The sequence below is a fragment of the Streptomyces sp. NBC_00210 genome (assembly GCF_045160975.1).
Lineage (GTDB): Bacteria > Actinomycetota > Actinomycetes > Streptomycetales > Streptomycetaceae > Streptomyces.
Genome location: NZ_CP108120.1, coordinates 5287501 through 5402843, shown reverse-complemented (window position 1 = coordinate 5402843; position 115343 = coordinate 5287501). Strand labels below are relative to the sequence as shown.

General features: G+C 68.9%; 88 protein-coding genes, 1 tRNA gene, 2 rRNA genes and 1 other RNA gene (1 of these 92 running past the window's edge). 29 read left to right on the top strand and 63 right to left on the bottom strand.

Annotated features, from left to right (window positions below):
- Positions 1 to 82 precede the first annotated feature (82 nt).
- Positions 83 to 1546: an MFS transporter gene (locus OG729_RS24415; RefSeq protein WP_405808096.1), complete on the bottom strand. Its 1464-nt coding sequence runs from the start codon at positions 1544 to 1546 to the stop codon at positions 83 to 85.
- A gap of 181 nt (positions 1547 to 1727) precedes the next feature.
- On the opposite strand from OG729_RS24415, the gene OG729_RS24410 reads away from it, so the two are divergent.
- Positions 1728 to 1802 (top strand) — tRNA-Cys (locus tag OG729_RS24410).
- Between the two features lie 173 nt (positions 1803 to 1975).
- On the opposite strand, the gene OG729_RS24405 is transcribed toward OG729_RS24410, so the two are convergent.
- From OG729_RS24405 to OG729_RS24395, 3 genes are all read right to left on the bottom strand, one after another.
- Positions 1976 to 2515, bottom strand: a complete 540-nt coding sequence (locus OG729_RS24405; RefSeq protein WP_405811262.1) for a GNAT family N-acetyltransferase — start codon at positions 2513 to 2515, stop codon at positions 1976 to 1978.
- 198 nt (positions 2516 to 2713) lie between these two features.
- Positions 2714 to 3070, bottom strand: coding sequence for a hypothetical protein (locus tag OG729_RS24400; protein WP_405808095.1), 357 nt, complete (start codon positions 3068 to 3070; stop codon positions 2714 to 2716).
- A gap of 433 nt (positions 3071 to 3503) precedes the next feature.
- Positions 3504 to 4190, bottom strand: a complete 687-nt coding sequence (locus tag OG729_RS24395; protein WP_405808094.1) for a hypothetical protein — start codon at positions 4188 to 4190, stop codon at positions 3504 to 3506.
- A 487-nt stretch (positions 4191 to 4677) separates the two neighbouring features.
- Here OG729_RS24395 and OG729_RS24390 point away from each other — a divergent pair, with 487 nt between their 5' ends.
- On the top strand, positions 4678 to 6867 hold the full coding sequence (locus OG729_RS24390) for a protein kinase domain-containing protein (RefSeq protein WP_405808093.1): 2190 nt from the start codon (positions 4678 to 4680) through the stop codon (positions 6865 to 6867).
- 45 nt (positions 6868 to 6912) lie between these two features.
- Positions 6913 to 8991 carry a protein kinase domain-containing protein gene (locus OG729_RS24385; RefSeq protein WP_405808092.1) on the top strand — a complete coding sequence of 693 codons (2079 nt, stop codon included), beginning with the start codon at positions 6913 to 6915 and terminating at the stop codon, positions 8989 to 8991.
- A 90-nt stretch (positions 8992 to 9081) separates the two neighbouring features.
- Here the strand turns inward: OG729_RS24385 and OG729_RS24380 are convergent, their stop codons facing one another.
- Entirely contained in the window at positions 9082 to 9654 is a 573-nt protein-coding gene (locus tag OG729_RS24380; protein WP_360880164.1) for a hypothetical protein, read from the bottom strand.
- Entirely contained in the window at positions 9654 to 10256 is a 603-nt protein-coding gene (locus tag OG729_RS24375; RefSeq protein WP_405808091.1) for a hypothetical protein, read from the bottom strand. The genes OG729_RS24380 and OG729_RS24375 overlap by 1 nt, the downstream gene beginning before the upstream one ends.
- A gap of 290 nt (positions 10257 to 10546) precedes the next feature.
- Between OG729_RS24375 and OG729_RS24370 the strand changes: the two genes are divergently transcribed.
- The 4 genes from OG729_RS24370 (at position 10547) to OG729_RS24355 (ending at position 16993) form a co-directional block, all read left to right on the top strand.
- The gene (locus OG729_RS24370) at positions 10547 to 11461 is read left to right on the top strand and encodes a serine/threonine protein kinase (RefSeq protein WP_360880152.1); all 915 of its coding nucleotides are present in this window, start codon (positions 10547 to 10549) and stop codon (positions 11459 to 11461) included.
- A gap of 3 nt (positions 11462 to 11464) precedes the next feature.
- Positions 11465 to 13690 carry a protein kinase domain-containing protein gene (locus OG729_RS24365; RefSeq protein WP_405808090.1) on the top strand — a complete coding sequence of 742 codons (2226 nt, stop codon included), beginning with the start codon at positions 11465 to 11467 and terminating at the stop codon, positions 13688 to 13690.
- Between the two features lie 27 nt (positions 13691 to 13717).
- Complete coding sequence (locus OG729_RS24360; RefSeq protein ID WP_405808089.1) at positions 13718 to 15760, top strand: PQQ-binding-like beta-propeller repeat protein; 2043 nt, start codon at positions 13718 to 13720, stop codon at positions 15758 to 15760.
- 330 nt (positions 15761 to 16090) lie between these two features.
- The gene (locus OG729_RS24355) at positions 16091 to 16993 is read left to right on the top strand and encodes a helix-turn-helix domain-containing protein (protein ID WP_405808088.1); all 903 of its coding nucleotides are present in this window, start codon (positions 16091 to 16093) and stop codon (positions 16991 to 16993) included.
- On the opposite strand, the gene OG729_RS24350 is transcribed toward OG729_RS24355, so the two are convergent.
- From OG729_RS24350 to OG729_RS24255, 20 genes are all read right to left on the bottom strand, one after another.
- A complete protein-coding gene (locus OG729_RS24350; protein ID WP_405808087.1) occupies positions 16903 to 17379 on the bottom strand; it encodes a hypothetical protein in 477 nt (158 codons plus the stop codon). The two genes, OG729_RS24355 and OG729_RS24350, sit on opposite strands and share 91 nt — an antisense overlap.
- A gap of 125 nt (positions 17380 to 17504) precedes the next feature.
- Complete coding sequence (locus OG729_RS24345; protein ID WP_360880136.1) at positions 17505 to 19265, bottom strand: alpha/beta hydrolase; 1761 nt, start codon at positions 19263 to 19265, stop codon at positions 17505 to 17507.
- Between the two features lie 32 nt (positions 19266 to 19297).
- A complete protein-coding gene (locus OG729_RS24340; protein WP_405808086.1) occupies positions 19298 to 19675 on the bottom strand; it encodes a hypothetical protein in 378 nt (125 codons plus the stop codon).
- Positions 19676 to 19958: 283 nt separating this feature from the next.
- On the bottom strand, positions 19959 to 21335 hold the full coding sequence (gene mycP, locus OG729_RS24335) for a type VII secretion-associated serine protease mycosin (RefSeq protein ID WP_405808085.1): 1377 nt from the start codon (positions 21333 to 21335) through the stop codon (positions 19959 to 19961).
- 587 nt (positions 21336 to 21922) lie between these two features.
- Positions 21923 to 23038, bottom strand: coding sequence for a hypothetical protein (locus tag OG729_RS24330; protein WP_405808084.1), 1116 nt, complete (start codon positions 23036 to 23038; stop codon positions 21923 to 21925).
- A gap of 9 nt (positions 23039 to 23047) precedes the next feature.
- Positions 23048 to 25390, bottom strand: a complete 2343-nt coding sequence (locus OG729_RS24325; RefSeq protein WP_405808083.1) for a hypothetical protein — start codon at positions 25388 to 25390, stop codon at positions 23048 to 23050.
- 36 nt (positions 25391 to 25426) lie between these two features.
- Positions 25427 to 25837 (bottom strand): hypothetical protein, encoded by a 411-nt coding sequence (locus tag OG729_RS24320; protein ID WP_360880120.1) that lies wholly within the window; start codon positions 25835 to 25837, stop codon positions 25427 to 25429.
- 78 nt (positions 25838 to 25915) lie between these two features.
- A complete protein-coding gene (mycP, locus tag OG729_RS24315) occupies positions 25916 to 27277 on the bottom strand; it encodes a type VII secretion-associated serine protease mycosin (protein WP_405808082.1) in 1362 nt (453 codons plus the stop codon).
- 186 nt (positions 27278 to 27463) lie between these two features.
- Complete coding sequence (gene mycP, locus OG729_RS24310; RefSeq protein WP_405808081.1) at positions 27464 to 28840, bottom strand: type VII secretion-associated serine protease mycosin; 1377 nt, start codon at positions 28838 to 28840, stop codon at positions 27464 to 27466.
- A gap of 27 nt (positions 28841 to 28867) precedes the next feature.
- Positions 28868 to 30388, bottom strand: coding sequence for a hypothetical protein (locus OG729_RS24305; RefSeq protein ID WP_405808080.1), 1521 nt, complete (start codon positions 30386 to 30388; stop codon positions 28868 to 28870).
- Between the two features lie 39 nt (positions 30389 to 30427).
- The gene (locus OG729_RS24300; protein WP_405808079.1) at positions 30428 to 30943 is read right to left on the bottom strand and encodes a hypothetical protein; all 516 of its coding nucleotides are present in this window, start codon (positions 30941 to 30943) and stop codon (positions 30428 to 30430) included.
- A 98-nt stretch (positions 30944 to 31041) separates the two neighbouring features.
- Positions 31042 to 33357: a xanthine dehydrogenase family protein molybdopterin-binding subunit gene (locus OG729_RS24295; RefSeq protein ID WP_405808078.1), complete on the bottom strand. Its 2316-nt coding sequence runs from the start codon at positions 33355 to 33357 to the stop codon at positions 31042 to 31044.
- The gene (locus OG729_RS24290; RefSeq protein ID WP_405808077.1) at positions 33354 to 34682 is read right to left on the bottom strand and encodes a 2Fe-2S iron-sulfur cluster-binding protein; all 1329 of its coding nucleotides are present in this window, start codon (positions 34680 to 34682) and stop codon (positions 33354 to 33356) included. The genes OG729_RS24295 and OG729_RS24290 overlap by 4 nt, the downstream gene beginning before the upstream one ends.
- Positions 34679 to 35575: an FAD binding domain-containing protein gene (locus OG729_RS24285; RefSeq protein ID WP_360880102.1), complete on the bottom strand. Its 897-nt coding sequence runs from the start codon at positions 35573 to 35575 to the stop codon at positions 34679 to 34681. Before OG729_RS24285 ends, OG729_RS24290 begins: the two co-directional genes overlap by 4 nt.
- A gap of 292 nt (positions 35576 to 35867) precedes the next feature.
- Complete coding sequence (locus OG729_RS24280) at positions 35868 to 37505, bottom strand: beta-N-acetylhexosaminidase (RefSeq protein WP_405808076.1); 1638 nt, start codon at positions 37503 to 37505, stop codon at positions 35868 to 35870.
- Between the two features lie 4 nt (positions 37506 to 37509).
- Positions 37510 to 38343, bottom strand: a complete 834-nt coding sequence (locus OG729_RS24275) for a carbohydrate ABC transporter permease (protein WP_360880205.1) — start codon at positions 38341 to 38343, stop codon at positions 37510 to 37512.
- 2 nt (positions 38344 to 38345) lie between these two features.
- On the bottom strand, positions 38346 to 39173 hold the full coding sequence (locus OG729_RS24270) for a carbohydrate ABC transporter permease (RefSeq protein ID WP_405808075.1): 828 nt from the start codon (positions 39171 to 39173) through the stop codon (positions 38346 to 38348).
- 350 nt (positions 39174 to 39523) lie between these two features.
- On the bottom strand, positions 39524 to 40828 hold the full coding sequence (locus OG729_RS24265) for an extracellular solute-binding protein (RefSeq protein ID WP_360880097.1): 1305 nt from the start codon (positions 40826 to 40828) through the stop codon (positions 39524 to 39526).
- A 289-nt stretch (positions 40829 to 41117) separates the two neighbouring features.
- Positions 41118 to 41411: a DUF3039 domain-containing protein gene (locus OG729_RS24260; protein ID WP_405808074.1), complete on the bottom strand. Its 294-nt coding sequence runs from the start codon at positions 41409 to 41411 to the stop codon at positions 41118 to 41120.
- A 73-nt stretch (positions 41412 to 41484) separates the two neighbouring features.
- Positions 41485 to 42045: a YqgE/AlgH family protein gene (locus OG729_RS24255; protein WP_360880090.1), complete on the bottom strand. Its 561-nt coding sequence runs from the start codon at positions 42043 to 42045 to the stop codon at positions 41485 to 41487.
- A 279-nt stretch (positions 42046 to 42324) separates the two neighbouring features.
- Here OG729_RS24255 and murA point away from each other — a divergent pair, with 279 nt between their 5' ends.
- Positions 42325 to 43665, top strand: a complete 1341-nt coding sequence (murA, locus tag OG729_RS24250) for a UDP-N-acetylglucosamine 1-carboxyvinyltransferase (RefSeq protein WP_360880087.1) — start codon at positions 42325 to 42327, stop codon at positions 43663 to 43665.
- 174 nt (positions 43666 to 43839) lie between these two features.
- On the opposite strand, the gene OG729_RS24245 is transcribed toward murA, so the two are convergent.
- From OG729_RS24245 to OG729_RS24185, 13 genes are all read right to left on the bottom strand, one after another.
- Positions 43840 to 44121, bottom strand: coding sequence for an HU family DNA-binding protein (locus OG729_RS24245; protein WP_004571953.1), 282 nt, complete (start codon positions 44119 to 44121; stop codon positions 43840 to 43842).
- Between the two features lie 304 nt (positions 44122 to 44425).
- Positions 44426 to 45859: an NAD-dependent malic enzyme gene (locus OG729_RS24240; protein ID WP_360880084.1), complete on the bottom strand. Its 1434-nt coding sequence runs from the start codon at positions 45857 to 45859 to the stop codon at positions 44426 to 44428.
- Positions 45860 to 46301: 442 nt separating this feature from the next.
- Positions 46302 to 48728, bottom strand: a complete 2427-nt coding sequence (locus OG729_RS24235; RefSeq protein ID WP_405808073.1) for a HelD family protein — start codon at positions 48726 to 48728, stop codon at positions 46302 to 46304.
- A 61-nt stretch (positions 48729 to 48789) separates the two neighbouring features.
- Positions 48790 to 49626, bottom strand: a complete 837-nt coding sequence (locus OG729_RS24230; protein ID WP_360880078.1) for a zf-HC2 domain-containing protein — start codon at positions 49624 to 49626, stop codon at positions 48790 to 48792.
- Complete coding sequence (locus OG729_RS24225) at positions 49623 to 50210, bottom strand: sigma-70 family RNA polymerase sigma factor (protein WP_142217417.1); 588 nt, start codon at positions 50208 to 50210, stop codon at positions 49623 to 49625. The genes OG729_RS24230 and OG729_RS24225 overlap by 4 nt, the downstream gene beginning before the upstream one ends.
- Before the next feature lie 198 nt (positions 50211 to 50408).
- Positions 50409 to 51011: a CGNR zinc finger domain-containing protein gene (locus OG729_RS24220; protein WP_405811261.1), complete on the bottom strand. Its 603-nt coding sequence runs from the start codon at positions 51009 to 51011 to the stop codon at positions 50409 to 50411.
- A gap of 103 nt (positions 51012 to 51114) precedes the next feature.
- A complete protein-coding gene (locus OG729_RS24215; protein WP_405808072.1) occupies positions 51115 to 52398 on the bottom strand; it encodes a serine hydrolase domain-containing protein in 1284 nt (427 codons plus the stop codon).
- A gap of 189 nt (positions 52399 to 52587) precedes the next feature.
- Positions 52588 to 53727: a uroporphyrinogen-III synthase gene (locus tag OG729_RS24210; protein ID WP_405808071.1), complete on the bottom strand. Its 1140-nt coding sequence runs from the start codon at positions 53725 to 53727 to the stop codon at positions 52588 to 52590.
- A gap of 95 nt (positions 53728 to 53822) precedes the next feature.
- Positions 53823 to 55163 carry a nitrate/nitrite transporter gene (locus tag OG729_RS24205; RefSeq protein WP_405808070.1) on the bottom strand — a complete coding sequence of 447 codons (1341 nt, stop codon included), beginning with the start codon at positions 55161 to 55163 and terminating at the stop codon, positions 53823 to 53825.
- A 126-nt stretch (positions 55164 to 55289) separates the two neighbouring features.
- The gene (locus tag OG729_RS24200) at positions 55290 to 56489 is read right to left on the bottom strand and encodes an acyltransferase (protein ID WP_405808069.1); all 1200 of its coding nucleotides are present in this window, start codon (positions 56487 to 56489) and stop codon (positions 55290 to 55292) included.
- Complete coding sequence (locus OG729_RS24195) at positions 56486 to 58609, bottom strand: bifunctional polysaccharide deacetylase/glycosyltransferase family 2 protein (protein ID WP_405811260.1); 2124 nt, start codon at positions 58607 to 58609, stop codon at positions 56486 to 56488. Before OG729_RS24195 ends, OG729_RS24200 begins: the two co-directional genes overlap by 4 nt.
- A 69-nt stretch (positions 58610 to 58678) precedes the next feature.
- Positions 58679 to 59296, bottom strand: a complete 618-nt coding sequence (locus OG729_RS24190) for a hypothetical protein (RefSeq protein WP_405808068.1) — start codon at positions 59294 to 59296, stop codon at positions 58679 to 58681.
- A gap of 206 nt (positions 59297 to 59502) precedes the next feature.
- Positions 59503 to 60468, bottom strand: a complete 966-nt coding sequence (locus OG729_RS24185) for a LysR family transcriptional regulator (RefSeq protein WP_405808067.1) — start codon at positions 60466 to 60468, stop codon at positions 59503 to 59505.
- Between the two features lie 85 nt (positions 60469 to 60553).
- Here OG729_RS24185 and OG729_RS24180 point away from each other — a divergent pair, with 85 nt between their 5' ends.
- Both OG729_RS24180 and OG729_RS24175 read left to right on the top strand, forming a co-directional pair.
- Entirely contained in the window at positions 60554 to 61921 is a 1368-nt protein-coding gene (locus OG729_RS24180; RefSeq protein ID WP_405808066.1) for an MFS transporter, read from the top strand.
- 71 nt (positions 61922 to 61992) lie between these two features.
- Positions 61993 to 62415, top strand: a complete 423-nt coding sequence (locus OG729_RS24175; protein ID WP_360880054.1) for a hypothetical protein — start codon at positions 61993 to 61995, stop codon at positions 62413 to 62415.
- 65 nt (positions 62416 to 62480) lie between these two features.
- Here the strand turns inward: OG729_RS24175 and ssrA are convergent.
- From ssrA to ftsE, 5 genes are all read right to left on the bottom strand, one after another.
- Positions 62481 to 62865, bottom strand: a transfer-messenger RNA (tmRNA) gene (gene ssrA, locus OG729_RS24170).
- Positions 62866 to 62994: 129 nt separating this feature from the next.
- Entirely contained in the window at positions 62995 to 63474 is a 480-nt protein-coding gene (gene smpB / locus OG729_RS24165; RefSeq protein ID WP_360880051.1) for an SsrA-binding protein SmpB, read from the bottom strand.
- Between the two features lie 34 nt (positions 63475 to 63508).
- Complete coding sequence (locus tag OG729_RS24160; protein ID WP_405808065.1) at positions 63509 to 64663, bottom strand: S41 family peptidase; 1155 nt, start codon at positions 64661 to 64663, stop codon at positions 63509 to 63511.
- A gap of 67 nt (positions 64664 to 64730) precedes the next feature.
- Positions 64731 to 65648: a permease-like cell division protein FtsX gene (gene ftsX, locus OG729_RS24155; protein WP_360880045.1), complete on the bottom strand. Its 918-nt coding sequence runs from the start codon at positions 65646 to 65648 to the stop codon at positions 64731 to 64733.
- A 9-nt stretch (positions 65649 to 65657) separates the two neighbouring features.
- Entirely contained in the window at positions 65658 to 66347 is a 690-nt protein-coding gene (gene ftsE / locus OG729_RS24150; protein WP_266475950.1) for a cell division ATP-binding protein FtsE, read from the bottom strand.
- Between the two features lie 249 nt (positions 66348 to 66596).
- Here ftsE and OG729_RS24145 point away from each other — a divergent pair, with 249 nt between their 5' ends.
- Positions 66597 to 66800 (top strand): hypothetical protein, encoded by a 204-nt coding sequence (locus OG729_RS24145; RefSeq protein ID WP_360880042.1) that lies wholly within the window; start codon positions 66597 to 66599, stop codon positions 66798 to 66800.
- A gap of 91 nt (positions 66801 to 66891) precedes the next feature.
- On the opposite strand, the gene OG729_RS24140 is transcribed toward OG729_RS24145, so the two are convergent.
- The 4 genes from OG729_RS24140 to OG729_RS24125 all read right to left on the bottom strand — a co-directional run bounded on the left by OG729_RS24140 (position 66892) and on the right by OG729_RS24125 (position 72132).
- Entirely contained in the window at positions 66892 to 67566 is a 675-nt protein-coding gene (locus tag OG729_RS24140; RefSeq protein WP_405808064.1) for a hypothetical protein, read from the bottom strand.
- Between the two features lie 266 nt (positions 67567 to 67832).
- Positions 67833 to 68939, bottom strand: coding sequence for a peptide chain release factor 2 (gene prfB, locus OG729_RS24135; protein WP_404723701.1), 1107 nt, complete (start codon positions 68937 to 68939; stop codon positions 67833 to 67835).
- 55 nt (positions 68940 to 68994) lie between these two features.
- Positions 68995 to 70266: a serine/threonine-protein kinase gene (locus OG729_RS24130; protein ID WP_405808063.1), complete on the bottom strand. Its 1272-nt coding sequence runs from the start codon at positions 70264 to 70266 to the stop codon at positions 68995 to 68997.
- A gap of 222 nt (positions 70267 to 70488) precedes the next feature.
- Positions 70489 to 72132, bottom strand: coding sequence for a protein kinase domain-containing protein (locus OG729_RS24125; RefSeq protein WP_360883124.1), 1644 nt, complete (start codon positions 72130 to 72132; stop codon positions 70489 to 70491).
- Positions 72133 to 72585: 453 nt separating this feature from the next.
- On the opposite strand from OG729_RS24125, the gene OG729_RS24120 reads away from it, so the two are divergent.
- The 4 genes from OG729_RS24120 to OG729_RS24105 all read left to right on the top strand — a co-directional run bounded on the left by OG729_RS24120 (position 72586) and on the right by OG729_RS24105 (position 79624).
- Entirely contained in the window at positions 72586 to 75873 is a 3288-nt protein-coding gene (locus OG729_RS24120; protein ID WP_405808062.1) for an FtsK/SpoIIIE domain-containing protein, read from the top strand.
- A 161-nt stretch (positions 75874 to 76034) separates the two neighbouring features.
- Positions 76035 to 77393, top strand: coding sequence for an ABC transporter substrate-binding protein (locus tag OG729_RS24115; RefSeq protein WP_405808061.1), 1359 nt, complete (start codon positions 76035 to 76037; stop codon positions 77391 to 77393).
- A gap of 3 nt (positions 77394 to 77396) precedes the next feature.
- Entirely contained in the window at positions 77397 to 78746 is a 1350-nt protein-coding gene (locus OG729_RS24110; protein ID WP_405808060.1) for a carbohydrate ABC transporter permease, read from the top strand.
- The gene (locus OG729_RS24105; protein WP_360883136.1) at positions 78743 to 79624 is read left to right on the top strand and encodes a carbohydrate ABC transporter permease; all 882 of its coding nucleotides are present in this window, start codon (positions 78743 to 78745) and stop codon (positions 79622 to 79624) included. Before OG729_RS24110 ends, OG729_RS24105 begins: the two co-directional genes overlap by 4 nt.
- Positions 79625 to 79696: 72 nt before the next feature.
- On the opposite strand, the gene OG729_RS24100 is transcribed toward OG729_RS24105, so the two are convergent.
- The gene (locus OG729_RS24100; RefSeq protein WP_405808059.1) at positions 79697 to 80314 is read right to left on the bottom strand and encodes a TetR/AcrR family transcriptional regulator; all 618 of its coding nucleotides are present in this window, start codon (positions 80312 to 80314) and stop codon (positions 79697 to 79699) included.
- Between the two features lie 142 nt (positions 80315 to 80456).
- Between OG729_RS24100 and OG729_RS24095 the strand changes: the two genes are divergently transcribed.
- The 4 genes from OG729_RS24095 to OG729_RS24080 are packed head-to-tail and all read left to right on the top strand — an operon-like array spanning position 80457 to position 84485.
- On the top strand, positions 80457 to 81392 hold the full coding sequence (locus OG729_RS24095) for an ABC transporter permease (protein WP_405808058.1): 936 nt from the start codon (positions 80457 to 80459) through the stop codon (positions 81390 to 81392).
- Entirely contained in the window at positions 81385 to 82164 is a 780-nt protein-coding gene (locus tag OG729_RS24090; protein ID WP_360883142.1) for an ABC transporter ATP-binding protein, read from the top strand. Before OG729_RS24095 ends, OG729_RS24090 begins: the two co-directional genes overlap by 8 nt.
- 47 nt (positions 82165 to 82211) lie before the next feature.
- Complete coding sequence (locus OG729_RS24085) at positions 82212 to 83456, top strand: glycosyltransferase 87 family protein (protein ID WP_405808057.1); 1245 nt, start codon at positions 82212 to 82214, stop codon at positions 83454 to 83456.
- A 45-nt stretch (positions 83457 to 83501) separates the two neighbouring features.
- Positions 83502 to 84485 carry a serine/threonine-protein kinase gene (locus OG729_RS24080; protein WP_360883145.1) on the top strand — a complete coding sequence of 328 codons (984 nt, stop codon included), beginning with the start codon at positions 83502 to 83504 and terminating at the stop codon, positions 84483 to 84485.
- Between the two features lie 102 nt (positions 84486 to 84587).
- Here OG729_RS24080 and OG729_RS24075 read toward each other — a convergent pair whose 3' ends face one another.
- Positions 84588 to 89528 (bottom strand): NAD-glutamate dehydrogenase, encoded by a 4941-nt coding sequence (locus OG729_RS24075; RefSeq protein ID WP_405808056.1) that lies wholly within the window; start codon positions 89526 to 89528, stop codon positions 84588 to 84590.
- Positions 89529 to 89978: 450 nt separating this feature from the next.
- Between OG729_RS24075 and OG729_RS24070 the strand changes: the two genes are divergently transcribed.
- On the top strand, positions 89979 to 90545 hold the full coding sequence (locus OG729_RS24070) for a DJ-1/PfpI family protein (RefSeq protein WP_360883150.1): 567 nt from the start codon (positions 89979 to 89981) through the stop codon (positions 90543 to 90545).
- A gap of 147 nt (positions 90546 to 90692) precedes the next feature.
- Here OG729_RS24070 and OG729_RS24065 read toward each other — a convergent pair whose 3' ends face one another.
- Together OG729_RS24065 and OG729_RS24060 are read right to left on the bottom strand one after the other, a co-directional pair.
- A complete protein-coding gene (locus tag OG729_RS24065) occupies positions 90693 to 91358 on the bottom strand; it encodes an HAD family hydrolase (RefSeq protein ID WP_405808055.1) in 666 nt (221 codons plus the stop codon).
- 56 nt (positions 91359 to 91414) lie between these two features.
- Positions 91415 to 91921, bottom strand: a complete 507-nt coding sequence (locus tag OG729_RS24060) for a DUF6912 family protein (RefSeq protein WP_360883156.1) — start codon at positions 91919 to 91921, stop codon at positions 91415 to 91417.
- A gap of 277 nt (positions 91922 to 92198) precedes the next feature.
- Between OG729_RS24060 and OG729_RS24055 the strand changes: the two genes are divergently transcribed.
- Positions 92199 to 92624 carry an Rv3235 family protein gene (locus OG729_RS24055; RefSeq protein ID WP_405808054.1) on the top strand — a complete coding sequence of 142 codons (426 nt, stop codon included), beginning with the start codon at positions 92199 to 92201 and terminating at the stop codon, positions 92622 to 92624.
- A gap of 87 nt (positions 92625 to 92711) precedes the next feature.
- Here OG729_RS24055 and OG729_RS24050 read toward each other — a convergent pair whose 3' ends face one another.
- Positions 92712 to 93173, bottom strand: a complete 462-nt coding sequence (locus tag OG729_RS24050) for a MarR family transcriptional regulator (protein WP_360883162.1) — start codon at positions 93171 to 93173, stop codon at positions 92712 to 92714.
- Between the two features lie 63 nt (positions 93174 to 93236).
- Between OG729_RS24050 and OG729_RS24045 the strand changes: the two genes are divergently transcribed.
- The gene (locus tag OG729_RS24045; RefSeq protein ID WP_360883165.1) at positions 93237 to 93740 is read left to right on the top strand and encodes an SgcJ/EcaC family oxidoreductase; all 504 of its coding nucleotides are present in this window, start codon (positions 93237 to 93239) and stop codon (positions 93738 to 93740) included.
- Between the two features lie 129 nt (positions 93741 to 93869).
- Here the strand turns inward: OG729_RS24045 and secA are convergent, their stop codons facing one another.
- Positions 93870 to 96683, bottom strand: coding sequence for a preprotein translocase subunit SecA (gene secA / locus OG729_RS24040; RefSeq protein WP_360883168.1), 2814 nt, complete (start codon positions 96681 to 96683; stop codon positions 93870 to 93872).
- 241 nt (positions 96684 to 96924) lie between these two features.
- Here secA and OG729_RS24035 point away from each other — a divergent pair, with 241 nt between their 5' ends.
- Together OG729_RS24035 and OG729_RS24030 are read left to right on the top strand one after the other, a co-directional pair.
- On the top strand, positions 96925 to 97506 hold the full coding sequence (locus OG729_RS24035; protein WP_360883171.1) for a GNAT family N-acetyltransferase: 582 nt from the start codon (positions 96925 to 96927) through the stop codon (positions 97504 to 97506).
- 69 nt (positions 97507 to 97575) lie between these two features.
- Positions 97576 to 98745, top strand: a complete 1170-nt coding sequence (locus OG729_RS24030) for a DNA glycosylase AlkZ-like family protein (protein WP_360883174.1) — start codon at positions 97576 to 97578, stop codon at positions 98743 to 98745.
- Between the two features lie 33 nt (positions 98746 to 98778).
- On the opposite strand, the gene OG729_RS24025 is transcribed toward OG729_RS24030, so the two are convergent.
- The 7 genes from OG729_RS24025 to mtnA form a co-directional block, all read right to left on the bottom strand.
- The gene (locus tag OG729_RS24025; RefSeq protein ID WP_360883177.1) at positions 98779 to 99531 is read right to left on the bottom strand and encodes a response regulator transcription factor; all 753 of its coding nucleotides are present in this window, start codon (positions 99529 to 99531) and stop codon (positions 98779 to 98781) included.
- Between the two features lie 193 nt (positions 99532 to 99724).
- Positions 99725 to 100414, bottom strand: a complete 690-nt coding sequence (gene hpf / locus OG729_RS24020) for a ribosome hibernation-promoting factor, HPF/YfiA family (RefSeq protein WP_360883180.1) — start codon at positions 100412 to 100414, stop codon at positions 99725 to 99727.
- Between the two features lie 334 nt (positions 100415 to 100748).
- Positions 100749 to 101474, bottom strand: coding sequence for a ComF family protein (locus tag OG729_RS24015; protein WP_405808053.1), 726 nt, complete (start codon positions 101472 to 101474; stop codon positions 100749 to 100751).
- Between the two features lie 70 nt (positions 101475 to 101544).
- Positions 101545 to 103392: an LpqB family beta-propeller domain-containing protein gene (locus tag OG729_RS24010; protein WP_405808052.1), complete on the bottom strand. Its 1848-nt coding sequence runs from the start codon at positions 103390 to 103392 to the stop codon at positions 101545 to 101547.
- Positions 103382 to 105403: an MtrAB system histidine kinase MtrB gene (gene mtrB, locus OG729_RS24005; RefSeq protein ID WP_405808051.1), complete on the bottom strand. Its 2022-nt coding sequence runs from the start codon at positions 105401 to 105403 to the stop codon at positions 103382 to 103384. The genes OG729_RS24010 and mtrB overlap by 11 nt, the downstream gene beginning before the upstream one ends.
- A 1-nt stretch (position 105404) precedes the next feature.
- A complete protein-coding gene (gene mtrA / locus OG729_RS24000; protein ID WP_405808050.1) occupies positions 105405 to 106094 on the bottom strand; it encodes a two-component system response regulator MtrA in 690 nt (229 codons plus the stop codon).
- Positions 106095 to 106098: 4 nt separating this feature from the next.
- On the bottom strand, positions 106099 to 107244 hold the full coding sequence (mtnA, locus tag OG729_RS23995; protein WP_405808049.1) for an S-methyl-5-thioribose-1-phosphate isomerase: 1146 nt from the start codon (positions 107242 to 107244) through the stop codon (positions 106099 to 106101).
- Positions 107245 to 107426: 182 nt separating this feature from the next.
- Here mtnA and OG729_RS23990 point away from each other — a divergent pair, with 182 nt between their 5' ends.
- The 5 genes from OG729_RS23990 to OG729_RS23970 are packed head-to-tail and all read left to right on the top strand — an operon-like array spanning position 107427 to position 112839.
- Positions 107427 to 108653, top strand: coding sequence for a hypothetical protein (locus OG729_RS23990; RefSeq protein WP_405808048.1), 1227 nt, complete (start codon positions 107427 to 107429; stop codon positions 108651 to 108653).
- Positions 108654 to 108657: 4 nt separating this feature from the next.
- Positions 108658 to 109347, top strand: a complete 690-nt coding sequence (locus OG729_RS23985) for a DUF4129 domain-containing protein (RefSeq protein ID WP_405808047.1) — start codon at positions 108658 to 108660, stop codon at positions 109345 to 109347.
- A complete protein-coding gene (locus tag OG729_RS23980) occupies positions 109344 to 110537 on the top strand; it encodes a DUF4350 domain-containing protein (protein ID WP_405808046.1) in 1194 nt (397 codons plus the stop codon). Before OG729_RS23985 ends, OG729_RS23980 begins: the two co-directional genes overlap by 4 nt.
- A complete protein-coding gene (locus OG729_RS23975; RefSeq protein WP_360883200.1) occupies positions 110534 to 111517 on the top strand; it encodes a MoxR family ATPase in 984 nt (327 codons plus the stop codon). Before OG729_RS23980 ends, OG729_RS23975 begins: the two co-directional genes overlap by 4 nt.
- Before the next feature lie 11 nt (positions 111518 to 111528).
- Complete coding sequence (locus tag OG729_RS23970) at positions 111529 to 112839, top strand: DUF58 domain-containing protein (RefSeq protein WP_405808045.1); 1311 nt, start codon at positions 111529 to 111531, stop codon at positions 112837 to 112839.
- Between the two features lie 123 nt (positions 112840 to 112962).
- Here OG729_RS23970 and rrf read toward each other — a convergent pair.
- Positions 112963 to 113079: ribosomal RNA gene (gene rrf, locus OG729_RS23965) — 5S ribosomal RNA — on the bottom strand.
- A gap of 80 nt (positions 113080 to 113159) precedes the next feature.
- A 23S ribosomal RNA gene (locus tag OG729_RS23960) occupies positions 113160 to 115343 on the bottom strand; it runs 939 nt beyond the window's last position.

The window sequence follows — 115343 nt, the reverse complement described above, 5'->3', positions numbered from 1 at the left end:
CCCCGCGTCCAGCTGCGCCGCGAGGCCACCGCAACGACGGGGCCCCAGGGGGGCGGGGCGAAGCCCCGGGTCGGCCCCCCGGTCACCGCGTCCGCAGCCGTGTCGAGACCCACGCCCCCACCAGCGCCACCCCCGCCATCGGCAGAAACACCGCCGCGAACGCCACCGGGTGCGAGCCCGACGAACCCGCCGCACCCGACGCCGCGTGCGCCGCCCCCACCGCTCCCCCGCCCAGCGCGGCGAAGGCAGCGCCCCCAACTGCCAGCAGCAGCACGTTCGACAGCCCGTCCGAGATCTGGAGCGCCGCAGAGTTCGCGCCCGCCTCCTCCGGTGCCGAGAGCTTCAGCAGCAGGACGCTCGTCGAAGAGATCACCATGCCCATGCCGAAGCAGCCCACGCCCCACGCGACCCCCACGATCCACACCGGCACCCACGCGATCAGCACGCTCGGCGCCGCCGCGATCGCCGCAGCGACCAGCACCATGCCGAGCGCCATCAGCCGCTCCCGGTACGGCTCGACCCGCGGCCGGGACTGTACGTACGACCCCAGCGTCCACGTCGCTCCGCCGACCGCCAGCGACAGCCCGGCCAGCGTCGGCGACAGTCCCCGCTGGGTCACCAGCATCAGCGGTACGAAGGACTCCGCCGCGATGAAGGACCCGGCCGCGACGCCCCGCAGCAGTACGACGGACGGCAGCCCCCGCGCCGCCCGGTGGGTCCCCCGCGGCAGCAGCCCGAGCACGGCGGGCACCAGCAGCGCCGTACCGGCCAGCGCCGGGATCACCGACAGCCACCTCAGCTCCTGTCCGGCGTACTGCAGCAGCCCCGCCCCCACCGAGATCCCGAACGCCAGCCGGATCCGCCGCCCGTCGAAGGACTGCCGCGGCGCGTGCGGATCGGCGGGCCCGAACGCCATCCGCCGGATCGCGGGCAGGGCGAGCGCCAGCGGGAACACCACAAGCACCGGAATGCCGATGAAGACCCAGCGCCAGCCGAGCTGTTCGGTGACGGTCCCGGACGCGAGCGGCCCCACGACCGAGGGGATCACCCAGCTCGCGGCGAACGCGGCCATGATCGAGGGCCGCAGCCGCTCCGAGTACGCGCGGCTGACGACCACGTACAGCGCGACGATCACCAGCCCGCCGCCGAGCCCCTGCACCGCCCGCCCGACGATGAACAGCCACATCGCACCCGCGGTCCCGGACAGCAGCAGCCCGGCCCCGAACGCCGCAATCCCGGTGGCGAGCGGCCACAGCGGCCCGTCCCGGTCGGCCCACTGCCCGGAGAGCACCATCGCGAAGAGGCTGGTGGTGAAGTACGCGGAGAAGGCGAAGGCGTACAGCGAAATACCGTCCAGCTCCCGCGCCGCGACCGGCATCGCGGTGCCGACGGCGGTCGCCTCGAAGGCGATCAGCAGGACGACGGAGACGATCCCGACACTGAGCGCGCGATGCGTCCTGCCGAGGACGCCTTGGCCACCGGGTACCACGTCTGTGCCGGCGGACGGCGGCGTGACCTGGGCGTCACGGGGTTCGAGGACGGTCATGACCCCCAGAGTAAGGGCCATGATCCGCTATGGCCCCTGTCGCTGGAGGGAAGCCGGCTGGTCCCTTGGTCGTACGACCGGCGTACGACCATGAACGCCGTATGGCAGTCGCATTGCAGCCCGCGCCGGACCCTTGAGCGGCGCGGAAGCCCCGCCTACGGTCGAGGCATTGGAGACACACGGCCGTGTGCCCGAGTGGTTGAGGGACTCGCCTGCAAAGCGAGTTACGCCGGTTCGATTCCGGTCACGGCCTCCAAACGCGCAGCTGGCTGAGCTGCCAAAAGACAAAGGGCGGTCCCGATTGGGACCGCCCTGTTGTCCCGTAACTGCTGGTCACGGGTGAGATGTGACTGAGGTTCCAGTTGACCGGGCGAGCGCTCAGAGTTCCCCACCTTGCCAAACGCACTCGTGCCATCAAGTGGCTCGGGGTCAGCAGGTCGTCACTGGGGTATCGACGCGCAGGTCCCGGATGTACCAGTCGAACCGTGTGCCGTCCTTCGTGTGTGTCTGCCTGCCGGGGGTAAACCCTGCCCGCCGCGCGACTGCGGCAGATCCGGGATTCTCCGGCTCCACCTGGATCACTGCCTCCTCCCCGCCCTCACTCGCCGCGTACTGGGACACCAAGAGGACCGCGCGGGTAGCCAGGCCACGCCCCCTCCAGGACGGATAGAGGCCGTACGCGACATTCACCTGGCCGGGAGTCAAACCCTCTCCTGCGAACCGCAAGTCGATCGTCCCTGCGAGTGCCTCGCCGGCGCCCGCCCGGATGCCGAACGCGCGGAGTGGCCCGGCGGTGTCCCACTGTTCCCGACAGTGCCGGAAGTATGCTTCGACGCCCTCGCGCGTCCCGTGACCGCCGTTGAGCCAGCGAACGAGCAGCTCATCCTCCCCCGTGAGGTGCGCCTCCACATCGTCCAGGCGCAGCGGGGACAGAGTGATGATCCCGTCGGACAGCTTCACTTCATGCATCCAGCGATTCTCATAATCACGAAGCGTGCCGTCAAAGCCTCCAACAAACGAGGCGACCACCAATGAGCCTGAGGCTTCTCAACCGCCGTCAGTTTCCCGGAAGAACCTGTCCGCGAAGCGCCGGAGGAAGTAGGCGGAGATTGTCAGGTGTAACCGGGCGACTGAGGCCAAATCCGCTGGTCGGCGGCGGAACCCGCGTCACAAAGCGGCCCTGATCCCCGCCTGAAACAATGCCAGGTCGAACTGGTACCCCTGTTGGTGCGCGATCTCCGCCAGCCTCAGGAGATCCTCTGCCTGCCGCGCCCAGAGCCAGACCCCATGGTTGATGTGATTCTGGGAGTCCTTACCCGTGAACTTGCCGATCATCCCCTTGCCGTCGTCGTCCCAGCACAGCTGGAACGCTCCCCACTGATACCTCTCGCCGGAGTGGTCGTACCACGTGCCAGTCAAGAACGTCGCATCCTTGAGGGTGGCGATGATGCCCGACGCCGCCTGATCGACATCGAGACCCGTCACTCGACTCTGCAGTCGCTTGAGCATGAACGTGGTGATCACGATGCTCGGCGTGCCTGCGGTTTGTGAGGAGCTCGGATCCGTGGTGACACCCCAGTACGTTCTCCACTGGCCTGCAATCTCTCGCCCCTGGCTTGGTCGCCGAACTACTAGCCGAGCCGCGAGGTCGGTGAGTCTCTCCTGGAATAGGACGCCCACAATCAGGCTGATGAGGGCACCGCCCAGGGCACCGGCTATCCACTGAAGCAAGACCCCACCTCACACCCCGGTACGCCACGGACACGGAGGGCAATCGTAGTGGCTTTGAGTGCGGGCACGGCGGGGTAACCCAGCATGTGGCTAGGCTCGTTGCCGTGGCCCCACCTCGTTGTCACACGGCCGCCCCTACGGCGCAGGGGCGGCCGCTTTCGTGTCGGCGGGACCCTCTCCACAAGCCTCGACACGAGCCTCGACGGCGGTGGTCGTCAGGTCGTACTCAGCTCTCCGGCCAGTCGCCGTAGCGAGTGAACGTCTCGGAACCGGTCTTGCCCTTGAACCACTTGACGGTGACGGTGTCCCCGCCGCTGTACGTGAGATCCCCGCCCCGATCCTCTTCCTTGACCGGCTTCCCGCCACGCTCGCAGAGCATCGCGATCTGGTACTTCCTGTCCGGCTCTTCGACCTTCCGGATCCCGCGGCACTCAAGCCCGCCGGAGACGAGGATGACCGTGACCTTGTTCGGCTTGTCGGTGTCCGCAAATTCCTTCAGCCCGAGAATCCCACCGCCGGAGTCCGACCTCCACATGCCCGAAATGCCGGTCCCGGTCGGCTCGGCGCCGATGCTGTCGGACTCCTCCTCGCTCGGAACGCCGCTCGGCTCGACCGCCGGCTGCTCACTCCCCGGCACGCTCACGGACGGACTCACGCCGACCTGTGAACTCTTCGTTGCCGAAGGCTTGTTGTCGTCATCGCCACCCGAGGTGGCGAACCAGACAGCGCCACCTATGACGGCAACCGCCACGACCACGGCGGCAATGACCAGGGGGGTCTTACGGCCGCCGGAGGACGGAGGCGGGGGCGGGGGAGACGGATAGGTCCCGTACGGCGCAGGCTGCTGACCGTACGGGCCGTAGGACGCGCCATACGGCGGAACCTGGGGCGGCGGATACTGCGGCGGCTGCACCGGCGGAGGCGGAACCGCCGGCACCCCGGGCCGGGCGTCCTGCGGTCCTGGCTGCCCATACTGCCCCGGCCCGCCCGGAGGCCCCGGGTACGGCGGTTGAGTCATCGGTGTGCACCTCTTCCGCGGGCATGCCACCCGCACGTGGGGGATCTCGTACGAACCCTGCCGCTTCCGGCGTGGGCCCGGATGAGTATGGATCACCAACTCCCCTGAGCACGCACACTTATTCAGCTCCTCAGCAGCACCACTCACGCCCCCTCCGTTGCCGCCGGGCCGATTGTGCACATCTGCTCTCACTGCCGAGCCTGCCCCGACGGGAAAGTGATCGACGATCAGTCTCCCTCGAGCCGCCGAACTCGCGGTTCCGGTCGCTGAGTAAGCTCCTGATGCTGTTGGGGACACCAAGGGGGATTCACACATGGGACGACTGCATAGAGTGCTGCCGTCAGTCGCCGACCCGCGTGGCCCCCGGCCCAGGACCTGACCGATGCTCTCCCCCCTGACCCACGACGATCCCGTCGCGATCGCCGCGTACCGTCTCATCGCCCGGCTGGGCAGCGGCGGCATGGGCACGGTGTACCTGGCGCGCTCCGCCGGCGGCCGTACCGTCGCTCTCAAGACCATGCACCCCGGCATCGCCTCGGACCCGGCCTCCCGCACCCGTTTCCGCCTGGAAACCGACGCGGCCCGCATCATCGGCGGCCACCACGGCGCGACAGTCGTCGACGCCGACCCACTGGCCCCTACGCCGTGGCTGGCAACGGAGTACGTCCTCGGCCCACCCCTCGACGACGCGGTCTCCCTCACCGGGCGCCTCCCGGAAGCCTCGGTCCGCGCCCTCGGCGCTGCTCTCGCCGGAGCCCTCGCCCAGCTCCACAGCTCCGACGTCGTCCACCGCGACCTCAAGCCGTCCAACGTGATGGTCACGGCGTACGGCCCCAAAATCATCGACTTCGGCATCGCGCGGGCAGCAGGCGACGACCGCCTCACGAGCGCGGGAGCGGCGGCGGGCACCCCCGCGTTCATGTCTCCCGAGCAGGCCACCGGCCAGGAACACTCCCCCGCCGGTGACGTCTTCGCACTGGCGGGCGTCCTGACATACGCGGCAACGGGCCACGGCGCCTTCGGCACGGGCCAGGCGGCGGACCTCCTCTACCGCGTCCGCTACGCCGACCCGGACCTGACGGGCGTCCCCGACTCCCTGATCCCGATCCTCACCCGCTGCCTGTCGAAGGACCCGGCCCAGCGGCCGACCACGTCGCACCTTGTCGCCGAACTGCATGACGGGCAGGGCGAGTTCGCGGATCACCTTCCCGAATCGGTCCTCGGCGAGGTCGCCCGCCGGGCAACGGAGGTCTGGCAGTACCAGCCGTACCGCCGGCCGGCGCCCTCCCACCACTCCGTCGCCGAAACCCTCCCGGCCACCCAGGGAAGCGGGGTGAGCCGCCGCAAACTCCTTGCCATCGGGGGGAGTTCGCTGCTCGGTGTCGTCGGCGCGGGCATCGGAGCATGGGCATGGCTCGACGGCCGTAGCGCGAACACTCCGGGGGCCGCAGGTTCCACGAACGCCCCCAACCCCCTGTGGCGGCGAAGCATCGATACAGCGGCACCAGCCGAGGTCGGGCGCCCACTGCTGGTCGGGGACAAGGCAATCGTGCTCCAGGGCGACGGAATGACCGCCATCGAAGCGTCGACCGGACGGAACCTCTGGTCCAGCAGCCAGGTGCTGCATCCATGGGATGTGGCCACCGACGGGGAGAAGCTCTACGCGCTGGATTACTCCCTCGATCCGAAGGAGGGACTCCGCGTCGCGCAGATCAATCTGGATGACGGAAAGTCCATGGATCCGGACGTCCACGCGCGGGCCTACAACGGAAAACTGCTGGGCAATCAGCTGGTTTCCGTCGCCGGCGGTGTCGCTTGGGTGCTCACGGCGCCGGTACGCAGATCAGATACCGAGGAGTCGAGCGGCATCGGCCCCGAACGAGGTTGGCTGATTGCCTCGTTCTCCCTCTCGAACGGCAAGAAGCGAACAGAGCTGATCCTGAAAGAGTCCGTACCCGGTGAAGTCCCGTGGGTGACAGGGGCTCGCGTGAGCGGCTCGTACCTGGTCCTGCAGTTCCGGACGGACTCCGGCGGGGTCGATGTGCTCGTCTGCGACACGCGCACGGGAACGGAGATCTGGCGGACGTCCCTCCGCCTCGACGCCGACGAGATCGCGAGGAGCCCGATGGCCTTGAGCGACGAGCACCTCTACGTCGCTTCGGACGCGCTGCGGGCGCTGCGTCTGGCCGACGGCAAGGAAGTCTGGAAGTACAAGGGCACGAACGTCGCCTCGTACGGCGCTGCCACACTGAAAGACGGAGTGATCTACGCGGTGGAAGGTGCGGGAGCACGTGCACTCGTGGCCGTCAGCGCCGCGACCGGCAAACTCCTGTGGCGGGAGAAGGACCCCGTCCAGTCAGGGGCTGAGCTGAAAGTGGCGCCCACGGTAGGAGATCGGTACGTCTACAAGCACAGCGCGGCGGGACTCCGCGCAATCGATCTCCGGACACACGAGACCGTCTGGCTTCACAAGGAGAGTCTCGACCGGTTCGCCGCGCTGATCTCTGAGCGGCGGCTCATCGGCGTCGGGGAAGGGCGCATCACCGCGCTGCCCGTGACAGACACCCCTTAGCGTCCACCACGTACGCATCGTGATCACGAAAGGTCGACCCACGCCATGCTTCCCCTTTCTTTCGGCGACCCGATCCGGCTGGGGCCCTACCGCCTTGCGGGAGTCCTGGGAGAGGGCGGAATGGGCAAGGTGTACTTCGGCCACGACAACTCCGGCCGGAGCGCAGCCGTCAAGGTGCTTCGCCCGGAACTCGGGCACGACCAGCACCTCGCTCAGCGTTTCGTTCGGGAGGCGCAGACCGCGCAGGCGGTCACGAGCAAGGGCATCGCACGCGTCCTGGGTGCGCAGACGGAGGGCGGGCGCCCGTGGATCGCCACGGAGTATCTGGCCGGACCGACGCTGGATCAGGCGGTGGCGGCCCACGGGCCCCTGGACGAGGCCGGCGTACGGGGGCTGGCCCGCGCCCTGGCATCGACGCTCAAGGACATTCATGCCGCGGGCCTGGTGCACCGCGATCTCAAGCCGGCCAACATCGTGCTCACTTCCTCCGGCCCACGCATCATCGACTTCGGCATCGCCCGGCCCACGCACGGCCTCACCCTCACCACCACGGGTCAGGCACCCGCCACTCCCGGATATGGCGCACCCGAGCAGATCCTGGGGCAGCGCGTCGACCCGTCCGCCGATGTGTTCTCCTTCGGAGCCGTCCTGGTGTACGCGGCAAGCGGCAAGCCGGCCTACGACGGGCCGCATGTCGCGGCAGTCCAGTACGAAGTGGTGCACGGAAGCCCGGACCTCGGTGCCGTGCCGCCGTCGCTCCAGCCCCTCATCGCCCCGTGTCTGGCCAAGGACCCCGCGCATCGTCCCCAACCCTCAGCACTTGTCGAGGCGTTCGTGCCCACTCGGGGCGCGCACCGCACATGGAAACAAGGCGCTCTCGGCACCCAGATCAAGGAGCACGAGGCCCGGGCAGACCAGTTCAGCACAGTGACCGGCACCTCCGTCGACCACGGGAGCCCGTCCCGACGACGCTTCCTCGCCTCCTCCCTCACGGTCGGCGGCGCGGTTCTGGCCATGGGCGGAGGAGGGACGGCCTGGTGGCTGACCAGAGGCCCCGATCTGCCCGCGGCGGGCGACGCCCCAGCGGCCAGACTGCTGACTGTGGCGGACTACAAGCAGGACACGCCGCCGAAACCGCTGTGGGGCCCGCTGAAAGTCGCCGGCCCGGACGCGTCCCAGCTGCTGGCAATGCGGGACGTCGTCATGTTCGCCCACCCCTCAGGGGGACTTGCCGCTCACCTGGTGACCAACGGCAAGCGGAAGTGGAACCTTCCGGAGGTGTCTCCGTCCGCCGGCTTCCTGCAACTGACGGACGACCTCTTCCTCGCAGCCGACGCGGACGGCAAGGTGCTGGCCTTCGACGCGTCCACCAGCGAGCGACGGTGGAGTGTTGCGGCCGACGCGGAGAAGCTTCTCGTCGCCGCGACCAAGGACTCAACCGTGTACGCGGTGACCAAGGACAACCAACTGACCGCGATCGACACGGCCGACCACAAGGTTCGCTGGAAAGTGGCCGGCGAGTCCACCATCGATCCTGAAACCGTGGCGGCAGCGGAAGCAGGGCGGCTGGTCGTCTGCACCGCGGACGGAACCTACGTTGCCGTCGACGCCAAGAAGGGCGACGAGGCATGGCGCGTGCAGGGACAGACCACGACGGCCCTGACGCCCGCCATCGAAAAAGGAGTCGTCTACCTCGGCGGAAAGCATCTCACCGCCCTGCAATTGGCGTCCGGTGCGAAGTTCTGGTCCACAGCGTCCGAGTCGCTCGACCCCGCGGAGGGCTGGAGCTCCCCCGCAATCGACGGCAACCACATCGCCGCCCTCGACAGCGGAATCCTCCGCCGTGTGTTCAAGGAGTCCGGCACTCTGAGCGACATCTCATGGCCGGACAGCAGCGCCCCCTCCCGCCTGCCCCCGGTCGTGGAGAGCAAAACCCTCTGGATCATCGAGGGCGGTAGGTCGTCGGGCGTCTCGGCATTCACGGATTCCCTGTCCGAGGATGCGGATCTCAAGCTTCTGTGGACGTACGAACCGGATTCCGAAGGCCCCTGGCACATGGCCGCCGCGGGCAACCGCGTTTTCCTCCTGAACAAGGGCACCTTGGTCGCGATGCCGGTCTTCTGATTGCCGGAAACGCGACAGCGGCCGCCCCTGTGGTGCGGGTCCGGCCGCTGTCGTGGTGCGGGTCCGCGCGTTCGTACGCGGCAGCGACGTTCAGCAGGAGCCCTCGTCGACGGTGGCGGTCAGCTCGTACTCGGGCACGACCGTGCTCGACCCGTCCGCTCCCGGAACGGCGAACCCGCCCTCTTCCGACTCGCTCTGCGAGACGTGCATGCAGAAGACGAAGTCCTCACCGCGCGCGGTGACTTCGTAGTCGTCACTCTCACCGACGGCTTTGACGTCGACCGCGTACGACGGCCCCTTGCCCTCGCCCGCGTCACCGACCTTCGACTCGATCAGCGAGGCATAACCACCGGCCGACGAGTCGACGTGCGAGTCCTCCCCCAAAGAGACGGCCGCGCTCTGGACAGCCTCTTTGAACTCGCTTTTGCTCCAGGAGGTTTCATCGGCGAAGCTCATTGCCGAGCATCCCTGAAACAGCATGATCCCTGCAGCGGCGAAGACCACGACGCGCCCGATGGTGTACGCGGTGTCGGAGGGCTCATTGGCCTCAGGATTGCGATACCGCCAGGACGACAGCTTCCAGTAGAGCTTGCGCTGGTCGGCAAGCCCGAGGGCGACGAAGAGGGCAGCCGCGACGAAGAAGAAGATGACGACGCCGGTCATTACTTCAGGCCCTTCTGTCGCGCCGGCGGATCGGGAAAGGTCAGCTGGTTCTCACACTTCAGGCCCTCCGCCACCTTCTTGGCCGAGGCGATGAGGAGCTTGGCGCTTGCGTTGCTGCTCAGGCCGACGCGGTCGACGATGGTGCCGCGAAGCACGGCCGGCTTCTTCTCCGGCTTGACCAGGTCTGGGCGCCGGCAGTCGACGAACAGAAACGGCATGCTTTCATCGGCCTCGAAGACAGCCGACTTGCCCGGCTGGGGTCCGTTCCTCGAGAAGGGACCGGGCCACCACGAGAAATAGATCTGGATCTCTGCGGCACCGCCGGATTCGCCGTCGACAAAGCAAGTGGTTTTGGTGGGCCCGGTCGAATCCATTTCCTCGCCGAGAAATCGCCCCACCTCAGCCGCCCTGTCGACGGCGCCTTCGACCTGGGCCCCTTGCTTCAGGCCCTTACCGCGGAGGGTTCCCAGCACTTCGGCAACCGTCTCCTTGTCGAAGATCCCCCCGCAGGCCCGGCTCAACGGCATCAGCGCGACCGAGGGCCTGGACTTCTTCTCCGGCTCCTTGCCACTCCCACTGCACGCGCTGCTCGCCAACAGCACACACGCCAGCAAAACGACACCAGGAGACCGGCGGGACGAACCCACTCCCGCCCTTCTCAACACGCCCTCCCCCGTCACCAACAGCTTCACCGGCCACTGTAGCCAGCGTGCGCCACAGACAACACCCCTTCGATTGCACATGCAATTGCCATTAAATGGTCATGAGTTGGGCTTTCACCATAACCCGGCGCAAGAGTACGGCTTGGCACAGCCACCACCTCCCGGCGAAGCCTCGCTCGTGCAGTCGGTAGGCTCTCCTGCTGTTGTCTTGTCGACGGGGGGATTCGCACATGGAACGAGCACGCCTGGATACTCCACGGCAGATCGGCTCGTACTACCTGATCACGCGCCTCGACCCGACCGGCCCAGGCTTCCCGCCCGTCCCCGAGCGCCGCTTCATCGCACGCAGCGCGGACGGCGACCGTACGGTCCTGGTGAGCGCTCCCGTCGAAGGCGTCGACCCCGGCCGCTTCCTCGTCGAAGCCGACGCGGCCCGCCGCCTGCTGGGCCCCTGGGTCGCCCCCGTCATCGAAGTCGCACCCCCGTCCACCGCCCCCTGGTACGCCTCCCCCTATCTGCCCGCGCTCCCACTTCCCGTAGCCCTGGCAGTCCACGGCGGCCCGCTGCCCGAGCGCACCGTGCGAGCCCTGGGCGCGGCGCTGGCCGAAACGTTCGCGGGCGCGCACGCTACTGGCATCACGCACGCGGGCCTGTCCCCCGCGGCCGTGCTCCTGGGCGGGGACGGCCCGCGCGTGACGTGCTTCGGTGCGGTACGGGCAGCGGCCCCGGACGGCGAACAGCGCACCGGCCGCCCGGGCCTGGAGCCAGGCAGCCTGCCCCCGGAGCAGGCGTCGGGCGGCCGCCCGCGCCCGCCGGGTGACATCTACGCGCTGGGAGCGGTCCTCGCGTACGCCGCGACCGGCCACACAGTCCCCGAGCGTTCGGAACTCCCCGACTCACTAAGGGGGTTGATCTCCTCCTGTCTGACGAGGGATCCGGCGGACCGCCCCACTGCGGCCGAAGTGCTGCACGCGCTCCCTCCTTCATCACCCGCTCCCACCGCGACGATGCTCGATTCGACCGCATCGCTGCTCACGCCGGGATGGCTGCCGGGCCGGGTGGTGGCGGCAGTGGCCCGCCAGTCGGCGGAAGTACTCGCTGCGGAGCTTCGTATCCCGCTTTCTCCCAGCTCTCCCAGGATCTGACCGTTGCTCTCTCCCCTGACACACGACGACCCTGCCCAGCTCGGCGCGTACCGCCTGATCGCCCGCCTGGGCAGCGGCGGCATGGGCACCGTCTATCTTGCGCGCTCGCCTGGCGGCCGTACGGTCGCCCTCAAGACAATGCACGCGGGCATCGCCACCGACGCCGACTTCCGTACGCGCTTCCGCCTGGAGACAGACGCGGCACGCATCATCGGCGGCCACCACGGCGCGACGGTCGTGGACGCGGACCCGTTGGCCGAAACCCCATGGCTGGCTACGGAGTACGTCCTCGGCCCACCCCTCGACGACGCGGTCTCGCTCTCCGGCCCGCTGCCTGAGGCGTCGGTGCGGGCGCTGGGCGCGGCCCTTGCCGGAGCGCTCGCCCAGCTCCACGGCTCTGACTTCGTCCACCGCGACCTCAAACCGTCCAACGTGATGGTCACGGCCTACGGCCCGAAGATCATCGACTTCGGCATCGCGCGGGCAGCGGGGGACGACCGTCTGACCCGTACGGGAGCAGCGGCCGGCACGCCCGCGTTCATGTCCCCGGAACAGGCAACCGGCCAGGAACACACCCCCGCCGGTGACGTCTTCGCTCTGGCGGGCGTCCTGACGTACGCGGCAACGGGCCACGGCGCCTTCGGCGCGGGCCAGGCGGCGGACCTGCTGTACCGCGTCAGGTACGCCGAACCGGATCTGACGGGCGTACCGGATGCGTTGGTGCCGATCCTGACGCACTGCCTGGCCAAGGATCCGTCCCAGCGGCCCAGCACTTCAGAGCTTGCCGCCCAACTACACGACGGCCAAGGACAGTTCGCCGACCACCTCCCGGACACCCTCTTGGGGGAAATCACCCGCCGGGCCACCGAGGTGTGGCAGCACCAGCCGTATCGGCTCCCGCCCCCCGCGGACCACGCGCTCGCCCCGACCGTCCCTTCCACGGCCCCGTCCGGCATGACTCGTCGCAAGATACTGACGATCTCAAGCGGCTCGGCACTCGCGGTAGCAGCGGCGGGCGCGGGCGCATGGTCATGGCTCAAGCGCCCCAGTGGCAGCGCCGCCTCATCGGGTGCCCAGGCGAGCCCTGTGTCCAACGGGAACGCAACATCGGCAGCTCCTTCGCCGACGGAACCCGCCGACAAGCGTCAGATCTGGCGCAAGAACATCAAGACCAGCCCGCTCCTGCTCGCACCGATGGCGGTCAATGAGATGGTCGCGATGATGACCGACGACGGGCTGATCGGCCTCACCGCCGTGAGCGGGGAGCGGCGCTGGCTCACGGACACCGTGAAGCACCCCCGACATGTTCAAGTCGATGGGAAAACGATCCACGCGCTGCTTCCCGGAGGGTCTCACGGGCACCAACTGGCGCTCCACACGGTCGACTCCGCCAGCGGCCGAACCGCACCCGCCGCCTCGTTCGCCAAGTGGGACAAACCTCTGCAGGAGGCGGCACTGCTGCAGGTCTCCGGCACCGCGGTCTACCTGATTGCCCGGAAGGGCACACCGGCTGATTCGGCCCCGGTGAAGTCGGGCAGCTGGAGTGTCATGGCCGTCGCCCTGGGAACCGGGAAGCAGCTGTGGAGCTTCCCCATTCCCTCGTACGACATGAACAGCCCGGCCGACTTCATGCTGTCCGCCCTGGTCGGGGGCCGCCTGGTCCTGTGCCGAACGGCGAAGGACGAAAAAGCCCTCCAGATCAGCGCCAGGAACGCGACGACAGGGGCACCTGTGTGGGAGGCGACCGTGGCCAAGACGGACGCCGACGACATTCCGCTCAGGCCCGGCGTACTCGCCGCGGACGACAGCCATGTGTATGTGGGCGGCGACCTGGTCCAGGCGCTCCGGCTCACCGACGGCAAGGTCGGCTGGACATTCGGCGAGGGCCGCGCCGCAGGTTCGTACGGCACGCCGGTCCTGAAAAAGGGGATGGTGTACACGGCCGAGAAGCGCATGGGTGTTGTTGTCCTGTCGGCAGCTGACGGACATTTCCGCTGGGGAACGAAGTCGATCGAGGATCCCGACATCCGGGTTCCACCTGCGGTCGGCAACGACTACATGTTCTTCGTGGGCGAGACAGGCGGACATGCCTCCGAGATCCGCAAACGGACAGGAACCTGGTCCTTCAAGCCCAGTGCGCCGAGCCTCTGCCTCCACGAGGGCTCCAAGCGCTTGATCCTGGCGGACGGCAAGCAGGTCCTGGCCATCCGCTTCGACATCACATACTGAACAGCCAAGAAGCATAAGGACACGTGAATGAACCCGCTCGGTCCCGGCGATCCACTCCGACTCGGTCCCTACCGCCTGGTCGGCGTACTCGGCGCCGGTGGCATGGGCAAGGTGTACTTCGGGCACGACAACGAAGGCAGAGCCGCGGCCATCAAGGTCCTGCTTCCCCAACTCGCCCATGACCAGAACCTGGTGCAGCGCTTCCTTCGCGAGGCCGAGGCCGCACGTGCCGTCACCGGCCGAGGGGTCGCACGCGTCCTCGCCGCCCAGACCGAGGGCGGCCGCCCCTGGATCGCGTCGGAGTTCCTCGCGGGACCCACCCTGGATCAGGCTGTCGCTTCGTACGGGCCGCTGCCCGACGAAGCCGTGCGCGCGCTCGCCGCATCTCTCGCTGAGGCGCTGCAGAGCATCCACGCCGCAGGCCTGATCCACCGCGACCTCAAGCCCCCGAATATCGTGCTGACCTCTCAAGGCCCTCGCGTCATCGACTTCGGCATCGCGCGGCCGGAGCACGGCCTCACGCTCACAACCACCGGCCAGGTGCCGGTGACACCGGGCTACGGCGCTCCCGAGCAGGTACTGGGCCAGCGCGTCGGGCCGGCGGCGGACGTTTTCTCCCTCGGCGCCGTACTGGCGTACGCGGCGAGCGGCCGACGGGCGTACGACGGTCCCCATGTGGCGGCCGTGCAGTACGAAGTGGTGCACGGGGAACCGGACCTGAGTCAGGTGCCGGACCAGTTGCGCCCGCTCATCGGCCCCTGCATGGCGAAGGACCCCGCCTTCCGTCCTGTTCCGGAGCAGGTCCGTACGGCATTCGCACCTCCGCGGCGAGCCGAACGAATCTGGCAGCAGGGGCCTTTGGCCACCGACATCAGGCAACGGGAAACCGGAGCACGTCAGTTGGCCACCCTCCCGGGTACGGTCGTGACACGATCTCCGGATCGCCGCCGGTTTCTGGCCGGGCTCGCGACCGGAGCAGCGGTGCTGGTGGCAGGAGGAGGCACCGCCGCCTGGCTGCTGAGCGGCGACGAAACGGGCGGCAAGCCGGGGCGGAACTCATCCTCGTCAAAGGGTGGCGCGGGCAAGCCCGCCGGAACTGGGATGTGGGGTCCACTTCCGGTCGCGGACCCCTGGAGTCCACCCGCACGGAGCGTCGGTGACGTTCTGATCTTCGGAGCGAAGGACGGCGGTCTGGTCGCGTACGGCGCGACCGACGGCAAGAAGAGGTGGAATGCCGTGAACATTACCCCGTCGTCCGAGTTCCCAGTACTCCCCAATGGCCTGCTCCTGGCCGCGGACGCCGGCGGGATGGTGTACGCACTCAATCCGTCCACCGGCAAGGAACAATGGACGGCGGACGTTGGCGCCGCCGTGCTCCTCGCGGTGAACGAGTCGGCCTTCTTCGTCGTGACCCGGGACAAGAAGATCCGGGCGGTGGATACGACCACCCGGAAGGTTCTGTGGACCGTGACCTCGTCATTCGAATCCGGCTACGCCGCAGTTGCCCAGAACCGTGTGATCCTCTACTCGGACAGCGGCAACGTCACCGCACTCGATGAGCACTCGGGCAAGAAGGTCTGGGACCGAAAGTCCGTGGGTGACATGTCCGGGGTACCGGCGATCCATGGCGACACGGTCGTGCTCGGAGGCAAGTCGCTGAAGAAGGTCAAGCTGAAGGACGGCAAGGACGTGTGGTCCGTCCCCTCCCAGTCAGTTTCAGGTCTGTTCGGGTGGGGCTCGGCCACGATTGACGGCAAGCACGTATACGCAATCGACGAGTCAACACTCCACTGTCGTCGCGTGAGCGACGGCACGAAGGTCTGGGCACGCGAGCTCAAGGCTCCCAACATCACCTACTACGCCCCGCAGATCCTGGGCGACTACGTCTGCGAGGTGACGGGCAAGGACAAGGACCCCAAGTCGTTCGACGCCGTGGCACTCCACAAGACGACAGGCAAGCCCGCCTGGAGCCACGCTCAGCGCAGCGTCAAGTCGCTCAAACTGACCTCGAACGGCAAGCAGCTCTTTCTGCTTCAGGCGGAGACCGTCACGGCAGTGTCGGGAGGCTGACGGGAGGGACCGGGCTTGCCCCTTCGCTCTGCAACAAGGTCTGGGAGAAATGACCAGTCCACACCACTCTGACCGCATTGCGGGTTCCCACGACTCGGTGCACCTCCGCCCGGTGGGGCGCGACGCCAAGGAGTAAAGGTCCCTGGGAGAGAACCCTTCCAACCAAACCCCATCCCCGTCACTCACACGGGTGATCCACACCAACCTGGCTGGCGCATATGCCTGTTGGCAGTGCAGGCTCGGCCTCGACAAGCACCAATACGACGGCCCCCGGCCGGGACGGCAATCCCGAACGAGGGCCTGACCACCAAGGAAGATAAGAGCTTCCCGATGGCTGACCCGCAGCTTAACGCGCCCCCATGCGCGTCGCCCGCTGTTCCCACGTCCGGCATCCGGCACATCAACCGCCGCCACCCGGACCGCTTCACCGTGGTCGGAAACCACCTCACCCAGCACCGCGAACTCTCCCTCACGGCCATCGGACTCGCCGCACACATCCAGTCGCTGCCCGCCGGAGCGAAGGTCTCCATCAAGGCCCTCGCCGAGCGCTTCCCCGAGGGCGAAGTCCGCATCGCCGCCGCCCTGCGCGAGCTGGAAGCCCACGGCTACCTCGCCCGTACGCGCGAGCGGCTGCCGTCCGGCCGAGTCATCACCCGTACGGTCTCGTACAACAATCCCCGTGCCATGGAACAGAGTTCAGTCCCGCCCGCACCAAAACGCCAGCAGCCTGCGCGCCCCGCTCCCGTCCTGCCACTCCACGCACCCAGCGCCGCGTGCGACCTCCTCGCGGCCCTACGGCGCGAAGACCCCCGCCTCCTCCTCGCCGAACGGGACGTACGCCGACTCGCCCCCGCCGTCGACGCCTGGCTGGAGCGCGGCATCGAGCCCGACGCCGTACGCGTCACTCTGACCGCCGCGCTCCCCGCGGGCCCGATCCACCACCCGGCGGCGCTGCTCAGCCACCGCCTCACCGAACTCCTGCCACCGCCGCTCCCGGCTCTCCCGGAACAGACCCGTCCGGACCCCCTCCAGAACTGCGACCGCTGCGACCGCGCCTTCCGCGCTCCAGCCCCGGGCCTGTGCAAGGGCTGCCGCCCGCCCACCGACGTCGCAGCACGCGCTGAACTGCGCCTGAGGAGCGATCAGCTGCTGGGGGATGCTCCCGAGGCAGGTGTGCCCGCCGACCAGAAGTCCGACTTTTCGCTGGGCAGAGGAGCCTTTTTACCGTCGTAGGTGGGCCCACCCGGCACCTGCTTCGGCGGCTCGACGTCGGACTTCTCCACGCAGGGCGTTGCCACCTCGAAGTGCGCCTGCCCCTGGTAGCCGAACAGCACCCTGATCTGAAAACCGTCCGGCGTCAGGAAGTACGTCGCCGGAGTCTTCTCGCTCTTGTTCGTTCCCCGGTGCGTGAAGCCGCTCGTTTCCCACTGGCGCTCCACCACTCCGAGGAAACTCCCCCTACGTTCAGGGGAGATGACAGTGGTCACGGAGATCCTCCGGGACACCTCGCAGCCGCCGTCCGTGGAAATGCCGTACGCCCACATCACCGGAGGCTTGATCGAGTTGATGGTGTCGATCAACAGCGTGTCGGCGCGCTCTGCCGCCTCTTGCATGTTCATATCCGGAGCCTTTCGCTCTTCCCCGCTTCCCGACGATCCCGAGGTTCCCGACGATCCCGACGATCCTGTGAGGCCACACCCAGTGGCGAGCAGTGCCAGCACCGCGGCTGCAGCGAGACGTGCCTTCATCGACGGGCCTCCGGGGTGATGCCGCCGGGATTGCCGGCCACGATATTGGCAATGCTGTCCGCGGACATCTGATCCTTGTCGGGGTTGAAGTAGTTCGAGTGCGCTTCCAGGGTGAGGTGCCGGACAGGGTCCGGTCCGTCTTCCGTCCTGAACCGGGTGGCACCGAAGCTCTCGCTGGCCGGGTCCTTGCCGAACCAGTTGTCGTCGTCGCCCGGGTCGCCCAGATCCGCACCGATGCCGGCGCCGGCAACCGCTCCTCCGGGACCTCCAACGGCGAATCCGGTCACTCCTCCAATAATGCCGCCAACGACCGAGCCATGGGACGGTGCCTTGGTGACAGGGTCGTTCTCCGCGGCGCCGACGAAGACATGGTTCTTGGGGACGCCCAGGTCCTCCGCGTGATCCACGCCGACACCGGGGCTGCCGACAAGGATGATGTCGTCGACGTCAGGCATGCCACCCGGCTGCTGAGTGGCCGTACCGACGGTCAGTGAGCCGTACGAGTGGCCAATGGCGGTGAGATGCGGGTCGGCGTTCTCGTTGGTCGCCGCCAGCCCGCCCATAAAGCTCTGATAGGCGGGGGCGCCATTCTTTGCATCCTCGTTGGTCGCGACATCCACGCTCAACGGTGCGTCGTAGCCGAGCCAGACGATCGAGGCGCTGGACGGATCGATTTCCTGAGCACCAACCGCCGTGTCCCGCGCGCGCTTCAGCGTGCCGCCGGCGAACTCTTCGTCGAGCTTTGTGCTCAACCCGGGGACATACGCCGACACGTTCTTCGACGTATCCGGGTTTCCGTACGAGACGATCGCGCGGCCGTTTCCTTGATCGCCGATGCCCAGGAGATACATGGGAGGCTGACTTCCCTGCCTAAGCTGCTCGTCGATCTTCCGCAGGCCTGCCAGCTTGGTCTGGGATGCCTCGTCGCCCTGCTCCGAAAGCCTGCCCATCAGCTGTGGCATGTAGCTGCGATTGGCTTCGTCACGCGCCCCGGCCGGGATTCCGTCGAGGTTGCCGACGGTGTCGGGGTAGACGGCCAGATACTCGATCCGCTGCTCCTCGGTGAGCCCGTCCCACCACACTTTGCGCTCCGCCGGGGTCTTGCCCGTCGGGATGTCGTCCTTCAGGACGTCGTCCGCCGCTCCATGGACAGCCTTCGCGTCGCCGCTGACGTCGGCCCAGGTGTTCTCCGTGACCTCGAGGCCCTGTTCCGCCTTGAGCCTCCGCACAGCCGCGGCGTACTCGCCGTCTATCTCGGTCGCTTCGCTGAGAGCACTTGCTATGTCGTCGGCGATCTCCTGTGCCTTCGCGGCGTTCGGGTTGGGGTTCATCATTGCGGCGGGTGCCTTGATCGCCCGCCCGAGGAAGCCGTGGGCTCCGGTGGCCGTGTCGCCCTGAGGCTGCTGGCCGTCGATCTCCTCCCCCGCTGCCGGGTAACTCACCGAACCGTCGTCATGCACGGTGAATTTGTCGTGTTCGGCTTTGGCCAGCGCCGTGAGTAGACGGCGTTGGGGAGCGGCCAGTTCCTGAGCGAGACCGCTCAGCGAGGCCTCGATCAGTCCGCATTCGGTGTGGATGTACTGATAGTTACGGCTGAGTCGACCCAGGCGGTACGTGGCGAACATGGCCGCCATGCCCTTCTGAGTATCGGTCAGCTTGGCCACTACTTCGTGGTCGACTCTCTTGCGAGACGTATACGCCCGGTTGCTCACGTCGGCCCAGCCTCGGGCCGCCTCAAGGAGCTCCAGCAGCTTCATATCCCTCAGCTCCGGCAAGGACACCATCGCCGTCACCGCCCGCCCTTGTCCCGGCCCTCAGCGGGCACAGCCTGAGTGAATTTGCCGACGGTGTACCTCTCGAATTCCCCCTGGTCCTTGGCCACAAGGCGAAGGGGAGCCTCAAGGTTTCCGCACTCGTCCCGGACGGTCTTCAGCCGCTGCTGCCACGTGTAGAGGACGGCGCTGAGCGCGGCGGTGGTCTCCAGTCCCTCGGTGCCGGTGGAAACTCCTTCGTGCCCTTGCCCAAGCTTGGTCAAGCCGGTGTTGGTGTCTGTTTTCAGCTCACCAACGACCGTGGCTCCGTGCGTCCAAGGGCCCTCGGTGTGCTTCAGCCCGTCGCCACCCTCGCCGCCTCCGCCGCCGTCCGGCTCTGCCGAGGCAAGCGTCATTGCGCCGCTCGCAGAACCTGGATCCGCCGGCCGGCTCCCTGATGTCTGCTGTCCTTCCAGCTCAATCAGGTGCTGCAGGCTTTGCGGCTGCGTCTCGCTCGCCACGACCGTCCCCCCGTCTCATCGTGCTCATCCGCCACAGCTGTTGCGCGGGGAAACGCTATCGGAGGCGGCACCGCCATGCGCAACTGCGATGTGGCATCTCGGAGCACGAAGAGCCCGAGGCCATACCATCCGAGCCCCCCTGCCACAAGAGCGGCCAGGCTCAGTGGAGACGGGTATGTCACCCAGGCTGGCCGGGCCCCTGGTGGCCGCCGTACGGAGAGTTGGCGTCGGGAGCACCGCTCTGAGGCGGACCGTAGGACGGGGGGAACTGCGGCTGATGGGGATACGGTCCGGGCGCTGCGGCGGGCACAGGCGGAAGTGCCGCATTGCTACGGCGAGAGCGGATGATCGTCGCGGCGATTGCGACGCCGATGAGGACGGCCGCGCCGGGGCCCAGAGCGATCCAGAGACGGGTATTGCTGTCGTCTTTGGACGCGGGGGCTGCGGCGTCGGGCTGCTTCTTGTCGGACTCGGCCCCGCCTGCAGTCTTGGAGCCGGCCGAGGAAGGGGACTTGGGGGCGGCGGCTGCGAGGTCCGGGAGGGGGTACTCATTGGCAGCGCCGGGGTCGCCGGGGGTCTTCAGTGCGATGCGCGGGCGGACGACGCCATAGCCGATGTAGTCACTCCGCTTGGCTCCGTTGTCCGGCTTGCTTGCCGTGTTGAGCATGACCCGAAGGACTTGGTTATTCGTCCAGTCCGGGTGCTTGGACCAGATAACGGCCGCGGACGCTGACGCCAGTGCAGTCGCAGCACTCGTTCCGCTGCCCTCACAGAGTTGCGACCCTCCGGTGCAGGCATTGGTGATGTCCTCAGCGGGCGCAGAAAGATCCACCTGCGAGCCCCACTGCGACTTCGACCATCGTGCTGCCTTCTTGTCCACACCGGCCACGCCGACGACACCCGGCGTTGCTGCGGGGTACTCGACTTCATTGCCCTTGTCACCGGTGTTACCCACGCCCGCGAAGATCAGCTTTCCCTTGTCGAGCGCGTATTTGACAGCTCGAGTGAGTTCAGGAGACCCACCTTCGTTGCTCGCAACCGAGATGTTGATGATCTTTGCATCCGAATCAGCGGCAAAACGGATGGCCTCGCTCATTCCCTCCGCGAAGCTCTTCCCGTTCCCCTTCTGCGCCCACCGCTCCTGCGCATAGGGGATTCGAACAGGAAGGATCTTCGCGCCGGGAGCAAGGCCGTAGGAACCCAGGGTTGGTCCTCGGCTCCCGGTAGCTGCGATCAGCGCAGCCGTCCCGGTGCCATGGTTGTCGATGTCCACATTCTCGTCCCCCCGAAAGGTAGAAAGGTCCTTCCCCTTTAGGACTTGCCCGCGGAGATCAGCCATGGTGTCATCCACACCCGAATCCAGCACGGCGACGGTGATACCGCTCCCCTTGCTGATCTTCCAGATCTCATCGGCCTTCATGGCGTCGAGGTGCCACTGCTGGTCCCGCACAGTCTCGGCGTGAGCCGGAGTGGCTGCGATGGCCAGCAGGGCGAGCCCCATCACCGCCGATGCAACGGACTTGAAGCCGATGGCTCGCTCACTGCTGGTACGCATCTGTTCCTTACGCCAATCCGTTGGAGATCAGTCGATGACCGGTGGGACTACGGGCCGGCTGCCCTGCTGCCAGGTCTCCTCGTCCTCCGACAGGTAGTCGGGACGCTGACCGTTCTGCTCATCACGGCGAGAGTTGGCGCCGTGCGACCCCGGGGGGACCGCTCCGGCCCGGCCTGCCTGTGCAGGGTGCGCGCCCTCGGTGCTGTTCGGGTTAGCACCTCGGACCAGGCCCGAGCCGCCGGGCGTGAACGGCCGTGCACTGTTCTGCCCGGGCTTCTGCTGCCGTCCACCGACAACACCGCCAGTTTCGGACGCCAGCCGACGGCCACCGGAAATGCCGTTCTGACCGGCGCCTCCTCCGGGATGTCCGCCATGCATGCCGCCCGTGCCCGTGCGACCCATCGGTCCGCGGCCGTTCCCTTCCTGGCCGATCACCGTGCCTCGGGGAAGCCCAGTGGGACGGCCCGTGTTTGGCGCGACCTGACGGCCACCGACGATGCCTTCACGCGGCATTCGTGAGTTGAGACCCGGGCCTGTGCAAGGGCTGCCCTCCAACGACCCAGATCGGAGCACGCGTTGGATCACGCTCACTTGGGCTCCACGAGGTCGGTGCAGCCATGACGCCGGGCTGAGTCCTCCGCGAAGGCGACGAGCATGCGTCGCGCCGCTTCCAGGCTCGGGTCGTCGGGAGCCCGTCCCTTCTCGGCTGATGTAGCGACGTAACGGGCGGGTTCGCCGCTGCTGCCGCATGTTGCCGATGCCCACACGTCGGCTCCGGACTTCGCGGAAGGCGGCGCAATTCCGGACTCCTTGGACTGGAACGCCTCCCCTTCCGGTGTCTCGAACACATTCCGCGAGAGCACACCGTACAGGGCGGTGAACTGGAACAACGGGCGCCCTTGGTCGTTGACGATCTGGCAGTCCTCGATAGGCGACATCTCCGCCGGCGTCTCGAGAACCCTGCCCGACGACATGACCGGCGCGACCGCCTGACACGTTCCGCGGGCCCCTGTGCGCTCTCCAGCATCCCCGGGCGCGCTGAGTACAGAAGTCAGTGGCTTGATCTCGCCACCCAGCCGCGTGTCACAGCCGGACGGCCCGGCCGCCTTGCCGGCGACCTCGGTCACTATGCGCGCCACCCTCGTGAACTGATCACGGTCTTCTGCTCTGCTGAACGACTTGACGGTCTCCGGGGCGTAGGCATTGACGGCCACCACGAGGCCACGGTTGCCGCCTCCGGCGCAGGACATCTGAACGACTCCATGAGCGGACGAGCCGCTGACGGTTACAAATCCGGGCCACCCCGGCCCGATGGGTGTGGCCAGTGCCGGACCTTGGGTGGCATTCGAGCGACCCAAGACCGAGAGGATGCCCCGCGTCTTGTCACTCCACCCGATCCCGATGTCGACCTTGCCGTCGCCGTCGCTCCCCGTGCCGACCGCGCACGACTCGGTCCACCCCGCGTCGGTGTCAAAGGAGGGCGTCCCCTTCTTCGCAGTGAGACTGTCGGTGCCCAGGAGGGAGGCCACCTCCTGCTTCGGGACAATGCCGTTCCCGCAAGCCGTAGCAACAGAGTCGTCGTTCCGCACCCAGTCGTCGCCCCCGGCCAGAAAGAACGCGCCGACGGCGACCGCGAGGACCACGACCGTTCCCAGCGCGACGGCGGGAGTGAGCCGCCCGTTCCTGTTCTTCTCAGTGCTCATTTCGTCCGCTCACGTGTTACCAAGGTAGCCGCGAGCGGTGTTACGTCCGCGGTCGTATCCGTTTAGGGTGTCGCCAGTCAGACCCTCGACGAGGTTCTTGTCGTCGCCTTGCCCTCGCCCCTCTGCCCAGCCATGAATCATGAGAGCCATCTGGTTGTTGGCCTCGAGATAGTGGTCGGAGATATCCTCCTGGGCCTTGGCATCTGCCTCACCCTTCATCTCGTTCGACCATTCCCATGTCCAGGTGTCAATGCCTCGCTGGATCACGTCACCAACACCGGGAATCGGCGTGAAGGCCCCACCCACGATGTGGTAAGCGGCTTTGGCCTTCCAGTCCGCGTCGGAGTACTCAGAGGAGCGGTTGTCGTTGATGACGTCTTCACGGATCGCGGTGAAAGCGCCGAGCGCCGCACCCGACTTGTCCAGCGGATTACTTCGGTCATAACCCGTGGCACCTTGTGGCAGCTTGTCAAGCTCCTGCGAAATGAACGTCGACTCCGCTTTATGCAAGGAACCGTACGCTTCGGGATCCTCGGAAAGCCCCCGCATGACGTGCATGAGCTCATCGGTATTCACACTCATCTTCACGCCGTTGCCATTGCTGCCGTCCCAGACCCCGCCGTCAGATGCACCCCTGATGTATTCGCCGCTGACGCCACTCAAGATCTCGTGTGTGTCAGTAGCGTATTCAGCAAGCGCGTCGGCAACCGGCCGTCGCAGATTATCAGGCACGGATGTGGACGGCCCGTCGCCCAGGAGTCCGATGGTGTCCCGCATGATACGGGCCTGGCCTTCGTTGTGACTCTGGCCGACCATCGGGTCATGGCCGTCGGGAAGGGCTGGGTGACCGGTGGCTCCGGACTGAATGGCCGCGGCAAGCCCGGAGCGGGCATCCGCCTCTCCCGTGTCGTCTGCGACGTAGTCGATATTGCCTCGCCAACCGGTGTTGTTCTGGAGATCCCAGTTGCGTTCGTCGAGCAGGTAATGGAGCCGGTCGTTTCCGCGGTGCTCGGCGTCCTTTCCGCCCGCACCGGGGTCCAAGTAGCCGGTGGAGGCCTCCGGGTCGCGGCTCATGATCTGAAGGGCACCGTCGACCGGGTCATTCGCGAACCAGCCGTCCTTGTCGCCCTTGCCCTGGTTACTGAACTCGCCGTACAGGTCCCAAATGTTCTCGTCCTTTTTCTCAGCGGCGATCATGTCGTCCGTGACGTCGGCGAGGAACTGCGGCGAGTACCCGTCGCCTTGCTGCATCAGCGTGACCAGGCTCTGGTATCCGCGCACCTCCTGGTCATGGCCCTTCCCGATTGCGATCTTCTCGCCGGCGACATCGAGGTCGTACTTCTCGACCCCCGCCTTCTTCAGGCCGTCGCGCCACTCGTTGTAGAACTCTGCGTCCGAGCTCTTCGACCACTCATCAAAGGCCGCCTGATACCCATTGGAGCCGAAGAGGAGCTTCTTGCCCTTGCTGTCCTTGAACTCCGGCACCCGGGTGGCGCCGGCCACGGTGTTGGCGAGCCCCTGCTCCAGCCCCAGATAGTCCTTTTTGTGCTTGGTGTCGTCGAAGTAGGCCAGATCATTGAACTTGTTGCTCAGCTTCAGCGTTTCCTCGGGCCCGAGGGAGTTGAGCAGGGTCTGACTGAATTCCTTGTTGTCGGCGTTGTCCCGGAAGCTCCGCTTCCACTCGGCCATCTCCTCCGGCGAAAGATTTTCGCCGTCGAGGATCCGGTCGGCGTACTTCTTCGTCTGCTGTGCCTCGATGACCTCGATATCGCCAACGGCCTTACCGTTGAAGGAGTGCTGTGCGTTCGGCAACCAGGAGAAGCCCTTGCCCACGCCCGCGGCCTCGCGCAGGGCCAGCTTCGCGCCCTGGTCGGCGTCGTCGACGGCCTGCACCGCGCTCTGGATCCGACGCGTCCACTCGGTCTCGGCGGCTTTCCGATTACTTACGTAGTCGTCGTAGTCCGGATCCTTCCTGGCCCCCGCGAGTTGACTGAGGTCGTACGACGCCTTCCCATGGCCGTCTACGGACATCTTGTCCGCCTTGGCCTCCGCCACCACGTCCTTGACCGCCTGGACCAGCGTCACGTACTGGGTGTGTGCGTCCCGCAGCAGGGAAGCGATGGCGCGTGCCTCAACCTGGGCGGCACCGAACTGCCCGCGTGTCGCAGCGAACTGACCCGACGCGGCGTTGGCGCTCAGGCCCTGCCAGCCGCCGTCGTCCGAGACGCTCTGCACAGAGCCCTTGTAGAGGGTTTCGAGGCCGTCGAACTTCTTGGCCATCTCGTCCCACTTGCCGGCAGCAGTGGTGAGCAGGTCCAGCTTGATGGTTATGACGTCCTGATACGTGAGCATGATTCCCCCGGGAGTTCAGTGATGGCGGAGGCGGACTTAAGAGGCATTCGGGGGCACGAGGCCTGTCCATTTGCTCTTAAGGCCGAGCTCATAGTTTCCAAAGCCCTGCTGAGTCCCTTGTAGCGACGACTTGTCCGCGCTCAGGCGTCCCTGCAAGCTCTTCACCTGCAGCTCCCACTCTGCGTGCGCGTCCTTCAGGCCCGCACCGACTCCCCAATCAAAGAACTCCTTCACCGCCGCCTCAGTGGAGACATCGGCGACGACACCCGCTGTCTGTGTATCCGGCTGGATCTTCGTCTCCAACGCGTTGATGGCGGCAGCCTTGCCCGGGGCATTCGTCTTCAGATCGGGCTTGTCACCGCCGCCCCCGGGGTCGGCAGGCAACTGGTTGAGTCGCACGCTTGTCGCACCGGATCGTGCGCTGGCCCATTCCTCGTCGAACGACATCGTTCTTCCCCGTTGCTGAGTGGCGTGGTTACCGGACTGAAGGATGGCGGCGATGCGTGATCTGGCTGAGCGCGAATTTCAAAGCTGACCGGGGCCGGGCGGATCGGGATACGGCGGGCTTTGGCTCGGACCGGTCTGCGGCGGGCCATAGGCCGGGTGCGACGGCTGCTGCTGGTACGGAGGAGTCGAAGCCTGGGCCAGTGCGGCCGCGGCGCGGCGACGGGAGCGGATCAGCGGGACGGCGACTGCGGCGCCGATGAGGACGGCTGCGCCGATGCCGAGTGCGATCCAGAGGCCGGTGTTGCTGCCGTCCTTGGACGCGGACGCCGCGGCGTCGGGCTGCCTCTTGTCGGACCCGACCCCGCCTGCGGCAGCCTTGGAGGGCTGCGGGGAGGGGGACTTGGGGGCGGCCGCCGCGAGGTCCGGGAGGGGGTACTCGTCGGCGGGGCCGGGGTCGCCGGGAGTCTTCAAGGCAACACGGGGACGAACTCCTCCGTAGCCGATGAAGTCTGTGCGTTTCGCACCGTTCGCGGCACCGCCGGCCGTGTTGAGCAGGACCTTGAGTATCTGGTTGTTCGTCCAGTCCCGGTGCTTGGACCAGACCAGCGCCGCCGAGGCAGATGCCAGGGCGGTTGCGTTGCTGGTGCCGTCACCGTCGCACAGCAGGGTGGGACTGCACGCCGCGAGGGTCTTCACAGCTGGCGCCACGAAGTCGACTTGAGTGCCGGTCTGCGACTTATTCCACCAATTCAGTGTCTTATCCACCCCTCCAACCCCGACCACACCGGGAGTCGCCGCAGGGTATTCGGGTGCGTTGCCCTCATCTGCTGTGTTGCCCACCGCGGCGAAGATCAGCTTGTTCTTGTCCAGTGCGTACTTCACGGCCTGAGTGAGCTTGTCAGATCCAGATTCCCGCTGACCCATCGAAATATTGATGATCTGAGCGGGTGAGTCGGCGGCGTACCGGATCGCCTCGCTCATCTTTTGAGCGTATTCCTTGCGAGGGTCCCCTGGGCCGAACTTCTCATCCGCGTAAGGCATTCGGATAGGGAGAATCTTGGCGCCAGGCGCCAAGCCGAAGGAGCCGGTAGTCGCTCCCCGGCCTCCGGTTCCCGCGATCAGTGTGGCGATACCCGTCCCATGGTCGGCGATGTCGTTGTTCTCATCGCCGACCATGCTGGAGTAATTCTTCCCCTTCAGGACCTGGCCCTTGAGGTCAGGCAACGTGTCATCGACCCCAGAGTCGATGACGGCGACCGTCATCCCCTTGCCGGTGCTGATCTTCCAGATCTCATCGGCCTTCATGGCGTAGAGATGCCACTGACGGGAACGAACGGTGTCCGCATGCGCCGGAGTGGCTGCGATGCCCACCAGCAGCAGTCCCAACACCCCCGAGACGACGGCTCGGCGACGACCACTTCGAATACTGCTGGTAGGCATCTTCTTCCCTTGACCTAATTCTCTGCGGGGTCAGTCAATGACCGGCGGGACTACGAGCCGAGTGCCCTGCCGCCAGGGCTCCTCGCCCCCTGCAGGAGAACTTCAGTTCCGGAGCGTTCACAACCCACGGCTGTACGATCCGCGCGCCGGTGCCACAAGAACAGGAAGGCTCAGCGGTGACTGGTATCACCCAGGCTGACCGGGTCCCTGATGGCCGCCGTATGGAGAGTTGGCGTCAGGTGCGCCGCCCTGAGGGGAACCGTAGGACGGGGGGAACTGCGGCTGATACGGGTACGGTCCGGGCGCTGCGGCGGGTGCAGGCGGAAGGGCTGCGGCGCGGCGTCGGGAGCGGATCAGCGGGACGGCGACTGCGGCGCCGACGAGGACGGCCGCGCCGACGCCGATCGCGATCCAGAGGCCGGTGTTGCTGTCTTCCTTGGATGCGGCCGCCGCCGCGTCGGGCTGCTTCTTGTCAGTCTCGGTGCCCCCCGTGGCCTTGGAGGCGTCCGGGGAAGGTGACTTGGGGGCGGCGGCCGCGAGGTCGGGAAGCGGGTACTCGTCGGCGGGGCCGGGGTCGCCGGGGGTCTTCAGGGCAATGCGGGGACGTACGGCTCCATACCCGCCGGCGTCAGTACGGGCTTTGCCGCTCTTTGCTTTTCCAGCCGTGTTGATCAGGACGCGGAGGACCTGGTTATTGGTCCATTGCGGGTACTTGGACCAGATCAGCGCGGCAGAGGCGGATGTGAGAGCGGTGGCATCGCTCGTGCCATGGCTCTTGCAGATCTGTGTCCCTCCAGGGCACGCGGCGAAGATGTCTTCACCGGGCGCCACAAGGTCCACCTGCGGTCCTCGCTCCGATTCGTTTGTTGTCCGGCCGTTTCTATCGAACGCGGCTACTCCCACGACCCCCGGGACCGCCGCCGGGTACATAACCGGGTTCCCCTTTTCGCCGTCGTTGCCCACGCCTGCAAAAATCAACGATCCCTTACCCAGGGCATACTTCACTGCCTCAGCAACTTCGTCTGATGTCTCTTCATTAGAAGCCAGCGAGATATTGATAACTCGCGCGCCGGAGTCGGAAGCGTGGCGAATCCCCTTACTGAGCGAGCTATTCCACAGCTCAGGGTTAAACCCCAGCTTTGTTCCTTCGTTTCCCTTGGGCATCCTGATCGGCAGGATCTTGGCCCCGGGAGCCAGACCGAATGAGCCCTTCCCACCCGGCCGCTTTCCTGTACCTGCGATCATGGCGGCCATTCCCGAGCCATGCCCCTCGTAGTCCGAGTTCTCATCACCCGGTTGCTTCGAGAGGTCAAGTCCTGGAAGTACCTGCCCGCGCAGGTCAGGCAGACGATCGTCGACACCTGAGTCGATGACGGCGACTGTGACGCCCTTGCCTGTGCTGGTTCGCCACATCTCGTCGGCATGCATCGTGTCCAGGTGCCACTGCTGATCGCGGATTGTCTCCGCGTGGGCAGGAGTTGCGGCGATGCCCACCAACAGCATGCCCAAGGCAGCGGATACTGCGCGGCCATGCTTGGCTACTGGACGGCTGCTGGTGTGCATCAGCTCCCTCTCCCCGTGTTGCACGGGTTAGTCAATGACCGGCGGCACAACGCGGCGACCGCCCTGCTGCCAGGTTTCTTCGTCTTCCGACAGGTAGTCCGGGCGCTCGCCGCCCTGCTCATCACGACGAGAGTTGGCACCGTGCGTCCCAGGAGGGATCGCTCCAGCCCGGCCTGCCTGTCCGGGATGCGTACCCTCGGTGCTGTTCGGGTTAGCACCTCGGACCAGGCCCGAGCCCCCTGGCGTGAAGGGCCTAGCGCTGTTCTTTCCGGGCTGCTGAGGTCGACCTCCGACAACACCGCCGGTTTCGGACGCCAGGCGACGGCCACCGGAGATGCCGTTCTGCCCGGCGCCTCCTCCGGGATGTCCGCCATGCATGCCGCCCGTGCCCGTGCGACCCATCGGTCCGCGGCCGTTCCCGTCCTGGCCGATCACCGTGCCTCGGGGAAGCCCAGTGGGCCGGCCGGTGTTTGGCGCGACCTGACGGCCACCGACGATGCCTTCACGCGGCATTCGTGAGTTGATTCCCGCCTGTCCCGGCGGCACGATACCCCGAGCGCTGGGAAAGCCCCTCCCAGGCGCAGTGGTGTTGGGCATGACTGTCTTGCTGCCACCGAACGTGGGCGGGATCAACCCTGGTGGCGGGACGCCCGGACCCTCACGGCCACTGGGCGGCGGAGTGAGACCCGGCGTAACCGGCGGCGTAGTCGACACCGGCGGAGGCAAAGTCGCGACGCCATCGATTTCCATGCCGACAGGGCGCTCGGGCACGGCGGTATGAGGTGAGACGGTAGCCGGAGGCAGGTGAGTCTTTGCTGAGGTCTCAGTTGTTGCAGAGACCGATCGCTCCGACAGCGAGTGTGAATCGGGAGACGAACGCTGTCTCTGGGCGGTCCCAGAACTGCCAACGTATTCTGCGTCGTGAACGCCCTGGGTAGCGGGTGGCACGAACCGCCCCGGTGGCGGCGGGAACTCCGGCGGATGCAGACTCATGATCTGTTCCCCGGAGTGGGTGTACGTCTGCGCCAGCTTTCTCATTTGATCGGCGGCTTCCAGACGCCGCTTTTCCATGCTGGCCTGAGCAGCTGTCAGCTGTTGGTTGTAAGTAGACGCGTCCTCCGGGCTACGAGCCTTACGCGCAGCTGCCAGATTCTCTTTCGCCTCGGCCGCCTGAGCCTCGAGCGACCCGTCCTTCTTCGGCATCGCACTGTGAGCGGTGGCGATGGCCGTGGCAACATCCTGCAGCCACGACGAGGCCTCCTTGCTGTACTTACCGAGCTCCAAAGTGGCCATGGCCGCCTCGTGACCCCAGTTCCGGAATGCCGTGCCGCCTTCGCCCTCCCAAATGACACGCGTCATATGGGACTTGAGGCCTTCGCCGACCTGCGTGATCTTCGAAGCTGCCTTGGACAGCTTCTTGGCAAGTTCTGCTGCCGACTCGGCCTTCGTTCCCTCGATCATGGCCAGCAGCTCGTCGTGCGTCTTGGAGTGGAAATCTGTCTCCACAAGTTCCGGCGTCTTGCGTCCGGTCTGCGCATCGTCAGCCATGGCGAACCACCATTCCTGCCTTCCCCGTCCCCGTGTACATCAGGCTTCGTACTGTTCGGCGCCAGACTGCGAACCGCCGCCACCCGACTGGTTGACTCCGCTCTGCTGCGCCTGGTCCTGGTGCTGCTGCGACATCTCGCTGGCGAGCCGCCGCATGCGCTGCCGGATGTCGTAGTCGATGTTCTCGTAGCCCTCCTGAGAAGCCTGCACCGCGATACTCAGACCGTCGATCTGCAACGCCAGAATCTTGGAGAGCTTCTCGAGCTCGTCATGGACGATCGAGTAGGCGCCGTACAGGTACGCGCTCTCCCTGAACTCGGGCTTGCCCAGGTGGCTCTGCTGCAGCCGCTCAGCCGAAACCTTCTCCGGTGCGGCCTCGGAGTCTTCAAGGTCGGCGAGAATTTTGTGGACTTCTGTCCTGAATTCCTTCATTGACTCCATGTCGGTGACCATCTTCGCCACCGCAGCTGCGCTACTCGCCAGAGGGATCAAACCGAACGCGCCGAGCGCCCCCGCCGCCACTGCCGCCCCTGCTGTGTCGTTGTCCTCCGCCACGAACGCCTCCCCGTTTACACACGTCTACAGGGATCACTGTACCGAGCAACACTGACACCTCGCACCCCCGGATTGCACATGCAATGCGCATCACACGGCTACGAGTTGGGAACCGCCACCGCCGCCTGAGCCCTGATCGGGAGCCTGTTGATCGGCCGTCCCGTCGCCGCGCGTACCGCTGAAGCCACCGCCGCCGGGGAAGTGACCACCGGAATCGCGCTCGCCGGCTTCGCGCCGAAGGGGGCCACCACGTCGCGTTCCTCGACCAGTTTCACGATGCGAATGTCCGGGGCGTCCAAGGATGTCGGGAGTGCGTAGCCCGTCAGGTCCGGGTGGCGGAGCAGGCCGCGGGAGGTGCGGAGGTTTTCTGTCAGGGCCGTGCCGACGCCCTGGGTCACGCCCGCCTCGATGCGGGAAGCCAGTTGGGCCGGGTTGAGGACGCGGCCGACGTCCTGGGCCACCGCCATTTCGACCACGCGGATCGAGCCGAGTTCGATGTCGACGTCGACCACCGCTCGGATCGCGCAGAAGGCGAGGCCCACGAAGGCGTCGCCCTGGCCGGAGTCGTCGAGGGGCTCGGTGGGGTGGGGGCGGCACTGGGCCGTTGCCCACAGTTCCTTGCCGTCCATCGCCTCCGTGACCGTCGTCGACAGCACGCCGTCGTACGACGTGATCTTGCCGTCGGTGATCTGGAGCAGCTCCGTCGACATCCCGAACTTGTGGGCCAGGGGCTGGAGAAGCTGCGTACGGACCATCTTCGCCGCGCGCTCGACCGCGCCGCCCGAGACCCAGGTGTGGCGGCCGTGCGCCGCCGGGCCGGCCGGGGGCTGGTCCGTGTCGACCGAGGCCACGTGGACCTCGTCGATGCCCAGGGTCTCCTGGACGATCTGGCGGGCGAGCGTGGAGAAGCCCTGGCCGGTTTCGACGGCTGCGCAGATGACCGTGGCCACGCCGTCATGGACCTTGACCGTTGCCGTGGAGACCTCGTCGGTGCCTTCGGCTCCCAGCATGTGGACCATGCCCAGTGCGTAGCCGACGCCTCGGCGCACGGCTCCGGGTTCGCCCGCGCCCTCCGGGCCGCCGGGGAGGAGCCAGGCCGCCTCCGGGGTGTCCTTGGGGAGGGTGGGGAGGGGGAAGTCCCGTACGGACTGGAGAAGTTCGGCGACGGGCGCGGGGCAAGTGACGGTCTGGCCCGTGGGGAGGATGTCTCCGGTCGCCAGCGCGTTGCGCAGGCGCAGGTCCACCGGGTCGAGGCCCAGCTTCATGGCGAGCTTGTCCATCTGGGCCTCGTAGGCCGCGCACACCTGCATTGCTCCCTCGCCGCGCACATGGCCGGAGGGAGGGTTGTTCGTACGGACCGCCCAGCCCTCGATGAAGGCGTGCGGGACGACATAGGGGCCGCAGGCGAAGGCGACCGCGGCCGCGAGTGATTCGGAGGAGGCGTCGGCGTACGCGCCTGCGTCCAGCAGCAGTTGGGCCTCGACCTTGATCAGGTGGCCCTCGGAGTCCGCGTGGTGGCGGTAGCGCAGCAGCGTCGGGTGGCGGTGGGCGTGGCCGAGGAAGGACTCCTCGCGGGTCGCCGTCAGCTTGACCGGGCAGCCGGTCTTCAACGCCAGCAGGCCCAGCGGGAGTTGGAAACCGGGGTCCTCGCGGTCGCCCGTCGCGCCCGGGACGCCCGTGACCACGACCTTCACCCGGTCGGGCTCCAGGCCGAAGCACGCGGCCGCCAGATCGCGGTCGGTGTGGGGGTCGGTGGATGCGACGTACAGTTCCACGCCGCCGTCCGGGCGCGGCACGGCGAGGCCCGCCTCGGCGCCGATGGGGGCCGGGTCCTGGCGGCCGATGCGGTACAGGCCCTCGACGATCACCTCGCCCGTCACATCCGGGTCGCCGTAGCGCAGGGGGATGTGGCGGATGAGGTTGCCGTCGGGGTGCAGCGGCTCGGCGGCGAAGGCCTTCTCGGGGTCGGTGATCGGGTCCAGTACCTCGTACTCGACAGCGATGGCCGCGGCCGCGAGGCGGGCGGTGTCCGGGTGGTCCGCGGCGACTGCCGCGATCGCCTCGCCGTGGTGGCGTACGAGCTCGGAGGCGAAGACGGGACGGTCGGCGATACGCCTGCCGTACGACGAATCGCCCGGAATGTCCTGATGCGTCACTACGGCTCGTACGCCGGGCATCTCCAGCGCCGCCGAGGTGTCGATCGAGCCGATACGCGCGTGCGGGTGCGGGGAGCGCAGGATCGCCGCCCACAGCAGGCCCTCGGCCCACAGGTCGGCGGCGTACGGAAACGTGCCTTCGGTCTTCGCCCTCGCGTCGGCAGGCGGGAGGGAAGCACCGAGGCCGTGAGCCGGCTGCTCCGTCTGGGGAGCGCCGGCCGACTGGGGCGTCGCGGTGGTGGCCGCGTCGTTGCTCACGCCATGCCTCCGTCGTGCGGGTGGTGCTGCACACTACCTGCGCCGGGGGGCGCCTGGTGCGGGATGCGGACTTCCTCACTCGCCTCGTTGGCGGCCGCGGCGCTCGCTTCGCGCTCGGCGACCACTTCGCGCACGGCGTCGAGGACGCCCCGGTAGCCGGAGCAGCGGCAGAGATTGCCGCACAGGGCCTGGCGCGTCTCGAGCTCGGAGGGGGCGTGGTTGCCCTCCAGGAGGTCGTGGACGGTCATGGCCATGCCGGGGATGCAAAAGCCGCACTGGACGGCGCCGCAGCCCGCGAGAGCACGCTGGACGTCGGAGGGTTCGCCGTCGGTGGCCAGGCCTTCGACCGTACGGACCTCGGAGCCCGCGGCGGTCGCCGCGGGGACCAGGCAGGAGGCGACGAGACGGCCGTCGACCTGGACGTTGCACGCGCCGCACTCGCCCTGCGAGCAGCCGTCCTTGGCGCCGGCGAGGCCGAGACGCTCGCGCAGCACGTACAGCAGCGACTCGCCGATCCAGGCGTCGGTGACGGGGCGGTCGGTGCCGTTGACGCGCAGGACGTACGAGGTGGGCGGGTGTTCGTCCGTGCCGGTGGGGCCCTCTGCCGGGCCCTCTTCCGACGGGGCGGCATCGGGCGCGGCATCGGGAGCCGCCTCAGGGGTCTCGTCCGCGGTCTGCTCCGGGGCGGCCGCCTCGACAGCCTCCGGCTCGGGCTCCGGCTCCTCGACGGCCTCCGGCTCCGGCGCCCAGGGCGCGCGCGCACCGCCCGGCAGCGTAGCCGGGGCGTCGGGCGAGGGCGCCCACGGGGCAGGCGAACCGCCCGGCAGGGTCGCGGGCGGGCTCGTCGTATTCCACTGGGACTGCAGCGCCGTCGTCGTGAACTCGCCGGACTCCTCCGGCAGATCTCCTTGCGCCACCGGGATCGTCCACTGGCCGGTCAGCTCGGAGGCGGCCGCGACCGGGGCGGGCTCCTGCTCCGAGAAGGTCCACTGCCCGGTGGCACGCGGGTCCACGGCCTCCGCGCGCGCGGACTCGGGCTCCGGCCACTGCACCGCCCCCGGCTCCCCGGTCGCCCGGTACGCCTCCCAGTTGCCCGTCGCTCCCGGGTCGGCCGCGGCGGACGGCGGCAGCGGCGTGATCGTCGGCGGTACGTAACCGTGGCCCGGCGCCGCCAGCGGCGCCGCGTCCAGCATGCCCTCGGGCGGCAGCTGCAGGAAGGCCGTGGCCTCGGCGTCGTACTCACCGCCGTGCGGAATCGGCTGCCAGCCCCCGTGCTCCGGCGGGAGCTCGGGCGGCAGTTCGTGCGGGTTCTCCTCATTGCTCACGACAGCGCCCTCCCCAGTGCACGTCGGGCCAGTGCGGCGACAGTGCGCCGCAGATGCAGTACGGCGGGCGGCAGCACGGCCTGCTCCTCGCCCTGCGCGGCCGGCGCCGGGTCCGGGATGCACGCCGCGGCGACGTACTCGCCGAAGGCCGCCAGCGCCTCGACCGCGAGCCCCCGCTCGCCGTCCCAGTCGATCAGCGACGCGATCCACCGTTCCGCCTCCAGCGGCCGCAGCGGCATCGGCGCGATGGCACCCACCGCGCAGCGCACGCCGCGCCGCGCCGGGTCGAGCACGACCGCCACGGAGGCACCGGCGCGACCGGGGCCGGTCCGCCCCGTCGCCTTCAGGAAGACCTGTGGGGCGTGCAGCAGGGGGACGCGTACGAAGCCGATGAGTTCGGCGGGGCCGAGCATCTCTCTGCCCGCCAGCAGGTGCGACACGGGGATCTCGCGGCGTGCGCCGCCGGGTCCCGCGATCACCAGGTCCGCCTCCAGAGCGGCCAGCACGGGCAGGCTGTCGCCGGTCGGGGCGGCGGTGGCGATATTGCCGCCGAGGGTGCCGGCGTTGCGGATCTGGGGCGGTCCTGCCGCGCGCGCGGAGGCGGCCAGCGCGGGGATGAGGGCCGCGAAGTCGGGCCGTCCCATCCGGGCGTGGGTGAGTCCGGCGCCGAGCAGCGCGTGCCCGTCCTGGTAGCGCCAGCCGCGGATCTCGCTGATGCGGCCGAGGCCGACGAGTCCGGCGGGGCGCAGCAGGCCCTTGTTGACGGCGGCCATGAGGTCCGTGCCGCCCGCGACGGGCACGGCAGCGGGCATGGCAGTGAGAGCCGCCACGGCCTCGTCGAGCGAAGCCGGCAGCGTCACCGACTGCGCCGTCTGCGGTGCGTGCGTGGTCACCCAGATGCCCCTTCCCGGTGTCCCGGCTGTCCCGCCTGTGTTGCCGTACCGTACGTGCTCACAGCCCGGACGTGGCAACTCTGGCACATCTTCCGAGCCGACCGACGAGAGGGTCCACGAAGGGTGCATCTGCACCTAATGCACCCGCTCGTAACGATGGTCCGATTTGGAACACCGTCGCCGCCACACGCGGATTGCCACTCTTCGGCGACCCATGTACGACATATTCCTTACGGCGGCCCCTCCACGTTCCCAGGGTCCCGGGCACGGGAGATATGACTTCGAGCCGGGCTCACACGTTTGGGGGCGCACCCTCGATCGGGCGTCCGAGCACACCTGGTCGCTTCTGCCACGGCAACGGGCCGCCGGGCGGCCGGTAGCCGACGCCGAGCGCGTCAAGGCGCTTGTAGTGGGCGGTCATTCGACGCTCGAAGCCGGCGAAGTCGCGCTCGGCGGGGGCGGGCAAGGCGGACCAGGCCACCTCGGCGAAGGCGGCGAGGCGCGGAAAGACCTGGTAGTCGACGCGGGAACGGTCCTGCATCACCTCGGTCCAGACATTGGCCTGGGTGCCGAGAATGTGCTCGGCGGCCTCGGCGGACAGCTGCGGCGGCACGGGCTCGAAGCGGTAGACGTCCTCAAGCGTGCGTACGTATCCGATCGGCATCGGCTCTTCCGGGCCGCCGTGCTGGCGGTGGTCGAAGTACACGTGCTGCTCGGGACACATGACGACGTCGTGGCCGGCCTCCGCGGCGGCGATCCCGCCGGCGTATCCACGCCAGGAGGAGACGGCCGCGCCGGCAGGCAGACCGCCCTCCAGGATCTCGTCCCAGCCGATGAGGCGGCGGCCGCGGTCGGTGAGCCAGCGGTCGAAGTGCCGGATGAACCAGGACTGGAGTTCGTCCTCGTCCTTCAGGCCCAGCTCCTTGATCCGGGCCTGGGCGGCCGGGGATGCCTGCCACTGGTCCTTCAGGCACTCGTCGCCGCCGATGTGGACGAACGGCGAGGTGGCTGCCGGGAAGAGGCCGAGGATCTCCTCCAGCACGCCCTCGTAGAAGCGGAGGGTGTTGTCAGTGGGGGCGAGTACGTTCGCTGTAATGCCCCAGTTGTCCCAGACGGTGAGGGAGGACGTGTCGATGACGTCGGTGTTGCCCAGTTCCGGGTATGCGGCGATGGCGGCCTGCGAGTGGCCGGGGATGTCGATCTCCGGGACGACGCCGATATGCCGCTCGGCGGCGTACGCCACGATCTCGCGGATGTCGTCCTGGGTGTAGTAACCGCCGTGCGGCTTCTCGTCCCAGAGCTCGGATGCGCGGTGGCCGTATTTGGTGCGTGCGCGCCGGGCGCCGATCTCGGTGAGCCTGGGGTGGCGCTTGATCTCGATGCGCCAGCCCTGGTCGTCGGTGAGGTGGAAGTGGAAGACGTTCAGCTTGTGGGCGGCGAGGAGGTCGAGGTAGCGCAGGACGTCGTCCTTGGGCAGGAAGTGCCGTGAGACGTCGAGCATCAGACCGCGCCAGCGGAAGCGGGGTGCGTCCTCGATGACCTGGGGTGCAATGCCGTACGTACCGTCCGGGCGGAGGGGCGCGCGGCGGAAGGCCTCGGGGCCGAGCAGTTGACGCAGCGTCTGGGCGCCCCAGAAGACGCCCGCGCCGCTGCCGCCCCGGATTTCCACGCCCCAGCTCTCGACCGCGCTCAGCCGGTACGCCTCGGGCTCCAGGCTGTCGTCGACCAACAGGCTGACCGAGTTCCGCGCATCCTCCGCGCCCGGCGCGAGCGGAAGGCCGAGGGCGGCGCCGACCGTGGAGCGCAGCCAGCGCTCCGTTGTCTGTGTGCCGGGGCCCGCGTACAGCGTGGTGTTGCGGTCCGGCAGGAACCCGCCGCGGTGCGGGCCCTCGACGGCGCGCGGCGCGGGGATGAGATCCGTCAGTGTCATTGCCTCAGTCCTTCACCGCGCCGCCCAGGCCGGAGACCAGGCGTCGCTGTACGAGTACGAAGAAGACCAGCACCGGCACGGTCATCACGGTAGACGCGGCCATGATCCCGCCCCAGTCGTTCTCGTCCGGCTTGAAGAAGACGAGAAGAGCCATCGGCAGCGTCGACTGGGAGGTGTCGCTGATGATGAAGGACTTGGCGAACAGGAAGTCGTTCCAGGTAGAGATGAACGAGAACACGCTGGTCGCCACCAGTCCCGGGAACACCAGCGGGAACAGGATCTGCCAGAGGAAGCGGGTGCGGCTCGCGCCGTCGATGTACGCCGCCTCCTCCAGGGCGTCGGGGACCGCCTTCACAAAGCCGCGCAGCATCCAGATCGCGAACGGCAACGAGAAGGCGATGTGCGGCAGGATCAGCGAGCCCAGGGTGTTCAGCTGGCCCAAGTCACGCATCAGGAAGAAGAGCGGAATGGTCAGCGCCTCGATCGGCACCATCTGCGCGACCAGGAACATGATCAGGAGGGTCGTGCGGAACCTGAAACGGAACCGCGTCACGGCCGTCGCCGCGAGGAAGGCGATCAGCGCTGAAGCGACGACGACCACGCCCGCGACGAGCAGGCTGTTGAGGAAATAGCGGCCGAATTCATGCTGTTCGAAGACGCGGCGGAAGGAGTCGAGAGAAGGGGAGAGCGTCCAGGGGCGTGCTTCGGTGGACTGGATCTCGCCCGCCGGTTTGAACGCGGAGAGCGCCATCCAGTAGAGGGGGAAGGCCACAACGACCGCGATGACGAGCGCGGATGCCTCGGCGGCGAGCCGCCAGGGGCGGTGAATGCGGGGCATGCTCACAGTTCTTCTCCCTGGCGTCGCAGCAGCCGCAGATAGACGAGGGTGACGGCCAGCAGAATCAGCAGCATGACGACGCCGATGGCGGAGCCCAGGCTGTACTGGGAGGACGCGAAGGCCTTCTGATAGGCGTACACATTGAGCACGAGATTCTGTCCGGCGATGCCGCCGCCGTTCGTCATCACATAGATCTGCGTGAAGACCTTGAAGTCCCAGATGATCGACTGAATGGTGACGACGACGAGAATGGGGCGCAGCATCGGGGCGGTGACGGAGCGCCAGATCCGCCACTGGGATGCACCGTCGAGGGAGGCGGCCTCCAGGACTTCGGAGGGGATCGCCTTGATGCCCGCGTAGACGGTGACCATCACGAACGGGAACGAGCACCAGACGACCTCGAGGAGTACGAGGGCGAAGGCGCTGTAGCGGCCGTACGTCCAGGAGAAGTCGCCGAGTCCGAGAAGCCGGTTGACGGGTCCGTAGTCCGGGTCGAAGAGGAAGACCCAGACGGTGGAGCCGGTGATGGCGGGGGTGGCCCAGGCGCCGAGCGCGGCGAGCATCAGGGCGAGGCGGGGCAGGGCGCGGACGCGCGTGAGCAGGACGGCGAGGGCGCAGCCGACGGCGAGGGTGGCTGTCACGCAGGAGGCGGCGAAGGTCACGGTGGCGAGCAGGACCTGCCAGAACTGGCTGTCGGCGAAGAGGGTGCGGTAGTTGCCGAGCCCCTGGAAGGTGGTGGGCTCGCCGCCGCTGACCTGGGCCTGGGTGTATTCGAGGAAGGAGATGAGGCCGAGCTGATAGATGGGGTAGACGAGGAGCGCGGCGATCACGAGGAGCGCGGGCGCGAGATATATCCACGGGGTCCAGCCCCGGCGGCCCGGGTGCCGCCGGGGAGCCGCGGACGCCTTCGGTTGGGCACGCCCACGCCGGGGGCGGGTGCGGGGGCCGGCGACGCCCGATGCGGTGGGGCGAGTGGCCCTGTCCGCGCCCGCGGGCGGGTTGCACGCGAGCGCGGGCCCGGCCCCCGCGGACCCCGGCGCACCCGCGTCCGCAGCCCCCGCGCCCCCAGCGGACCCCGGCGCACCCGCGTCCGCAGCCCCCGCGGCCGCAGCGGACTCCCTCGCCCCCGCAGGCCCCGGCCACGGCGCCGGGGCCCCGTTCGTGCTGTGCGGCATGGCGGTCAGCCCGCCGCGGTGAAGGACGCGTCCATCTTCTTTGCCGCGTCGGTCGACGCCGCCGACACGTCCTTCTTGCCGCTCACGATCTCCTGGAACATCGTCGGCAGCACCAGCGCCGCGTCGATCTGGCCCCAGCCCGGGGATGCCGGGACGAACCTCGTGCCCGAGGCCAGTGTCGCGACGAACGGCGCGACGAACGGCTCCTTCTTCGCCACCTCCGACCGCACATCGGTGTACGTCGGCAGGAAGCCCATCGCGTCGAACAGCTTGCGCTGCGTCTGCTTGCCCGTGAACTGTTTCATCAGGTCGACCGCCAGCGTGCGGTGCGAACTGCTCTTCAGTACGCCGATGTTGTTGCCGCCCGCGAAGGCCGGCGCGATCGAGCCCGCCTTCACACCCGGCAGCGGCACCACCGCGTACTTGCCCTTCGCCGCGCCCGCCTCCACCGCCTGGTGGCTGAAGTCGCCGCCGATCGCCATCGCCGCCTTGCCGGAGGCGAAGGCCGTGACCGTGGCGTTGCCGCCCATCGAGGCGCACTTCGCGGCCGGACAGTTGTCCCCGCCGAAGAGCGAGGTGTACGCCGTGATGCCCTTCTGCGCGGCCGCACTGTTGATCGCGGCCTTGTACGAACCGCCGCTCTTCTGCGCCAGTTCGCCGCCGTTGGCCCAGATGAAGGGCATCGCGCCGTAGGTGTACGCCCCGCCCACCGCGAGCCCGTACAGCTCCGGCTTCGACTTGTGGATCTTCTTCGCGGTGCCGATCAGCTCGTCCTGCGTCTTGGGCGGCGCGATCCCCAACTCCTTGAAGATGTCGGTGCGGTAGTACAGCGCGCGTACGCCGACGAAGAAGGGCGCGCCGTAGATCTTGTCGGCGACCGTGACCGACTGCGTCGCCGTCGGGTCGATGTCCTGCGCCTCGTCCCAGGCGTCGAACTCTTTGCTGACGTCGGCGAGTCCGCCGTCCTTGACGTATCCCGCGGTGTCGGTGTTGCCGTACTCGATCACGTCCGGCGCGCTCTTCGGGTCGTTGAACGCGGCCTTGATGCGCTGGGCGCGGGTCTCGACGGGTATGTACTCGACCTTGACCTCGGTGTCCTTGTGCGCCTTGCGGAACGCCGCGACGGCCTCGTCGACGACCTTCTCCTTGGGCTTGTTGTTGACCTCCTGGAAGAGCCAGACGCGCAGGGTGCCGCTCTTGTCGTCCTTCTCGGCGCTGTTGCCGGAGGTCTGGGGGGCGCAGGCGGTGGCGGTGAGGCCTGCCAGCACAAGCACCGCTGCGGGGGCGGCAGTTCGGGCGATGAGCTTCATGCGTGATCCCCTACGAGTAGGCATTGCAACATACGCAACGCACGTTTCGTACTGCACAACACGCAGGAGGCTAAGGCCGCACCAACAACCGGACAAGAGGTCTCAACCACTCTGTGACCGGCAGACGCACCCCGTGCAACGGCACCACAAACGACGAACGGCCCCCGGGGCGCGCACGTATGCACGTCCCGGGGGCCGTCCCCACGGAAGGACTGGAGCTACCGGAGCTGCCGAGCAGCTGGAGTCACCGGAGCAACTGGAGCTGCCGGATCCACGGGAGCAACTCGAGTTACTTCTTGTCCTTGCCGCCCTTGTCCTTGTCCTTGTCCCCGCCAGAGCCCATGGACTCGTAGATCTCCTTGCACATCGGACAGACCGGGTACTTCTTGGGGTCGCGCCCCGGCACCCAGACCTTCCCGCACAGTGCCACCACGGGAGTGCCGTCGAGGGCGCTCGCCATGATCTTGTCCTTCTGGACGTAATGGGCGAAGCGCTCGTGGTCGCCGTCGCCGTGCGACACCTGTGGCGTCGGCTCTACGAGGGTCCCCGTGCCTGTCCCGCGCTCGGGCTCAAGAGTGCTCATAACTGCCAAGGGTACCCACCCCGGGGCCGTTCGGTTCCGACCTCCCCGCGCCGCGGCGCCGACAGCCCCCCGGTCAGTTCAGCGAAGGGTCGTCCGGGTACGTCGCGAACATCGCGAGCTCGTTGCGCTGGCGTCGCAGCACCGCCCGCCACAGGCTCTCCGGCTGCGGCGACGACACATCGCCGGGTTCGGACTCGACGACGTACCAGGCGCCTTCGTTCAGTTCGTCCTCCAGCTGGCCGGGGCCCCATCCCGCGTACCCCGCGAAGATCCGCAGGGACCCGAGCGCCGCTCCGAGCAGTTCCGGCGGGGCCTCCAGGTCGACCAGGCCGATCGCCCCGTACACCCGCCGCCAGCCGAGCGGTCCCTCGTCGCCGGGGATCACTGCGACGCCGAGCGCCGAGTCGAGGGAGACCGGACCGCCCTGGAAGACCACGCCCGGCTCGCCCGTGAGAGTGGCCCAGGACTCCAGGATGTCGCTGACGACCACCGGCGTGGGCCGGTTGAGGACCACGCCGAGGGAGCCCTCGTCGTCATGGTCGAGCAGCAGAACCACCGCCCGGTCGAAGTTCGGGTCGGCGAGGGCGGGAGTGGCGACGAGCAGCCGCCCTGTGAGCGAGGACACCTCGGTCATGCGAGACATGATCCCGCATCTTCGCCCTCCGCGGGGGCCGGGCGGCGGAGTGTGAGCCAGCGCAGCTCAGGACGCGACGCGGGCCCATGGCGGCCGAACCATCGGCGGTGACGCAGCGCTACGAACAGCGGACCGAGCGTGTTGTGCCGAATTCATTACGCACAAGGAACGTCCCTGGCCCTACGGGAGAAGGGTGGTAGCCCCTTACCCTTTGTCTCTGGCCACCTGCCCGACATCCCCTCGCTCCGCTGGGGGGACCCCCTCCGGAACGCGAGATTCATGACCGGCACAGACGATGTACTGCTTGTCCACGGCGGAACCCCGCTGGAGGGCGAGATCCGCGTCCGCGGCGCGAAGAACCTCGTGCCCAAGGCGATGGTCGCCGCCCTTCTCGGCAGCGAGCCGAGCCGGCTGCGCAATGTGCCCGACATCCGCGATGTGCGCGTCGTACGCGGACTTCTGCAGTTGCACGGCGTGACGGTGCGCCCCGGTGACGAGCCGGGCGAGCTGGTGCTCGACCCGTCGCACGTGGAGAGCGCAAATGTCGCTGACATCGATGCCCACGCGGGCTCTTCGCGTATCCCGATCCTCTTCTGCGGCCCGCTGCTGCACCGGCTCGGGCATGCCTTCATCCCGGGCCTGGGCGGCTGTGACATCGGCGGCCGGCCGATCGACTTCCACTTCGAGGTGCTGCGCCAGTTCGGCGCGACGATCGAGAAGCGGGCGGACGGCCAGTATCTGGAGGCCCCGCAGCGGCTGCGCGGCACCAAGATCCGGCTGCCGTACCCGTCCGTCGGCTCGACGGAGCAGGTGCTGCTGACGGCCGTCCTGGCCGAGGGCGTCACCGAGCTCACCAACGCCGCGGTGGAGCCGGAGATCGAGGACCTCATCTGCGTACTGCAGAAGATGGGCGCGATCATCTCCATGGACACCGACCGGACGATCCGGATCACCGGTGTCGACAAGCTCGGCGGCTACACCCACCGGGCGCTCCCGGACCGCCTGGAGGCGGCGTCCTGGGCGTCGGCGGCGCTGGCGACCGAGGGCAACATCTATGTGCGCGGGGCGCAGCAGCGCTCGATGATGACGTTCCTGAACACCTACCGGAAGGTGGGTGGCGCCTTCGAGATCGACGACGAGGGCATCCGCTTCTGGCACCCGGGCGGCGCGCTGAACGCGATCGCGCTGGAGACGGACGTGCACCCCGGCTTCCAGACCGACTGGCAGCAGCCGCTGGTGGTGGCCCTGACCCAGGCGGCGGGCCTGTCGATCGTCCACGAGACGGTGTACGAGTCGCGGCTCGGCTTCACCTCGGCGCTCAACCAGATGGGTGCGCACATTCAGCTGTACCGGGAGTGCCTGGGCGGCTCGGACTGCCGCTTCGGCCAGCGCAACTTCCTGCACTCGGCGGTCGTGTCGGGCCCGACGAAGCTCCAGGGCGCGGACCTGGTCATCCCGGACCTGCGCGGCGGCTTCTCGTATCTGATCGCGGCGCTGGCGGCGCAGGGGACGTCGAGGGTGCACGGGATCGGCCTGATCAACCGGGGGTACGAGAACTTCATGGAGAAGCTGGAGAAGCTCGGCGCGAAGGTCGAACTCCCCGGCGGGGCGCTGGTCTAGCGGGTCGCCGAAATTCAGCCCCACCCGTGGTTGAGGCGTGGGGGTTCCCTCACGCCCGCAGGGCGTAGGGGGAGGGCACGGGGCAGAGCCCCGGCAAAAGGCCCCCTGTGGGCCGTACAACGTACGAAGGGCGGCCACCCCACTAGGGGTGGCCGCCCTTCGCGTGCTGAAGGCTTACTTGCCCTTCGCGGCTTCCTTGAGCTTGGAGCCCGCGGAGACCTTCACGCTGTAGCCGGCCGGGATCTGGATCGGGTCGCCGGTCTGCGGGTTACGAGCGGTGCGAGCGGCACGGTGAGTGCGCTCGAAGGTCAGAAAGCCGGGGATGGTGACCTTCTCGTCGCCCTTGGCGACGACCTCACCGACGGTCTCGGCGAGAGCGGCCAGTACGGCGTCGGCGTCCTTGCGGGTCACCTCGGCGCGGTCGGCCAGCGCGGCCACCAGCTCACTGCGGTTCATGTTGTTACTCCCGTGTTCTTCTTGCCTGTGAGGCGTGAGATCGAAGCCGATGCTGCCAGGGCCCTAGGACAGTCCCCGGACCCGGGTCTGCCGTCAGACCCTCGCGCCCGAATACGCATCCTGCCCCCACCAGCGGCGGGAAAGCCAATCCGGCACCCTCCGGAGTCACACGAAAAGCGCCACGGCCTCGTCGTGGTGACGTTCCGTCCACTCGGTGGAGACTCATAGGAGCCGCGCGTGCGGGCTCATGGTCCGCCACCCTAGAGCGGCAGTCACGGCCCCGCGACTCGCGACGCGCCGGGTGTCAGCCCGACGTGGGGCCCGTCACAGCCGACCCGGCCGCCTTCGCGGCGGTGCGGACGGCTCCCGCGACCGCTCCGGCGACCTTGTCGTTGAAGACGGACGGGATGATGTAGTTCGGGTTCAGCTCGTCCTCGGTGACGACGTCCGCGAGCGCCTGGGCGGCCGCGAGCATCATCTCGGTGTTGACCGTGCGGGACTGCGCGTCCAGCAGACCGCGGAACACACCCGGGAAGACCAGCACATTGTTGATCTGGTTGGGGAAGTCCGAGCGGCCTGTGGCCACAACTGCCGCCGTCTGGCGGGCGATTGCCGGGTCGACCTCGGGGTCCGGGTTCGCGAGCGCGAACACGATCGCGCCGTCCGCCATGGCCGCCACGTCTTCGCTGCCCAGCACGTTCGGGGCGGAGACGCCGATGAAGACGTCCGCGCCGACGACTGCTTCCTTCAGTGTGCCGGTCACCCCCTCGGGGTTGGTGTTGTCGGCGATCCAGCGGAGCGGCGAGTCGGGGTCGGCGGAGACAAGGTCTTCGCGGCCCGCGTGCACGACACCGTGGATATCGGCGACGACGGCGTGCTTGACACCCGCCGCGATCAGCAGTTTCAGGATGGCCGTACCGGCCGCGCCCGCGCCGGACATGACGACCCGTACGTCCGGGGCGGCCTTGCCGACCACGCGCAGTGCATTGGTCAGCGAGGCGAGGACGACGATGGCGGTGCCGTGCTGGTCGTCGTGGAAGACCGGGATGTCCAGGGCCTCGCGCAGCCGCGCCTCGATCTCGAAGCAGCGGGGTGCGGAGATGTCCTCGAGGTTGATGCCCGCAAAGCCCGGGGCGATCGCCTTGACGATCGCGACGATCTCGTCGGTGTCCTGGGTGTCCAGGCAGAGCGGCCAGGCGTCGATGCCGGCGAACCGCTTGAACAGGGCCGCCTTGCCCTCCATCACCGGGAGCGCGGCCATGGGGCCGATGTTGCCGAGGCCGAGCACCGCGGAGCCGTCGGTCACCACGGCGACGGAGTTGCGCTTGATGGTGAGGCGGCGGGCGTCCTCGGGGTTCTCGGCGATGGCCATGCAGACCCGCGCCACGCCCGGCGTGTAGATCATCGAGAGATCGTCACGGTTGCGGATGGGGTGCTTGGACTGCATCTCGATCTTGCCGCCGAGGTGCATCAGGAACGTACGGTCGGAGACCTTGCCGAGGACGACGCCCTCGATCTTGCGCAGTTCCTCGACGATCTCTTCGGCGTGCGTGGTCGAGGTCGCTGCGATCGTGACGTCGATCCGCAGCTTCTCGTGGCCGGAAGCGGTCACGTCCAGGCCGGTCACATGGCCGCCGGAGGACTCCACGGCCGTGGTGAGCTGGGAGACCGCGGTTCCGCTCGCGGGCACCTCCAGCCGGACCGTCATCGAGTACGAGACGCTGGGCGCCGTTGCCATGACCGGGTTCCTCTGCTTTCGCTAGCTTCATTGCCATGCGGCCGTGGCAGGTGCCCGGCAACGCCTTCCGATCGTCGCACCTACCTGCGGGTAGCAGGTAATAGTGGTCATTTAGTTCTCGGAAACTGTTTTCCACCATACGAGATACGGCTGTTCCGGTGGAAGCCTCCACCCAAAACAGGTCCGCAACGGAAACAGGTCCGCGCCACCATCCGGTGACGCGGACCTGTCTCTCCCACGAAAAGGTGGCACCGACCCGCCATGCTCGCCTCGCGGCAAGTGGTCGCTCGTGGCGACGAAGGTTGGGCCCGGGGGCTTGGATCGAGCCGGTGCCACCCCCAGGCTAACAAACCACTCTGGTACGTGATTCCCGCACCGCGGGGTTGACTCCCCGTCAGTCCCGGAACATGTCCGGCCGTCAGTCCCGGAGCAGGTCCGGCCGTCAGTCCCGGAGCAGGTCCGGCACACCGTCCTCGTCCGGCTGGTCGCGCCGGTCCGAGACCACCGTCAGCTGCTGGGTCGCCCGGGTGAGCGCCACGTACAGCACGCGCAGTCCGGCCGGTGACTCGTCCGCGATCTCCGCCGGGGAGACGACGACCGTCGCGTCGTACTCCAGGCCCTTCGCCTCCAGGGAGCCGAGCGCGACGGCCCGGTCACCGAGCCCGGCCAGCCAACGCGCCGCCTGCTCACGCCGGTTCATCGCGACCACGACGCCGACCGTGCCGTCGACGCGGTCCAGAAGCCGCTGCGTCTCGCTCCGTACGGTCTCGGCAAGATCCCCGTCCCGTACGACACTGAAGCGCGGCTCCACGCCCGTGGAGCGGACCGCCGACGGAGACTCCATGCCCGGCATGGCCAGCGCCAGCACCTTGGCCGCCAGCTCGGCGATCTCGGCCGGGTTGCGGTAGTTGACGGTGAGCTGGAAGCGGCGGCGCGGGCGGCTGCCCAGCGCCTCGTCACGGGCCTCGGCCGCCTCGTCCGGGGACGACCAGGACGACTGCGCCGGGTCGCCCACGACCGTCCAGGTGGCGTGCCGCCCACGGCGGCCGACCATCCGCCACTGCATCGGGGTGAGGTCCTGCGCCTCGTCGACGATGACATGCGCGTACTCGGTGCGCTCCTGCGCCAGCCGCTCGGCGCGCTCGCGCTGCGTCTCCTGGCGCTGCGGCATCAGCTCCTCCAGACCGGTGAGCTGGTCCAGCGGGTCGAGCTCGCGCTTGCGTCTGGGGCGGGCCGGGGTGCCGAGCAGCATCTGCAGCTCGTCGAGGAGCGCCACGTCGTGCACCGACAGGGCTTCGCGGCGCAGTGAGCGGGCCAGGCGGCGCACCTCGCCCGGGTTGAGGATCCGCCGCGCCCAGCGCCCGAGCCGCCTCTCGTCGGCCATCGCGCTGAGCACCTGGCGCGGGGTGAGCTCGGGCCACCAGGCGTCCAGGAAGCCGATGAAGGCGTCCTCGGACGCCACGTCCTCGTCGAAGGAGGACCGCAGCTCGGCCGCGAGCTCCGGGTCGGTGTGCCGGGTCCCGGCACCGGACTTGGCGTACAGGGCGTCGAGCAGCAGCCTGCGCGCACGCGGGCGCAGCAGATTGACGGGCGCGGTGCCGCCGAGGACGTTGTGCCGGATGCGCTGGAGTTCGTCGGCCGACAGCTCCAGGCGCCGTCCGAAGGCGACGACACGCAGCCGCGAGGGCGTCGCGGCGGCGACCACCCGGCCCTCGTCGCGCTCGTCGGGCTCGTCGCCGAACGCGAGCTGGCCGCCCGGCTCGGCGCCCCCCGCTCCGCGCCCGGAGCGCGAAGAGCGACCGGCGCGCGCGGACGCCGCCGGACCCCCGGGAAGCTCCAGCGCGCCCCGAGCAGCGTTGCGGAGCACCTTCAGCATCCGCGATGAGCCCTTGATGCGGGCCACGGCCGGTTCGTCGTACGCCGTCGCCTCCACGCCGTCGACCAGATTGCCGACCGCACGGATCGCGACCTGCCCCTCCTCGCCCAGCGACGGCAGCACGCCCTCGGTGTACGCCACGAGCAGCGGCGTCGGCGAGACGATCAGGATGCCGCCCGCGTACCGTCGGCGGTCCTGGTAGAGCAGATACGCCGCCCGGTGCAGCGCCACCGCGGTCTTGCCGGTGCCGGGACCGCCCTCCACATACGTCACGGACGCGGCCGGGGCCCGGATCACCAGATCCTGTTCCGCCTGGATGGAGGCGACGATGTCCCGCATGGTGTGGCTGCGGGCCTGCCCGAGCGCCGCCATCAGCGCGCCGTCCCCGATGACCGGGAGCTCGGCGCCGTCGAGCACGGCGGACAGCTCAGGGCGCATCAGGTCGTCCTCGACCCCGAGGACCTTGCGGCCCTTGGAGCGGATGACCCGACGGCGTACCACCCGGCCGGGATCGATCGGGGTCGAGCGGTAGAAGGGCGCGGCGGCCGGCGCGCGCCAGTCGATGACCAGCGGCGCGTAGTCGGAGTCGAGGACCCCGATCCGGCCGATGTGCAGGGTCTCCCCGATGTCCGCCGTGTTGTCCGCCGCCACGGCGTCGTCGGCGGGCTCGACCGAGGTGTACGCGCCGTCCGGGCCCTTCTTGCCGTCCTTGCCGCGCAGCAGGTCGATACGCCCGAAGAGGAAGTCCTCGAACTCGTTGTTGAGCCGGCTCAGGTGGATACCCGCGCGGAACACCTGGGCGTCCCGCTCGGCGAGCGCGCCCGGGGTGCCGACCTGGCCACGCTTGGCGGCGTCGTGCATCAGGAACTCCGCCTCGTGGATCTTCTCCTCGAGGCGGCGGTACACGCGGTCCAGATGTTCCTGCTCGACACCGATCTCTCTGTCCCGGACGGAGTCCTGGACAGAGTCGACAGCGGCTTCCTGCGCGGCCACCGAGGCCCCCTTCTGACGTGCACTGGGCAGCCGTCAACCGTACGCGAAGGGGGCGAATCTGTCAGGCGTCGACCTCCACGAGCCGCTTTCCGTCGAAGGTGCGGACCTCGAAGTGATCGATGTCGCTGCGGTTCATCGCCGCTCCGCCGTGCACATAAAGCGGCTTCTTGCCCATCTTTTCGGGGCTGTCCGGGATGCCGTAACCCCACTTCGGGACGGCCCAGGAGGTCACGACCTCCTCCTCGCCGGTCTTGGAGACGGCGATCAGATTGCACTTGAGCGGACCCTTGACGTTCTTCAGCTCCAGAACGGTGTGGGTGCCCCAGGCCTTCGTCTCCATGCCGACGGTCGCGCTGACCTTGGTGGTCGCGTCCGTGGCCTGCACCTTCGTTTCCATGTGGTTGAAGAAGGCGTCCTCGGCCGGCGAGGTGGGGTGCGGAGTCGTGGCTGCCTGGTTGCTGCCGGTGTCGTCCGACGTGACCACGACCGCGACGGCCGGACCGCCGATGATCAGCGCCGCGGCGGCCGCGACCAGATACATCCCGCGCCTGCGCTTGGCCGCGCGCTTGGCCGCGACCTCGTCGAGCAGTCCGCCGAGCAGCTTGGGGCTCGGGGCGGTGGGCACCACGGGGACGGGCCGCGGCGGCGAGTACTCCCAGTCGGACGCCGACCGCGCGCCGGGCAGCAGGTTCAGCACGTTCGACTGCTGGGGCGGTGCCGGGGCCTCGGCCAGCATGGCCAGCATCGGCTCCATCCCGGAAAACTCTTCGAGGTGGGCGGCGCAGATGTCGCAGCCCGCCAGATGCGCCTCGAAGGCGGAGGCGTCCGCGTCGTCCAGGATGCCGAGCACATACGCAGCGGCGGCGTCGTGTACGGACTCCTGCTCGTACATGGTCATGCCGTGACCCCCCTCTCCTCCAGAGCGAGCTTCATGGAACGGAGTGCGTAGAACACCCGGGAACGCACCGTCCCACTGGGTATGCCGAGCGTCTCGGCCGCCTCATTGACCGTACGCCCCTTGAAATACGTCTCGACAAGAACTTCCCTGTGGGCGGGCGTCAAATCATCGAGCGCATCTGAGAGCGTCATCAGCCACAACGCCTTGTCGATCTCGTCCTCCGCGGGCATGACCTCCAGCGGCGACGGATCGACCTCCTGCGGCCGGGCCTGCCGGCTGCGGTGACCGTCGATGACGATGCGGCGTGCGACCGTCACCAGCCAGGGTCGGACAGAGCCGGTTGCTCGGTTGAGCTGACCGGCGTTCTTCCAGGCACGGATGAGCGTCTCCTGCACCACGTCCTCGGCACGCTGGCGATCGCCGGCGACGAGGCGCAGTACATAAGCAAGCAAAGGTCCCGCATGTTCGCGATACAGCGCGCGCATCAGCTCCTCGTCAGGTGCTGAGGAGTCGTTGCGTGGCTTCTCGCTGCGATGGCGGGCCCTTTGCGGACGGTCATCGGCCACGGCGGCATCCTTGCGCACCTGAACCTCCCGGTCGAGACCCTGTTTTGGCTGACTGCTTCTCCCCCATCACTACGGAGGCCACAGGCGCATCACTCAACGTCCGCCGGAAAAACTTTCAAGATCTTTTACGAGGGTCCCCTGGCGGGCCCCGGCGCGGGTCTCAGGGCGGGCCTCAGGCCGGGTCCCGCCTGGTCTCAGGCCGGGTCCCGCCTGGTCTCAGGCCCTTGCCACGGCCGCCCTGCGCCGGTGTCTGGCGACCCGCTCGCGGTTCCCGCACACCTCGCTGGAACACCAGCGCCGGCGCCGTCCGCGGGAGGTGTCCAGATAGACCCGACGGCAGCTGTCGCCCTCGCACTGCCGCAGCCGGGCCCTGGCCACCGGATCGGTCAGCAGCTCCACGGCGTCGCGGGCGATCGCGGCCAGCAGCGCCCCGCACTCGGGCGCGGCGCTCAGCGCCCGTACCAGAAAGCCCTCTTCGTCGCGGACGGCTCGGATGCCGGGCGGCGCTCCCGCGGCGAGGGCGTTCACCCGCTCCAGCGCGGACTCGGCGCTCCGGCCGTCGATCTCGGCCCGCACCAACTGGGTGATCCAGTCGCGCAGTTCGATGAAGCCCTCCACCCACTGGCTCTCCGCGCCCGCCAGCTGGGTACCCGCGGGCACCAGGCCGGCGCCCACCAGCCACCGGCCGAGCCGCCCGGACCCGTTCAGCGGCTCGCGTCCGCCGGGCGGCCCCTCCGCGGTCGCCACCAGGTCCAGGCAGAGCCGCCCGGAGTCGAACCTCCAGTCGTAGGAGGCTGCACCCGTCGCGCCTGCCACCATGCGCCTTGTCACCGCCCTCGGGGTCACCGCCGGGTCTTTCCACCAGAGTGCCCTGAGGAGCGTGCGGCCGGAACCCCTCGTGGTCCGGCCGCACGCGGGTGAGTCAGTCGCGGGCGATGCCCGGCGCGATGTCCTCGTACTGCTTCTCGTGCTCCTTCTCGTGCTGCTTCTCGTGCTGCTGCGAGGGCGCGGCGCTGCGGGCACCGGTCGCGGGCGCCGGCTTGCCGCAGAAGGCCGCGTCCAGCGTCTTGGCCATGATCCCCAGCACATCACCGTTGTTGGAGGTGTTGGCGACCGCGGTGATGCTGCGCTTCCCGTCCTTCGAGGTGAACGAGTAGGTGTAGTAGCCCTGGACGGTGCCCGTGTGCCCGTACACCGAGACGCCGCACGACAGATCGCGGCGGCGCAGGCCGAGTCCGTAACCCTGGGTGCTGTTGACCGGTGTCCACTGCTGCATCTGCGCCAGCCGGTCGGCGGAGAGCAGCTTGCCGCCCAGCAGCGCCGAGAAGAACGTGTCCAGGTTCCTGGTGCTGGAAATCACCGCACCGGCGCTCTGCGCCCAGGAGACGGTCTGCCGGGTGGAGTCGACGAGCGGCGCGCCCGCCTCGTCGGGCGTGAGATAGCCCTTGGTGTGCCGGCCCGGGAGCGCGGTGTCGGGGTGGACATAGAAGGTGTCGCGCAGCTTCAGCGGCTTGATGATCCGGTCGCGGTACTCGGTGCTCAGGGTGTGTCCGGTGAGCTTCTCGATGAGCATGCCGACAACGACGAAGTTGGTGTTGGAGTACGAATAGGCCGCGCCGGGCTGGTTGTTCAGCGGCTTGGCCAGCGACAGGTCCACCAACTCCTTGAGGGTGAAGACCCTGTTGCGTACGGACTCGAAGCCCGGGCCCGTCTGCGCGAACATGTCGTTCGTGTAGTCGTACAGACCGCTGCGGTGGCTCAGCAGATGGCGCACCGAGATCCGGTCGTCGGGAAGCAGCCCGGGCAGATAGGTGTTGACCGAGGTGTCCAGGTCGAGCCTGCCCTCGTCGACGAGTTGCAGCAGCACCACCGAGGAGAAGCTCTTGCTCACGCTGCCGACCCGGAAGCGGTCCTGGGTGCTGATGGGCCGTCCGGTGACCCGGTCGGCGATGCCTTCGGCGGCCTTGTACACCGTGCCGTTGTCGTCGATCCGCGCCATCGCGCCGGGCGCGCCCTTTGCCAGCGCCGACCGCAACACCTCACGCAGTCCCGCCAGATCGGGCGCCGGCATCCCCTCGGCCGCGGCCGTCGGGGTGCTCTCGGCGGCGGATGCGGCCTGCGCGGGAACTGCCAGCAGCGACAGCAGAACCGCGCCCAGTGCCGTGCCCCTGCCCACCATGCCTGAGACCATCTGGTTCTTCTCCATTCGCGTACGAGCCGCGCCGCGGATGCGGACTCCGGCAACAGCTATACGCGTTGGACCTCATGGCAGGTTGCATCGGCGAGGGTGAACACCCGGACCGCGAACGGCTCGAGCGGGGACGGCTGGACCGTGGGCGGCTGGACCGTGGGCGGCTGGGCACGGTGACGCGACGCGGGCGCGCGCCCTACCGCGTCACGCGTCCGCGTACTTCGTGTCCGCGGCGGGGTCCAGGGCCAGCCGGTAGCCCCGCTTGACCACGGTCTGGATGATCTTGGGCGCGCCGAGCGCCGTACGCAGCCGGGCCATCGCGGTCTCGACGGCGTGCTCGTCGCGGCCCGCGCCGGGCAGCGCGCCCAGCAGGTCGGCGCGCGAGACGACCCAGCCGGGGCGCCGTGACAGCGCGCGCATCAGGGCCATCCCGGCGGGCGGCACCGGCCGCAACTCGCGGTCGACGATGACCGCGTGACCGCGGATCTCGATACGGCGGCCCGCGACCGGGAGCGTACGGGCGCGGCCGGGCAGCTCAAGACCGAGGAGCTGCACCAGCGGCCCCAGCCGGAAGCGGTCCGGCTGCACCGTGGTGACGCCAAGGGCCTGCAGCGGCAGCGCCGTGACCGGCCCCACACAGGCGGCCAGCACATCGTGGTCGAGGGCGTCCAGCAACTCGCGGAGCAGGCCACGGGACTCGGCGCGGGAGAGCAGCGACGCGGCGGCCGGGGCGCTGGTGAAGGTCACGGCGTCCAGGGCACGCGAGACGGTCGCGTCGAGGAGCCGGTCCAGGGGTGCGAGGTCTTCCGGCGCCATCCACCGGTAGACGGGTACGAGGACGACGTCGGCGCCCGCCGCCCGCAGCGACTCGACGAACCCGGGCAGTGGCTCGCCGTGCAGCTGAAGCGCGATACGACGGCCCGCGACACCTTCGGTGAGCAGCCGGTCGAGGACCTCGGCCATGGACTCGGAGGCTGGGGACCACTCCTCGGTGAGCCCGGCGGCGCGGATGGCACCCTTCACCTTCGGCCCGCGCGCCAGCATTTCCACGCCGCGCAGCCGCGCGAGCAGTTCCTCCCCGCAGCCCCAGCCGTCCGCGGCCTCCACCCAGCCGCGGAAGCCTATTGCGGTGGTGGCGACAACCACGTCGGGCGCGTGGCCGATGAGCTCCTTGGTGGCGGCGAGCAGGTCGGCGTCGTCGGCGAGCGGAACGATACGCAGGGCGGGGGCGTGCATGACGGTGGCGCCGCGCCGGCACAACAGTGCGCCGAGCTCGTCGGCACGCCGCGCAGCGGTGACCCCGACGGTGAAGCCGGCAAGCGGCCCGTGCTGAAGGTCTTGCATGTGATCGTCCCTACTCTGTCCCACCCTGTACGGATGTGGCGACCGAGCCTGCCAACGGTGCGTGACAGACTCGGTTCGCCGGCATTTCTCCGGTGTTACACCTCTGCGTAGCTGAGCTGCGGCTTCGTTTCGGCAACCGGCTGCGAAGCGGTGACGGGCCGGCGAAGGTATACCGCCCAGGTCACGGCGAAACAGGCCGCGTAGAAGGCGAGGAAGGCGACGAACGCCGAGGTGCCGGTGTGCGCCGTGAGGAAGGACTGGCGGAAGGCCAGGTTGATGCCGAGCCCGCCGAGCGCACCCACCGCGCCGATCAGCCCCATGGACGCGCCGGACAGCCGCCGGCCGTACGCGGCCGCCGCCTCGCCGGTCATGCCCTTGGCGATCGCCTTCGCCTGGAAGATGCCGGGGATCATCTTGTACGTGGAGCCGTTGCCGACCCCGGTCAGCACGAACAGCACGATGAACGCGGCGGTGAACAGGGCCAGCGACTTCTCCACTGAGGCGAGTACGACGACCCCGGTGGCCACGCCCATGCCGAGGAAGTTCCACAGGGTGATGCGCGCGCCACCGTAACGGTCGGCGAGCCAGCCGCCGAGCGGCCTGATGAGCGAGCCGAGCAGCGGCCCGATGAAGGTGATGGACGCGGCCTGCAGCGGCGTACGTCCGAACTGCGTCTGGAGGACCAGGCCGAAGGCGAAGCTGTAGCCGATGAACGACCCGAAGGTGCCGATGTAGAGGAAGGACATGATCCAGGTGTGCGGATCGCGCACGGCTTCCTTGGAGGCGCCGGTGTCGTTCTTGACCGGGGCGAGGTTGTCCATGAAGAGCGCGGCGCACACCGCGGAGACCAGGATGAGCGGGATGTAGATCCCGAGCAGCAGGCGCGGTCCGGCGGCCGCTCCGATGACCGCGAGCCCGACCAGCTGCAGGACGGGCACGCCGATGTTGCCGCCGCCCGCGTTCAGGCCGAGCGCCCACCCCTTCTTCCGCAGCGGGAAGAAGGAGTTGATGTTGGTCATGGAGGAGGCGAAATTGCCACCGCCCACGCCGGTGAGCATCGCGACCAGCATGAACGTGGTGTAAGAGGTCCCGGGTTCCATCACCAGGTAGGCCGCGACCGTGGGCAGGAGCAGCATCGACGCCGCGATGATCGTCCAGTTGCGTCCGCCGAAGCGGGCGACGGCAAAGGTGTACGGAACCCGGATGAAGGCGCCCACCAGCGTGGCCATGGCCACCAGGAAGAACTTGCCGGCCGGGTCGATGCCGTACTCGGGCCCCATGAACAGGACCATCACAGACCACAGGGTCCACACGGAGAATCCGATGTGCTCACTGAGCACGGAGAAGGCGAGGTTGCGCCGGGCGACCTTCTCTCCCTTCTCTCGCCAGAAGGTCTCGTCCTCCGGGTCCCACTCTTGAATCCAGCGGCCTGCCATCACGCGCCTCCACGGGTGTCGGGTACTGGAGGCGACGTTATGGACGGCTCGTTTCGGCTCCGGTGGCGTGAGGTGACCGGTGCGAAACCTTGCTCTCACCCGGGCGTCACCTCCGGTGTGAGCCGGTCACCTCTCCCGGGACTTTCTGGGCATCCCCGGGGGCGCCTTGCGGACGCCGTTCGGCCACAGCCGCGGGCTTCGCTTGGCCGCCAGGTCTTCGATCCAGCCCACGGCCACGATCATCAGCCCGATGAGCGGCCAGACCAGCAGGAACATCCAGATTGAATACGTCGTCTCCAGCGCGCCGCTCAGGTGCTCGTCCACGAAGGGTATCTCCCACAGCAGGTCGAGCAGCGGGACCGTCGCCATGATCAGAGCGTTGTGCCAGAGGTAGATCGTCACCGCGCGGTTGTTGGAGAGCGTGACGTACCTGTCGAAGCGGGCGAGTTTTCCGGGCAGCTCCTGCCAGGACGGGGAGTACTGGAGCAGGATCATCACAAAGCCGAGGGACCAGGTGGCCTGGGCCAGCGGGATGTCGTTCAGGTCCCAGCCGTCCTCGGTCTGGTGGCCCGAGGCCCACCACAGGCCGAAGGCCATCACCAGGGCGGAACAGGAGATCGCGAGATGCCGCGGGATCTTCTGCAGCAGGCCCTCGTGGTGTGCGAAGCCGAGGACCCAGCAGGAGCCGAAGACGGCGAAGTCACAGACCGCGTTGCCGGTCTCGCCCGGGATGTTCACCAGGCCGGTGCCGACGACCGCGGTGAGGCCGAGCGGCGCAAGCAGCGTGACCCAGGGCAGCCTGCGGAAGGCCCACAGGAGCAGCGGCGAGGCGATCACGAACCAGAGATAGGCGCGCAGATACCAGAGCGGACCCACCGCCTGGACCGCCCAGGTGTCCTCCAGCAGACCCGCCTTGTCACCGATGCTCCAGGGGAACTCCGGGGCGCCGACGGGGACGATGTAGCAGAACAGCCTGGCGAACCACCACAGCCCCTCCTCCTTGACCGGCTTCCAGCCGGCCGCGAAGAGCATGGCGAGCATGACGGCGCTGAACGCCCACAGCGGCGGCAGCAGCCTGCGGATACGGCCGCGGATCACCCCGAGCGCGGGCCGCGACAGCGAACGCGCCATCAGCGAGCCCGCCAGCGCGAACATCACGCCCATGGACGGGAAGACGATCGTCAGCCAGGCCCAGCCGAATATGTGGTAGACGACGACGCGGACCAGCGCGAAGGAACGCAGCAGGTCGAGATAGCGGTCGCGGCCCGGCCGCGCGGCCTGTGCCGCCGGCGCCGTGGCCGGTGCGGCCGTGGAAGCGTGACTCATGCGACGGGCCTCCGGTCCTCACTGCTGCGGCGCTGGCTCGGTATGACGCCCGGCGCCTCCACCGCTCCCGTACGCCGCAGCTTCTGCCAGCGCAGCCGGCCGCCGGTCAGCGCGGTTATCCACGACTGCAGCAGCACGACGTACATCAACTGCCGGTACAGCAGCTGCTGAAGGGGCAGCGAAACCAGATGGGTCATGCGCTCGCCGTCCAGCCGGAAGGCGTACGCGGCGCATACGAGCTGCACGGCGAGGACGCCCAGCCAGGCGGCGATCGTCTTCTCGGTGGGGCCGAAGACCAGTCCGTAGAGCAGGAAGACGTCGATCAGCGGGGCCAGCAGCGGGGCGAGCACCATGAAGAGGGAGACGAACGGCAGACCCACCCGGCCGAAGCGGCCCGACGGCCCGCGCTCCACGAGCGCACCGCGGTGCTTCCAGATCGCCTGCATGGTGCCGTACGACCACCGGTAGCGCTGCGACCACAGCTGCTGCACGGTCTCCGGGGCCTCGGTCCAGGCCCGCGCGCGCTCGGCGTAGACGATGCGCCAGCCGTCACGGTGCATGGCCATGGTGATGTCGGTGTCCTCGGCGAGGGTGTCCTCGCTCATGCCGCCGACCCGTTCCAGGGCCCGGCGGCGGAAGGCCCCGATCGCTCCGGGAATGGTGGGCATGCAGCCCAGCACGTCGTACATCCGGCGGTCGAGGTTGAAGCCCATCACATACTCGATGTGCTGCCAGGCCCCGATCAGGGTGTCGCGGTTGCCGACCTTGGCATTGCCCGCGACCGCGCCGACGCGGATGTCGCCGAAGGGCTGGACCAGCTCACGGACGGTGGACGGCTCGAAGACGGTGTCGCCGTCCATCATCACGACGATCTCGTAACGAGCGTGCCTGATGCCGTTGTTGAGGGCCGCAGGCTTGCCGCCGTTGGGCTGCCGTACGACACGGACACCGGGCAGCCGCAGCGCCTCGACGATGTCCGCGGTGCCGTCCGTGGAGCCGTCGTCGATGACGATGATCTCGATGGGGTGGTCGCTCGCCATCAGCGAGCGGACCGTGTTGGCGATGCACTCGCGTTCGTTGTAGGCGGGGACCAGCACGGACACCGGACCGGTGATCGGCGCGCCCCAGCTGAAGTCGGGCCTGCGCACCTTGCGGGCATGCGCGAAGGACAGGATCAGCATCAGCCCGAAGCGCGCCAGCACGAGCACGCCGATTGCGGCGAGGCCGACGACCAGGACCTCCGTGGTGTGCTCGGAGAAGGCGACGGCGGTGACGAATGCCTTCCCCTTCCACAGCTCGGGTCCGGTGACCTTGGTGTGGGCGCTGGGCGCGCCGAGTGCCTCGGTGAGGTTGGTGAAGCGGTAGCCCCGGTTCTTCATCTCCGGCAGGAAGCGGTCGAGGGCCGCGACGGTCTGCGAGCGGTCGCCGCCGGAGTCGTGCATCAGCACGATCGAGCCCTGGGTGCCCTTGGGCGTGGCCCGCTTGATGATCGCGTCGACGCCGGGGCGCTGCCAGTCCTCGGAGTCGGTGTTGTTCAGGGCTGTGATGTAGCCGCGGCTGCCTATGTACTGCGTGACCGGCCAGGACTTGTTGTCCAGGGCGTCGGAGAACGAGGAGTACGGCGGGCGGAACAGCGAGGTGCGGATGCCGGCCGCGCCCGCCAGCGCCAGCTGGTTCTCCGAGAGCTCCCAGTCGATGCGCGCGGTGGACTGGTAGGAGAGGTCGGGGTGGTTGAAGGTGTGCAGTCCGACCTCGTGCCCCTCGCGCACCATCCGTTCCACCAGCTCGGGGTGGCGTGAGGCCATGGTGCCGGTGACGAAGAAGACGCCGTGCGCGTTGTACTTCTTCAGCTTGTCGAGGACCTTCGGCGTCCAGACGGGGTCGGGCCCGTCGTCGAAGGTCAGCACCAGCCTGCGGTCCGGGATGTTCAGGGTCTTGGGATCGGCCTTGTCGCGCGCGTCGATGACCGGTCCGCCCTCGAGGATCTTCTCGGGGACCTGGTCGGTGGGGGCCGGGGGGCGGACGCGGTGGTCGGCGAGGATCTCGCTGTGCACATAGCCGCGCAGCATCAGCATGGCGAGCAGCGCGACCAGGAAGAGCACGGGCAGCAGATACCGCATGGGCATTCTGCGTACGGTCGGCCGAGATCTGGGCCGCCGGTGAGCGGCCCTGCCGTCGGGGGTTGTCATCTAGAGCGCGCCTTCTTGCACTGGTGGCTCGGTGGGGTTGCCGCTGGGGCCGGGGTCGGACGGCGTGGGCAGGGAGGGGCTGGTCTCCGGCTCGGGCCCGGGGTCGCTGCCGCCGCCGCCGGGCGGTGTGGAGATCGAAGTACCACCTGGCCTGGTACCTCCGCCGGTGGGCTTGGGGGCTGCGGAGCCGGAGACGCCCGGTCCCGGGGCGGCCGAGGTCCCGCCCGCGATACCGGTGGACGCACCGTTGGAGGGTTGCGGCAGCAGTGCGCCGGTGGAGTCGGTGGGCGTGGGTGCGCCGGGAACGGAGCCGGGGGTGGCCCCTGCGGTGGCGCCGCCGCTGGGGTCGGGCTGGATCTGGACGGTGTCGGTCCGCTCCTCGTCGTCCTGGACGAGACCGGGAAGCAGGGGCGCTGCGGAGTTGCCGCCGAGGAGGGCGGCGACCAGCGTGATGGCATAGCAGGCACAGGCGACGGCCAGCAGCCAGCCGACGCGGCGGAACTTCTTGCTGCGACGGCCGCTCTCGTCGACGAACACCGGACCGTCGGAACTCTCCTGAGGAACGGGGGCGGCCGGATCCCCCAACGTCCTGCCTCGGACGTCGAGTTGTACCGTCACCTCGCTCGGCTCATACGCATGCCCGATATGAGCATCCTCGCGCCAATTTTCCACAGTTGTACGCACACCCCCACGACCTCAATAACGGGTGCGCTTTCAACTGGCCTGATCTCGTCGGACTGGGTCCCCACCCAGCCCGAGCGCCCCCTACCACACCCACCCGGACACTGAATGTAGCGCACGCTGGTGACACACGTGCCCTTGTGTCAGTTGTTGTCACACATCAGCGACATATCGGCTTCCGGCAGCCAGTCGTCAGGGTCACGTTCCAGCCACCCCTCCTCCGCCGCAAGCCGCGCCGCCGCTGACCGCAGGGCGTCCAGGCCCGGATGAGAGATCCCTTTGCGCCACACCATGGAGAGCGGCGACAGCGGTACGGGATCGACGATCGGGCGCAGGACGCAGTCCGGCATCGCCGGGAAATCCACGACCGCCAGGACGGGGATGGGGTTCTTCGCCATCACCCGCCGGAACTCCTCGACGCCCACGGCCATGGGCGCGGGCGGCGCAATCTCGATGCCCCGCCCGGCGAACAGCCGCCGCGCCAGGTCCGTCCACTCCAGGGTTCGCGGATTTCCTGCACCGGCATATACGCACTCACCCGCGAGCGCGTTCAACGGGATCCGTTCGCGTGCGGCGAGCGGGTGTTCCCGCGGCAGCAGCACGGCCATCGGCTCGTACCGCACCGGCTGATGGGACAGCAGCGCCTGTACGCCGGGTTCGAGTCCCGCGAGGCGTCCGAAGGAGACATCGAGCCGCCCGCCGACGATCTCGGCGGCGGCCCCGGTGAGACCGCTCTCGAAGCGGGCCATCAGCTCGCACTCCGGCGCGAGTTCACGCGCCCGGGCCAGCACGCGGCCGGAGGCCATGCCCGCGCTGTTGAGGTCGACGAGAAGGGGCCGGGAGGCGCCCGAGGCGGCCGCGAGCAGTGCGTCCTGCGCCTCGAGCACCCGCCGGGCGTACGGCAGCAGCCGCGCGCCGTCGCCGGTGAGGGTCACCTGCCGGGTGGTCCGTATGAAGAGCTCGACGCCCAAGTCCCGCTCCAGCCGCCGGATATCTCGACTGAGGGCCTGCTGCGCGATGTAGAGGCGGGCGGCGGCCCGGGTGAAGTGCAGTTCGCCGGCGGCGGCGACGAAGGCGCGGAGGAGGCGGGGGTCGATGTCTCGGGGCACGCGGCTGAATTTACAACGGGGATGCGTCAATGGGGGCGGAGCAGGTGTTGGACGTGGGGAGCGGGCGGCGGCGAGGGTTGCCTCCATGCCGCATTCAGCCGACGCCCCTTCCCGTAACCGGAGGCTTCGCCCCCGGACCCCCAGTCCTCAATCGCCGGACGGGCTGAAAGATTCGGCCCGTCCGGCGGAAAATCAAGCCCCGCCGGCGTTTGAGGCGTGGGGTTCGGGGCGAAGCCCCGGTTACGGGAAAGGGCGGGGTGGGGGAAAGTCCCGCAAGCCCGGACGCCTCGCGCCCTACCGCCGGCTCTTCGAGCCGCACGGCGCCACCGCGTTCACCCTCGGCAACCTCATCGCCCGCCTCCCCATGGGCATGTTCAGCGTCAGCGCCGTCATCATGATCGCCGGGTCCCGCGGCTCGTACGCCCTCGCCGGGGCCGTCACCGCGACCGGGCTCGCCGCCACCGCGCTCGTCGCGCCGTGGACCGCACGGCTCGTGGACCGGTACGGGCAGACCCGGATCGCCGTGCCCGCCACCGCGACCGCCGCGCTCGGCTCGCTCGCGCTGCTGCTCTGCATACGCCTCGGCGCGCCCGACTGGACCCTCTTCGCCGCCTACGCGGCCACCGCCACCACCCCCAACACCGGCGGCATGTCCCGCGCCCGCTGGGCACACCTCCACAAGGGCGACCCGGCGGCCCTGCACACCGCGAACTCCTTCGAGCAGGCCGCCGACGAACTCTGCTTCATGCTCGGGCCGGTGCTCGCGGCCTTCCTGTGCTCCGCGCTCTTTCCGGAGGCGGGCACCCTGACAGGCGCGATCCTGATGACGACCGGCGTACTGATCTTCGCGGCCCAGCGCTCCACCGAGCCCCCGGTCGTCCCGCGCCGGGCGGGGGCCCGCTCCCCGCTGCGTACGCAGGGCATGGTGCCGCTGCTCGCGGTCTTCCTCGCCACGGGCGCGGTCTTCGGTGCGCTGGAGGTCACGACACTCGCCCATCTGGACGGTCCTGTCGCGGGGTTGCTGCTGGCATTGCAGGCCGCCGGGTCGTGCGCGGCGGGCCTGCTGTACGGATCGGTCCGCCCCGCCCGCAGTCTTCCGGGCCGGCTGACAGGCTGTCTCGGCGCCATGACCGCCCTGATGGCCCTGCCGCTGCTCGCGGCCGGTACGGGCTCGGTGTACGTCCTGGCCGTCGCCCTCCTGGTGGCGGGCGCGGCGACGGCGCCGACCATGGTGACGGGCATGACCCTGGTGCAGCGGCTGACCCCGCAGGACAGCCTGAACGAGGGCATGACGCTCGCCGTCACCGCGATCCTCGGCGGCATCGCCGCCGGCTCGGCGACGGGCGGCGCGGCAGTGGAGCACCTGGGCCCGGCACACGGATACCTGGTGCCCGTTTCGGCGGCGGCGACCGCGCTGCTGGTCGCGTCAGCAGTCAGGGCCCGGCTGTCATGAGCACAGACCCGAGGCGGTACGCTGCACCGCCCCCGGAAGCGGGGGCCTACGTTCCGCTCAGGGGAGGGCCCATGGCCATCAAGAAGGCAACCATCCAGCAGCAGGTGGCGGCTGCGATTGCACAGGCCAATCCGGCCGACCGGCCGATCGTCACCATCCAGGCCATAGCAGGCCCCAGCGTATGGCTCATGAGCATGCTCGGCCTGATCGGCCAGGCCTTTCTGACGTACTACTTCATCACCGTGACCGAGCAGGCCGTGGTGGTCCACAAGGCGGGCCGGATGAGCAACCGCCCGCAGGAAATCGCCTTTGCCCTGACGCCGGCCGAGGTCACGGGAATGATCGGCGAGATCAAGCGCAACACCGTCTGGAGCTCGTTCCGCTTCCAGCTGCCCGGCCAGCCGCAGCCGACCCGGATGAATGTGCACCGCATCTGGCGCGCCGAGATGGACCAGCTGCTCGGCGTGCTGACCGGCTACCAGCCCACGGCCTGAGCAGCGCGTTCTGCATGACAAAGGCCCGGCTGTCGTGACAGCCGGGCCTTTGTCTCACATGGGATGAGTGGAGATGGCGGGAATCGAACCCGCGTCCAACGGTGCAGAATCAGGGCTTCTCCGAGCGCAGTCCGCTTCGATTTTCTCGGCCCCGGAGATCTCGCGGACAAGTCTCCGACGGGCTCAGTCACTGTTTGATTTCCCTCTACGCCCCGTGACCGGGCTTAGAGGTTTAGTTCCCTAGCTGATGCCAGGATCCGGGTCGGGAACAGCCCCGGGCTGACACCCGAAGGCCTTCGCTAGCTGCTAATTAGGCAGCGAGCGCGAAGGCGCGGGAATCGCTCTTGGAAGTGGCGATTATTGGTTGCGACATATGGTTAACGAGATCATTGCCGCTTCCTCGGCTCGCTTCCCCTGCTTCGACATCCGCTGTCGAAACCGATCATCCCCATGTTTTCCACTATTGAATTATGTACAGCTCAAGGTGGTGCACACCCCTTGCGGGGCAGGTGCCATCGTACGTGACCAACGCACGACCGTGCCAGCCTATTCCCGCGGGTCAGCCCGCCCGGCCCTGACTCAGGCCCGCTCGCGCCGCTTCGCCGCCGACATCACGCGGTCGGCCTCGCGCCGGTCCTGCTTCTCCCGGAGCGTCTGCCGCTTGTCGTACTCCTTCTTGCCCTTCGCCAGCGCGATCTCGACCTTCGCCCGGCCGTCCTTGAAGTACAGCGCCAGCGGCACGATGGTGTGCCCCGTCTCCTGCGACTTCGACTCGAGCTTGTCGATCTCCTCGCGGTGCATCAGCAGCTTCCGCTTGCGCCGCGCGCTGTGGTTGGTCCACGTCCCCTGGCTGTACTCGGGGACATGCACGTTGTGCAGCCATGCCTCGTGACCGTCGATCTGGACGAAGCCGTCCACCAGCGACGCCCGCCCCTGGCGCAGCGACTTCACCTCGGTGCCCATCAGCACGAGACCGCACTCGTAGGTGTCGAGGATGTGGTAGTCGTGCCGCGCCTTCTTGTTCTGCGCGATCAGCTTGCGCCCTTTTTCCTTTGCCATAGTGCGGCCATTTTCGCACTACGCTGCAACTTCTTTAAGACGTACCCCCGAGGCCACTCAATACCGTCTCGGCCCTCTTCTCGGCCCCCTCGCTCGCCACGAGGTCCGGGGTGATGCCCCGGCCGTCGACGCTGTGGCCCGCCGGAGTGCGGTAGTGGCCCACTGTCAGCTCGGCGACCGAGCCGTCGGGCAGTCGGCTGGGCATCTGCACCGAGCCCTTGCCGAAGGTGCGCGAGCCGACCGTGATCGCCCGGCCGCGGTCCTGCAGCGCCCCGGTGACCAGCTCGGCCGCGCTCATGGTGCCGCTGTCGACGAGGGCGACGACGGGTCTGTCGGTGTCCCCGCCAGGTGTCGCGTACAGCGCGCGCTGTTCGCCCCTTATGTCGTACGTCGCGACCAGTCCGCCGTCCAGGAAGGCCGAGGCGGCGGTGACGGCCTCGGCGACCAGGCCACCGGCATTGCCGCGCAGATCGAGCAGGACGCCGGCGCCCGCGGGGGCGTCCCGGACCGCGTCCTGCACCCGTGCGCCCGAGCCCTTGGTGAAGGAGGCGACCTTGATCATGACGGCCCCGCCCGCCAGCTGCCGAACGGTGACCGCCTCGGTGGTCAGCGTGGTGCGCAGCAGCCGCTCCGACCATCCACGGCCGTCCCGCTCCATGCCCAGCGTGACGCGGGTCCCCTTGCCGCCGCGGAGCAGCGCCACCACGTCGGTGACGGGCCGCTTGTCGACCCGGAGGCCGTCGACCGTACGCAGCCGGTCGCCGGCCCTGATGCCCGCCTTGTCGGCGGGGCCGCCGCGCTGGACCCTGGCGACCTCCACGCGACCGTTGGCCGCGCGTCTCGCCGTCAGGCCGACGCCGATGTACTCGCCGTCGAGGGCCTGCTCGAACTCCTCGTACTCGCGCTTGTCGTACACCGCGCCCCAGCGGTCCCCGCTGCGGCTGACGACGGCCTCGGCCGCTTCCGTACCGGACTTGCCGTCGGCCATCGCCTCGGCCGCGGCCCGGGCGACATCGTCGCGGTCGACGGTCGCGGCCGCGGAACCGGCGGAGAGAGACGGCGTTTTCTCGTCGTCGTGCGGCAGTGAGTTGGTGGCGGCCGCGGTGGCGAGAACGCTTGCGAAGACCAATGCCAGGGCCGCCCCGCCGCGAATGCGGCGGGGCCGAGAACAGAACTCCGGGCCCGGCATGGCGACCACTCTAGGACAAGCAAACGGCGCCGTACGGCCGTTGGCCGGACGGCGCCAGGGGTGCTTGTCACACCTTGAGGTACTTGCGCAATGCGATGAAAGCCGCAACAGCGGGCATCAGCAGACCGATCGCGAGCACCAGCGGCAGCTTGGTGAGCACCGCGTCCCAGCCGATGAAATTGACCAACTGCATCTTCTGGGACAGCGCCAGGCCATGGTCGATCATGAAGTACCGGCCGACCAGCAGCATGATGCAGGCGACACCGCCGCCGAGCAGCCCGGCGAAGGCGGCCTCCATGATGAACGGCATCTGGATGTAGAAGCTGGAGGCTCCCACCAGCCGCATGATTCCGGTCTCACGCCTACGGCTGAACGCCGAAACCCGCACGGTGTTGACGATCAGCATCATGGCGATCACCAGCATGAGGCCCATCACGCACAAGGCGGCGATTCTCATGCCGTTCATCAGGTCGAAGAGGTTCTGCAGGATGTTGCGCTGGTCCTGGACGGACTGCACCCCGTCGCGACCGGCGAAGGCGGTTGCGACGACCTTGTACTTCTCCGGGTTGTCCAGCTTGACCCGGAACGACTCCTGCATCTGGTCCGGCGTGATGGTGGAGGCGATGGGAGTGTCGCCGTACTGCTCCTTGTAGTGCTTGTACGCCTCTTCGGCCGACTCGCGCTCGACGGACGCGACGACGTCCATCTTCTTGAGATCGGCCTCGATCTGCTGCTTCTGCTGCGCGGTGACCGCTCCCTTGGCGCACTTGGGAGAGGTCGCCGCATCGTTCTTGTTGCAGAGGAAGATCGAGACGTTGACCTTGTCGTACCAGTAGTCCTTCATCGTGCTGACCTGCTCACGCATGAGCAGCGCACCGCCGAAAAGGGCGAGCGAGAGGGCTACGGAGACGATGACGGCGAAGGTCATCGTGAGATTGCGGCGGAGACCGACGCCGATCTCCGACAGGACGAACTGGGCGCGCATGGCGTCCTTTCAGTGCTGGTAGCCGTAGACGCCGCGTGCCTGGTCGCGTACGAGACGGCCCTTTTCGAGCTCGATGACGCGCTTGCGCATCTGGTCGACGATGTTCTGGTCGTGGGTCGCCATGATCACTGTCGTACCGGTCCTGTTGATGCGGTCCAGCAGCTTCATGATGCCGACGGAGGTCTGCGGGTCGAGGTTTCCGGTGGGCTCGTCGGCGATCAGCAGCATGGGGCGGTTGACGAAGGCCCGCGCGATGGCGACGCGCTGCTGCTCACCACCGGAGAGCTCACCGGGCATCCGGTCCTCCTTGCCGCCGAGGCCGACGAGGTCGAGGACCTGGGGCACGGCCTTGCGGATCTCGCCGCGCGGCTTGCCGATGACTTCCTGTGCGAACGCCACGTTCTCCGCGACGGTCTTGTTGGGCAGCAGCCGGAAGTCCTGGAAGACCGTCCCGAGCTGGCGGCGCATGTGCGGCACCTTCCAGTTGGACAGCCGGGCGAGGTCCTTGCCCAGGACATGCACCAGGCCCTGGCTGGCGCGCTCCTCGCGCAGCACCAGTCGCAGGAAGGTCGACTTTCCAGAACCGGACGAGCCGACGAGGAAGACGAACTCCCCCTTCGCGATGTCGAGTGAGACATCGCGCAGCGCGGGGCGGCTCTGCTTGGGGTAGGTCTTGGAGACGTTGTCGAATCGGATCACGGGTGCACCACGGTCGGCCGGGAGTAGGTGTGCGAGACATTACGCGAAGCGGACTCGCACGTGCAGTCAGCGTCGCGGTTTGCGTGTTTTGTCGCGTCGCGGAACGGGGGTAACCCGGCGGGGCGCGCCGAAAAGCGCGGGAGCTGGCACAGTGGTAAGGGAACAGTTGCGTTTCCCTGAGCGTTGTCGGTAGAGAACTGTGCTTACGGTCCGCATGTGCGGCTCCGACGCGCGGGAGGAGGAGAGCGCATGACCTACGACCGACTGGTGTGCGCCAACTGCGCGGCCCCGGTCATCGAGGGCCGATGCCCGGTCTGCCGGGCCAACCGCGAGCGGCTGCAGCAGGAGGGCCCCTTCGGCGGCCTGAGCCCGGCGGCTCTGCTGACCCTGCTGGTGCTGCTCATAGCGGCTGTGGTGCTGCTGGCCACGCACCAGACCGCCTGGGCGGCATAGCCCACGCAGGACGCACGGCGTACGCAAAGGAGGGCCCGGGGTGCTGAAGCGCACCCCGGGCCCTCCTTTGCGAGCTATCTCACTCAGGCGCTCAGGCGATGGTGCGACCACCACCGACGAGACGCGGCAGCATACGGAAGCCGATGCCACCGGCGATCATCGTCGCGGCACCGATGAGCAGGAAGGTGGTCTCGGCGGCGCCGGTCTCCGCCAGCTCCTCCTTGGCCTTGCCCTGCTCGACCGGCTTGGAGCCGGCGCTGTCGGTGTCGGTGTTGTCGGCGCACTTGGCACCGTCGAGGTCGACGGTGCAGGTGCCGGCGTCGCCGTCACCGCCGGTGCCCGGGTTCGCAGGGTCCTCGGACGGGTCGGCCGTCGGCTTGCCGGGCTTGTCGGGCTTGCCAGGCTTGTCGGGCTTGCCGGTGGGCTTGCCCGTCGGCTTGTCGGTGGGCTTACCGGTCGGCTTGTCCGTGGGGACATCCGTCGGGACATCGGTGGGAACATCCGTGGGGACATCCGTCGGGACGTCGGTGGGAATGTCCGTCGGGATCTCCGTCGGCTCCTCCGTCGGGTCCCCGGTGGGCTCGTCGTCGATGCCGATACCGGCGTCGATGCCGTTCGCGTCGGCGTTCGCCGACACCCCGAGGGGACCGACGTTGATGTCGACACCGACGGCCGAGGCGGCGCCCGCGGCGGTCAGCGACGCACCGGCGGCGATCACCGCGCCGGCGGCTATACGCGCCACACGGATCCGCGTCTTCTTGGTCATCTGGCTGCTACCCCCAGTAGCTAATTGTTAATGGAGCAGCGTCCGGGGCAGCCGTTGTTGGGGAGTTGAGTTCTCCCCCGTTCACACGCGCCCCAGAGATACGCATGCCGCGCGTCAGCCTTCCCACTTTTCGCGGACGCGTCAAGCTCGTTGCGCGTGCGATGTCCGGTATGAGGGAGGTTGCCTGACCTGCGAGGATGCAACTGTGACATAAAAGGGAACTGCCGCCCCCGGGGCGGCAGTTCCCTTGTCGACAAAGCGTCCTGCTACTTCTCCGTCTGCTTGCGCCAGCGAATTCCGGCTTCCAGGAAGCCGTCGATCTCACCGTCAAGTACCGACTGGGGGTTGCCCACTTCGAACTCCGTACGCAGGTCCTTGACCATCTGGTACGGGTGCAGGACGTACGAACGCATCTGGTTTCCCCAGGAGTTGCCGCCGTCGCCCTTGAGGGCGTCCATCTTGGCCTGCTCCTCCTGGCGGCGGCGCTCGAGGAGCTTGGCCTGCAGGACGTTCATCGCGCTCGCCTTGTTCTGGATCTGCGAGCGCTCGTTCTGACAGGAGACGACGATGCCGGTCGGGATGTGCGTGATGCGGACCGCGGAGTCGGTGGTGTTGACTCCCTGACCGCCGGGGCCGGAGGCGCGGTAGACGTCGATGCGCAGCTCGGTCTCGTCGATCTCGACGTGGTCGCTCTGCTCGACGACCGGCAGCACTTCGACGCCCGCGAAGGAGGTCTGGCGGCGGCCCTGGTTGTCGAACGGCGAGATGCGCACCAGGCGGTGGGTGCCCTGCTCGACGGAGAGCGTGCCGTAGGCGTACGGCGCCTTCACCACGAAGGTGGTCGACTTGATGCCGGCCTCTTCCGCGTACGACGTCTCGTACACCTCGGTCGAGTAGCCATGGCGCTCGGCCCAGCGCAGATACATGCGCTGCAGCCGCTCCGCGAAGTCGGAGGCGTCGACGCCGCCGGCCTCGGCGCGGATGTTGACCAGCGCCTCGCGCTCGTCGTACTCGCCGGACAGCAGCGTGCGCACTTCCATCTCGTCCAGCGCCTTGCGGACGTCGGCGAGCTCGGACTCGGCCTCGGCGAGGGTGTCCGCGTCGTCCTCCGCCTCGGCGAGCTCGAAGAGCACGGCAAGGTCGTCGATCCGGCTGCGCAGCGCCTCGGTCTTGCGGAGCTCGGCCTGGAGGTGCGACAGCTTGCTGGTGATCTTCTGCGCCGCGTCCGGGTCGTCCCAGAGAGACGGGGCCGCGGCCTGCTCCTCGAGCACGGCGATATCTGCCCTCATCTTCTCGAGGTCCAGGACGGCCTCGATCGACCCCATGGTCGAGGAGAGGGACTTCAGCTCTTCGGATACATCGACGACTGCCACGCCCCCAGCGTAACGGCATGCAGCGACACCCCGACCCGTCAGGCCCTGTCCGGTCCTACGGTTCCGCGGGACTGGACTGCTTCGAGTCCTGCGGGGGCGCGTCCCCGCCGTCGTCGCTCGTGGCCAGCCAGCCGCCGACGCCCACCGCCGCGGCCACGGCGAGAGCCGCGACACCCAGGGTGATGCGGCGCTTGCGCACGGCCTCCGACTTGTGGCGGGCCGAACCCGGGCGGCGCTGGCCGGGGCTACGGGGGGCGCGGGCCGTCCCGCGGGCGCCGCCTGCGAGCTCGTCCGGGGCCGGGACCCGCATCGAGGTGTGGGTGTCGCGGTTGGAGTCGGCGGGGGCGCCGCCGGGGACCAGCGGCACGGCGCCACGGCGGCGGGTTGCGCCGGGGACGGCGGGGGCCACGTCCTCGTACGGCTCCGCGGGCGGCTCGGCGTCCGGCTCGTCGACGTCCAGGGGCGGCATGCCCGCGAGCAGCGGGAGCAGATCGTGCAGCCGGGCGGCGAGCTCGGAGGCGCGCAGCCGGGAGGCCGGGGCCTTGGCCAGGCACTGGACGATCAGCTGCCACAGCTCGTCGGGGATGCCCGGGAGCGGGACCACGGTCTCGGTGACATGGCGGCGCAGTACCGCGCCGGGGTGGCCGCCGCCGAAGGGCGTGAAGCCCGCGAGGAGCTCGTACAGAACGGTCGCGAGGGCGTAGATGTCGACCGCGGCCCGGGGCGGCAGCCCCTCGACGATCTCCGGGGCGACGTAGTCCGGCGTACCGATGATCCCCGGGGGGTTCGGCGACTGTCCCCCCGTGGGACGCAGTGCCTTCGTGCGGCGCGGGGTGTCGATCAGCTTGGCGACGCCGAAGTCGGTGAGTACCGCCGGGTGGGATCCGGCCGGGCCGAGCGGGCCCTCCATGTCGAGGAGGATGTTCTCCGGCTTGACGTCGCGGTGGACGACTCCGGCGGCGTGGGCGGCCGCCAGTCCCTCAGCGACGTCGGCGATGATCGCGACGGCCGCCTCGGGGGCGAGGCGCCGCTCCCGGTCGAGGCGGGTGCGCAGATCGGTGCCGCGTACGAGGTCCATGACGAGCGCGAGGTCGTTGCCGTCGACGACGAGGTCGCGGACCGCGACGACCTTGGGGTGCTCAAGACCGAGCAGGGCCGTGCGCTCCTGTACGAAGCGTCCGACCAGCTCCTGGTCCGATGCCAGGTCCTCACGCAACAGCTTGATGGCGACGGGCCCTTCGGGTCCCTCGCCGAGCCACACCGTGCCGGCGCTGCCCCGTCCAAGGATCTGGTGGGCCGTGTACCGGCTGCCGATATTCCGTGCCAAGACTGCTCCCTCAGCGGCTGGCGTTGCCCGCTGTGTCTACCCGGGGGAAGACCCCCGGACCCCCGGCCCGAAAAGCAGGCCGGGCACCGTGACCGACGGGGACACGCGAGGCGCACCTGAGTAACGTACGCGGGCATCCGGGGGCTGTGTGCCCCGGATGACGCCAACCTTCACTTCTGCGGGGGAAATCACGCCGCAGAAGTCGACAAATCTGCAGAGTCGCTACGGCTTGGTGTTCGGGGTGTCCGAACTGCTGCCGAGGTTCGAGATCCAGTTCGTCACCTTGGAGATGCCGTCGCCGATCGCGTCCCAGTAGCTCGTGCCCGTGGCGACCCAGTCCTGGAGGAACGTCTCCCAAGCCAGCCAGCCCGCGCCGACCAGGATCAGGAGCGTGAACAGACAGCCCTTGAGGCAGCCGAGGCCCGGGATCCGCATCCTGTTGGGGTTGCGCTGCCTGGGCTGACGCGGCACGGGCTGCTGGGGCGGCGGCTGCGGGGGCGCGTACTGCTGTTGCTGCGGCGGTGGCGGGGCGTACCGCTGCGGCTGGGGCTGGGGGCGCTGCGGCTGCGGCGGGTACTGCTGCTGGTGCGGACGCTGCGGCGGCTGCTGCTGGGGCCGCTGCTGCTGGCGCTGCGGACGGCGGCGCAGCGGGTCCTGGTTCGGGTCGAGGTACTGGACCTGCGTCTGTTCGTTGCGGTCGCGGGCCGCCTGCAGCTGCGACTGCCAGGGGTGCGGGTCCTCGGGGCGCGGGGCGTTGTCGCCACGCGGCGAGCCCGGGGGTACGGGAGGCATCACCGAGGTCGGGTCGGCGGCGCCGCGTGGCCCACCGGACTGCGGAAGGCCGGTCTGCGGCATGACGCTGGTCGCGGCGTTGGGGTCGTACGAACCGGCGTTGCTCGGCAGCACCTGCGTCGGGTCGGCCGAGCCGGGGGCCCCCGGGACCGGCGCCGGCGACGGGTCGGGCGCGAGCAGCGCGGCGACTCCGAGCGCGGCCTCGACCTGTGCGCTGGAGGAGTGGACGCCGATGCCGGCTGCCACGGTGCGCAGCCCGCGGGCGAGGTTCTCGGCGCTGGGCCGCTGAGCCGGCTCCTTGCGCAGACATCGCTCTATGACCGTCCACAGCGGCTCGGGGACCGTGGTGGGGCGGCGCGGCTCCTCGCTCAGGTGGCGGTGGAGCACTTCGAGCGCGGTGCCGCCGGCGAACGGGGGCCTGCCGGTGACCAGTTCGTACAGCAGGATGCCCGCGCCGTAGATGTCGACGGCGGAGGTCTGCGGGCGGCCCTCGGCGGATTCGGGCGCGACGTAGGCGGGCGTGCCGACGAATTCGTGCGTACGGGTCAGGCCCGGGGAGTCCGCGAGGCGCGCGATGCCGAAGTCGGTCAGCATCGGGTGCATCTGGCCGTCGGCGTCGGTCTTGAGCAGTACGTTCGCGGGCTTGAGGTCGCGGTGGACGACACCGTCGGTGTGGCTGGCGGCGAGCGCGTCCGCGATCTGGGCGGTCAGCAGAGAAGCGGCGACCGGTGTGAGGGGGCCGTTCTCGCGGATGTAGCGGTGCAGGTCGGGGCCGTCGACCAGGTCCATGACGAGGGCGAGGAGATCGCCTTCGACGACGAGGTCGCGGGTGCGCACGATGTTCGGGTGGGTCAGGCGGAGCAGGACGGAGCGTTCGCGCAGGAAGCGCATCACCACGTCCGCGTCGTTCGCCAGCTCTTCCTTGAGGACCTTGATCGCGACGGTCTCGCCGGGCTGGCCGGCGACGGCCGCCTCGGCGCCCGCGGTCTCCCTCTGGCTCGCTCGCCAGACGGTGCCCGTGGCGCCGCGCCCGAGGGGCTCCTCGAGCAGGTACTTGCTGCCTACCGGCCGCACGTCATGTGCTCCCTGCTGATCGTGGTCCTTGCGTGGTCCGGAGCCCCTGTGCCCGGCCCGGGTGTCCGACCCACTTTAGTGCCGCCCCACGGGCACCGGCGGGTCGTCGCCATGTCCCCTCTTCCCGTGGTGTTCGAAAAGAAGACGCGGGCATCGTACGGATGGTTGCCGCACTGTCGTGCAGCGAACGTCACGGTCGTTCCGGATCAGACCCCAACCAGGCATTTTTACGCCCAGAGCCGACCAATCAAGATCACTTGAAGGCGGCCCCCGGGCGTGTTGTCAGTGGCAGGTGCGAGGATGCCCTCAGCACGGAGTCGTGTGGGGGGTGCCCTCTGGCGCGTCAGCGTTCAGGGGGAGTGAACCGCGCGCGCCGTGCCGACCTGCCGGGTGGGGGCGAATCACAGGGCGGCTCCTGCCGGGTACCCCGCGCAGAAGGGATTGCTGACGGCGATGCAGATCCGGCTGACCGTCCTCGCGCCGCGCGGCGGGCAATCCGCGGCGGGCTCCGCGGGGCGCGCCTCTGCGGTCGGGCGCGCGTGCGACGTACTGATCACCGCGCCTGCCGGTACGGCGCTGGCCGCGGTGGCATCCGGTCTGGCGGCGGCCGTCTCCGGGCCCGACGCCTCGGGCTCCGTCGTGCTCTACGCGGGCCAGGAGCGCCTCGACCCGCAGCGCCGCACACTGGGCGAGCCGCCGCTGGTGGACGGCGCGGTGCTCTCGCTGCAGTTCCCGGGCGAGGACGAGTCCCCGTGGACCGACGCGTGCGCTCAGCTCCATGTCGTGGCGGGCCCGGACGCGGGCGGGGTCCACCTGCTCCACGGCGGCCGGATCGACATCGGCCGCTCCGCCGACGCGGACGTTCCGCTGGCCGACCCGGACGTCTCCCGCCTGCACTGCGCGGTGACGGTGGCCGAGGACGGCCGGGTGACGGTGGCAGACCTCGACTCGACGAACGGCACGACCCTGGACGGCACCGCGGTGGGCCAGCGCCCGGTCCGGCTGCCCGCGGGAGCCTTGCTGCGCCTGGGGGAATCGACGCTGCGGCTGACGAAGGGCGCGCGGACGACGGCGCTTGCGACGACGCCGGACGGCGAGGGGCATCTTCGGATAGACAGGGGAGACGAGGCGGGCCCCGCAGCGGGCGCACCGGGCGGGCACGCTTCCGCGCGCTCTGCCGGTGGAACGCTCCGGGGCGGGCTCGCCTCTGGCGGAACGGCCCCCGCCGGGTCACGGCACGGCGGCCCGCCGACCGGCGCCGTCCCGGGCGGACACCCCCCCGAGGGACCCGCCCAGCACAGCCCCGGGCCCGACAGCACCCCCGACGGGTACGTCCGCGGCGGCTCCGCCCCGGGCGCCCCGCAGGGTTCCGCCCCCGGTGGGACCCACCCCGCAGACGGGTCCAGTACCCAGCCCCGGGTGCCCGCCCAGTACGACCCCGCCGTGCCCAGCGCGCCGACCAGCGCCGGGCAGGGCGACTCCGGGACGCTCTATGCCTACGACTCCGACGCCACGCACTCCAGGGCCGCCGACAATCAGGAGCAGCCGGCCGAGGGCCACACCGGTGGCACGCCCGCCCGCGGAACCCGGCTGCCCGACACTGGGAGCCGTCGACGGGGCATAGGTGCCTGGGCGCGGCGGCTCGCCGGAGGGCGGGACGAGGCCATTCCCCTGCTTCCGGCTCAGCCCGCGCCGGCGGCTCTCGCCGCGCCCGTCGCCGAGCGCTGGCCCGATCCCGCCGCGGTGCTGCTCACCGCGCTCGGGCCGGGGCCCCGGCTCTGGGAGCGGAGCCCGGCCCACCCCGAGTCGCTCGTCATACGGCTGGGCACCGCGGACCGGGCCGAGCTGCCCTCCGTGCCGGTGACCGTCGGCCTGCGCGAGGCCGGTTCGCTCGGGCTCGCCGGGCCGCGGGCGCGGCTGGCCGGGCTGGCCAGGTCGGCCGTCGCCCAGCTGGCCGCGCTGCACTCACCCGTGGACCTGGAGATCGTGCTGATCTCCACGGACCGGACCCGGAGCCTGGAGGAGCGAAGGGCGGAGTGGGCCTGGCTCGGCTGGCTGCCCCATCTGCGCCCCGCCCACGGCCAGGACTGCCGACTGCTGCTGGCGTACGACCGGGACCAGGCCACCGCCCGCACCGCCGAGCTCACCCGCCGCCTCGACGACGGTCCGCTCGGCCCCGGCTGGCCGTCCGCCGACCGCAGGTCGGTCGCCGACGCCGCCGCGGCGTACGAAGGGGCCCGGACCGTCGTCATCGTCGACGGCGACCCCGGCTCGGCCGTGCTGCGCGAGACGACGGCCCGGCTGGCCGGAGCGGGCTGGGCCGCCGGAATCCATCTGATCTGCCTGGCCGAGACCCCGGCCGCCTCCCCGCTCTCCCCCGTCGCCGCGACGTACGAGACCGCGTGCGCGGCCTCGCTCGCCTTCCGCGAGTGCGGAGCGGTCGCCCTGCTGAGCGGCGATGTGGCGACCGCGCTGCGGCTGATGCGTACGGCCGGCGGCCGGCCCGCGGGCCATGGCACGGTCGGCGCGGTGGACGCCGTCTCCGCGGCGTGGGCGGAGCGCTTCGGGCGGGCGCTCGCGCCGCTGCGCGCCGAGGGCACGGGCACGCACCCGAGCCGGGCCGCGGCACTGCCCCGGTCCGCGCGGCTGCTCGACGAGCTGGGGCTGGCCCGCGCCACCCCCGCGTCCCTGATGGCGCGCTGGGCCTCGGCCGGCGACGGCACCGTCGTGCTCGGCGCGGGCCCGCGCGGCCCCCTCGCCGTCGATCTGACCGAGGAGGGCCCGCATCTGCTGATCGAGGGCCCGGCGGGCAGCGGCCGCACCGAGCTGCTGCGTTCCGTCGCGGCCTCACTCGCCGCCGCGGGCCGCCCCGACCGGCTCGGTCTGCTGCTGGTCGACGGCGCGGGCGGCGAGCGCGGCGACGGACTCGCGGCCTGCATGGAACTTCCTCATGTCACCGAGCACTTGGTGGCCAGCGACCCGGTCCGGATGCGGGCCTTCGCCCAGGCCCTGGGAGCCGAGCTGAAGCGGCGGGCCGAGCTGCTGGCGGGCCTGGACTTCGCCGAGTGGCACGACCGGCGCGAGGTCGCGGACCGGATGGTCGGCCAGCGCCCGCCGAGCGCCGCCGAGCAGCGTGGTGACCTGGACTCCTCCTCCAGTGGCACGCTCCGGCTGCGCCCCGGAGCCCGTACGAGGGCCCAGGAGCCCGCTCCCCTGCCCCGCCTCGTGGTCCTGGTGGACGACTTCGACGCGCTGGTCGCTCCTGCGCTCGGCAGTCCCGGGCGCCCCGCGGCCGGTTCGGTCGTACGGGCGCTGGACGCCGTGGCCCGGGACGGCCGGCGACTGGGCATCCATCTGGTGGCGACGTCCGCCCGCCCCGACCGCACCGCCGATACGGAGATCGCGCAGGGCGCGCGGCTGCGTGCCGTGCTGGACGCGCCGCCCGCGTCGCCGGGGCCGGAGGACCCCGCTCCGGGGCGCGGCAGGCTGGGGCATCCGGACGGCCGGGTGACGCCGTTCCAGAGCGGCCGGGTGACGGGACGCATTCCGCGTACGGCGACCTTGCGTCCCACTGTGGTGCCGCTCGAGTGGGAGCGGATGGGGGATCCGCCCACCCGTCGCCCCGTGCGTGAACTGGGCAACGGGCCGACGGACTTGGCGCTTCTGGCCAGCGCCCTGGAGCGAGCTGCACGATCCGTGGATGCCGCGCCGCTGCCTCCGCTCTCGCCGGCTCACCCCTGACCGACGGCGTACTCACGCCATTGACCTGACATCACGTCACAAGGCCATTACGAATGGCTTGTTGACGGCTGGTGCGCTATTGCGACACCCGGAGACCGGGCGTACACCTGTCGGTCAGTGGGAAGGCGCACGGGACAGCGCACGGAAGAGACGGGGCAGTGATGCGCACAACTCTTCGTACGGGCAGGGCCGCAGTGGTGTTCGCGGCCATCGGCGCACTCGCCATGACCGGCTGTGGCGACAACAAGGACGACAAGGCGAAACCGGGCGGGAGCAAGGACAAGGAGTCCGCCTCGACCGTCCAACTCCCCAAGCTGAACGGCGAGAAGATAGAGGTATCCGCCGTCTGGAGCGGCCCTGAGCAGGAGAACTTCACCAAGGTCCTCAAGGAGTTCGAGAAGCGGACCGGCGCCACGGTCACCTTCGTCCCCGCGCAGGACCCGATCGTCAACTTCCTCGGTACGAAGATCGCGGGCGGCGCTCCTCCCGATGTGGCGATGCTCCCCCAGGTCGGCGCGATCCAGCAGGCCGTACAGCGCAAGTGGGCCAAGCCCGTCGGCGCGGAGGCGAAGGCGCAGCTGGCGAAGAACTACTCCAAGGGCTGGCAGGACCTCGGAGCGGTGAACGGGACGCAGTACGGCGTCTACTACAAGGCCGCCAACAAGTCCCTGATCTGGTACAACAACGCCGCCTTCGAGAACGCGGGCGCGAAGGAGCCGAAGACCTGGAAGGACTTCCTGTCGACCGCCGAGGCTCTCTCCGCCTCGGGCGTCACACCCGTCTCGGTCGCGGGCGCGGACGGCTGGACGCTCACCGACTGGTTCGAGAACATCTATCTCTCCCAGGCGGGCCCCGAGAAGTACGACCAGCTCGCCCAGCACAAGATCAAGTGGACCGATCCGTCCGTGAAGAGCGCGCTGACCACGCTCGGCGAGCTCTTCGGCAAGCCGGCGCTGATCGCGGGCGGTGCGGACGGCGCGCTGCAGACGGAGTTCCCGGCCTCGGTCACCCAGACCTTCACCGGGGGCGACCAGCCCAAGGGCGCGATGGTCTTCGAGGGCGACTTCGTGACCGTCAACATCGCCCAGACCGACGCCAAGATCGGTACGGACGCGAAGTTCTTCCCCTTCCCCGCGGTCGGCGCGCTGCCGCCGGTGGTGACGGGCGGGGACGCGGCCGTGGCGCTGAAGGACAGCAAGGGCGCGCAGGCGCTGCTGACCTTCCTGGCATCCCCGGACGCGGCCAAGATCTCCGCGCAGTCGGGTGGCTTCCTGTCCCCGAACAAGGCGCTGGACCTCGCCGCGTATCCCAATGATGTGCAGCGCGGTATCGCCAAGGCACTGATCGCGGCGGGCGACGACTTCCGCTTCGACATGTCGGACCAGATGCCGCAGTCGTTCGGCGGCACGCCCGGCAAGGGCGAGTGGAAGGCGCTGCAGGACTTCCTGAAGAACCCGAAGGACGTCGCGGGGGCCCAGCAGAAGCTGGAGTCGGACGCGGCCAAGGCGTACAAGAGCTGACGCGTGACGACCGCGGCGGCAGCGGGGGGCCCGGCGAGTCCGGTTCCCCCCGCCGACAAGCGCAAGAGCGTGACAGGCACACGTAAAATTGTCGCGGCCGGCTTTCTGCTGCCCGCGCTGGTGCTCCTGGGCGCGCTCGTGGTCTACCCGATCGGGTACTCGCTCTACCGGTCCTTCTTCGACCAGTCCGGCAGCTCGTTCGCCGGGCTCGACAACTACAAGGAGATCTTCACCGAGGACAGCATCCTGACCGCGGTCAAGAACAACGCGATCTGGGTGGTCGTGGCGCCGACCGTTTCGACGGCGCTCGGTCTGATCTTCGCCGTGCTCACCGAGCGGGTGCGCTGGGGCACGGCCTTCAAACTGATCGTCTTCATGCCGATGGCGATCTCGATGCTCGCCGCGGGCATCATCTTCCGGCTGGTGTACGAGCAGGATCCGGAGCGGGGGGTCGCCAACGCGGTCTGGGTGGGCGTCCATGACACCTTCGCCGAGTCGGCGGGCTTCCCCAAGGCGCATCCGATGCCGGTGCATCCGCTGAAGGCGGGCGGCGGCGGTTCGTTCATCACCAAGGAGCCGGTCAGCGCGGGCAAGGAAGCACTGCTGCCGCTGGTGGGTGTCGCGCCGGCGAAGATGCCGTCCGACGCGAAGCCCGCAAAGCCCGCGCAGCCGGCGGGCGGGAAGATCACCGGGACCGCGTGGCTGGACTTCACCAAGGGGGGCGGCGGCAAGCCCAACTCCATCGACGCGAACGAGCTCGGACTCAAGGGCATCAAGGTGGAGGCCGTCAAGGACGGCAAGGTGGTCGCATCGGCCAGGGCGGCCGCCGACGGTACGTTCACGCTGCCCGCGTCCGCGGACGGGGCCCAACTGCGGCTGCCCGCCGAGAACTTCAGGGAGCCGTACAACGGCGTCAACTGGCTCGGCCCGTCACTCGTCACACCGGCGATCATCGGCAGTTACGTATGGATGTGGGCCGGCTTCGCGATGGTGCTGATCGCGGCGGGGCTCGCGAGCGTGCCGCGTGAACTGCTGGAGGCGGCGCGGGTGGACGGCGCGAACGAATGGCAGGTCTTCCGCAGGGTGACCGTCCCGCTGCTCGCGCCGGTCCTCGCGGTCGTCCTCGTCACCCTGATGATCAATGTGCTGAAGATCTTCGACCTGGTCTTCATCATCGCGCCCGGGTCCGCGCAGGACGACGCCAACGTCCTGGCGCTCCAGCTCTACCGGTCCTCGTTCGGCACGGACTCGAATCTGGGGCTGGGCAGCGCCATTGCCGTACTCCTGCTGCTGCTGGTGATCCCGGTGATGCTGTTCAACATCCGGCGCATGCGAAGGGAGGCCCGCCGATGACCACGAACGACGGTGTGGTGAAGGCGAAGCAGTCCCTTCCCGCGCGGATCGCGGCGCGCGCGGGCGGTGGCGTGATGCGCGTCTTCCTCGTGCTGGTGGGCCTGTTCTGGCTGCTGCCGACCTTCGGGCTGCTGCTGTCCTCACTGCGGGGTCCTGCGGACATCGGCGAGAGCGGCTGGTGGAAGGTGTTCAGTGCGCCCGCGCAGCTCACCTTCGACAACTACTCACGCCTGCTGGACAACAAGGCGATCACGGACTCGCTGCTGTCCAGCGTGCTGATCACGGTCCCGGCGACACTGCTGGTCGTGGTGATCGGCGCCCTGGCCGGCTACGCCTTCGCCTGGATGGACTTCCCCGGCCGCGACTGGTGGTTCATCGCGGTGGTGGCCCTCCTGGTGGTCCCGGTCCAGGTCGCGCTGGTGCCCGTCTCGAAGCTGTTCGGTGCGATCGGCATCTTCGAGACGACGATCGGCGTGATCGTTTTCCATGTGGCGTTCGGCCTGCCGTTCGCGATCTTCCTGCTGCGGAACTTCTTCGCCGAGATCCCCAGAGAGCTGCTGGAGGCGGCGAGGCTGGACGGAGCGGGTGAGATCCGGCTGTTCACCCGCGTCGTGATGCCCCTGGGCGGCCCGGCGATCGCATCGCTGGGCATCTTCCAGTTCCTGTGGGTGTGGAACGACATGCTGGTCGCCCTGATCTTCGCCGACTCGCAGAGCGCGCCGATCACGGTGGCGCTCCAGCGCCAGGTGAGGCAGTTCGGCAACAACATCGACGTGCTGGCGCCGGGCGCGTTCGTCTCGATGATCATCCCGCTGGTGGTGTTCTTCGCGTTCCAGCGCCAGTTCGTGACGGGAGTCATGGCCGGCGCGGTGAAGTGACTTACGGCTGAGGGGTGTTGGCGGGCGGCGCGCACGCGTAGGGCGTGTTTGGAAGTTTCGCCCGCCGGCACCTCATGCCTTGAGTGCGGCCACCGCCGCCCCCGCCAGTTCGTCCAGGTATCCGTCCGGCACGTCCGACCTGACCACCACCAGCCGCCAGTACAGCGGCCCCACCATCAGATCCAGCGCCCGGTCCGGATCCGTCGACGCAGGCAGCTCGCCCCGGGCCACCGCGTCGCGTACCACCACGGCTGCCACCCCCTGCTGGCTGTCCAGCAGCGCCGTCTTGATCGCGTCCGCGATTTCCGGGTGCCGGGCCGCCTCCACCAGCAGGTCCGGGATGACCTGCGAGGCCACCGGGTGGCGCAGGGCGTGCGAGGCCACCTCCAGCAGCGCCCGTACATCCCCGTACAGAGAACCCGTCGCCGGCGCAGGCAAGCCCTGCGCGGCAAACGCCGAGACCAGGTCGAGCACCAGGGACAGCTTGGACTTCCAGCGCCGGTAGACCGCCGTCTTGCCGACGCCCGCCCGCCGTGCGATCCCCTCGATCGACATGCGCGCGAAGCCGACCGCCGCCAGTTCCTCGAAGACGGCGGCGCGAATGGCGTCGGTCACGTCCTCCCGGAGCACAGCGGCTCCGGCCGGCGCGCGACGCGGGGTTCCCGGATCCGTGGTCATGCCCAGGAGCATAGCGGGACGACGAGACGGTTGCGTTGCGACGTAACTCCGTCCTACCCTCACCGTAGCGACGATACGGGACCGTCCCGTCGCGAGCCATGAGTCGATCCCTCGGTCAGCAGCCGATCCGCCCTCTCCGAAAGCGGCCGCCCCTGTGACTACCCAGACGATTGCCCCTCCCCCGTCCCTGGAGAAACCGGTGGAACCAGTGGAATCGGTGGAGGACCTCACCGCACTCGCCCTGCACCACGGTCTGACCGTCAGCGGCGCGCGCCCCAGCCTGCGCAGCTACATCGGCCAGATCTGGTCCCGCCGCCACTTCATCGTCGCCTTCGCCACCGCCCGGCTGACCGCCCAGTACAGCCAGGCCAAGCTGGGCCAGATCTGGCAGGTCATGACCCCCCTGCTGAACGCGACGGTCTACTACTTCATCTTCGGCGTACTGCTGGACACCAAGAGCGGCGTCCCCGACTTCATCCCGTTCCTCGTCACCGGGGTCTTCATCTGGACCTTCACCTCCAGCTCGATCATGGCGGGCACCCGCGCGATCTCCGGCAACATCGGTCTCGTACGCGCCCTGCACTTCCCCCGCGCCAGCCTGCCCATCGCCATCGCGCTCCAGCAGCTCCAGCAGCTGCTCTTCTCGCTCGCCGCGCTGATCATGATCCTGCTCGCCGTCGGCGAGTTCCCGGACGTCAACTGGCTGCTCGCGGTCCCCGCGCTGCTCCTGCAGGCCGGCTTCAACACCGGACTGTCCATGATCATGGCGAGGCTGGCCAGCCGTACCCCGGACATCGCCCAGCTGATGCCGTTCATCCTGCGCACCTGGATGTATGCCTCGGGCGTGATGTGGTCCATCGACAAGGTGTTCAGCCACCACGACAAGCTGCCCCACATCGTGCTGCTCGCGCTGGAGTGCAACCCCGCCGCCGTCTATATCGACCTGGTGCGCTTCGCCCTCATCGAGAGTTTCACCGCCGCCCAGCTCCCCTCGCACGTCTGGGCCCTGGCCCTGTTCTGGGCGGTGCTCTTCGGGGCCGGCGGCTTCGTCTACTTCTGGCAGGCAGAGGAGAAGTACGGCCGTGGCTGAGCAGACCGGCAGGACCCCGACCGTCGTCGTCGACGGTGTCCACATCAAGTACCAGGTGAACGGCGCCCGCACCGGCCGGGGCAGCGCCACCACCGCCCTCAGCCGGATCGTCTCCCGCCGGGCGGCTCCCGGCGTGCGCGAGGTGCACGCCGTCAAGGGCGTCAGCTTCGCCGCGTACAAGGGAGAGGCGATCGGCCTGATCGGCTCCAACGGCTCCGGGAAATCGACCCTGCTCAAAGCCATCGCGGGCCTGCTGCCGCCCTCCGAAGGCAAGGTCTTCACCCAGGGCCAGCCCTCGCTGCTCGGCGTCAACGCCGCCCTGATGGCCGATCTGACCGGCGAGCGCAATGTCATCCTCGGCGGGCTCGCGATGGGCATGACCCGCGAGCAGGTCCAGGAGCGCTACGACGACATCGTCGACTTCTCCGGGATCAACGACAAGGGCGACTTCATCTCGCTGCCGATGCGTACGTACTCCTCCGGCATGGGTGCCCGCCTGCGGTTCTCGATCGCCGCCGCCAAGAGCCACGACGTCCTGCTGATCGACGAGGCGCTGTCCACCGGCGACGCCCGCTTCCGGCGGCGCAGCCAGGAGCGGATCGACGAGCTGCGCGCGGAGGCAGGCACGGTCTTCCTGGTCAGCCACAGCAACGGGACGATCACCGAGACCTGCGACCGCGCCCTCTGGCTGGAGGCAGGTGTGCTGCGGATGGACGGCCCGGCGGAGGAAGTGGTCGCCGCATACGAGGCGTTCACCGGCGGCAAGAAGTAGTACGAAATAGCTCGAAAAGTATCCAAAGCGGGCTAGAGTACCCGCCGATGACGACCCGTCCGATCGGCCCGCCCGCGCCACCGCCCCCGCCCTCCTTCGACGTCTCCCCGGCGCCGGGAATCCCCGGCGCCGCGTACTGCCGCACCCGGCACCCCGCGGTGCTCGCCGCCGTCTGGGGGGCCACCCGCCTCGGCATGCTCGGTCTGCTCCTCGTCGACCGCGTCGGCGACACGGGCATTGCCGGGGAGGTGTACACCCTCTATCGGCGCTGGTACGAACAGCTCCTCCAGGGCGCGTTCCCCCTTGACGACGTCACCTGGCAGTACCCGCCCGGTGCCGCGCTCGTCTTCCTCGCCCCCGGCGCGCTGCCCTGGCTGACGTACTTCCAGGCCTTCGTCGCCCTCACCCTGGTCGCCGATGCGGTCATCACCCTGGCCCTCGCCCGCGCGGGAGTGCGCGGCGCGTGGCTGTGGGTGTGCGGACTGCCGCTGCTGCTGCACCTTCCCTACGCGCGCTACGACGTCCAGGTCACCGCCGTCGCCGTACTCGCGCTGCTGGCCGTGCAGCGCAGGCCCGGCACCGCAGGGGCACTCGCCGGACTCGGCGCAATGATCAAGGTGTGGCCGGTGCTGACCGCGCTGGGCACGCCCCCGGGACGTACGACACGCCGGGCCTGGCTCTCGGCCGCCGCCTGCGCCGCGGCGTTGCTCGCCGTCCTCATGTCCGGCTTCTCGCACAGCCTGGACTTTGTGCGGCAACAGGGCGCCAGGGGCGTGCAGATCGAGTCGCTCGGCGGGACCGTGCTCCAACTCGCGCGGCAGGCAGGCTGGTCGGGCACGGTCCGGTACCAGTACGGGGCATTCGAGTTGGTCGGCCCCCATGTGTCGGGCGTGGCGCGGCTCTCCCTGCTGCTGAGCGTCGCCGCGCTGTGCTGGCTGCTGCTGTGGCGGGTGCGGGCGCTGCGCTGGACGCCGGCCACGCCCTTCGACGCCTCGTTCGCCGCCGTACTGCTCTTCACCGTCACCAGCCGCGTCATCAGCCCGCAGTATCTGGTCTGGCTGCTCGGTCTGGCCGCCGTGTGCCTCACCTCCCGGCACACCACCCAGCGCACGGTCGCGCTGCTGATGCTCCCCGCCGCCGCACTGAGCGCGCTCGCCTACCCGGTCTGCTACGACGATGTGCTGGCCGGCACCCCGCTCGGCCTGCTGCTCATGGTCGTACGCAACGGGCTGCTGCTCTTTGCCGCGCTGCTCTCCTGCCGACGGCTGTGGGCGGCGACGGTCGCGCGATAGGCTCCCGTCTCGCCGATCGGCAGGGGCACGCCAAGGGAGTCGGGCATGGGGAACGGGGGGCCTGAACCGCTGCGCGCGGACGACCCGCGAGAGATCGCGGGCTATGTGCTCGAGTCGCGGATCGGCGAGGGCGGCATGGGCACCGTCTTTCTCACCCGCACCGCCGAGGGCCGGCCCGTCGCGCTGAAGTTGATCCGCCGCGAGCACGCGCAGAGCGAGAGCTTCCGCAGGCGCTTCGCCCGCGAGGTCGAGGCGGCCCGCCGGGTGCACGGCCACCATGTCGTGCCGGTCGTCGACCATGACGCACAGGGCCCGCGGCCCTGGCTCGCCACCCGTTACGTACCGGGGCTGCCGCTCGACGACGCGCTGGCCGCACACGGGCCGCTGCCGTCGGCCTGCGTGCTCCAGCTGACCGCCGCGGCGGCGCTCGCGCTCGACGCCGTACACACCGCCGGAGTCATACACCGCGACGTCAAGCCGGGGAATCTGCTGCTGACCGGCGAGGGGCCCTGGCTGCTCGACTTCGGCATCGCGCGGGCCGTCGGCACGTCCTCGCTGACCACCGTCGGCCGGATGGTCGGCACCCCCAAGTACATGTCGCCCGAGCATGCGCTGGGCAAGCAACTCACGCCCGCGTCCGATGTGTTCACCCTCGGGCTGCTCGCCGCCGAGGCCGCCTCGGGGAGCCATCCGTACGGAGAGGGCGGGGGCCTGGTGGTCGCCACCAGGATCGCGGGCACCGACCGCGAGCCCCCGGACCTCGGCGGGCACCCTCCGGCGCTGCGCGAGGTGCTGACGGCCTGCCTCGCCGCCCGTCCCGAGGACCGGCCTAGTGCGGCGGAGGTGGCCGCGCTGTGCCGTCGCGCGGCGGGACGCGACGTACGCGACTTCACCGGCTGGCTGCCGAGGCCGCTGACCGCGAGGGTGTCACGCATCGAACGCGCGGCGAAGGACCCGAGGTCCTCGGGCTGGCTGAGCAGAACGCGCAGTCGCCGGACGGGCTCGACATCGAGCCCGTCCGGCGACTGAGGACAGAGCACTTCAAGCCCGCCCGGCGATTGAGGACACAGACTTCAAGCCCGCCCGGCGATTGAGGACGAAGCCGGCTACCGGGCGGACCCGGTCACCGCATCAGCTGTGCGTCCGCAGCAGCTGCCGCATCGTCCGCATCGCCACCGACAGGTTCGCCAGGTCGAACGTGTCCGAGCCCTGGATCTCCTCCAGCGTCGTACGCGCCCGGCTCAGGATCGCCGCGTTCTTCTGCTCCCACGCCGTGAACCGCTCCTCGGGCGTCGAGCTGCCGTTGCCCACCGAGAGCACGTCCGCGGTCAGCATCGCGTGCGCCGCGTACAGGTCCTCGCGGATCGACGCGCGGGCCATGGACTGCCAGCGGTCCGCCCGCGGCAGCTCTATGATCCGGTCCATCAGCTGGGTGATCTGCAGCCGGTCCGCGAGGTCGTAGTACACCTCGGCGACCGCCATCGGCTCCTTCTTCGTACGGTCCGCGATCGCGACGATGTCGAGCGTCGGGAAGGCGGACGAGAAGCCTGCGACTCGCACGGCGAGCTCCTCGGGAACGCCCGCCTCGGTCAGCTCGTCCAGCACCTTCTGGTACCACTCCAGGTCCCCGCCGCGCAGCATCTTCGGCAGCTCGGCCCAGACCTGCTCCACCCGGTCGGCGAAGAAGTCGATGGTCCCGGCGAGTTCCAACGGCTGCGGGCGGTTGCCGAGCAGCCAGCGCGTACCGCGCTCGACGAGGCGGCGCGAGTGCAGCCGGATGCGGGTCTGGACATCGGCCGCGACCTTGTTGTCGAGAGCCTCGACGGCGTCCCACACCGCGCCGAGACCGAAGATCTCGCGCGCCGCGGTCTGTGCCCGCACGACCTCCTCGATCGACGCACCCGTCTCTTCCCGCAGCCGGTGCAGGAACGTCGAACCACCGGTGTTCACCGTGTCGTTGACCAGCACCGTCGTGACGATCTCGCGGCGCAGCGCGTGCGTGTCGATCGCCTCGGGGAACTTTTCACGGAGCGGCTTGGGGAAGTACGCGTGCAGCAGCCGGCGCAGATACGGGTCGTCCGGCAGCTCGGTCCTGATCAGCTCGTCCGCCACCGTGATCTTGGTGTAGGCGAGCAGCACGGCCAGCTCCGGCTGGCTGAGTCCCTTGCCGGCGTTCAGCAGCTCGCGGATCTGCCGGTCGGTCGGCAGGAACTCCAACGCCCGGTCCAGGTGCCCGTCCCGGCCGAGGCGCCGCATGAAGCGCTGGTGGGCGTGGAGCAGCGAGGGCGACTGGGCGACGGCGTTCGACAGGGCGACGTTCTGCGCATAGTTGTTGCGCAGCACCAGCTGGCCGACCTCGTCGGTCATCTCGGCGAGCAGCTTGTTGCGCTGCTTGACGGTCAGGTCGCCGTCCGACACCAGGCCGTTGAGCAGGATCTTGATGTTCACCTCGTGGTCGGAGGTGTCCACGCCCGCGCTGTTGTCGATGGCATCGGTGTTGATCTTGCCGCCGTTGCGGTCGAACTCGATGCGGCCGAGCTGGGTCAGACCCAGGTTGCCGCCCTCGCCGACGACCTTGACCCGCAGGTCCACTCCGTTGACGCGGATGGCGTCGTTGGCCTTGTCGCCGACGTCCGCGTTGGACTCGGTGGAGGCCTTGACGTACGTACCGATTCCGCCGTTCCACAGCAGGTCCACCGGGGCCTTGAGGATCGCCTTCATCAGATCGGCGGGCGTCATCTTGGTGACGCCGGCCTCGATGCCGAGCGCCGCGCGCAGATGCACGTTGATCGGGATCGACTTGGCCGTACGCGGGTGGATGCCGCCGCCCGCGGACAGCAGCTCCTTGTTGTAGTCGGCCCAGGAGGAGCGGGGCAGCTCGAACAGGCGGCTCCGCTCGGCGTACGAGACGGCGGCGTCCGGGTTCGGATCGATGAAGATGTGCCGGTGGTCGAAGGCCGCGACCAGGCGGATGTGCTCGGAGAGCAGCATGCCGTTGCCGAACACGTCACCGGACATGTCGCCGACGCCGACGACCGTGAAGTCCTGGGTCTGGGTGTCGTGGCCGAGCTCGCGGAAGTGCCGCTTGACGGACTCCCACGCACCGCGGGCGGTGATGCCCATCTTCTTGTGGTCGTATCCGGCGGAGCCGCCCGATGCGAAGGCGTCCCCGAGCCAGAAGTTGTACGAGAGCGCGACCTCGTTGGCGATGTCGGAGAACGTCGCGGTGCCCTTGTCGGCGGCGACGACGAGGTAGGTGTCGTCCTCGTCGTGGCGTACGACGTCGGCCGGCGGCACGACCTCGCCCGCCACCATGTTGTCCGTGATGTCGAGCAGCGCCGAGATGAAGGTCTTGTAGCAGGCGACGCCCTCGGCCAGCCACGCGTCGCGGTCCACCGACGGGTCGGGCAGCTGCTTGGCGACGAAGCCGCCCTTCGCGCCGACCGGCACGATCACGGTGTTCTTGACCATCTGCGCCTTGACCAGGCCCAAGATCTCCGTACGGAAGTCCTCGCGCCGGTCGGACCAGCGCAGACCGCCACGCGCGACCTTGCCGAAGCGCAGGTGCACACCCTCGACACGCGGGGAGTAGACCCAGATCTCGTACGCCGGGCGGGGCGCCGGCAGATCCGGGATGGCCTGCGGGTCGAACTTCATCGACACATAGCTGTGGTGCGAGAAGCCTCCCGCCTCCTGGAAGAAATTGGTGCGCAGCGTCGCCTTGATGACGGTGAGGAAGGAACGCAGGATCCGGTCCTCGTCCAGGCTCGCGACCTGGTCGAGCGCGCCGTCGAGCTCCTCCAGCAGACCGTCGATCAGCTCCGTGCCGGCGCGCTGGCGCTCCGGGGACATCCGGGCCTCGAAGAGGGAGACCAGCAGCCGGGTGGTGTGGACGTTGTTACGGAGGGTGTCCTCCATGTAGTCCTGGCTGAAGGTGGAGCCGGCCTGACGCATGTACTTGGCGTACGCCCGCAGCACCATCGCCTGCCGCCAGCTCAGACCGGCGCGCAGCACAAGGGAGTTGAAGCCGTCGTTCTCCGCCTCGCCGGTCCAGACGGCGGCGAAGGCCTCCTGGAATCGCTCGCGGGCGTCGTCGGCGAGGTAGTCGCCGTTGCCCGTGGGCAGCGGCATGCGCAGGCCGAAGTCGTAGATCCAGGCGGTCGTACGGTCCGAGCAGCGCAGCTCGTACGGACGCTCGTCGACGACCTCGACACCGAGCCGGTTGAGCGCCGGCAGGACGGCGGAGAGGGAGACCTGCTCGCCCGTGCGGTAGATCTTGAAGCGGCGCTCGCCGGGCGCCGCGCCGACCGGCTCGTACAGGGAGAGCGAGAAGTCCTTGTCGCTCTCGGTCAGCCGGTCCAGGTGCACCAGGTCGGCGACGGCGGCGCGCGGAGAGTGGTCGGCCTTGTAGCCCTCGGGGAAGGCGGAGCCGTAGCGGCGCAGCAGCTCGGCGGCACGCTCCTCGCCGACCTCGGCGTTCAGCGCCTCGGCGAAGCCGTCGGCCCAGGAGCGGGCGGCCTCGACGAGCCGGGCCTCGATGCGTTCGACGTCGGCGTCGGTGAGCTCGGGCAGCTCGGTGCCGGCCGGGACGCGGACCACGAAGTGCAGCCGGGAGAGGATCGACTCGGTGTTCCAGGCGGTGAAGTCGACGCTGGTGCCGCCCAGTTCCTCCTTGAGGATGTCGATGATCCGCAGCCGGACGCCGGTGGTGTAGCGGTCGCGGGGCAGGTAGACGAGCGCCGAGTAGTAGCGGCCGTACTCGTCCTGGCGCAGGTAGAGCCGCAGCCGTCGGCGCTCTTGGAGGTAGAGCACGCTGGTGACGATGGAGCGCAGCTGGTCGACGGGCGTCTGGAAGAGCTCGTCGCGCGGGTAGGTCTCCAGGATCTGCAGCAGGTCGCGGCCGTCGTGGCTGTGGGGCGAGAAGCCGGCGCCCTCAAGGACCTCGGCGACCTTGCGGCGGATGACCGGGACGCGGCGGACGGACTCGGTGTACGCGGCGGAGGAGAACAGGCCGAGGAAGCGGCGCTCCCCGATGACGTTGCCGTTCTCGTCGAACCTCTTGACGCCGACGTAGTCCAGGTAGCTGGGCCGGTGCACGGTGGAGCGGCTGTTGGCCTTGGTCAGGATCAGCAGCTTGTGCTCGCGTGCCTTGGCGCGGGCGTCGGCGGGCAGCCGGTTGAAGGAGGGGCTCACCGGGTGGCCGTGCGCGTCGTCGCCGCTGTGGTGCGGGTCGGAGCGGAGGATGCCGAGGCCGGTGCCGGGGACGGCGGAGAGGGAGTCTCCGTCGACGAGGTTGTACTCCCGGAAGCCGAGGAAGGTGAAGTGGTCGTCGGCGAGCCAGCGCAGCAGCTCGCGGGCCTCCTCGACCTCCTCCTCGCGCAGATCGTTGGGGATCGGCTCCTTCGGCAGCTCTTCGGAGATGCGCAGCGCGGCGTCGCGCATCTTCTCCCAGTCCTCGACCGCCTCGCGGACGTCGGACAGGACACGCAGCAGGTCCGCGGTGATCTGCTTCAGGTCGGCACGGTCGGTCTCGCGGTCGATCTCGACATGGATCCAGGACTCGACGAGCGCGTCGTGGGGCAGCAACTTGCCGGTGGACTCGCTGGGCAGCACCTCGATGAGCTTGCCCGTCACGTCCCGGCGGACGACGATCTGCGGGTGGATCACCAGGTGGATGCCGCGGCCCTGCCGGGACAGCTCATTGGTGACCGAGTCGACCAGGAAGGGCATGTCGTCGGTGACGACCTCGACCACGGAGTGGCTGCATGTCCAGCCGTTCTCCTCGACGGTCGGCGTGTGGACACGCACGTTGGCCGTGCCCTGTGGGCGGTTCTCGGCGAGCCGGTAGTGGGAGAGTGCTCCGCCGAAGATGTCGACCGGGTCGCGATCGGCCAGGTCCTCGGGAGCGGTGTGCAGGTAGTAGCGCTGGAGGTACGAGAGCAGGGTGTCCTGATCCGGACTCTTTCCCTGCTCTGCCCCAGTCGGAAGGTTCCCCCCGACCGGGCTGTTCTCAGCTACCCGGGCGGCCCGTGCGAGCAGCTCGGCCTTGGCTTCGTCCAGCTTGGTCTGCATGTCCTCTGGCTCCTGTCGCGCGCCGTTGCGTGACGTAGGTGAAAGAAGCGACGCAACGCCACGACGCGGGGTGTCCGGTCGGAGTCGACGCTATGCCGCGATGAGCGATGTCCGAGCCGTTATTGGCCAATGTTGGCAGCGGGGCCGGACCGGGAAGATCAACGACCGCCCGGGCGCTGTGGCGCTCCGGGCGCAGGCCGGGGGCTTCGCTGCCCCCACGGCATATAGCGCTGATCACGGGTCAAGGCTATCGCTCCTTCCCCCCGACCCGTCATGAGCCGTATGTGTACAAAAGACGGGCCGGAAGTTTGACACTCTGGACAGAGACACAGGGGCACTCTTGGCAAACAGCCCGCCGCGGTGCAGGTTGGCCATGACGACACGGACACCGTCGACAGCCGCCCCGCGCCACCGGCTGGGGCACCGTCGAGCCCGACACCGGGAGCAGTCATGACAGCGAAGATCCTGATCGTCACCGGCGACGCAGCCGAGTCCCTCGAAGTCCTCTACCCGTACCAGCGGCTACGGGAAGAGGGGTACGAGGTCGACATCGCGGCCCCCTCGCGCAAGCAGTTGCGATTCGTCGTGCACGACTTCGAGCCAGGCTTCGACACCTACACCGAGAAGCCGGGCTACACCTGGCCGGCGGACCTGGCCTTCTCGGAGGTCGACCCCGGCCAGTACGCAGCAGTGGTGATCCCGGGCGGTCGCGCCCCGGAGTATCTGCGCAACGACCCCGAGCTCCGCAAGATCCTCAAGTCCTTCTTCGACTCCGACAAGCCGGTGGCCCAGATCTGCCACGGCCCCCTGCTGACGGCAGCCATCGGCGGCCTGGAGGGCCGAAGGGTCACCGCCTACCCCGCGCTGGAACTGGACATGCAGGCAGCGGGAGCCAGCTTCCAGGACACGGAGGCGGTGGTGGACGGCACGCTGGTGTCCTCACGGGCGTGGCCCGACCACTCGGCGTGGATGCGGGAGTTCTTGAAGGTACTGCGGGCGAAGGCACCACTGGGCTGAAGGGAGGCCGGCGCAACGCAGCCCCGCGGGCGGCCGCGGCGCGGGGAGAGGCTCGCCTCAGACGCACCCGCACCGCCCGTGCCCGTACCGCCCGCGCGCACCGCCCGGCCCTCGTTCTCACACAGCACCCGGCTCAGCGCGTCGCCCTCATGCCACCAGCCATGTCGCGGCCTCCACCGCCTCCTCCAGCGTGTCCACCACCGGCACACCCACCGTCTCCAGACTCGCCCTGCTGTGCGACCCGCCCGTATAGAGCACCGCTCGCGCCCCCACATGCGCCGCCGCCACCGCATCGTCGACCGCGTCGCCGATCACCACCGTGTGCTCCGGCGCCGCTGCCCCGCCCAGCGCCACGAGGTGCCGCTCCATGTGCAGCGCCTTCCCGCCACCGGACGGCCCCGTCCGGCCGTCGATGCGTATGAAGTGGCTCTCGATGCCGTAGCCCCGCACGACCGGGACCAGCTCCTCGTGCCCGTACATGCTCAGCAGCGACTGGCTGCGCCCCGCCAGCCCCCACTCCCGCAGCAGCTCCTCGACCCCCTCGGTCAGCCCGCAGCCGATCCGCTGCTCGCTGTAGTGCCGGTGGAAGATCTCGTCCATGACCGCCCACTCCTCGTCCGACGGCAGCCGGCCCATCAGCCGCTCGTAGAACAGGGGGACCGGCACGCAGTACAGCTCGCGGTACCGCTCCAGCGTGATCGGCTCCAGGCCGATCTCCGCGAAGGCGGCGTTCGTCGCCCCGATGACCGCCGTGACGTCGTCGAGCAGTGTGCCGTTCCAGTCCCAGACCAGATGCGTGTTGTGCTTCCCCATACGAAAACGGTACCGGCCGGGTCCGACAATCGGCCGCCCTCGCCGGGATCCGGGGATCAGCCGATGAGGTTCGGGATCTCCTGCACCCCGTACCAGAGCAGCTCGTGATCCTCCGCGCCGTCGACCGTGAACTGCGCGTCGTCGTCGCCCTGGTCCGCCGCCCCCAGCACATCCGCCGCCGCGGCAACGTCGCCGATCGCGTCGTCGGCGTCGATGTGCACGGCCGCCGCCTTGGCCAGCGGCACCGCGGCCACGACCCGGACCTCCCCGAGCGCACCAGGGTCGAGCACCAGGTCGGGATCGGCGGCCGCGTCCTGGTCCCGTACGTCGACGGCCACGACGACCCGCCGCCTGGGCGCATCCGGGTCACCCGCGAGCAGCCGCAGCGAGGCGGCCGCGGCGCGGCTCAGTGCCGCGTACTCGAGTTCCTCGATGTCGTCGGAGACGTACCACTCGCGCAGTCCAGGGGTGACGGCATAGGCGGTCAGCGGGCCGGGGCCCAGATCACCCGTCTTGTGCGCCTCTGCGAGACCGGGAAGGGTCAGGGGGACGTAGACGCGCATGATGGCCGCTTTCGTAGTCGGGAACGCCCTCAGGATACGTGCGAGGTCCCCCTTCGGGCTGCCTCTCCCGGCCCAGCGGACCGTCCACCGGGGACACACCGCGCACCCGCCCACGACGGCCCGAGGCTGCCCCTCGTCACTCTGATAGGTGAACCCTGCGGCGGCCTGGCGCGGGGGTCGCCGGCGTTGCGGCCCGCCGAGCAGTCCCCGTAGAAGATCACCCAACGAAGTTACCGTCCGGTATCGAGCCGGGCCCGGCACATCGGGGGCGATCTGCATGGACAGGACCAGGCCTGCGGGACGGCGCGACCAGCGCCGCCCCGCCGTGGTGGCAGCGGCGACGGCACGCGCACGACGGCAGAACAAGCCGCACTACTGGTTCGCCGACCGTCTGCTGGCGGTACTCAGCGGACAGCGCCCGGTGCACTGGATGCTCGGGCACACGATCGGAGAGGCGTACGAGCAGCTGGTGCGGCTCGCCCCGGGAGCTCCGCTGCGCCCGGCGGAACGGGTGACGCCGGTCGTACGGCACTGCGGCGAGTACCACCCGGGCCCGGGCGTGATCGAGGCCTTCGCCAGGATCGGCTCGGGTGACCGGGTCAGCGCGATGGCCTTCCGCCTGGAACAGGGCGCGGACCAGCGCTGGCGCTGCGCGGCAGTGGAACTCGGCGGCGAACGCGTCCCCACCCGCGCGGCGGACTGACGCCGGGGTGAGGACGGGGCGCAGGTGCCGTCGCGGCCGGGCCCGGGCTCCAGGCCGCGAGCGGACCGGCCGCCGCGCCGCCGCCGCTCATCGCGACGAAACCCCCAGCCGCGCCGCCTGGCCCTCCTGGACCTGACGGGCCACCCGGAGGAAGTCCAGGATCGTGGCCAGCTGCTCCTCGTCGTAGCGGCTCAGCGCCTGCGCCGCCGCCGCGCCGACGGGCAGATAGACCTCCGCCTCGGCAGCCCCCGCCGCCTCAGTCGCGGTGACCAGCACCCGACGCCGGTTCGTCTCGTCGCGCGTGCGGGCGACGAGACCGGCGCGCTCCAGCCGGTCGATGACGGTCGTCGTCGCGGCGGGACTGAGCTTCAGGGCCGTACTCAGCTCACCGGCCGCCAGCGGCCCCCTCCCCAACACCAGGTCGAGACAGCGCAGGTCGGTGCGGTTCACCCCAAGCCGTGCCGCGGCCGCCTCGTCAAAGGCATCGAAGCTCTGCTGCAGCGACCGAAGCTGCTGAGCGACATCCTCTATGGCTGCTTCTTTCGACATTCGAATCTTTCTGGTATCGTAAGTTTCGTCAGTCGTAATGATAACACCCGGGAGGGCACAGCCATGATTACTCAGCAGCACCAGAGCGACGCTCGCATCGCAGACCTCTTCGAGCGCTTCATGCACGCCTGGACCGAGGGCGACGCGGTCGCTTTCGGCGCCTGCTTCACCGAGGACTCCGACTACGTCTCGTACGACGGCACCCGCGCCGTGGGACGCGTCGCCCACCAGGCCAACCACGACAAGCTGTTCCGCGGCGTCCTCACCGGCTCCGCACTCGTCGGCGAGATCGAGGCCGTCCGCTACCTCACCCCCGACGTCGCGATCGTCTACGGCACGGCATCCGTGCTGATGCCCTGGCGCTCGCGGCTCCCCAAGCGCCGGCTGTCCCGGCAGACGATCGTCGTCGTGAACACCGACGACGGCTGGCGGATCAGCGCCATCCACAACGGCCGCGTGCGCCCCGTCACCGTCCCCGCACCCGACTCGATGCCGTCGAGGATGTCCCAGGCGATGACCAGGGCGGCCCGCTATCTCGGTCTGGGCCGGGCCACCGCCAGCCCCTGAGAACGACGGGAGAGGGCGCGGACGGTACGGAAACGGCCGGGGCCGGACACCGCAATCGGTGTCCGGCCCCGGCCGTCGGCTCTGCGCGCAGCTGCCCGGGAGGGCAGGCGCGCGGGAGAGGTCGGCGCGCTACTTCTTGCGGCGCCGCCCGCCGCCCTTCTGCGCCTTGCGCCGCTCCGCACGCGTCAGGCCGTCCCCGTCCGAGTGGGCCTGCCCGTCGTCGCTGACGAAGTCGCCCTCGACAATGCCGCCCTCGCCGTCCACCTTCGGTGCGGAGAAGTGCAGCCGGTCCGGCCGCTGCGGCGCGTCGAGCCCCTTCGCGCGGATCTCGGGACGGGACGCGCCCGCGGGCACCGCGTCCTCCTTGGCGAGCGAAGGCGCCGCGTCCTGCACCGGGATCTCCTCGACCTGCTGCTCGACCTGGACCTCCAGGTTGAACAGATAGCCGACGGACTCCTCCTTGATGCCCTCCATCATGGCGGTGAACATGTCGAAGCCCTCGCGCTGGTACTCCACGAGCGGGTCCTTCTGCGCCATCGCGCGCAGGCCGATGCCCTCCTGGAGGTAGTCCATCTCGTAGAGGTGCTCACGCCACTTGCGGTCCAGTACGGACAGCACCACGCGCCGCTCCAGCTCACGCATGATGTCCGAGCCGAGCTGCTTCTCCCGCTCGTCGTACTGCTCGTGGACGTCGTCCTTGATGGACTCGGCGATGAACTCGGCGGTGATCCCGGCCCGGTCGCCGGCCGCCTCCTCCAGCTCCTCGACAGTGATCTTCACCGGGTAGAGCTGCTTGAACGCTCCCCACAGCCGGTCCAGATCCCACTCCTCGGCGAAGCCCTCGACGGTCTCCGCCTGGATGTACGCGTCGATGGTGTCGTCCATGAAGTGGCGCACCTGCTCGTGCAGGTCCTCGCCCTCCAGAACGCGGCGGCGCTCGCCGTAGATGACCTCGCGCTGGCGGTTGAGGACCTCGTCGTACTTCAGGACGTTCTTACGCGTCTCGAAGTTCTGCTGCTCGACCTGCGACTGTGCCGACGCGATCGCGCGCGTGACCATCTTGTTCTCGATCGGGACGTCGTCGGGAACGTTCGCCATCGCCATCACGCGCTCGACCATCTGCGCCTTGAACAGCCGCATCAGGTCGTCGCCCAGGGAGAGGTAGAAACGGGACTCGCCCGGGTCGCCCTGACGGCCGGAACGACCGCGCAGCTGGTTGTCGATACGACGCGACTCGTGCCGCTCGGTGCCCAGCACATAGAGGCCGCCGATGTCGGTGACCTCGTCGTGCTCGGCCTTGACGGCCGCCTCGGCGCGCTCCAGCGCGGCGGGCAGGGCCGCGGCCCACTCCTCGACGTGCTCGACCGGGTCCAGGCCGCGCTGGCGCAGTTCCGCCTCGGCGAGGTCGTCGGGGTTGCCGCCGAGCTTGATGTCCGTACCGCGGCCGGCCATGTTCGTCGCGACGGTGACCGCGCCCTTGCGGCCGGCCTGGGCGACGATCGTCGCCTCCCGGTCGTGCTGCTTGGCGTTGAGGACCTCGTGCTGGATGCCGCGCTTGTTGAGCTGCTGCGAGAGGTACTCGGACTTCTCGACCGAGGTGGTGCCGACGAGGATCGGCTGGCCCTTCTCGTGCTTCTCGGCGATGTCGTCGACGACCGCCGCGAACTTGGCGACCTCGGTCCGGTAGATCAGGTCGGACTGGTCCTTGCGGACCATCGGCTTGTTCGTCGGGATCGGCACGACGCCCAGCTTGTAGATCTGGTGGAACTCGGCGGCCTCGGTCATGGCCGTACCGGTCATGCCGGAGAGCTTGCCGTAGAGGCGGAAGAAGTTCTGCAGGGTGATCGTGGCGAGCGTCTGGTTCTCGTCCTTGATGTCCACCCCTTCCTTCGCCTCGATCGCCTGGTGCATGCCCTCGTTGTAGCGGCGGCCGGCGAGGATACGGCCGGTGTGCTCGTCGACGATCATGACTTCGCCGTCGATGACGACGTAGTCCTTGTCGTTCTTGAACAGTTCCTTGGCCTTGATGGCGTTGTTCAGATAGCCGACGAGGGGGGTGTTCACCGACTCGTAGAGGTTGTCGATGCCCAGCCAGTCCTCGACCTTGGCGACACCCGGCTCATGGATGGCTACGGTCCGCTTCTTCTCGTCGACCTCGTAGTCGCCGGTCTCCTCGATGCCCTTGAGCGGGTTGCCCGCCTCGCCCTTGGTGAGGCGCGTCACCAGCTTGGCGAAGTCGCCGTACCACTTGGTGGCCTGGTCGGCGGGGCCGGAGATGATCAGCGGCGTACGGGCCTCGTCGACGAGGATCGAGTCGACCTCGTCGACGATGGCGTAGTTGTGGCCGCGCTGGACGAGCTCGTCCTTGGACCACGCCATGTTGTCGCGCAGGTAGTCGAAGCCGAACTCGTTGTTCGTTCCGTACGTAATGTCGCAGTTGTACTGCTCGCGGCGCTGCGCCGGGGTCATGTTGGCGAGAATGCAGCCGACGGACAGGCCCAGGAACTTGTGGACCCGGCCCATCATCTCGGAGTCACGCTCGGCCAGATAGTCGTTGACCGTGATCAGGTGCACGCCCTTGCCCGACAGCGCGTTGAGGTATGCGGGCAGCGTGCCGACGAGGGTCTTGCCCTCACCGGTCTTCATCTCGGCGACGTAACCGAGGTGCAGCGCGGCGCCGCCCATCATCTGTACGTCGTAATGGCGCTGGCCGAGGACGCGCTTGGCGGCCTCACGGACGGTCGCGAATGCCTCGGGGAGCAGGTCATCCAGGCTCTCACCGTCGGCGCATCGCTCCTTGTACTCATCGGTGAGAGCCCGCAACTCGGCGTCGGAGAGGTTGATGAAGTCCTCTTCGATGGAGTTGACCTGGTCCGCGATGCGGTGCAGTTTGCGCAGGATCTTGCCTTCGCCTGCACGCATGAGCTTGTTGAAGACGGACACTGAGGTTGGTCTCCTTGCCGATCGGGCCTGGCACTGGGTCGTGTTATGGACACTGGCGCGGGCACGGCAGGTGGACCCCACCGCAACGGCCATCGTAAGCGAGGACCCCACCGGGTCGGGAGGTCCGCCGTCAGCCAGGGCTGCTGTTACCCGCAAAAGAGAACGCACGGGACGCGCGGAAGGTGCCGGTGAGGTCCGAAAAGTGCTCGCATCCCTTCCCGTACATGACCACAATCCGGGCATGGAGCCCATCACCCTCACCACCGAGCGCCTGCTGCTGCGTACTTTCTCGCCCGACGATACGGAGGCGGCCTACCAGGCTTGTCAGGACCCCGACATCCAGCGGTGGACAACGGTCCCCTCGCCGTACGAGCGACGCCACGCGGAGGAGTTCACCGGGCAGATAGTGCCGGACGGCTGGCGGGCGGGCACGATGTGCACCTTCGCGGTGCTGCCGCGGGCGGGCGGCCCACTGATGGCATCGGTAGCGGTCAGCCTGCGCACCCTCTCGGGCACCTGGGAGATCGGCTTCTGGACGGCGAAGGAGTACCGGGGCCGCGGCATCATGGCGGAGACCGTGGCAGCGGTGGCCCACTGGACCTTCACCAGGCTGGGTGCGACGCGTCTGGAGTGGCGTGCGGAGGTCGGCAACGAGGGCTCGCGGGCCGTCGCCGAGAAGGCGGGCTTCGTGGTCGAAGGGGCGCTGCGCGCGGCCCTGCTCAACAAGGACACACTCAGGGACGCCTGGGTGGGCGCGCTGCTCCCGTCGGACCTGGGGCTGCCGACCCCTCACCCGTATCTCCCGGCGCGGGGCACCTCGTGAGCTTCGGCCGAGGGTCTCTTTCCTCGGCGGCCGGACCGATTGTCAGTGCCGCCGTCTAGGGTGCGGACCATGACCACCGTGCCGCCGCCTGCCGCCGAACTGTCCGCCGACGAAGCCCGCCGCATAGCGCTGCGCGCCCAAGGATTCCTGGGCGCGCCGGACCGGCGGGGCGGGGTGCGCGGCGTGCTGCGGCACCTCGGCGCCGTACAGCTGGACACGATCTCGGTGCTGGCGCGCTCGCACGAGCTGATTCCGTACGCGCGATTGGGCGCCGTGGGCCGCCGGACGGTCGAGGATGCGTACTGGACCGAGGGGCACAGCTTTGAGTACTGGTCGCACGCGGCCTGCATCCTGCCCGTCGAGGAATGGCCGCACTTCGCCTTCCGGCGCCGCGCCTACCGCTCCCGCCCGCACTGGTCCCACGATCTGCCGGACGGGGCGTACGAGAAGGTGATCAAGCAGCTGCGCGCCGAAGGCCCGCTCACCGCGACGGAGTTGGGCGGCGCGAAGAATGGCGGCGAGTGGTGGGACTGGTCGGCCTCGAAAGTCGCCGTCGAGCGCGCCCTGATGTACGGCGAGGTGGTGTGCACCGCGCGGCGCAGCTGGAAGCGGGTGTACGACCTCGCCGAGCGGGCCGTCCCCGGTCACCTTCTGAACGCCGAACTGGACGACGCGGAGTGCCTGCGCCGACTGGTCCGGCTGGCCGGCGAGGCGCTCGGTGTCGGCACCCGGGCGGACATCGCGGACTACCACCGCCTCAAGGGCGAGCAGTTCGACGCGGTGGTGGCCGACTCCGGGCTGGTGCCGGTCACGGTCCAGGGCTGGTCCAAGCCCGCCTGGGCGGATCCCGAGGCACTCGCGAGCGTGCCGCGCGGCCGCCACCGCACAACCCTTCTCTCGCCGTTCGACTCACTGATCTGGGAACGGGCGCGCACCGAGCGGATCTTCGGCTTCACGCACCGCCTCGAGGCGTATGTCCCCAAGCAGAAGCGGGTGTACGGCTACTTCGCGATGCCGGTCCTCGCCGGCGGCCGACTGGTCGGCCGCGTCGACCCCGCGCGCGAAGGCAGCACACTGGTGGCCAAGCAGGTCTCGCTGGAGGGCGCCAAGTCCGTGCCCGCCGTGGCCCAGGCCCTGTCCGAGGCCGCGACCTGGGTCGGCTGCACGGACGTACGCGTGGAACGCGTGAGCCCGCCGGAACTGCAGGGCCCCCTGACCCAGGCCGTCAAGGCACTCTGAGCGCGGGCAGGGGCTCACCCCACGCCCGCGGGGTCACCGGATCTCGAGGATCTTCTCCCGCATCGCGTAGACCACCGCCTCCATCCTGGAATGCAGCTGCAGCTTCTCCAGGATGTTGCGGACGTGGTTCTTCACGGTGTTCTCCGAGATGAACAACTCCTTGGCAATGTCGCGGTTGTTCATCCCGGTGGCGACGAGCTTGAGCACTTCGAGCTCCCGCTCGGTCAGCCGGGGCGCGGGCACCAGGCGCCGCTCGTCCGTGCGCTGGATCATCGACTTGAACTCGGTGAGCAGCTTGGACGCCATCGACGGGCTGATCTGCGACTGCCCATCGGCCACCGCACGGATCGCCGTGGCCACCTCGTCGGTGGAGATCTCCTTGAGGAGATAGCCGGTGGCGCCCGCCTTGATCGCGTCGTAGAGGTCGGCTTCCTCGTCGCTGATCGTCAGCATGATGATTTTCGCACTGGGGGCCACCTCCTTGATCGAGGTGCACGCCTCGATGCCGCCGCGGCGGGGCATCCGCACGTCCATGAGCACGATGTCGGGCAGCAGATCTGCAGCCTTGTCGACGGCCTCCGCCCCGTCTCCTGCCTCGCCGACTACCTGGATGTCCTCCTCCTGTGCGAGGACGATCTCGAGCCCTCGCCTGAACAGGGCGTGGTCGTCCACCACCAGAACCCGGATCGGCTCCTTGCGGGAGCCGCCGTGGTCCGCGCCGGTTTCGGCGACCGCGGCAGTGGCGTCGCCCGCGTCGTCGTGAACCGGCCCGAAGCTGTCCGCCATCGTTCCTCCCCCTGAAGGCCGTGAGCCTGAAGATCATGAGTGGTTCGCCAACATCAGCACACAGCGCACCGGTTGGCTAGCGACGCCATGCTTTCATGCCTGACCGACAGCGCGGCGATCCCGTGGTCGCACGGTGGTGCCCCTGGGGGCGCAGAGGGCGCACCAGGGGCACCACCGACACTGCTGACGGCGGTCAGCCGCCGAGCGCACCTCCGGCCCCGCCCGCCTCGGATCCGGCGAGCGGGTCGGTCTCCAGGTGGATGACGCCATAGTCATAGGCGTGCCGTCGGTAGACGACACTGGGCTGCTTCGTCTCGGAGTCGACGAAGAGGTAGAAGTCGTGCCCGACCAGCTCCATCTCGTAGAGCGCCTGGTCGAGTGTCATCGGTGCTGCGGTGTGGATCTTCTCGCGGACCACCAGCGGTCCCTCGCCCTGCACTTCGAGCGAGCCGATCCTGGTGGTGGGAATGGATTCCGGCGCCTCTTCGACGAGCGGCCGGCCGTTGGCGTTCAACTCGGCGACGCCGGGAACGACATCGGCCACCTCGGATGCCGAAATGCGGCCGTTCCCACGGCGGTTGTGGCGCTTCTCATGCTGCTTACGCAGGCGCGCCTCCAGTTTGCCGGTGGCCAGGTCAAGCGCTGCATACGGGTCGGCGGCCGCAGCCTCCGCCCGGATCACCGGGCCACGTGAGTGAAGTGTGATCTCCACCCGGTCGGAACGGTCGGCCTGCCGCGGGTTGTGCTCCTTGGACACCTCGACGTCCAGGCTGATCACCTTGCCGTCGAGCTTCTGGATCTTCTCCAGCTTCAGCTTCTCGGCCACGTGCTTGCGGAACCGCTCGGGCACCTCGGTCTTGCGGCCCTTGACGACGATGTCCACGCAGAACTCCGTTCCCGGATAGCCCCGCCCGCTCGCTGGCTGCGGAGCGTCTCCCTGTTGCACCAGGCCCCGATGATCACCGGAGCCTCGGACTTGGCGACTTTCACCTCCTCCTCCCCAGTCGACAAGGTCCCCACCCCACCAACTTTCGAGGTTTCGCGTCCTCGAATCCCTGGCCGGGAGCACGGCAGTGCATTCGGTGAGGTACAGCTCTATCGCCATTCCTCACAACCGAACATAGCTCGCTCGGACGGGTGTCGGCACCCGCTACCAGCGCGTACTTCCATTCAGGGGTTTTTCGTCTCTCACTACCTGCAACGATGCAAGTTCCCCCTCAGTTCCGGTTGATTTCGAAGGAGAGCGGAGGCACAGCGACAACCGCCGCGCTCAGCCGCAGGTGTCCGGGACATCGCAGCCCGGCGGCCGCGCGGACCGCCCGCGCCGCCTCGACCAGCGAGGCCCCCGTCGTCATCAGATCGTCCACCAGCACCGCCCGGCCGCCCTCCAGAAGCCGTGCGCCGCCGGCCGTGACCTCCAGGGCCCCCGCCAGATTCGCCACCCGCTGGTGGGCCGTGAGGCCCGATTGATCGGCCACCTCCCGCCGCTGCCGCAGCACCGGGAGCGCCCTGGCATGCGTCCCCGTACGCCTCAGCTCCCCCGCGGCGGCCTGCGCCATCCGCCGCGCCGCATCATGCCCGCGCACCCTGACCGCACGCCGCGCCGACGGCATGGGTACGAGCAGCAGCGGACCCGATCCCGGTGCGGCACTGGGCATTGCGGCCCGCACCGCCCCGGCGAGCGCGACGCCCAGCGGCCGGGCCAGCCCCAGCGCGCCCCGCTCCTTGTGGGCCAGCAGCAGGGCACGTACCGCATCGGCATACGGTGCGGCGGCATGCACCTGAGGCAGGCCTGCGGGCTCGGGCACCGGCCTGGCCCGGCGCGCCCCGGCGCCGTACAGCGTCCGCGCACACTCCTCGCACAGCGGCGTACGAGGAGTGCCGCAGCCGCCACAGGCGAACGGCAGCACCAGACCGGAGATCTCCCTCCACCAGCCCCGCATGGCAACCACTGTGCCAACCGCCGAAGCGGCGTGCCACCCCTGTGGATAACTGTGCGAGACGGCTGCCGGACTACCCCGGGTAGACCGGCGACGAGCCGTTCTTGACCATTGTCTGCCAGTTGGCACCGGCCGGCAGCCGCACGATGCCGTCCTCCTCCGAGAACGCCACCAGCGGGCGGGTCTCGTCGTCCGACGCCGCGACCGCCGAGACGCGGTTCAGGCCGGGCAGAACGTTCGTGTCCGAAGTCGAGCCGTCCGTCTGCATATAGCGCACCTGCTGGACCCCGCCGGACTCCTTGCCGACCACCACAAGCCTGCTGGGGCCCGCCCAGGAAACGGCCGTCACCGTCTCCATCTGCGGTGCTGCGGGCCGCAGCTCCGCGACGGACACCACCTGGTTGTCCTTCGGCCCCTGGCGCTCCACGCGTCCGATCTTCAGCGTGGTCTTCCCGTCCTTGGTCAGCAGCAGCGCGATCCGTACACCGTCCGCCGAGACCTTGAGCGCCTCGATCCGCTCGCCGTCCAGGCCCGGGACGATCTTGACGATCTGCGGTCTGCCCGCGCCGCCCACCAGTCGCAGCAGCGCCTGATGGTCAGGGTCACGGTCGGCGACCCACAGATCGCCCCGGCCGTCCCAGCTCGGCGCCGAAAGGCGGTTGGCAGGGATGTTGCCCCTGCTCTGCACCACCGCGCCGCCCAGCTCGCCGTCCGCGATGATGGACGACACGTACAGGTGGCTGAAGTCCTTCGAGACCGCCGCCGCGGTGCGCTCGTCACGGGCCACCCCGACCACGCTGATCGGCAGCCCGCCGCTTCCGAACGGCCCCAGCACGTTCTCCGGCACGCTTATGTCCTTCGCGCCGCCCGCCAGCAGCGCCAGCCGGTTCTTGCTGTCGACGAAGTACTGGTTGATCGGCCTGCCCGAGACATGATCCTGCGCGTAACCCTCGGCCTGGCCGCTGTTGAGGACACACAGCTGCGAGCCGTTCGCGCGCTGCAGCTCCACCTGCTCGACCCGGGTGGAAGACAGCTCCCTCAGAGTGAACAGGATCTGAGCCGCCATCTTCGTGCACTGCGGGCGGCCCACATTCGACGCTTTCTCATTGAGCGGCACCTTCAGCCCGTTCCGGTCGTCGAACGTCAGCGACTTGGTGCCCTCCTTCAGCGCCGTACCGGTCGGGAGGGGCGACTCGACCACGGGCTTCAGCCAGTTCGTCGGCCCGTCGAGCAGCGCCTTGACCGACTGGGTCACGGGATCCATCCGGGTCACCGGATCGAGCCGCTGCCGTATGTAGACCGGGTCGGCCACCAGGACGTTCCGCCCGGAGGCGAAGTAGTACTTGTTGACCGAGAGGTAGTTGCGCTGGAAGTCGGACGCGCCGAGCACCAACCCCGGCTGCAGGTTGTCGATACGCCACTCCTTGCCGTCCGGGCCGCTCTGCTGCGACAGATGGATCGTCCGGCGGTAGTCGGTGGGCGTGACCGGCTGATAGGCGTGCTGGGAGTCCACCGTGGCGATCTGCTTGCCGACCAGCTGATAGTCCATCCCCGGGTTGTCCCTGCCGCCGAGGCTGGCCTGTCCCGGATCCGGCGCAGCCGACAGCACGGTGGTGCTCGCTTCCGGCCGCCACTTCTGCGATGTCTCCGGCGTCAGATACGTACGGGCGGTGGCGAAATTGGAATCGTCGCTGGTCATCGCCTCCAGGAAGCCCGTGACGATCTCGCTGGGCGTCGCTCCCTTGCGCGGTGGCACCGCATACACCCGCACCTGGGAGTCCGCGCGCTGGGACGCCTTCACGGCATGGATGTCACCGCTGTCGGGCATCGACGCACACCCTGCCAGCACGCCGGCGCAGCCGAGCAGCGCGAATGCGGTGAGCGCGCCTCGGCGTCCGCCGCGACGGGGGTCAGCGCCCACGAGTCGTGTCCTCCCGGTCCAAAGAAACCTGCTGTGCCGATTCGTCGTGCCGCTCCCCAGCGGGACGCGCCACCACCCGGGCGCCACTGCCCGGCAGCGCCGCCGGATTCACACCCGTGGGGGCCTTTCGGGGCGGCACCGGAGCAGCCGGCGGCACAGACAGCCGCGAGCGGTCCGTCACCGGCTGAGCGGGTACGGACGCCAACCGGTGCCCGTTCGTCTGCGGAACCACGGACTGGGCGCGCTCCCGGTTCTGCCGCGAGTCCTCCGGCTCCAGCGGTATCGGCGACCCGCGCAGCGGCTCGTCCGCCGTGCGCGGCAGGGTCAGCCGGAACTGCGAACCCCCACCGGGCTCGCCCCACGCCTGCAGCCAGCCGCCGTGCAGCCGGGCGTCCTCGACCGCGATCGAGAGACCGAGGCCCGTGCCGCCGGTGGTACGAGCGCGCGCCGGGTCGGCCCGCCAGAAGCGGTTGAAGACCCGGGTCGCCTCGCCCGGCTTCAGCCCCACCCCGTAGTCGCGCACGGCGATCGCGACGGCCCCACCGGCCGCTGCCATGCGCACCACCACGTCCCGGCCCTCGCCGTGCTCGACGGCGTTGACGACCAGGTTGCGCAGCACGCGCTCCACGCGCCGGGCGTCGGCCTCGGCCACGACCGGCTGCTCGTCGCCGATCACCCGTATCCGGCTGCCCTTGCGCTCGGCCAGCGGCTCGGCACCGCCGATCACCCGCCGTACCACCTCACGCAGATCTATCGGCTCGGCTTCCAGCGCCGCCGCACCCGCGTCGAAACGACTGATCTCGAGCAGATCGGAGAGCAGCGACTCGAAGCGGTCGAGCTGATCCCCGAGGAGCTCGGCGGAACGCGCCGTCACCGGGTCGAAGTCGATGCGCGCCTCATGAATGACATCGGCGGCCATCCGTACGGTCGTCAGCGGCGTACGCAGCTCGTGCGAGACGTCCGAGACGAAGCGCCGCTGCATGCGGGAGAGCTCCTCCAGCTGCTGGATCTTCAGCTGGAGGTTCTGCGCCATCTTGTTGAAGGCCTCGCCAAGCCTCGCGATGTCGTCCTCGCCGGTGACCTTCATCCGCTCCTGCAGGCGGCCCGCGGAGAGCCGCTCGGCGATCCCCGCGGCCATCCGTACGGGCGTGACGATCTGCCGCACCACCAGCCAGGCAATGGCCCCCAGCAGGACGACCACGAACAGCCCGGCCGTGGCGAGGGTCCCCCTGACCAGGCTGAGCGACTGCTCCTCCTGAGCCAGCGGGAAGAGGTAGTAGAGCTCGTAGGGATTGCCCTCGATGTCGTTCAGCCGCGTGCCGACGACCAGCCCGGGCTCCGGTTCGTGCTCATCGTTGTTGTACTTGATCCGGATGTACGTCTCGTACGTCCCGGTCCCCTTGTCGACCGCTTCCCGCAGGTCCTCGGGGATGCTCGCGAAGTCCACGCTCCCCGAGGTCCGGGGGCCGCGGCTGGAGCCCGCGTCCTCGGAGTCGGCGCTCAGCGCCACCACGTTGAACGCACCCTGGCCACCACTGGCGAGCTGCTCCACCAGATCGGACCGCCAGGAGCTCCGGGCCGTCCTGCCGTCGGTGGCGGCACCGTCCTGGCCGCCGGGCCGGGTGGGCGCGTTCGCCTTCTCCCGGGCCACGGCGAAGCCGCCGGCGGCCTGACTCTGGGCGGCCCTGCCCTTGGCGTCGAGCAGCCCGTTGCGCACCTGCCCGATGACGACAAGCCCGAGCAGCAGCACCACGCCGAGCGACATCAGCAGGGTGGTCGCGACCACCCTGAGCTGGATGTTCCGCCGCCACAGCCGGATCGCCGGCAGCAGCGGGCGGCGCACCCAGCGCGCGACGAGCCGCAGAATCGGGCCCCCCGGCGCACTGTCCTGGAGCTGCCGTCCGCCCTGGAGCAGACGGCCGAATCGCGAGTGGTCATGCCCCGGTCCGGCAGCCCGCCCCGTACGGACTCCCGGTTCTCCGGGCTTCGGAGCAACACTGCTTCGGGGCATGTCAGCTCGGCCCGGCCTTGTACCCGACACCACGGACGGTCACCACGATCTCCGGGCGCTCCGGGTCCTTCTCGACCTTGGACCGCAAACGCTGTACATGCACATTGACCAGCCTGGTGTCCGCGGCGTGGCGGTAGCCCCACACCTGCTCGAGCAACACCTCGCGGGTGAACACCTGCCAGGGCTTGCGGGCGAGCGCGACCAGCAGGTCGAACTCGAGCGGGGTCAGGGCGATCGACTCCCCGTCCCGCTTCACGGAGTGACCTGCCACATCGATGACCAGGTCCCCGATCGTCAGCTGCTCCGGCGCCGGCTCCTCCGACCTCCTCAGCCGCGCCCGGATCCGGGCGACCAGCTCCTTCGGCTTGAACGGTTTGACGATGTAGTCATCGGCCCCGGACTCCAGGCCGACCACCACATCCACGGTGTCGCTCTTGGCGGTGAGCATCACGATGGGCACGCCGGACTCGGCCCTGATCAGCCGGCACACCTCGATGCCGTCCCGTCCGGGCAGCATGAGATCCAGCAGTACAAGATCCGGCTTGGCCTCACGGAAAGCGGCAAGTGCCTTGTCACCGTCCGCTACGAACGACGGCTCGAAACCTTCACCACGCAGCACAATCCCGAGCATCTCGGCCAGTGCGGTGTCGTCGTCGACGACAAGGACTCGTCCCTTCATATTCGACATCATCCCATTAGCTAATCGTTACCTGGCGTGACCTGGCACACAGCTCCGCTATTCCACCCCCGGTGACCGGGGACAACGCTCCCTGCTCGGTGACGATCGCCGTCACCAGATCCGGGGGTGTGACATCAAAAGCCGGGTTGTACGCCTGCGTGCCCAACGGCGCAACCTGCAGCCCTCCACTCACTCCTCCAGCCGCCGTCGTATGCGGCGCAGAGACCTCCGTGACCTCCTGTCCAGGCCGTTGCTCCACCTCTATCGACGCACCGTTCGGCGTGCTCAGGTCCATCGTCGTCGTCGGCGCGACCACGATGAACGGCACACGGTGGTACTTCGCCAGCACCGCGAGGGGGTAGCTCCCCACCTTGTTCGCCACCGAGCCGTCGGCGGCGATCCGGTCGGCCCCGATCAGTACCGCATCCACCTCTCCCGCCGCGAAGAGCGATCCCGCAGCATTGTCCGTGAGCAATGTGTACGGCATTCCGCTCCGCGCCGCCTCATATGCGGTCAGCCTCGCACCTTGCAGCAAGGGCCTCGTCTCGTCCACCCACAGCCGCCGCAGGCGGCCCGCGCGGTGCGCCGTGAGCGCGACGGCGAACGCGGTGCCCTCCCCGCCGGAGACCAGCGCCCCGGTATTGCAGTGGGTGAGAATCCGGTGCCCGCCGCCCGGCAGCAGTTCGTCGAGCAGCACCAGGCCCTGCTCGGCCATCCGGGCGCTGGCCTCGGCATCCTCCCGGTGCAGCGCCTTGGCCGCGGCGAGCGCCGCCTGTGCCGCCTGCTCCGCGTCCCCGCCCTTGCCCACCGCCGCCCGGTAGGCGGCCGCCGCCCGCCGCACGCCGTACCCCAGGTTCACCGCGGTGGGCCGCGCCCCCTCCAGCAGCGCCACCGCCTCGTCCACGTCGTAACCCCGCTCGGCGGCGAGAGCCACCCCATAGGCGCCGGCGATGCCCAGCAGCGGCGCCCCGCGCACGGCGAGCGTCTGGATCGCCAGCACCAGGGCAGGCACATCTGTGCAGACCAGCTCGATCTCCTCGGCAGGCAGCCGGGTCTGGTCGAGAAGCACCAGCACGGGCCCCTCCGGCGGCTCGTCCCAGCGCAATGCCGGAAGCGCGGGAGGCTCGGTCCCGACCGGGTTTTGTATGAACTGATCAGCCATCCGCCCAGTCTGCCCGGTGAGCGACCGACAATGAAGGTGCGAAGGAGATAGAGGCCCCCGCCCACCAGCAAGCCACGCGTGGCACGATGGCTGCCAACCTGCCGCCCCGCCAAGGGGCCGGGCACCGTGAACGTGCTGGTTCGCCGAACCGGCCCCGCGACCAATCCATGAGGTGGACGACCGTGAATGACACTCCGGGCTGGGCCTCGCCCGGATCTGCTCCCTCCGACGGGCAGGACGCAGGTGTGCCCCGGCCCACCGAGCCCGCCGACGAGAGCGGCCCCGCCTCGAAGTGGTCCAAGGAGCAGCCGCCCCCAGGACAGTGGTCCCCGCCCACCGCCCACGGTGCGAACCGCCCGCCTGCGCCGCCTCCCGCCCCCGGCTGGGGCGGCGGTCAGCCGAACAGCAACTGGGGCCGGCCACCGGCCGCCAAGCCCGGCGTCATCCCGCTCCGGCCGCTGGGTGTCGGGGAGATCCTCGACGGTGCGGTTTCGACATTGCGCGCTCACTGGCGCACGGTGCTGGGCGTCACGATCACCGTCTCGGTGATCTCCCAGATCTGCAACATCCTCGTCGAGCGCTACCTGCTGCCGGACCCGCCCGAGGTCGACCCGGACGCGACCCCCTCGGAAGCGCTGCGGCAGTCCGTGGATTCGCTGCAGTCCAGCCTGCTCGCCATGGGCCCGTCCCTGATCATCACGCTGATCGCCACACTCTTTACGACGGCCCTTCTCACGGTGGTGATCAGCCGCTCGGTGCTGGGCCGCCCGGTAACGCTCTCCGACGCCTGGCAGGAGGCACGGCCCCGGCTGCCCCAACTGCTCGGCCTGACCGTGCTGTTGCCCGCCATGAGCGCAGCCATCATGACCGTGGCGATTCTGCCCGGCCTGCTGCTGGGCACCGCTGCGGGAATCGCGCTGTCCGTGATCCTGGGCCTCGTGGCCTGCGTCGTCATCCTCTGGCTGATGATCCGGTTCGTCCTCGCCTCTCCCGCGCTGATGCTGGAGCGCCAGGGTGTGATCGCCTCCCTGCGCCGCTCCGCCAAGCTGGTCCAGGGTGCCTGGTGGCGGACCTTCGGCATCGTGGCGCTGACGCTGCTGCTGACCCTGCTGGTGGCGATGATCATCGCGGTGCCGTTCAGCCTGATCGCGTTCGCGGTGGACGGCAGCGCATTCAGCGACCTGTTCTCCGGAAACAACCCCGACTTCGGCTGGCCGTTCCTGATCATCACGGGTATCGGCTCGGTCATCGCATCGTCCATCACGTACCCCATCTCCGCCGGCGTGACCGTCCTCCTCTACATCGACCAGCGCATCCGCCGCGAGGCCCTCGACCTGGAACTCGCACGGGCCGCGGGCGTCCCCGGCTACGGCTCCGGGCGTCCGGGCGACAGCTCCGCCAGGAGCTGATGCGGTGTCCACCACGGGGGGCGTGATGACGGCGCGGGTGCTGATCCGCACAAGCGACGACGTACCGGTGGACACTCCCCGCATCCCCGCCCGGGAGGCGGCGGAGCGGGAGCTGTCCAAGCCGATGTACCACGAGAACGACCCGAGCCTGCTCCAGCGCGCGCTCGACCGCTTCTGGGACTGGGTCGGCGGCCTCTTCGACTCCGCATCCGGGGCCGCCCCCGGTGGCCCACTCGGCCTCGTCGTCATCGTCCTGCTGGTCATCGGCCTGGTCGCTGCCCTCTGGTGGCGTCTCGGCACACCGCGGCGCACTCCTGGCTCCGCGGACTCCCTCTTCGACGACAGCCCGCGCAGCGCATCCGAACACCGCGCCGCCGCCGAGGACCACGCCGCCGCCGGACGCTGGAACCAGGCCGTCCAAGAACGCATGCGAGCCATCGTCCGCGCTCTGGAGGAGCGGGCTCTCCTCGACCCGCGGCCCGGCCGCACCGCCGACGAGGCAGCCGCCGAAGCCGGCCGCTCCCTGCCGGGCCACGCCGACGGACTGCGCACCTCCGCCAGGGAGTTCGACGACGTCACATACGGCGGCCGCACCGCCGACCGGCAGGCATATCTGCGTCTGCGAGATCTGGACCTGGAACTGGAGCGCGCCAAGCCCCAACTGAGCGACGCGGCCCAAGGAGCAGGGCAATGACCGGGACCACCGTCAGCGCCACTTCGACGGCTCCTACCAGCCGCCAGGTGTGGACCCGCACCCGCGGCCTGCTGCTCGCGCTCATCATCCTCGTAGCAGCCGGGATCGCCATGGCCGCGCTGCGCTCCGGAGACCAGCACGGCCGCCTCGACCCCCGCTCCGCCGACCGCTACGGCAGCCGCGCCGTCGCCGAACTCCTCAAGGACCGTGGTGTCTCCACCCGTGTGGTCACCACTCTCGACGAGGCCGCCACGGCGACAGGCCCCGATGTCACCCTTCTCGTCACCGCCCCTGACCTGCTGACGGAACGCCAGCAACAGGCTCTGCGTACCGCGGCGGCCAACTCCGGCGGACGCACGGTCCTTCTTTCCGCCGACAGCAGCTCGCTCGACACACTGGCCCCCGGCGTCCGCAGCGAAGTCCCGGCGCCGGTCGCGGCACGCGACCCCCAGTGCTCCCTGCCCGCGGCGCAGCGAGCCGGCAGTGCCGAACTCGGCGGTGAGCGGTACTCCACCCAGAAGCCCGGCGCCGACAGTTGCTACCCGAGCGATGGCCTGCCCACCCTCCTGAGGATCGACGACCCCGGCAGCGGGGACACCGTCCTGCTCGGTTCCCCTGACATCCTCTACAACGAACGCCTGGACAAGCACGGCAACGCCTCCCTCGCCCTCCAACTCCTCGGTTCGCGCACCCATCTGGTCTGGTACCTCCCCTCACTCAGCGACACCTCCGCCGCACAAGACGGCACCGACGGCGACAGCTCGTTCCTCGACCTTGTCCCGGCAGGCTGGCTCTGGGGGACACTCCAGCTCGCCATCGCCGCCGTCCTGGCGGCCATTTGGCGCGCCCGCCGACTGGGCCCCCTGGTCACCGAACGGCTCCCCGTGGCCATCCGCGCATCCGAGTCCACCGAGGGCCGCGCCCGCCTCTACCGCAAGGTGAACGCCCGCGACCGTGCGGCTGCGACCTTGCGCTCGGCCACCCGCGCCCGCCTCGCCCCACTGCTCGGCGTCCCACCTGCCGACGCCCACTCCCCCGAAGCCCTGCTTCCGGCCGTCTCGGCCCACCTCCCCAATAACGACCGGGACCTCAAGAACCTGCTCTTCGGCCCGGCACCCGCCGACGACACTGCTCTCATCCGCCTGGCTGACCAACTCGACGCCCTCGAAAGAGAGGTACGCACTTCATGAGCGCCCCGACCCCCGAGACGGCTGAGAACTCGGACCGCGCCCGGACCTCCCTGGAGGCTCTGCGCACCGAGATCGCCAAGGCCGTGGTCGGCCAGGACCCCGCTGTCACCGGGCTCGTCGTGGCCCTGCTCTGCCGTGGCCACGTCCTCCTCGAAGGAGTACCGGGCGTCGCCAAGACACTCCTGGTTCGCACCCTGGCGGCCTCCCTCGAACTCGACACCAAGCGCGTCCAGTTCACCCCCGATCTCATGCCGAGCGACGTCACCGGCTCGCTCGTCTACGACGCACGCACCGCCGAGTTTTCGTTCCAACCCGGCCCCGTCTTCACCAACTTGCTTCTCGCCGACGAGATCAACCGCACGCCGCCCAAGACCCAGTCATCGCTCCTGGAGGCAATGGAGGAGCGCCAGGTCACCGTGGACGGCACACCCCGCCTGCTGCCCGAGCCGTTCCTGGTCGCCGCAACCCAGAACCCGGTTGAGTACGAAGGCACTTACCCCCTGCCGGAAGCCCAACTGGATCGCTTCCTCCTCAAACTGACGGTCCCGCTGCCCAGCCGCGAGGACGAGATCAACGTCCTGACCCGGCACGCCGAGGGCTTCAATCCTCGCGACCTGCAGGCTGCGGGCGTGCGCCCCGTCGCCGGACCGGCCGACCTGGAAGCGGCTCGTGCCGCCGTCGCCAAGACCTCGGTCTCCGCCGAAATCGCCGGCTACGTCGTCGATATCTGCCGTGCCACGCGTGAATCCCCCTCACTCACCCTCGGTGTGTCCCCCCGAGGCGCAACAGCCCTGCTCTCCACCGCCCGAGCATGGGCGTGGCTCACCGGCCGCGACTACGTCATCCCCGACGATGTGAAGGCCCTGGCCCTGCCCACCCTGCGCCACCGGATCCAGCTCCGGCCCGAAGCGGAGATGGAAGGAGTCACCCCAGACTCCGTCATCACCGCGATCCTCACCCACGTGCCCGTCCCCCGCTGAGGAGCTGCCCCATGGCCCTCACCGGACGAACCGCACTCCTCGCCGCTCTCGGCTCTCTCCCCGTGGGCATCCTGGCCCCGAGCTGGACCGGGATGCTCGCTGTCAATGCGCCTCTTTCACTGGCAATCTTGTGCGACTACGTCCTCGCCGCGCCAGTGCGAACGCTCCAATTCACCCGAAGCGGTGACACATCAGTTCGACTGGGTGACGGTGCCGAAGTCCAACTGACCGTCACCAACCCCTCAAACCGCCGCCTGCGCGCCCACCTTCGGGACGCGTGGCCCCCGAGCAGCTGGCACAGCGGCACCGAACAGGCCGCCTCCCGCCACATGCTGACCGTCCCCGCCGGCGAACGCCGTCGGCTCACCACGGTCCTGCGCCCCACGCGTCGCGGCGACCGCCACGCAGAACGGGTCACCGTCCGCTCTTACGGCCCACTCGGCCTCGCCGCCCGCCAGGGCAACCACAGAGTCCCCTGGACCGTTCGCGTCCTGCCGCCCTTCACCAGTCGCAAGCATCTGCCCTCCAGACTGGCCAGGCTGCGCGAGCTCGACGGCCGCACCAGCGTCCTGATCCGCGGCCAGGGCACCGAATTCGACAGCCTTCGCGACTACGTCCCCGGCGACGACACCCGTTCCATCGACTGGCGCGCCACCGCCCGCCAGACCACGGTCGCCGTACGCACCTGGCGACCCGAACGCGACCGCCACATCCTCGTCGTACTCGACACCGGCCGCACCTCGGCCGGCCGCGTCGGAGATGTCCCGCGCCTCGACGCGGCCATGGACGCCGCTCTGCTCCTCACAGCACTGGCCTCACGCGCAGGCGACCGTGTGGACCTCCTCGCCTACGACCGCCGCATCCGCGCCCAGGTCCAGGGCCGCTCCGGCGGTGACCTGCTGCCCGCGCTGGTCAACGCGCTCGCTCCGCTGGAACCCGAACTCGTCGAAACCGACGCCCGCGGCCTCAGCGCCGCCGCGCTCACCAGCGCCCCGCGCCGTTCCCTGATCGTGCTGCTCACCAGCCTCGACGCCGCGCCCATCGAAGAGGGACTACTCCCTGTCCTCCCGCAGCTCACACAACGGCACACCGTGCTCGTGGCTTCGGTGGCAGACCCTCACATCCAGCAGATGTCCACGTCCCGCGGCACTATCGATGCGGTGTACGAGGCGGCGGCGGGCACCCAGGCACAAGCTCAGCGCCGCCGAACGGCAGAACAGCTTCAACGGCACGGCGTTACGGTCGTCGACGCCACCCCGGACAACCTCGCACCGGCCCTCGCGGATGCTTACCTCGCGCTGAAGGCTGCTGGTCGCCTCTGAGAGGGCCCGGGTATTGGATTTCGGATTGGATGCCGCGCGGCCGACACATGAGGGTCGGGCTATTTGGCCTCTGAACGCAGAAAAGCCCCGCACCAGAAGGTGCGGGGCTTTCCCACAATAATTGTTCGGCGGCGTCCTACTCTCCCACAGGGTCCCCCCTGCAGTACCATCGGCGCTGAAAGGCTTAGCTTCCGGGTTCGGAATGTAACCGGGCGTTTCCCTAACGCAATGACCACCGAAACTCTATGAAAATATTGAACTCCAGCCGGCCAAAAGGCGAGTTCGTTACTTCAGAACATACACAGTGGACGCGAGCAACTGAGGACAAGCCCTCGGCCTATTAGTACCAGTCAGCTCCACCCCTTACAGGGCTTCCACATCTGGCCTATCAACCCAGTCGTCTACTGGGAGCCTTAACCCCTCAAAGGGGGTGGGAGTCCTCATCTCGAAGCAGGCTTCCCGCTTAGATGCTTTCAGCGGTTATCCTTTCCGAACGTAGCCAACCAGCCATGCCCTTGGCAGGACAACTGGCACACCAGAGGTTCGTCCGTCCCGGTCCTCTCGTACTAGGGACAGCCCTTCTCAAGACTCCTACGCGCACAGCGGATAGGGACCGAACTGTCTCACGACGTTCTAAACCCAGCTCGCGTACCGCTTTAATGGGCGAACAGCCCAACCCTTGGGACCGACTCCAGCCCCAGGATGCGACGAGCCGACATCGAGGTGCCAAACCATCCCGTCGATATGGACTCTTGGGGAAGATCAGCCTGTTATCCCCGGGGTACCTTTTATCCGTTGAGCGACGGCGCTTCCACAAGCCACCGCCGGATCACTAGTCCCGACTTTCGTCCCTGCTCGACCCGTCGGTCTCACAGTCAAGCTCCCTTGTGCACTTACACTCAACACCTGATTGCCAACCAGGCTGAGGGAACCTTTGGGCGCCTCCGTTACCCTTTGGGAGGCAACCGCCCCAGTTAAACTACCCATCAGACACTGTCCCTGATCCGGATCACGGACCCAGGTTAGACATCCAGCACGACCAGAGTGGTATTTCAACGACGACTCCACCTGAACTGGCGTCCAAGCTTCACAGTCTCCCACCTATCCTACACAAGCCGAACCGAACACCAATATCAAACTGTAGTAAAGGTCCCGGGGTCTTTCCGTCCTGCTGCGCGAAACGAGCATCTTTACTCGTAGTGCAATTTCACCGGGCCTATGGTTGAGACAGTCGAGAAGTCGTTACGCCATTCGTGCAGGTCGGAACTTACCCGACAAGGAATTTCGCTACCTTAGGATGGTTATAGTTACCACCGCCGTTTACTGGCGCTTAAGTTCTCAGCTTCGCCACACCGAAATGTGACTAACCGGTCCCCTTAACGTTCCAGCACCGGGCAGGCGTCAGTCCGTATACATCGCCTTACGGCTTCGCACGGACCTGTGTTTTTAGTAAACAGTCGCTTCTCGCTGGTCTCTGCGGCCACCCCCAGCTCACCGAGTAAATCGGATCACCAGTGATGGCCCCCTTCTCCCGAAGTTACGGGGGCATTTTGCCGAGTTCCTTAACCATAGTTCACCCGAACGCCTCGGTATTCTCTACCTGACCACCTGAGTCGGTTTAGGGTACGGGCCGCCATGAAACTCGCTAGAGGCTTTTCTCGACAGCATAGGATCATCCACTTCACCACAATCGGCTCGGCATCAGGTCTCAGCCTCAATGTGTGACGGATTTGCCTATCACACGGCCTACACCCTTACCCCGGGACAACCACCGCCCGGGCTGGACTACCTTCCTGCGTCACCCCATCGCTTACCTACTACCACCTTGGGCCGGCGGCTCCACCACTCCCCTTCACCCGAAGGCTCCAGGGCGGCTTCACGGCCTTAGCATTAATGGGCTCGATACTGGGCGTTTCAAAGCGGGTACCGGAATATCAACCGGTTGTCCATCGACTACGCCTGTCGGCCTCGCCTTAGGTCCCGACTTACCCTGGGCAGATCAGCTTGACCCAGGAACCCTTAGTCAATCGGCGCACACGTTTCTCACGTGTGTATCGCTACTCATGCCTGCATTCTCACTCGTGAACCGTCCACAACTCGCTTCCGCGGCTGCTTCACCCGGCACACGACGCTCCCCTACCCATCCCAGCGGGCGTTGGCCCTCATGCTGAAATGACACGACTTCGGCGGTACGCTTGAGCCCCGCTACATTGTCGGCGCGGAATCACTTGACCAGTGAGCTATTACGCACTCTTTCAAGGGTGGCTGCTTCTAAGCCAACCTCCTGGTTGTCTCTGCGACTCCACATCCTTTCCCACTTAGCGTACGCTTAGGGGCCTTAGTCGATGCTCTGGGCTGTTTCCCTCTCGACCATGGAGCTTATCCCCCACAGTCTCACTGCCGCGCTCTCACTTACCGGCATTCGGAGTTTGGCTAAGGTCAGTAACCCGGTAGGGCCCATCGCCTATCCAGTGCTCTACCTCCGGCAAGAAACACACGACGCT

Bases quoted from the DNA above. Each gene is read 5' to 3' on its own strand.
- OG729_RS24055 (WP_405808054.1), top strand. From the start codon at position 92,199: ATGGACAGGACCAGGCCTGCGGGACGGCGCGACCAGCGCCGCCCCGCC.
- OG729_RS24240 (WP_360880084.1), bottom strand. From the start codon at position 45,859: ATGGCAACGGCGCCCAGCGTCTCGTACTCGATGACGGTCCGGCTGGAG.
- OG729_RS24350 (WP_405808087.1), bottom strand. From the start codon at position 17,379: ATGAACATGCAAGAGGCGGCAGAGCGCGCCGACACGCTGTTGATCGAC.
- OG729_RS24030 (WP_360883174.1), top strand. From the start codon at position 97,576: ATGACCACCGTGCCGCCGCCTGCCGCCGAACTGTCCGCCGACGAAGCC.
- OG729_RS24390 (WP_405808093.1), top strand. From the start codon at position 4,678: ATGCTCTCCCCCCTGACCCACGACGATCCCGTCGCGATCGCCGCGTAC.
- OG729_RS24340 (WP_405808086.1), bottom strand. From the start codon at position 19,675: ATGACGCTTGCCTCGGCAGAGCCGGACGGCGGCGGAGGCGGCGAGGGT.
- OG729_RS24370 (WP_360880152.1), top strand. From the start codon at position 10,547: ATGGAACGAGCACGCCTGGATACTCCACGGCAGATCGGCTCGTACTAC.
- OG729_RS24355 (WP_405808088.1), top strand. From the start codon at position 16,091: ATGGCTGACCCGCAGCTTAACGCGCCCCCATGCGCGTCGCCCGCTGTT.
- OG729_RS24035 (WP_360883171.1), top strand. From the start codon at position 96,925: ATGGAGCCCATCACCCTCACCACCGAGCGCCTGCTGCTGCGTACTTTC.
- OG729_RS24115 (WP_405808061.1), top strand. From the start codon at position 76,035: ATGCGCACAACTCTTCGTACGGGCAGGGCCGCAGTGGTGTTCGCGGCC.
- OG729_RS24045 (WP_360883165.1), top strand. From the start codon at position 93,237: ATGATTACTCAGCAGCACCAGAGCGACGCTCGCATCGCAGACCTCTTC.
- OG729_RS24160 (WP_405808065.1), bottom strand. From the start codon at position 64,663: ATGCCGGGCCCGGAGTTCTGTTCTCGGCCCCGCCGCATTCGCGGCGGG.
- OG729_RS24065 (WP_405808055.1), bottom strand. From the start codon at position 91,358: ATGGGGAAGCACAACACGCATCTGGTCTGGGACTGGAACGGCACACTG.
- OG729_RS24105 (WP_360883136.1), top strand. From the start codon at position 78,743: ATGACCACGAACGACGGTGTGGTGAAGGCGAAGCAGTCCCTTCCCGCG.
- OG729_RS24385 (WP_405808092.1), top strand. From the start codon at position 6,913: ATGCTTCCCCTTTCTTTCGGCGACCCGATCCGGCTGGGGCCCTACCGC.
- mtrB (WP_405808051.1), bottom strand. From the start codon at position 105,403: ATGCCCCGAAGCAGTGTTGCTCCGAAGCCCGGAGAACCGGGAGTCCGT.
- OG729_RS24070 (WP_360883150.1), top strand. From the start codon at position 89,979: ATGACAGCGAAGATCCTGATCGTCACCGGCGACGCAGCCGAGTCCCTC.
- smpB (WP_360880051.1), bottom strand. From the start codon at position 63,474: ATGGCAAAGGAAAAAGGGCGCAAGCTGATCGCGCAGAACAAGAAGGCG.
- OG729_RS24140 (WP_405808064.1), bottom strand. From the start codon at position 67,566: ATGACCAAGAAGACGCGGATCCGTGTGGCGCGTATAGCCGCCGGCGCG.
- OG729_RS24205 (WP_405808070.1), bottom strand. From the start codon at position 55,163: ATGGCAGGCCGCTGGATTCAAGAGTGGGACCCGGAGGACGAGACCTTC.
- mycP (WP_405808082.1), bottom strand. From the start codon at position 27,277: ATGCCTACCAGCAGTATTCGAAGTGGTCGTCGCCGAGCCGTCGTCTCG.
- OG729_RS24275 (WP_360880205.1), bottom strand. From the start codon at position 38,343: ATGCCCCGCATTCACCGCCCCTGGCGGCTCGCCGCCGAGGCATCCGCG.
- OG729_RS24175 (WP_360880054.1), top strand. From the start codon at position 61,993: ATGGCCATCAAGAAGGCAACCATCCAGCAGCAGGTGGCGGCTGCGATT.
- OG729_RS24195 (WP_405811260.1), bottom strand. From the start codon at position 58,609: ATGCGGTATCTGCTGCCCGTGCTCTTCCTGGTCGCGCTGCTCGCCATG.
- OG729_RS24215 (WP_405808072.1), bottom strand. From the start codon at position 52,398: ATGGAGAAGAACCAGATGGTCTCAGGCATGGTGGGCAGGGGCACGGCA.
- ftsX (WP_360880045.1), bottom strand. From the start codon at position 65,648: ATGCGCGCCCAGTTCGTCCTGTCGGAGATCGGCGTCGGTCTCCGCCGC.
- OG729_RS24380 (WP_360880164.1), bottom strand. From the start codon at position 9,654: ATGACCGGCGTCGTCATCTTCTTCTTCGTCGCGGCTGCCCTCTTCGTC.
- OG729_RS23975 (WP_360883200.1), top strand. From the start codon at position 110,534: ATGAGCGCCCCGACCCCCGAGACGGCTGAGAACTCGGACCGCGCCCGG.
- murA (WP_360880087.1), top strand. From the start codon at position 42,325: ATGACCGGCACAGACGATGTACTGCTTGTCCACGGCGGAACCCCGCTG.
- OG729_RS24060 (WP_360883156.1), bottom strand. From the start codon at position 91,921: ATGCGCGTCTACGTCCCCCTGACCCTTCCCGGTCTCGCAGAGGCGCAC.
- OG729_RS24320 (WP_360880120.1), bottom strand. From the start codon at position 25,837: ATGTCGTTCGACGAGGAATGGGCCAGCGCACGATCCGGTGCGACAAGC.
- OG729_RS24245 (WP_004571953.1), bottom strand. From the start codon at position 44,121: ATGAACCGCAGTGAGCTGGTGGCCGCGCTGGCCGACCGCGCCGAGGTG.
- OG729_RS24200 (WP_405808069.1), bottom strand. From the start codon at position 56,489: ATGAGTCACGCTTCCACGGCCGCACCGGCCACGGCGCCGGCGGCACAG.
- OG729_RS24255 (WP_360880090.1), bottom strand. From the start codon at position 42,045: ATGACCGAGGTGTCCTCGCTCACAGGGCGGCTGCTCGTCGCCACTCCC.
- OG729_RS24220 (WP_405811261.1), bottom strand. From the start codon at position 51,011: ATGGTGGCAGGCGCGACGGGTGCAGCCTCCTACGACTGGAGGTTCGAC.
- OG729_RS24085 (WP_405808057.1), top strand. From the start codon at position 82,212: ATGACGACCCGTCCGATCGGCCCGCCCGCGCCACCGCCCCCGCCCTCC.
- OG729_RS24145 (WP_360880042.1), top strand. From the start codon at position 66,597: ATGACCTACGACCGACTGGTGTGCGCCAACTGCGCGGCCCCGGTCATC.
- OG729_RS24330 (WP_405808084.1), bottom strand. From the start codon at position 23,038: ATGAGCACTGAGAAGAACAGGAACGGGCGGCTCACTCCCGCCGTCGCG.
- OG729_RS24405 (WP_405811262.1), bottom strand. From the start codon at position 2,515: ATGCATGAAGTGAAGCTGTCCGACGGGATCATCACTCTGTCCCCGCTG.
- OG729_RS24120 (WP_405808062.1), top strand. From the start codon at position 72,586: ATGCAGATCCGGCTGACCGTCCTCGCGCCGCGCGGCGGGCAATCCGCG.
- mycP (WP_405808085.1), bottom strand. From the start codon at position 21,335: ATGCGTACCAGCAGTGAGCGAGCCATCGGCTTCAAGTCCGTTGCATCG.
- OG729_RS24265 (WP_360880097.1), bottom strand. From the start codon at position 40,828: ATGAAGCTCATCGCCCGAACTGCCGCCCCCGCAGCGGTGCTTGTGCTG.
- mtrA (WP_405808050.1), bottom strand. From the start codon at position 106,094: ATGATGTCGAATATGAAGGGACGAGTCCTTGTCGTCGACGACGACACC.
- OG729_RS24075 (WP_405808056.1), bottom strand. From the start codon at position 89,528: ATGCAGACCAAGCTGGACGAAGCCAAGGCCGAGCTGCTCGCACGGGCC.
- OG729_RS24080 (WP_360883145.1), top strand. From the start codon at position 83,502: ATGGGGAACGGGGGGCCTGAACCGCTGCGCGCGGACGACCCGCGAGAG.
- OG729_RS24025 (WP_360883177.1), bottom strand. From the start codon at position 99,531: ATGGCGGACAGCTTCGGGCCGGTTCACGACGACGCGGGCGACGCCACT.
- OG729_RS24360 (WP_405808089.1), top strand. From the start codon at position 13,718: ATGAACCCGCTCGGTCCCGGCGATCCACTCCGACTCGGTCCCTACCGC.
- OG729_RS24180 (WP_405808066.1), top strand. From the start codon at position 60,554: ATGCCGCATTCAGCCGACGCCCCTTCCCGTAACCGGAGGCTTCGCCCC.
- mycP (WP_405808081.1), bottom strand. From the start codon at position 28,840: ATGCACACCAGCAGCCGTCCAGTAGCCAAGCATGGCCGCGCAGTATCC.
- OG729_RS24050 (WP_360883162.1), bottom strand. From the start codon at position 93,173: ATGTCGAAAGAAGCAGCCATAGAGGATGTCGCTCAGCAGCTTCGGTCG.
- OG729_RS24345 (WP_360880136.1), bottom strand. From the start codon at position 19,265: ATGAAGCTGCTGGAGCTCCTTGAGGCGGCCCGAGGCTGGGCCGACGTG.
- OG729_RS24415 (WP_405808096.1), bottom strand. From the start codon at position 1,546: ATGACCGTCCTCGAACCCCGTGACGCCCAGGTCACGCCGCCGTCCGCC.
- OG729_RS23980 (WP_405808046.1), top strand. From the start codon at position 109,344: ATGACCGGGACCACCGTCAGCGCCACTTCGACGGCTCCTACCAGCCGC.
- mtnA (WP_405808049.1), bottom strand. From the start codon at position 107,244: ATGGCTGATCAGTTCATACAAAACCCGGTCGGGACCGAGCCTCCCGCG.
- OG729_RS24210 (WP_405808071.1), bottom strand. From the start codon at position 53,727: ATGCAAGACCTTCAGCACGGGCCGCTTGCCGGCTTCACCGTCGGGGTC.
- OG729_RS24325 (WP_405808083.1), bottom strand. From the start codon at position 25,390: ATGCTCACGTATCAGGACGTCATAACCATCAAGCTGGACCTGCTCACC.
- OG729_RS24015 (WP_405808053.1), bottom strand. From the start codon at position 101,474: ATGCGGGGCTGGTGGAGGGAGATCTCCGGTCTGGTGCTGCCGTTCGCC.
- OG729_RS24100 (WP_405808059.1), bottom strand. From the start codon at position 80,314: ATGCTCCTGGGCATGACCACGGATCCGGGAACCCCGCGTCGCGCGCCG.
- OG729_RS24260 (WP_405808074.1), bottom strand. From the start codon at position 41,411: ATGAGCACTCTTGAGCCCGAGCGCGGGACAGGCACGGGGACCCTCGTA.
- OG729_RS23970 (WP_405808045.1), top strand. From the start codon at position 111,529: ATGGCCCTCACCGGACGAACCGCACTCCTCGCCGCTCTCGGCTCTCTC.
- OG729_RS24230 (WP_360880078.1), bottom strand. From the start codon at position 49,626: ATGACCATGTACGAGCAGGAGTCCGTACACGACGCCGCCGCTGCGTAT.
- OG729_RS24280 (WP_405808076.1), bottom strand. From the start codon at position 37,505: ATGACACTGACGGATCTCATCCCCGCGCCGCGCGCCGTCGAGGGCCCG.
- OG729_RS24305 (WP_405808080.1), bottom strand. From the start codon at position 30,388: ATGGCTGACGATGCGCAGACCGGACGCAAGACGCCGGAACTTGTGGAG.